This window comes from Myroides odoratimimus (assembly GCF_030326305.1).
Lineage (GTDB): Bacteria > Bacteroidota > Bacteroidia > Flavobacteriales > Flavobacteriaceae > Flavobacterium > Flavobacterium odoratimimum_A.
The window spans coordinates 93,955-182,853 of record NZ_JACAKB010000006.1 but is presented as its reverse complement, the minus strand read 5'-3'; the positions used below and the strand labels follow the sequence as shown (position 1 = coordinate 182,853).

Genomic DNA, 88,899 nt, shown 5'->3' with positions numbered 1-88,899 from the left:
CAAATAAGTCGGATCCTAGCTAACCCTAATTTACCTTTAAAATTGGCTTTTATAGTTGTTAGAAGTTCTGTATTTTTGTACTCTAGGCTGTTGTTCGTTTTTAAAGACATTCTGTAGGAGGAAAACTTTAATATACTGAATATCAGCCTTTTTTACAAATAATTCCTTCCTTCATTTATCTTAAAATCAACTAATTAATATTTTTGTCGTGTACTAAGATTTTTTTTATATATTTCTGCACAAATAACAAACCATCATAAACTAATGAAAAAACTATTATCTATCAGTTGTTTCCTTTTAACTACAATTCTATTCACTAGCTGTAGTAATGACAGTGGAATCACAGTAAAAACTTATTTTGGAAAATGGGAATCTAATACTATAAGACTAAAAGATGGCAGTACAGTTAAATATACTGAAATCGGTACCTTTAATAAAAATGAAGAACTAGAGGTTTTCACAGATCAACTTGAATCAGTCAAATTAGTTCAATATTATAGTAATGAAATAAAATCTAAAGTTAAGTTAGGTAACGTTTCTGATGATTTTATTGTTTTTGAAAGTGTTAATGACAAAAGACAAATTGTCAAAGTAGAACAAAACGAGCTCTCTTTAGTAACTAGGGTAAGTATAAATGGTCAATTAGAACTTGTTCAAATAAATTATACAAAAATAGGTCCTCCAAGAGATGAAGAACCTATAAAATAAAATTATCAGCTTATAAGACAAAGCCTCATAATTAATTTTATGAGGCTTTTTTAATGTATCTCCGTTTTTAGTCATAAGCAGTAATATTGGCAATAATAAGCCTATCAAAGAGCTTATCACCAAAGTATCTTCTATTAAGTTTATAAACGAATTCATCTAAGTAGGCTTGAAGATATTTTCGTTTAATTTTATGGTAATTTCCCTGTAGATTTCTTTTGGCATTACTGATAGCTATATGTACCCATTTAAGAGTTTCTTTTGTTGTTTGTTCTGATGATTTTTCAGTGATATGTATCTGAACAAAATCTGAAATATCTACATAAGAAGTACTCTTGTCAGTTAAGACAATACTACTTTCTTCAATATTTTTCTTAATCATTTCATTAACACCTTCAGCTTTATGATCTTCTAAAACAACAGCTTTAAAAAAGCGTACATGATTTTGTTTTTCACCTGTTTTTATGTCCTCTAAAACTGTACTCTCTGCCATAATTGCAACATTTTGGACACCTGTAGAGCCACGACCACTTTTTGTTTTAGACTTCTCTATTTCAGATGTTTCTACTTTAAAATACCCCTGATCCATCTCTAACATTCCTTCTAAAGTATATTTGCTATCTCTATTGCCCATTGCCTTGCGAAGTTTATGTACCATTGCCCATACTGGCTCATATCTTTTTAGTCTTAATTACTTCTGAATTTCTAAAGTAGAAAAGCCTTTCTTGGTCGCTGTCATTAAGAACATTGTTTTATACCATATTAGAAAAGATAGCTTAGAATGTTCCATTATTGTTCCACTTTTTAAAGTCATACGAGAACGACATTTCTTACATTCATAACTCCATCTACTTTGAATCCAATAGTGGGCGTCATGACCACATCTTTGACAAGTGACTCCTAATTTGTCGCGTTGTTCTTTAAAGTGCAAACGGCATGCTTCTTCACTTGTAAATTCGGCTGAAAAGGTAAATAGATTGGACATATGATTACTCTCTTTTAGATTACAAATATAGCATTATGTCATTAAACGGAGATACATACTTTTTTATTACAACATATTCATTATAAACACTTCTCATATAAAAGGAGCACTTTGAAAGATTAGCAATAAAATGGCAATATGTAGTTTTATTCTAAATAATATTACACAGATATTAAATTCTATTGATTTTTATGTATCTTCAAACTCTTTACAAACAACATAAAAACAATCATGAATATTGAATCTAAAGTTAAACCTAGAAAAGTAACCTTATTGCAATCCTTAATACCTATGATCGTATTAATCGCGCTATTAGGTACCAATGTATTCGTTTATGGTAGTGCTGCCTTAGCTGGTTCTAACCAATTCGTTCTATTAATAGGTGGGCTTATTGCAATCGGAATAGGCCTATACAATAAAGTCAATTACGAAGATATTATTAAAAAAATCACTAAAAACGTTAGAGAAACCACTCGAGCTATCTATATACTGTTATTAGTAGGAGCCTTATCAGGAACCTGGTTATTGAGTGGTATTATACCTACGATGATTTACTATGGTTTACAGATTTTAGAACCTCATATATTCTTACCTGCGACAGTAATTATCTGTTCCATTATTGCCCTAGCAACAGGTAGTTCTTGGACCACATCTGCTACAGTAGGTATTGCTCTAGTAGGTATAGGTAATGCGATGGGTATTGATCTAGCGCTTATTGGAGGTGCTGTAATATCAGGAGCATACTTTGGAGATAAGTTATCTCCACTATCAGATACTACTAATTTAGCTTCAGCTATGGCTGGTACAGATTTATTTACTCATATAAAGTACATGATGTTCACCACCATCCCTACTTATGTACTAACCTTAATCATATTTATCATCATCAGTTTTAATCTTAATGTACCTGAGACCATAGATATGTCTGCATCATTACAGGCAATTAATCAAACATTCAACATTACACCTTGGTTATTCTTAGTTCCTGTGATTGTAATTGGAGCAATATTAAAAAAGATGAAACCAATACTTGCTTTACTTTTAGGAACCTTATTAGGAGCTGTATTCGCTCTATTTTTTCAGCCAGATATAGTAGCCTTTGTAGGAGAAGGAACTTCATTGACACCAGTTACAGCCTATAAGGGAATTATGAATGCCATCACTACAGATATTGCTATTCTATCTCCTATGGAAAGTTTAAATAGCTTATTCGAAGCAGGAGGAATGAAAAGCATGCTAAACACAGTATGGTTAATTATCTGTGCAATGTTCTTCGGTGGAGCGATGGAAGCTATTGGGGCTTTAAAGAAAATAACACAAACATTATTAAGTATAGCAAAGTCAGTTTTTGGATTATTCGCAAGCACAATGGCAAGTTGCGTTGTTGTAAACTTAACTGCTTCTGAACAATATTTATCATTAGTAATTCCTGGTAAAATGTTTTCTAAAGCCTATAAGGATAAAGGACTTGCACCTGAGAACTTAAGTAGAACACTAGAAGATTCAGGGACTGTGACATCAGTACTAATTCCTTGGAATACTTGTGGGGCTTATCACTCAGGAGTACTAGGGATTGATACAATGACATATGCTCCTTACGCATTCTTTAATATTATTTCACCATTTGTATCTCTTACTTATGTTGTATTAAATATTAAAATAAGACGTTTAGTAGATACTATAAAAGCATAATTACTCACTTATCTTATAAAAAATAATAGGGCTATTTCGTACGAAATAGCCCTATTATTTTAATTATATCTCTAAGGTTGTTGCGAATTTGTAATCCGTAACATACCATCTAACACTATCTAGAATAGTTAGGTGCAGATTTAGTAATCGTAATATTGTGAGGGTGACTCTCTCCAATACCAGAAGCAGTTAACTGAACAAATCTAGCCACTTCTTGTAATGTAGGAATATCTTTAGCACCACAGTATCCCATACCTGCTCTAAGACCTCCTATGAACTGTAACATACTCTCGCTAAGTTCTCCTTTATAAGGTACTCTACCTTCGATTCCTTCTGGTACCAATTTTTTCACATCATCTTCTACATCTTGGAAGTAACGATCTTTAGAACCTTGCTTCATAGCTGCTACAGATCCCATTCCGCGGTAAGCTTTGAACTTTCTTCCTTCGAAGATAATAGTTTCACCTGGAGATTCCTTAGTACCTGCTAACATTGATCCTAACATTACACAGTCTGCTCCTGCTCCTAATGCTTTAGGAATATCTCCTGTATAACGAAGACCTCCATCACCAATCACTGGTACACCTGTTCCTTTTAGAGCAGCTGCTACTTCCATAATAGCTGAGAACTGTGGGAACCCAACACCTGCCACCACACGTGTAGTACAGATAGATCCAGGTCCAATACCTACTTTAACAGCGTCAGCACCATTCTCTACTAAGAATAATGCAGCCTCTGGAGTAGCGATATTACCTACTACTACATCGATTTCAGGGAAAGCAGTTTTTACTGCTTTTAATACCCCTACCACTCCTTGAGAATGTCCATGAGCAGTATCTATAATTAATGCATCTACACCAGCTTGTACTAATAATTTAGCTCTATCTACAGCATCAGCAGTCACTCCTAAAGCAGCTGCAACACGTAGTCTACCGAACTTGTCCTTATTAGCATTTGGTTTTAAAGTAAGTTTAGTGATATCTCTAAAAGTAATTAAACCGACTAATTTATTATCAGCATTAACTACTGGTAATTTTTCGATTTTTTTCTCTTGAAGAATTTCTTCTGCTTGATCTAAAGTAGTACCCTCAGCAGCAGTTACTAGATTATCTTTAGTCATTACCTCTGTGATAGCACGGTCGTTTTGTTTCTCAAAGCGCATATCTCTATTTGTAATGATTCCTTTAAGAAGCCCATTGTCATCAACAATTGGAATACCTCCGATTCCGAATTCAGCCATTGCCTTTTTCGCATCACCTACAGTAGCTGTAAGAGGAAGAGTCACTGGGTCTATAATCATACCTGACTCAGCTCTTTTTACCTTTCTTACTTCTTTTGCTTGCTCTTCAGCAGTCATGTTCTTGTGAATCACTCCGATTCCTCCTTCACGAGCCATAGCAATAGCCATTTCACTTTCCGTTACAGTATCCATCGCAGCAGATACTACAGGAACGTTCAAAGTAATGTTTCTAGAAAATTTTGATTTTAAACTAACTTCTCTTGGAAGTATTTCTGAATAGTTTGGAACTAGTAATACATCATCGTAAGTAAGTCCTTGACCGATGATTTTAGTTGTGTGTGCTTTCATGTGCAATGTCGTTGAATTGCACGCAAATTTACTATTTTTCTATGTAATAAAAAACTTTAATGGAAAAAATTAAATATTTTTAAAGCTTCATTGTATGAGCTTTCAAATGACATAGCACTCAAGTTCGTATCTACCTTATTTGCTGTAAAGTAGCTCAACATCTTCTCTGTTGGCATATTTCCAGTCAAATCATCTTTTGCCATTGGACATCCCCCATAACCTTTTATTGCACCATCATAACGTAGACATCCAGCCTTATAGGCCGCATCAATCTTCTCAAACCAACTATCAGGAGTAGTGTGTAGATGTGCTCCAAACTCAATATTAGGATACGCTGGAATCAAATTGCTAAATAAATAATCTATCACTTCTGGTGTAGAACTTCCTACCGTATCCGATAATGAAAGAATCTTCACTCCCATCTTTGACAGCTTTTCAGTCCAATCTCCTACAATATCCACATCCCACGGATCTCCATAAGGATTACCAAAACCCATTGATAAATAAGCCACAACCTCTTTATCGGCCTTAGTAGCGATATTCAATATCTCATCTAAAGTAACGATAGATTCTGCAATAGTCTTATGTGTATTACGCATCTGGAAGTTCTCTGATATAGAAAAAGGGAAACCTAAGTACTGAATTTCTTTATGCTCAGCAGCTTGTTCTGCACCTCTCGTGTTTGCGATAATAGCTAATAGCTTGCTCTCTGTCTTACTCAAGTCTAACTGAGCTAACAACTCAGCTGTATCCTGCATCTGAGGAATAGCCTTAGGAGAAACAAAACTACCGAAATCTATGGTATCAAACCCCACTCTTAAAAGAGACTGTATATACTGTACCTTTTTTTCTGTTGGGATAAACATCTTAATGCCTTGCATAGCATCACGAGGACATTCTATAATTTTTACTGCTGGTTTCATATAATCCAAATATAAATGAAAAGCCACAATTTTACAATGTGATTTTCTTTATTTTATTTACTTAACATACTCAAACAACATTCTATTGATTATCTGACACATAGAGTTCCTAAAAATAAAAAAAGGTTCTAAAGATATTATCCTTAGAACCTTTTTTACTATTATTTTCTTCTTAGCTTACTAGTAGGAAAACTGCTAATCCACTAAAAACGATGATTTGAAGCCACTTTAAAAATAAGTTGACATATTTATTATCTCTCATATAATCTGTCAGCTTAGCTGCTATAGTACAGATGATAAAAAAAATGACTACTGCTTCTGTAATAAAGACTGTACCTAGCACAAAAACCTGTTTCTGTACACTACCTGCACTTTCTGTAATAAACCCTGGGAATAAAGCCAAAAAGAACATCATCACCTTTGGATTTAAAACATTCATAAGCAATCCTTTTCTGACAAATCCCATAAAAGTCTTATCGTTTTGCCCAGAAGTAGATTCATCAATGACGATTACATTCTCTTCCTGAAATACTTTATAAGACAACCAGAATAGATATAAGGCTCCGAATAACTTAACACCTTTAAACAGTAATTCAGATTGCGTAATTAAAGCGGAGATTCCAAAAGCAAATAATGATAAATGGAATAATAAACCTCCTACCTGTCCTACCACTACTGCATATCCATACTTACGCCCTCTGGTAATGCTCTGCGAAACCACATATAGAATATCTGGCCCTGGAGTAATAATCAATAAAAAACAAGTTATAAAAAAAGTATATAATACTTCTGTTGACATAATTAATTCTAGTATTTAGATAATATGGCTTTATTAATCTTTTTAATCAAGCCCGGTCCTTCATATATAAAGCCAGTATAAAGCTGAATCAAGCTCGCTCCTGCCTCTAGTTTTTCTATCGCATCTTCTGCAGAATGTATACCTCCTACACCGATGATAGGAAATGCTTTATTACTCTTCTCAGATAAGAATCGAATAACCTCAGTACTTCTCTTCGTCAAAGGTTTTCCACTTAGTCCCCCTGTTTCTTGCTGATGAATAGACTTCAGATTACTGCGATCGATAGTAGTATTCGTAGCGATTACTCCAGCTATTTTTGTTTCTGTAACAATCTCTATAATATCTAATAACTGATCATCTGTTAAGTCTGGTGCTATCTTCAATAAAATAGGCTTAGGAGCCTCTTTCTGATTATTTTTAACTTGTAATCCGTGAAGTAACGCTTTTAGTGGTTCTTTATCCTGTAGCGCACGTAAATTAGGTGTATTAGGTGAACTCACATTTACCACGAAATAATCTACATAAGGAAACAACGCTTCAAAACAGATTTCATAATCTTCATTTGCTTGTTCATTAGGTGTCACTTTATTCTTCCCAATATTCCCTCCTATCAGCGTTCCTTTATTTTTCTTTAGACGTTCTATAGCCTCTTCTATCCCTCCATTGTTAAATCCCATTCTATTGATAAGACCATTGTCTTCTTTTAGACGGAATAATCTCTTTTTAGGATTTCCTGGTTGTCCTTTGGGAGTAAGAGTCCCTATTTCTATAAAACCAAAACCAAAGTTCTCTAATTCACTATATAACTTAGCATCCTTATCCAGACCTGCTGCAAGACCTACTGGATTCTTAAACTTCAGCCCGAATACTTCTCTTTCTAATCGAGGGTCATTTACTTGACAATTGGCGCGAATAAGTGCGGATACACCAGGAATACTATTCACGAATTTAAGAGCACCGAAGGTAAAATGATGCACTTTCTCTGGGTCAAACCTAAAAAATATAGGCTTAATAATGCTTTTATACATACTAAATGACTTTGTGTTGTTGTGTGTCTAAATTTCGTGCAAAGGTAGTATTTAAACCTTGGATTTCATAGTGGTCTTTTTTGTTTTTTATGATGGCCTTCCAATAGTTATTTTTAACACTAACCAATTAGAGCAAAACAATTTAGAAGAACGTCTTTCTAAGTAATCTCTACTAAACTTTCTCTAGCAACCAAGTCCTATTTTTCTTGCACTTTATTGAAGTTTTCTAGGAGATTCCTTGGGGTTTCTAGCCCAGAAGGCATTTTCTTGAAGAAAACCTCAAGAAAACCCCTAGCAATCTCGAAACATTATAATTTAAACATTATTCATCACCATACCTCCAACTACCGCATCTTATTTAAATCCAGTATAAACAAAGCGTTCCACTCTTATCTTTTTTATATGTTTTGTAAATTGTAGCATATTAAAAAAGATAGAAATATGTTACCATTACAATACCAAAAGTTCAAAGAAGAACTAGCTAATCACTTAGATTCTGATAGAATTATCACTAATCCGATTCAACTATTAGCGTATGGTACTGATGCTAGTTTTTATAAATTAGTTCCTAAAATAGTTGTTCAAGTACACAATCACCAAGAAGCTGTAGCTACTCTACAGACTGCTACAAGGCATAATGTAGCGGTGACGTACCGAGCGGCAGGAACAAGTCTATCTGGACAGGCAGTAACAGATTCTGTCTTGATGGTGGCTACTCATCAATGGAAGAAATACGAGATTTTAAACAATGGGCTTCAAGCGAAGTTTCAGCCTGGTATTATTGGAGGAAGAGCTAATATTATCCTAGCTCCTTATGGACGTAAGATAGGTCCAGATCCTGGCTCTATCAATGCTGCAATGATAGGTGGTATCGCGGCTAATAATGCTAGTGGAATGTGCTGTGGTACTTCGCAGAACTCTTATAATACAATTGCAGATATTAAGATTGTTCTTTATGACGGAACTGTATTAGATACAGCAAGCGAAGAAAGCAAAAAAGAATTCGCTGAGAAACACCCTGAAATCATCAAAGAAATAGAGCGTCTAAGAGACGCTATCTACACAGATCGCACACTATACGACCGAATAGAGCGCAAGTTTAAAATCAAAAATACTACAGGATATAGCCTTAATGCATTTATAGACTATCACGATCCTTATGAAATCATTAAGCATATTATGATAGGGTCTGAGGGTACATTAGCCTTTATCTCTGATATTACATATAATACAGTCATTAATTACAAACACAAAGCATGTACATTAATGATTTTTGAAACGATAGAAAAAGCCTGTCAAGCAGTGCCTTTTTTAAAGAAAAGCCCTGTAGCGGCAGTAGAGTTACTAGATAGAAATAGTATTAAATCTATCGAAGATGAAGCTCCTGCCCCAGAATATTTCAAGACATTACCAGAAACGGCTTGTATCTTACTTGTGGAAGCACAAGCAAAGAATGAAACTGAAATGTCAACTAAACAACAACAGATTAGAGAGGCAATTGCTTCTACTCCTACTTATAAACCTTTTGAGTTTACTTCAGAACCTCAACAATATGCATTCAATTGGAAGGCTAGAAATGGTCTATTACCTACTACAGGAGCATTGAGAAAGACAGGCACTACTTGTATCATTGAAGATGTTGCCTTTCCTGTAGAGAAATTAGCCGATGCGTGCATCGCCATGAAAGATTTGTTTGCAGAATTACAATACCATGATGCAGTACTATTCGGGCATGCCTTAGAAGGAAACTTACACCTAGTATTCTCACAAGATTTCTCTACTCAAGAAGAAATAGACAGATATGCTCGATTAATGGATGGGTTGGTAGAAATAGTAGTAGATAGATTTGATGGTTCATTAAAAGCAGAACATGGAACAGGGCGAAATATGGCTCCTTTCGTAGAGAAAGAATGGGGTAAACAAGCGTATGACATTATGTTAAAAGTCAAAACTATCTTCGACCCACATAACTTAGTTAATCCTGGTGTGATTATCAATGCTAATCCTCATGTTCACTTAGAGAACTTCAAGGCTTCTCCTGCTACCAACGAAATAGTAGATAAATGTATTGAATGTGGATTCTGTGAATCACACTGTGTCTCAGAAGGACTGACACTATCACCAAGACAGCGTATCGTAGTAGGTAGAGAAATAGCAAGACTACAAGCCATAGGAAAAGATACAGAAGAATTAGAGAACTTAGTTAATAGTGCTCACTACTATGCAGACGAAACGTGTGCAACAGATGGGCTATGCGCCTTAGCATGCCCTGTAAAAATAGATACGGGTAAATACATTAAAGATATTCGTCATAGTGCTATTACTGAGAAAGACAGAAAGAATGCTGAATACTTCGTAGAAAATATGGAACGCGTAACAGCTATGGGACGCAAAGCATTAAACACCGTCGGGGTATTCCAAAATATCTTAGGAAATAAGATTATGACTAGTGTGTCAAGTGGTATGCGTAAGATGTCTGGTAATAAAATACCGCAATGGAACGTAGCTATGCCTAAAGGCAATAAGCACAAAATAACAGAAGCTATCGTTAATCCTGGACAAGATAGAAAAGTAGTTTACTTCCCTTCATGCATTAATAGAACAATGGGTAAATCTAATGACTATCCTAAATCTGATATGGACTTAACTGCTAAAACCGTAGAACTACTTAAACGTGCTGGATATACCATTATCTATCCAGAAAACGTAAATAATATGTGCTGTGGAATGCCATTTAGCAGTAAAGGAATGAAAGAAGAAGGTCATACTAAATCATCCGAATTAGAACTTGCTTTATTAAAAGCTACTGAAGATGGTAGATATCCTGTATTATTCGACATGAGTCCTTGTTTTTATACCTTCTATGATGCTCATAAAGATGGTAAGCTAAAAATGCACGATCCTATCGAATTTATGTTAGATTATGTGATGCCTATATTACCTGTTAAGAGTCCAAGAAAAGAAATTAGTGTATTCCCTGTATGCTCTGTTAAGAAAGTAGGATTAGAAGGCAAGTTACTTGAATTGACTAAGCTGTGTGCTGAGAAAGTAAACTATATTGATAGCAACTGCTGTGGCTTCGCAGGAGATAGAGGGTTTACGTTCCCTGAATTAAACAAACATGGTAATAGACACTTAAAAGAACAAATACCTACTGATGCAAAGGATGCATTCTCTACTAGTCGTACGTGTGAAATAGGGCTAACAGAATATGGAGGTGTAAACTTTAAATCTATCTTCTACTTAATAGATGAAGTAACTAAATAGTTCTACTTATTAAAAATGATAAAATATGGCATAGACTTATAGTCTATGCCATATTTTATTTAGATTTGTTTTTAAACCAATTCAAAAAACATGCTAAATATAGACTTAACCATATTTCCCATACTCGAAACAGATAGACTTATTCTTAGACGTTTAGATATAAATGACTTAAATACGATGTACACCATGCGTACAGACCCAGAAGTGATGAAGTATATACCTGTACCCTTTACACAATCAGAAGAAGAAATAAAACAATATATCCATTCTATAGATGAAAGAATGGCAGCTAAAGAATGTGTTAATTGGGCAATCACGCTAAAAGAAGAAGGTACAATGATCGGCACCATCGGGTTTTATCGTATGAAACTAGAGCACTATAGAGCAGAAACAGGATATATGTCTTTGCCCCAGTATAATGGAAAAGGTTATATAACTGAAGCTCTTCAAGTCATCGTACATTATGGCTTCTCTACAATGAAATTACATTCTATAGAAGCGCTCTTAGATCCAGAGAATATTGGCTCTATGAAAGTTTTTGAAAAATGCGGCTTTATAAAAGAAGGTCATTTAAAAGAAAACTGGTTCTTTGATGGTCAATTCTTAGATACCGTTATTTATTCTAAGCTAAACAAATAAAGTAAGGCTACCTCTGAGAAGGTAGTCTTACTTTTTTATATTCACTATTTATAATGCAATTTGATTATAAGCAGCACTAATATGGTTACTCACATCCGAAGCAACTAGACTATGTGGATGAATATTCTCAATAGCTAAATCACCTGCTAATCCATGTAAATAGACTCCTACTATAGCGGCTTCTTTACTAGTGTACCCCTGTCCAAGTAAAGAGGTAATCATACCTGTCAAAGTATCTCCTACTCCTGCAGTAGCCATTCCCCAGTTACCTGATGAGTTAAAATAGATTGTTTCGTCTGGTGCTATTGTTATCGTATGTGCTCCTTTTAATACAAAGATGACATTGTGCTTTTTAGCCAACTGTTTTACTTTATCAATCTTATCAAAGTCATTATCCCACTCACCGATAAGTCTTTTCAGTTCTTTTTCATGTGGGGTTAAGATACTTTCTGCTGGAACTTTATCTAAACACTTCTGTTCACTAATAATATTAAGAGCATCTGCATCTATTACTAATTTCCTATCCTTATTCTCTTTTAAAAAACTGATTAATGCAGTAGTTGTATCTTTATGTAATCCTATACCACACCCTACTCCTACTGCATCATAATGTTCTACAGATGGAAATACTTTTATATAGTCTTCACTAGTACATGTATCACACATGACTTCAGGTATCCCTATCTGTACGATAGTATATCCGCAACTCGGTACATAAGCCGTCACGATTCCACTTCCTGTATGCATAGCAGCCTTACTTGCTAATGTCACAGCTCCTATTTTTCCTTTACTCCCACCTATTAACATTACTCTACCGAAGTCATCCTTATTACTAAACTTAGTTCCTGATTTCACTAAGTTTTTCACTTTGTCCTGTTCTACAAAATAAGCATCCGACTTAATACCCTCTATATAGTCTAGATCGAGTCCTATATCTAATATTTCTAGTTCTTTCACATATTCTTTAGCATCAGATAACAGTAATGCTGTTTTGGGTAATTGGAATGTATAAACTACATCAGCCTTAAATACAATAGCTTCTTTTGGTGTTGCCACATCTGCTAATAATCCTGAAGGCATATCTATAGAAACTCTCTCTAGGCATGGAGTTTCATTTAGAAAATCAAAGATAGGACGCCACTCTTCATCTAAAGGACTATGTAATCCTATACCAAATAAAGCATCTACGATAACATCATCTTTCTTTACTTTTAATTTACTCTTTGTATTAAACTTCTCCACATTGATATCTCTATCCTCTAATAGATCTTGATTCTGAGTATTATCAGGACTATATTTCTTAGTTTGCACCAAGAATACCTTCACCATAGCTCCTCCTTCTTTTAATAATCTAGCTAAGGTTAATCCATCACCTCCATTATTTCCCGTTCCACAAAAAATAACAAATGATGTTTGATATAATTTATATCTAGTTTGCAACTTCTCAAAGACTTTAGTTGTTGCTCTCTCCATTAACTTAAATGAAGATATATATTGATTGGATACTGTCTCTTTATCCAATGCTTGCATTTGTGCTGTATTAAAAATTTTCATATTACTACTTATAATTAATCATCATGAGTAAAGGTAACAAATACAACTATTGAAAACAGAGCTATACACTACTATACCACCGAATTATCTAAGTGTGAAGAAACATATTGATTCTCACTTTGAGTAATACTAATTATATCAAAAAAATAACAAAACAATGATTATTTACTATAAAATCAACTAAATACTAAAAGCATAAAATAACACTTTTACTGTCAAACTATATTGTCTCTGTATATTTATGTTCAAATGTGATTTAGTATCTTTGAGTTTCTAAAAGGATATTTCAGATGAAACTATATATAAAAAACATGGTGTGCGAAAGGTGTAAAATGGCAGTAGATAATCTACTGACAGAAGCAAAATACACCCCTACTAAAATAGAGCTAGGAGAAATAGAAATACAAGAAGACTTGAACTCTTCACAGCTAAAAGAGATTGAAGTTAAATTACAAAAGATTGGTTTTGAACTCCTAGACAATCAAAAAAGTAAAACAGTAGACAAAGTCAAAACAGTATTAATAGAATTAGTACAAAAACACAATGCTAATTTACAAGTACCACTATCTGCTTATATAGCAGATAAAATGCAAATGGATTACCACGCTCTGAGCCTATTATTTTCTCAATTAGAATCTACTACAATAGAGCAATACTTTATTCAATTAAAAATAGAAAAAGTAAAAGAACTTCTAGTATATGACGAATTAAGTCTAAAAGAGATAACCTATCAATTAAATTATAGTAGTGTAGCTCACTTAAGCAAACAGTTTAAAAAAGTAACAGGTCTAACCCCTACTCACTTTAAAACTACTGGGGCAGAACGCCGCAAGGTTATTGATAAAATATAATAAAAAAAAAGACGATTTGGTTAAATCGTCTTTTTTTTGTTCTTATAATTTTGCTTCTAACTCCTTTTTAGCATGTCTAAACCATTCGTCTTTAAGCATACTAAATATAGCAGTATCTCTTCGTCTACCACTGTGGATAATAATTTCGCTTCTCAATACTCCTTCTAAGGCGCAACCTACACTCTGAACAGCCACTTTACTTCTCTCATTCGTATTGTCTACTCTAAACTCTACTCTTTCCATCCCCATAACTTCAAAAGCATATTTAAACATCATATACTTACAATGCTTGTTTACTCCTGTCCCTTGAGCAAATTTACTATACCAAGTATACCCTATTAGTAGAGTTTTGTTCTTTTGATCAATATTATAAAATCGTGTAGACCCTACATACTCTTCTGTTTTTTTATCAAAAACAATGAAAGGATATGCTTTCCCCTTATTTCTATCTTCTATTGCCTGACTAATATACTTCTTCATGCCATCAGCTCCTTGAACCCCTACAGTTGCATATTTCCATATTTCAGGTTCTTTAATTGCAAAACCTACTAAATCATTGTAATTATAAGCTTCTAAGGGTTTAAGAATAACGCGATCATCCATTAAAACGATATCTTCCATAGCATTATGCTTTTTTTTCCTTTGAGATTTCAGTCACTAAAACATATCTAAAAGATGGTGCATCAGCAGGAGGATTAGCTATATCTATTCTCTTTACTTCTATTTTATACTCATATCCTTCTTCATAATTAAACCCCTCTATCTCTTGATACATTAACTCCCAAGGAGCATCCTCTTCTTCCTTGACCATCATACATTTTTTAGGAGCAATACCGGCACACTCATCCAGCTTAGAAGCTACATATAATACCTTCACCTCTTCAGAAGCATCTAGTTCGGTTACTTCAGGCACATCATTATGCTCTACAGCACTATTTTCTCCTTGCTCTATATTTTTATCCTTACAAGAAATTAATACCCCTAAAGACATTATGGCTAATAAAACTATTTTTTTCATTCTTTATAATTTTCTAGTTTGGTAAAAATATAAATTTAAAACTCAATGAGTCGTTTTTAAGCACCCAATTCTTATTTTAACAAAAAAAGCTTGCCTATGCATAGGCAAGCTCTTCTATTATTTCACTGTCTAATAAAGCTAATTCAGCTCTAAGATTAGGTTGTTCTTTTAAAAATTCATTAACCCAAATCATTAGTTGTTCTAAATCATAAGGTAATAATGCATGCATTGCTTTTTCTAATTCTTTAGAAAACAAGGCCGAATCAAAACTGACATTCTTAAGTACAAGGGTAGTGTACTCTAACATCATACGTTTGTTCATAACTATTATTTTTTCTTTTTCTATAAACAAACTTACACACTTTCTGTTAAAACAAAAAACATTACACTAAACTTAACCTTAAAACATATTTAATTACACAATATTAATACTAGAATAACAAAAAAATAACCACAAAAAAACTAAAAAAGAACATTATTAATAATCTAAAAAGGAATAAATAACTAATATTCTTCATGATTAAATAAATTGTAGTTGGGTTGTATATTTTATACATTGTCGTTTTATAGAAGTAGATTAACGTTTATATCCTACTAACATTTCCCTTTTGCCAGGAGGTCCTGATACCTTTTCTATTGTAAAACCGACTTCTTTCATCGCTCTTTTAATTGGTCCTCTACAAGCATAAGTAGCTATAACACCAGTATCACCTAGTGCGTCATAGACCTTCTGAAAGATCTCTACTGACCACAAATCTGGCTGAAACTGATATCCAAAAACATCAAAATATATGACATCAAAATAAGACTGATTAACTACAGCTTCTTCGAAGGTACTATGAATCTTGTGTAACGTAAACTCAGCAGTAATCTCATGTGATACATCCCACGTGCACTGATGCATCTGTTTAAACAAGATATCATCTCCATCTATCTCATATAAGGCACTAAAGTCTAAAGCGACACTTTCTTGTTCTGTCACAGGAAATGCTTCTATACTGTGATACTCTACTATTTTATCCTTTCTTCTAGCCTCTACTAACGTTAAAAAAGCATTTAACCCTGTACCAAATCCCATTTCTAATACTTTAACAGTAGTTTTCTCTATCTTATCAAAACCTCTTTCTATGTAAACATGTCTTGCCTCCTGAATCGCTCCATGAATAGAATGGTAAGTTTCTCCCCATTCTTCAATTTCGATAGATGTAGAGCCATCTGAAGTTGTCACTATTTTTCTTTTCAATGTATCAATAATTTTTTAATCCTAGGAATAGGTCCACCACACTTCATTTGATGACATGTTAAACACGAGTTTATCATATCATTAAACTGTTGTACTTTATCACCTTCATTCTCTTGATAGAGAATCTGCTCTAGCTTTAAATACAGCTCTGCCTGCTCAGTAAAAAACATATCTCTATCACTAGGATCTGTCATCTTAGCAGTAAGAATATCTCTATGTTTATCAGGTAAATTTCCCAATTCTTTCTTTCCTTGTTCTATCTCTGTCTTTAAAAATACTCCTTGAGCATACATCTCTTCCATAAGAGATGCCATCGGAGCCATATTATACATCTTAAAAGCAGTTGTATCTTTCGTCACAAATTCTTTATTGTCTTTTACTTGTTTAGTTTCATTTTTACAAGATAACAAAACTGAAAACACCAATAGAACAAGACACAATATTGATTTACTACTCACCTTCTATTACTTATCTTTATTAATTGCGATACCATCTGCTGTAAAAGCGTAAGTAACCTTAGGTTCTGTAATAGCTGCTATTTCTTCGTCAGACTTACCTGCATCTTTAGCATAGTGTTTTAGTTCATCTACTGATACTACAGATACAAACGCTCTACCATCTACTATAACTTCATGTCCAGCGGCATTCATAGGCGCAAAGAATCCGTAATCTGTAAAGCGAACAAATCCTTTTTTCTCACCTGGTAACTCTACATTCATCCAACAACCTTTCTTTTGACATACATCATTAATAGTTGTTTCAAATTGTACTTTAATAGTATCTCCTTCTTTTAATTCTTGGTATCTCTTAAGCATAGCTTCTTTAGAAAGAACATCCCTCATCACTACACTATCCCCAAAATATTCGTATGTCTTCTGTACATCCTCTATAGTAGAGTTATCTTTATTTTCATTTTTACAACCAGTCAAAACGAAAGCCATTATGCTTAAAGAAGCAATTATTCTTATCATGATAAAAAAATTAAGTATTCGGTAGACCAAAATTAAGTCAAAAAAATAAATCAAAAAGAATTAGTTTATATAAACATCTTTCATAGATTATTATAATTTCAGTAAATAATTTCGATTAAACAATATTTATCACGGCATTTTAGATAAAGTTCAACAAGAAACTATTTTTGAGTACTTTTTTTGATAATTTTGTAATGTGTTGCTTTTTTAATACATTGCAAGCATAAGTAAACAGACAATTAAAAAAACATTATAAGAAATGAGTTTAGAAACAAACAACCTTTTTTCTATTGAGAAAGTAGAAAAATCAAAAATAGCATCAGTTGACTTCGAAAACCTGAAGTTTGGTTCTGTATTTACTGACCACATGCTAGTATGCCACTACAAAGATGGTAAATGGGGACAAGTAGAAATCAAACCTTATGGACCAATGTCTTTTGCTCCATCAACAAATGTGTTCCACTATGGACAAGCTATTTTTGAAGGAATGAAAGCATACAAAGATGCAAATGAAGATGTATGGTTATTCCGTCCACGTGAGAACTGGGCTCGTTTCAACAAATCTGCAGAACGTATGGCTATGCCACATATCGATGAAGAGAGATTCGTAGATGGATTAAAAGCGCTAATCAACCTTGATAGAGATTGGGTTAAACAAGGACAAGGAAATGCATTATACATTCGTCCTTTTATGATCGGAACTCATGAAGGTGTAGTAGCTGGACCTTCTAGTGAGTTTATGTTCTGTATCATTTGTTCGCCTGCACGTACATACTACTCAGGAAAAGTAAAAGTTCAAATCGCTGAACACTATAGCCGTGCTGCCAATGGTGGTGTTGGTTATACTAAATGTTCTGGTAACTATGCTGGACAATTCTACCCAACTAAATTAGCTCAAGAAGCAGGATACCAACAAGTAATCTGGACTGATGATGCTACTCATACTAAACTAGAAGAAGCAGGTACTATGAACGTATTCTTCAGAATTGGAGATACTTTAATCACGGCTCCTACTAGTGAGAGAATCTTAGATGGTGTGACTAGAAAAAGTTTACTTGACATCGCTAAGAGCAAAGGAATTAATGTAGAAGTAAAATCTATCGTAGTTCAAGATTTACTAGATGCACATGCTAAAGGTGAATTAAAAGAAATCTTCGGAGCAGGAACTGCTGTTACAGTAGGACAAATCGAAGGATTTGCTTTCCAAGATAACTACTATGGATTACCAGAAGTGAGTGATGAGAACTCTTTTGCAATTCAATTAAAGACAGCTCTTCAAGGAATTCAACAAAAGAATATTGAAGATACTTTTGGATGGACAGAAAAAATCTAATCTAAAGTTTCTTTTATCATATTAAAAAACGGCAGTAATTCTGCCGTTTTTTTTATCTACAATCTAACTCTTTTGACTATTTTTGCTAAAAAATAATTATGTTTACACCTGGACAACTTAAGTTTGCTATATTTTTCATTATTGCTTTTACCATAGTAATGATTATCATGTATAGAAAAGATATAAAACTACACCGTATCTATTACAAAAATAGACTATGGGTCTTAGTTGCCTTTTTATCATTTATAGGTTCTTTATTTATTTTAAAAAACTTTTTGAAGTAATTCATATAGCTCTAAATTGTTATGAAAATTCTAAAGTATTTCTCTCTTTTACTACTATTAGCATTAGTTTCTCTTTTTGTATTCATACTTACTCAAAGTCCCGAATATAAAGTAGAGAGAACATTCACTGTGGATGCTCCTAAAGAAATAGTCTATAATTATATCAATGATTTAGACAATTGGACTGATTGGATGACTTCCCAAAAGTCTAATAATGGAACTTACCAAATAGAGTTAGAAAATTTAGGATCTTATCATATAAGAGCAGAATATAGCCATCCATACGATAGCTTATCTCAAGATATTTTAAATGACAATAAGATTTCAAATATTATTTGGAGATTAAAAGGTCAACAAAATAAAACACAAATTACTTTTACTTTTAATGGGACTTTAGACCTGCAAACAAAGTTTACTTCTTTTTTTAAAGGATCACCTAACCAAGTAGCTACTAATAGTCTTAACAAAAACATAGATGCTTTTATTGTTTACTTTATTAAACAGTATAAAGAATATGAAGTAAAACTAGATGCAGTCAAGTCAACTCCTAGTATCGAATACCTATACCTAGAAGCTTCTTCTTCTATAGGAACATTAAATGAAGACTTATTAGCCTTAAATAAGGACTTATCTGATTTTTGTTCTACTAACCAAATAGAAATAGCAGGAGATCCCTATTTGATATTGAACAATTCGAAAGCACAAAACACGCTTACTTATCGATTTGCCTTACCTATTAAAGGGAATATATACTTATACGAAGAAGAAAAGTATAAAATAGATAAACTTGATAAACAGAGTTATTTTGAATCAACACTAATCGGTTATTACACATTCTTACCAGAGGCAATGCATAAGACAAGAACAGAGATTAGTGATAAAGAATTAAACATTCTACCTGATGAACCTATTATCTTACTGCTTAAGAAGTCTGTTATTGACTCTAGATTAGCAGCAGAATGGGAGACTATAATCAAAGTACCTATTGAGAAAAAAGAAGTTCCAATCCCTACTCCTGTTTATCAAAATAATACAAACAGTAACAATACTCATGAAGTAAATACTGAAACAGAAAACAAAGAGGAAATAACCAATTCTACTATATAAAAAAAGAGGCTTTAAAATAAAATTTAAAGCCTCTTTTTTTATCTTAATTCTGGATTATCTGCTATTATCTGTTTAGCTCTTTCTAAATCTTCTGGTGTATCTATTCCTATCCCTAAATGCTTTGTAATAGCCATTTTAATACGCTTACCATACTCTAAGTATCTTAGTTGCTCTAACTTCTCAGAAGCTTCTAAAAACTTCATTGGCAAAGTTGTAAACTCAAGCAAAGCTTCTTTTCTAAAAGCATATACCCCTATATGTTGATAATACTGTACTTTCACTTCCTTATCTCTAGGGTAAGGAATTACAGAACGAGAAAAGTATAGTGCTGTATTGGTATCATCCACAACTACTTTTACATTATTAGGATTCTCTATTGTAGCCCATTCATTAATTGGAGTCATTAAAGAAGCTAAATCTACTTGCTTAGCCTCATCTCTCTGAAATATATCAATTAGCTTTTCTAAATTCTCTTTACTAACGAAAGGCTCATCTCCTTGTACATTAATAACAATATCGGCCTCTATATCTTTTACAGCTTCTGCTATACGGTCACTCCCACTCTCGTGTTCTTTAACACTCATCACAGCTCTTCCCCCATGATGGATAATTTCATTGTAAATCAACTCTGAGTCTGTAGCTACAAATACATCATCAAAAAGCCCTGTTGCTAATGTTGCTTCATAAGTACGACGGATAATAGTTTTCCCTGCTAAATCTTCCATTAACTTTGCAGGAAAACGGGTAGATGCATATCGAGCTGGTATTACTGCTATAACTTTCATTTTAATCTTTTTTAGTATTCAAATATACTATCTTGTTATTAATAATAATTGGGTAATGTTAAACTATTTTATCTATCAGTCTTGAAGAAAATATTCATCTTGAAAACCGATTAGATACAATTTATCTTTAGCACGAGTCATTGCTGTATATAACCATTTTACGTAATCTTCTGTTATTCCATCAGGTAAATAAGGTTGTTCAATAAATACCGTCTCCCACTGACCACCTTGTGACTTATGACACGTAATGGCGTATGCAAACTTAACCTGCAAAGCATTAAAATATTCATTCTCTTTTAATTTCTGCATTTTTCGGTACTTGGTTATCTCATCTTCATAATCTAACAACACTTCATTATACAGTTTGTTCATCTGATCATAAGTAAGAGCAGGTGACTCACTAGTCAGAGTATCTAAAAATATCATAGTATCAAAAGGAGCCATATCAGGGTAATCAATCATTCTAATTCGTACAGAAGCAAATCTAAACCCATACAACTCTATTGTTCTATAGATTTGTAAAACTTCAATAATATCGCCATTTGCTATAAAGTCAGTTACAGTTGAGTCTTTAAGCCAAAAGTAATTATTCTTCACAACCATCAATAAATCACCTGCTGATATCTCGCTATCCTTATCTAGAATACGAGCTCTGATCTGCTGATTATATGCATTCGCACGTTTATTAGAACGCACAATGAAAGTAGTCTCTTCTGGCCCACTGTTTGAATATGATGAATAAATAGCATCCTGAATATCATAACCATCTATTAGGCGAATAATATCTTTAAACCCTTGTAATTGAAACTGAAAAGTATCTGCAAAATAAGACCCGATTGCCAGACGTAGTTCTGTGGCATTATATAGAATTCCTGAATCAACTTCTTGTCGCATTACTTCATCTAATTCTATATGCTGAATATCCATATCATAATTAAATCGAAGCTGGTCTATATCTAATGCTGGACTAATATTCATTCCTACTGGAGGTAACTGAGCTGTATCCCCTATTAAAATCAACTTACAATTAAAACCAGAATACACATAATAAACTAAGTCGTCCAATAAAGATCCATGTGGATACATAGAGGTATCTCCTGCACTAGCATCTCCTATCATAGAAGCCTCATCTACTATAAATATCGTATTTCGATTTCTATTATGACGCATGGTATATTGAAAAGTACCTCCTGTCTTACTAGGCTTAGGATAATAAATATTCTTATGAATGGTAAAAGCAGATCGATTAGAATAATTACTGATCACCTTAGCTGCGCGTCCTGTAGGAGCAAGCATCACAGAGAACTTATTAACGCTTCTCAATTCATTAACTACTGTAGATAACAATGTAGTTTTACCAGTACCCGCATATCCTTTTAATACAAACAATTCATCTTGTGTATCATTTGTAACAAAATCAGCAATCTTCTGAAGAAAAATGTCTTGCTTTAAAGTTAAATCATAAGGAAATTTCTGACGGAGTAGTTTATAAAACTGTTGACCTATCATAGTTGTATATTCTTTTTTATCTATTGTATGCCAAAGATACTAAGCTTTTTATCCCTTGACTAGAAGATTGCAATAAAAAAGTGTAATTTTGCCTATATTCGAAATTCATATTTTAAACTCACGATGTCAAAGAATTACCATAAACTTTTAATACAAGTTTCTTTAAATAAATTCTCTTTTGCTATTAAAGACAAATTAGCACATGAGATTATTCACTTTGCATCTGAAGCTATTTCTCAAACTAAATCTATAGAGGAACAATTAGACAAAATTTTTCAAAAGCATATAGAATTAACAGAAAGATACGATGAAGTAATTGTACTACATGATAATACACTTAATACATTTATCCCAAGAAAACTATTCAATGAAGATTCTATGGGGTATTATCTACAGTATTCAACAAAAGTGTTTTCTACAGACTTCTTTGCTTTTGATGAATTAGAAAGTAGTGCTATTAATAATGTTTATATTCCTTATGTCAATATCAATAATTATTTAATTGATAAATTTGGAAGCTTTACTTACCACAACATTAATACATTACTAGTAGAGATTTTACTAAAAAAGTCAAGTAAAAATACTGAAAAAGAAGTTTATGCTTTTTTACAAAAAGATCACTTTGAATTAGTAGTAGTCAGTAATGGAGAATTACTTTTTTTTAATTCATTTCAATGCCAGACTGCACAAGACTTTATTTATTACATCTTGTTTACTTATGAACAATTAGAATTAAATACAGAGTCAAACCCACTTTACTTGATTGGAAGAGTAGATACGGATGACTCATATTATGAACAAGCATATACCTACATTCGAGAAGTCAGTGTAGTAGATAATAATTTTTTTATTAGTGATGATCTTTTATTACATCATCAAGTACCTAAACAATATTACATTTTATTCCATTCATGAGAATTATATCAGGAAAACTAAAAGGAAGACGTATTTCGCCCCCTAAAAATCTACCTGTCCGCCCTACAACGGATATGAGTAAAGAATCTCTATTTAATATTCTAAATAATCACTTTAATTTCAGTGAACTAACCATATTAGACCTATTCGCAGGTACAGGAAACATCAGTTATGAATTTGCTTCTAGAGGAGCTGAATCTATCGTAAGTGTAGATGGTGATATGGGTTGCGTTAACTTTATAAAGAAAACAGCAAAAGAACTAGATCTTAATATTATCCCACTAAAGTCTGACGTTTTTAAATTTATAGAGAAGCATCAGGCTTCTTATGATATCGTTTTTGCCGACCCTCCTTATGATTTTACCCAAGAACAATTTGAGAAAATACTAAAGGATATTTTTGAGAAAGGACTTGTCGATGAGCAAGGTATGGTTGTTATAGAGCACTCTAAGTTCACAAAAATGGACCATTTAGAACATTTCTCTTTTGAAAAAAACTATGGTGGCTCTGTATTTACCTTCTTTGAATACGAACTAGAAGATGAAGATGAGGAAGACGATGATGAATAAATCTCATACTAACATATAAAAAAAGGACTATTATCTAAGATAATAGTCCTTTTTTAGTACCTCATAGATACTAAAAATAAAGAGTAAACCTATAAGCCGGATTCTGTAAGTACCGAAGTACCCCCTTATCATTTATCTCGGCTATCAATTACTCGATAGCTCTATCTGCCTACCCCTAAAGCATCGGGCGGGCACCCTCAAACGCTAAATATACATGACATTTCACCGCATAGAGTTTACCTGGTTTCACTACAGCATTACCTGTACATACTTTCTGTTGCACTTGTCCTCTTGGCAAGCCAAGGATGGGCGTTACCCATTATGCCTCCCTATGGTGTCCAGACTTTCCTCTATTTTCATTACTGAAAGTAGCGATAAGGCAGTTTACTCTCTGCAAAAGTAATTCATTTCTCACAACACAAAAAATTATTTACTAGTATTATTTTACCATTTTAGAACTAATGACATTAAATAACTCCTTATTCTTTAGTAAAGAAATACTTACCTAGCTTAATAAAAGAATAAATATAATTTTAAAGAAAATTTCTCTTCTTAATAATCTGCTTTTTTGGCATAAAATTATATCGTTCCTCTACTACATAAATAAGGGTTAGTAAACTATTTTGCTTACTTTTGTGTTCATACTTTTTTAAAAACTATTCAAAAGTGAGTTTTATAAAAATTACAGAACAATCTTCTAATTATGATAATCTAGACAAGATGTCTATCCAAGAATTATTGTCTAATATCAATCAAGAAGATCTTTCTGTTCCCTTAGCTGTAGAAAAAGCAATTCCTCAAATAGAAAGGACAGTAACACAAGTTGTTTCTAAATTAAACAATGGAGGAAGACTATTCTACATTGGAGCAGGTACTTCAGGACGATTAGGAATCCTAGATGCTTCAGAATGCCCTCCTACTTATGGAGTATCACCTGATTTAGTTATTGGGATCATTGCCGGAGGAGATCACGCCATTAGACATGCTGTAGAAAATGCAGAAGACAATCCTTTACAAGGTTGGTTAGATTTACAACAGTATAATGTCAATTCAAAAGATATTGTCATTGGTATCGCTGCATCTGGTACTACTCCCTATGTTATTAAAGCATTAGAACAATGCCAAAAAAATAAAATCACAACAAGTTGTATAACTTGTAATCCTCAAAGTCCTCTTGCTGAAGTAGCTGATTATCCTATAGAGGTGGTCGTAGGACCTGAGTTTGTAACAGGTAGCTCTCGTATGAAAGCTGGTACTGCGCAGAAACTCGTTCTTAATATGATCTCAACTAGTAGTATGATACAAATTGGTCGAGTAAAAGGCAATAAAATGGTCGATATGAAAATGACTAATGCTAAACTACAAGAAAGAGGAATACAAATGATTATAAATGAATTAAATATAGACTACACTATCGCTAAAGGGCTTTTAGACCAATATCAGAATGTCCGCTTAGCAATAGAAAGTTTTAAATCAACTAAATAATGGAAGAACCACAAACTGATCGAAAACTGTTGAGCAAAGGTGTAAAATACTTAATGATTACTTTACCTCTTATGTTTTTAGGCCCTATCGTTATCCATAGTTCTTTAAAAAATCAAGCTCACCCTTTTTTCTATCCTATACTTATTTTAGGATGTTTAATATGCTTAACTTCTATGCTATTATTTTTTAAAGGATTACAAACTATTATAAAATCACTTTTTGGAAATTAAAAACATGAAAACTAAACTACTTTACTTTTTACCTTTTTTATTTTTATTAGTCTCTTGTTATAATCAAGAAAGAAATTGTGCTAAATTTAAAACAGGTAAATTCGAATTTACTGCCGAAATTAATGGAGAAAAGAAAGTTTCTACTTTCATTAGAACTGAAGAATTAGAAATAGAAACATTCGAAGGTAAAACAGATAGTGCTGCTATACGTTGGGTAAACGATTGCGAGTTTATCTTAGAGAAACTTAATCCTAAAACTATGGCTGATAAAAAGCCTGTTAGCATTAAGATAATTACTACAGACGGAGATCTATGTACTTTCGAATATGGGTATGTAGGAGATGCAAGAAGAGAAAGAGGAACTATTAAAAAAATAGCTGATTTATAATCTAATCCACAACTAAATACTATGGAAGTATTTTTAACTGCAGATGCTATAGTAGCATTTATTACATTGACATTCTTAGAAATTGTATTAGGAATAGACAATGTTATCTTCATCTCAATCGTCACAGGTAAACTACCTGAAGAACAACGCAAAAAAGCAACAAAAATAGGGCTGTTTTTAGCCATGTTTATGCGTATTGCATTATTATTTGGTGTTACATGGCTTATCGCTATGAAAAAACCTTTATTTAGTATCAATTGGAGTTGGTTTAGCGCAGACTTCAATGGACAAGCATTAATCTTATTAGGTGGAGGTATCTTCTTGATTTATAAATCGACCAAAGAGATACATGAAAAAGTAGCTCATGTGCATGATCATCACCCTATAGATGAAGCTCCTAATGCAAAAAAAATAGCTACTAAATCATTTAGCAACATTATCATGCAGATTTTAATGATTGATATTATATTCTCTGTTGATAGTATTCTAACAGCTGTAGGTATGACTAATGGCTTACAAGGAGCTCTATATATTATGATTGCTGCAGTTATTGTTTCTGTTGGAGTGATGATGTTGTTTGCTATACCTGTAGGTAACTTTGTGAATAAGAACCCTTCTATTCAAATTCTTGCACTTTCCTTCTTAATATTGATTGGATTTATGCTTACTACAGAAAGTATGCACATCTCACATGCTGTATTAGCTGGACAAGAAATAGGAGCTGTACCGAAAGGTTATTTATATTTCGCTATTGCATTCTCGTTAGCTGTAGAGTTTATCAATATGAAACTACGCAAAAAGAGCAATCCTAGTACTTAAATAACATCACTTATATAAAACAAAAAACTCCTTCAATTGAAGGAGTTTTTTGTTTTATATTATTGCTTAGATTCTAAATAACGTTCAGTTACAAAATCAATATCTTTAATAGACTTTCTAGCCCAATCAATTCTTTTTGCAAGTATTTCTTCTTCCTTTAACCTCCACTCAACATCTGAGTTCCTTACTCTCGTAGTTAGATTCTGAATAATAATCGCAGCTGACACTGATATATTCAAACTTTCTGTAAAACCAACCATTGGTATTTTAATATAAGCATCTGCCTGTTCTATAATTTCAGGAGACAGTCCATTTTTTTCTGTACCAAAGAATATAGCAGAAGGCTTACTAATATCAAAGTCTTCTAAATGATTTGCTTCTACATGAGGAGTAGTTGCCACAATCTGATAGCCCTTCTTCCTGATATCTTCAATGGCTGTAGGTATAGATGCATAACGGTGAATATCTACCCACTTCTCAGCACCTAAAGCTATTTCTTTATCTATACGCTTTCCAAATTTTTGTTCTATAACATGTAAGTCTTGTACACCAAAAACCTCACAACTACGCATTACAGCACTCGTATTATGCAATTGATATACATCTTCAGCTACAACAGTAAAATGATTTGTACGATCCTTTAAAACTTCTTTAAAACGCTCTACTCTATTTTCAGTCAAGAAAGTCTCTAAGTATTCTAAATAATCAACGTCCTGAAATAGCTTATTTGAAATATTCATTATATATTTATTTTTAAGACAATTGCAAAGGTAAGAATATTATGGAAAAAAAATTAGTCGTCCTTTCAGGCGCAGGAATGAGTGCTGAAAGTGGTATTAAAACATTCCGAGATGCTGATGGATTATGGGAAGGTCATGACGTTATGCAGGTAGCTTCACCTGAAGGGTGGCAACAAAACAAAGAACTAGTCTTGCAATTTTATAATGATCGCAGACGCCAACTATTAAGTTGTCAACCGAATAAAGCTCACAACATTCTAGCTCAATTAGAACAACACTACAATGTAAGTATCATCACTCAAAATGTAGATGATCTTCACGAGCGTGCAGGATCTAATAATATTATTCATTTACATGGAGAACTATTGAAAGTGCGTAGTGAACAGAATGAAAAACTAATATACCCTTGGACAAAAGATCTCTTAGCAAATGACTCTAATGAACTCGGTCATTCACTTAGACCACATATAGTTTGGTTTGGAGAAATGGTTCCTGAACTAGAGAAAGCTATTCCATTAGTAGAAGAAGCAGATATCATCATCATCATAGGAACCTCTATGCAAGTATATCCTGCAGCCTCACTAATATCTTATGCTAGATCAGATGCTCAAGCCTATTATATAGACACGAACCCAGCGTTAGTTCAGCATACACCTTGCTCACTAACCGTTATTAAAAATACTGCTTCAGAAGGGCTAAATTCGATACTAAATGAACTAATAAAAAAGACACAATAATTTGTTAGAATTAAAAAAGGTACTACTTTAGAGTTCTAAACAATTAACTAATCAATTTTATGAAAAAACTTTTTTTATTCCTTATTACCTCAATCTCTTTGAGCGTTGTAAGCTGTTCTAGTGATGACAATAGTAAGAATGACCCAAAACCTACAGGATACCCTGAGCAAATAAACAATGTTGATTTCTCAAATAAACAACCTGGGGATACAGCTATTTTAAAAGGAAAAGGTTTTGATGAAAGTAAAGCTGGAGAATACACAATCAATTTTACTAAAAAATTACCAAGTAAAAAAACAAATGCTGAAAAAGGAACTCGTGCATTACAACCTGGAGCATCAGACACACCAACTCCTGCATATATTTTCAAAGTAACACCAACAGAAGTACACTTTGAAATCCCTAAAGATGCAGGTAATGGAAGAGTAGACTTCATCTATAAAAACTACATAACACCGATAGGTACTTACCAAGTTAAATAACATAAAAAAGGTCTCAAAAAATATTTTTGAGACCTTTTTTATTTAAAAGAGAAAGCCTTTAGACAATGTCTAGAGGCTTTTTACTACTCTTTGTTATAAGTTTTACTTTGTAAACTGAACAACTACCTTGTATGAACCAGCAGTAATTGGTGTATATAACCCTCCACTACCTAAAGAAAAATCTAGTAACCCTCCATCATACTTAATATCTGTAATACCTACAGTTATCAATTTTCCTTCTAAACTATACAATTTGATATCAAAAATGTTAAGTGCTTTAATACCTACTTCATCAGGAAATTCTACACCAACAACCTCAGCGTCTAGAGAGTTAACAGTTGCTGTGCTTGAAAACACATTAACTACTTTACCTTCATACTTAATATTTGTTTGTGTAATGGCACTACTAATATTATAACTAACAGCTTCTTTAAGTTCTTTTATAAAGTTTTCATTCTTTAATATTTCACGAAGCGTTTCTGTTATATTAATAATCTTTTTTTCTCTCTTACCTGTCGTATTATTGATTACATAAGAATATAAAACATCTTCAGTAACAGCATTTCCATCTTCATCATGATCACCATAAAATACATTACCTCCTTCTGTCAAAAACTTATTTACTGTTTCTTCAAAAATTTGTTGTACCTCTTGATTATTAGTAATGGTTTTCTTAACATCTCCAGTTATATCAAGATAAAAAGGAATTTGCTTTCCATCTTTATCTCTCTCTTCTCCTAAATACTCATAAAAAATCTGACCTTTCTTCAACTTTGTCTGGTCATAATTTAAAGATTTAACTAATTCTGGTTTTTGCCCATCAGCAATAACTTCTCCTCTATTAATTAAAGATTTTGTTTCTGCCTTTTGGATTACATTCGTTAAGTCAACAACCTCAGAACTAACAACGTTATCTTTATCATCTTTAACTAATGTATAAAATTGCTCTTTATCAAAATCATACAACACGACAGAAGTTCCTTTCAAAGATTCTCCAGGTTTAGTTTGATTAATAAGTTGATTAATGACCGCCCAAATTTCTTCTAGAGATTGATTACTATTGTTATCTCCAATTAGCTTTAAAATTTCACTTCGTGTTGTTAATCTATCCCAAGATGTACCAGACCACACATAAAACCCTTCAGATTTTCCAGCAAGATCTTTATCTTGTAAATTAGGATTAGGATTAATATTAAATACAACTAATCCTTTAATCTTTAAGTCTCCTTTTTTTCCAATAACAGGATCTAATTCATTCAAATCTTTTAAATGAACTCTTGGAAAAAGCCCCCCTCTATCCTTAGCGTGTATGTCTAAGACAGTACTCTCAGAAGGACTTAGTGTACCAACCCCTACTTGGGCATGTCCTATATAGGACATACCAAATAGAGCAGCACATGCTATTAAATACTTTCTCATAGTGCTTAACTTTTTTTATTATTGTTTTGTTGCCCCAAGATATTCAAAAACAACCTCATATTTATCATTAGGTAATGGATAATAACTGTTTCCAACACCAAAAGCAAATCTAAATTGATTATCACCAGGTGAAGTTACATCTGTAACTGTAGTGAATAATACTTGTCCATTTTTATCTAATACTGATGCTTTAAGTAATCTACCAAATTTATCAGCTTTATTCTCAACCCAAGAACCTTTCTTAGTTGCGTCATCTACTACAAATTTCATTGGTTTAGTAACTACATAAGTATTAGCAGCTAATTCAGAATCATAACCATCCGCATGGTTAACAAGTATCTCTGCAGTACCTTTATATACAGTATATCCATTGATAACTTCCCCAGTAGGTACATTAGTTTCTGTAGTCACTACAACTTTTGTTTTCTCATTGATTAACTCTGTTACTTTATCATTAGTTTTAATCGTTTCGATTATGTTTTCACTAATATCAATTGGTTTTTTTGTAAATGTTCCATCACCATTATCAATTAAATGATATAACACGAATTTACCATCACCTGTAGTGATTTCACCATAGTAAACATTACCTCCTTGAGTCAAATATCTATTTAACTCGTCTTTGATATCTTGATGATTAAATGAATTTTTAACCTCTTCTGTAATATTTAAATAATAATTTACAGGCTGCTGATTAGCATCTAATTCTTCAGATTTGTATTTAAATAGTATTTGACCTTCTTTAAGAGTTCCTAATGTAGCATCTGTATAAGTTCCCTCTTTCCCAGAAGCGTCAACAATCGTTTTCTGAATATTAGTTTTTGTTTCTAAAGTATTGAAATTCACTTCAGTTTTACCATTAGTTTTGTCAATATAGTATAACTTAACTTCATTATTAACTACTTCAGCAAAAACATTCCCTTCAGATTTAGTAATAAATTTATCAATAAACTTACGATTATCATTAAATACTTGTTCTAAGTTAGAACTTACAGTACCTACTACGTCGATTTTAAATCCTGAAGTAAAAGGAATCCCCTTAACTGGGTCATTAATATCTTTAATATCATTTCCAGCAATTAACCAGGCGTTAACTGCATCTTCATTGAAATAGTAATAAGCTTTTACTACTTCAACTTCAGTTTTACCAGTTTCATCATTTGGATCTTTTATTTTATGCATCTCTGCTTTCATAAAAGTTTTAGTCTCAGATAAGGCGATTAACTCAGCAAATGTAATTGCTTTTTGAGTATACCCTCCGCTACCATCAGGAACTAAATAAGAAAACTCTCCTTTACCATTTGCTCCTCCAGTAGGATTAAAAGCAACTAAATAACTTAGGTTAGCACCATCTACTATATTAGTTATCTTTTTTATTTCTGTATCAACATAATTCTTAAGTTCATCTATTTTTTGATTTAATACAGATTCAGAAGTAATAAGTTCCCATTTACTTTCTGCAGGAGTCGTAGTATTATTAGTCCAATAATAGAATCCTTTTGCAGCAGTACCATTTTCATTGTAAACTAACATACTTTCTTTTTTAGAATCACCATCTAAACCGAAAACAGTCACATCATTTAAAGCAATTCTAGGAATTAAAACCCCTTTTTTTTCAGCCACAACGTCTAGAATAGCACTTTTATCTACTCTTTTTGTATTGATACCTACTCCTGGTTTCTCTTGAGCAAAAGCACCTAAACATAATGCTAATGCTAATACTGTATATATTTGTTTTTTCATTATAATTTCTTATTAAAGTTATTTTTTTAAATTATTTAGGACTATTTAGTAGGTGTAAATTTCTCATCAGATATATATCTTAAGATCACATCATATTGTTTACCTGAAGCTAATGGAGCATACATTTTACCAACACCAAATCTAAACTCAACAGGTGTTTTACCTTGATCAGCACTACCTGCTTTAACATCTGTGACAGTTGTCAACACTACTTGTCCTTTATCATCTAAAATCTCAACGTTCAATAATCAACTAAATTTTTCTAATTTAATTGACTCACTAAATGTCGTATTATAATCAACTTTAGTTCCATCACTAGTTTCACCTTGTACAACAGATGCGCTTACAATAGTTTTAAATACTTTAAACCCACCGATAACTTCTCCTGTTTCTGTTGTTACATTGTTCTCAACGATTTCTTTTGTTTTTTCCTTGATTAACTCTGTTACTTTATCATTAGTTTTAATCGTTTCGATTATGTTTTCACTAATATCAATTGGTTTTTTTGTAAATGTTCCATCACCATTATCAATTAAATGATATAACACGAATTTACCATCACCTGTAGTGATTTCACCATAGTAAACATTACCTCCTTGAGTCAAATATCTATTTAACTCGTCTTTGATATCTTGATGATTAAATGAATTTTTAACCTCTTCTGTAATATTTAAATAATAATTTACAGGCTGCTGATTAGCATCTAATTCTTCAGATTTGTATTTAAATAGTATTTGACCTTCTTTAAGAGTTCCTAATGTAGCATCTGTATAAGTTCCCTCTTTCCCAGAAGCGTCAACAATCGTTTTCTGAATATTAGTTTTTGTTTCTAAAGTATTGAAATTCACTTCAGTTTTACCATTAGTTTTGTCAATATAGTATAACTTAACTTCATTATTAACTACTTCAGCAAAAACATTCCCTTCAGATTTAGTAATAAATTTATCAATAAACTTACGATTATCATTAAATACTTGTTCTAAGTTAGAACTTACAGTACCTACTACGTCGATTTTAAATCCTGAAGTAAAAGGAATCCCCTTAACTGGGTCATTAATATCTTTAATATCATTTCCAGCAATTAACCAGGCGTTAACTGCATCTTCATTGAAATAGTAATAAGCTTTTACTACTTCAACTTCAGTTTTACCAGTTTCATCATTTGGATCTTTTATTTTATGCATCTCTGCTTTCATAAAAGTTTTAGTCTCAGATAAGGCGATTAACTCAGCAAATGTAATTGCTTTTTGAGTATACCCTCCGCTACCATCAGGAACTAAATAAGAAAACTCTCCTTTACCATTTGCTCCTCCAGTAGGATTAAAAGCAACTAAATAACTTAGGTTAGCACCATCTACTATATTAGTTATCTTTTTTATTTCTGTATCAACATAATTCTTAAGTTCATCTATTTTTTGATTTAATACAGATTCAGAAGTAATAAGTTCCCATTTACTTTCTGCAGGAGTCGTAGTATTATTAGTCCAATAATAGAATCCTTTTGCAGCAGTACCTTTATCATTAAAGACCAACATACTTTCAGTTTTAGAATCCCCTTCTAAACCAAATACTTTAACATCATTTAAAGCAACTCTAGGAATCAAGACCCCTTTCTTACTCGCAGCAATATCTAATATTGCACTTTTATTAGGTACTAATGCAGTACCAACCCCCATACCAATAGGATCAGGAGTCTGTGCATACATACCAGCTCCTAGAGCTAACAAAAACAGAGTAGTAATTTTCTTTTTCATGTTTAAAAAAATTTATTTAAAATATTTTACTAATTAATCTGAAGTGATCACATTTTCCCCAAATCGTTAATCAAATCATAACATCCTATATAGACAATAAGCTTTAACCTAAAATCTTAAACAGTTTGTACTACAAAGTTATAAAAAAACGACTTAACAAACATCAAATGTTAAAATTTGATTATTACTCACACAATTTAACCTTATTTAGAAAATATACTACAACAAGAGAAGTTTTTGTATATATATTTAAATTTTACTCAGAAAAGATGTATATAAAACACAAAACAAAACTAAACATTTTAAATATTTCACCTTTAAAAACCACATTAAACAGAAAATTATATTTTTTAAGAAAATTAAAACACTAATTTTTCTAAAATAAAGAAACTATTCACAATATAGTTAATTATACCTATATAATATGTAATACATATCGTAGTTTCTCCTTCTATATCACAATTCTACTCTTGAATCAGATATAAAAACAAAAAAAGCCCAGCTTCTAAAAGAAGCTGGGCTTTAGATTATATTCTACTTAGAGAATACTATTTCTTCAAGTACTTTTTATATTTAATATAAGAGAAGACACTTAATACTATCACAAATCCTAATGACCACCATACAGCAGTAGGTGTGATCACTTTATCTCCTGATGCATAAGAGTGTAATCCACTTAAGTAGAAGTTAACACCGAAGTAAGTCATCATAATTGAATAATACGCTACTACACTGAATACATTATATAACCATGTACCTCGCATAGCAGGCACTAATCTGGCATGGATCACAAAAGCATAAATCATAATACTAATTAATGCCCATGTCTCTTTAGGATCCCATCCCCAGTAGCGTCCCCAGCTCTCATTAGCCCATTGACCTCCTAAGAAGTTACCAATAGTTAATAGAACTAGACCTACCGTTAATGTCATCTCATTAATATAAGTCAACTCCTTAATATTAAGATCCATTTTCTTCTTATTCTTATCATTGGTAAGAATCATTAAGAATAGAGTCACTATTCCTAATATCATACCTAATGTGAATGGACCATAACTACCTACGATAACTGCTACGTGGATAATCAGCCAATATGAATTCAATACTGGTTGTAAATTACCAATCGCAGGATCCATAAAGTTTAGATGTGCTCCCCATAATACTATAGCGGCCACGAATGCTGTTGAAGCAATTGTTAACTCAGACTTACGCCCAAAAATCAACCCAAATAATGTAGTTGCCCATGCCACGTAGATAACTGACTCATACGCATCACTCCATGGAGCGTGCCCTGATACATACCATCTCACAGCTAATCCTAATGTATGGATACCGAATAATAAGACTGTAGCCCAGCTACCAATTTTTATCATCGTCTTATTAATACGTCTTGGTTTTAATATCTCTGATATAATGAAGATGAATAAGAACACAGCAGCTAACATATAGTAACTATATAGTGTCTTAAATATATCGTACTTATTATATTGGATTTCGAAATGAATCTTTTTCTCAGAAGGTATTACAGTTTTACCATAAGCATTCTGATACGTTTTAATACTCTGTAAGAACTCATCTGCCTTCGCATAGTCCCCTGATTGTTTTGCCTCAAATAACGCTGGAACATACATTCTAGGCAATATGCTCTTCGTGAATGTAGAATCCATTCCTTTAAGACCAGCCTCGTTTAATTCTAATGGAGATACCCATTTATCATTATCGTGACCAGGTATAGGGAATATCGTAAGGCTACGTGTAGTGAATGCTGCATTCAATAGAGCCATCTTAGAATCCAAATCTAAATAGTCTTTCTCAAACTGATTTTTAACAGCAGAGTGATTAGCATCTTCTACTACTTTTGCTAATCTATAATTACCATTTTCATCAAAGAAATCAATAAACGCCGCATACTTAGCACCTTTAGGCAGCTTTAATGCCTCTAGTATTTTATCATTCCCTCTAGGTAGTTTTATCAATTCTGCATAATACCAGTAGTTAGGTGCTCCTTGTAATTGTTGAGCTACTGTGAACTGAGTCATCGATAGAAACACCTGATCAGGATTTAATCCTTTATAGTTTTCTCCTTTATATACTTTACGCAATAATTCTGAAGCAAAAGTATTCACTGGTTTCATACGACCACCAAAGTCCTGAATAACCAATTCTCCGAATCTTGCTGCATGTTCTTTATCTACAGCAGTACTCTTGATCAGCGAATCTATCACTACCTGATTAGGACGTGTAGGTGTCTCGTGATTATGTTGTGCGAATGCTCCTACTGATAAGAACAAGAACAACATCGTAAGTATAGAAGCTTTCTTCTCTCTAACTTTATCTAATTTTCGTTTCAAATCACCAAATCTTGTATTCTTATCGAATAAGATTACTATTAATCCTACATATAGTAAGAAGTACCCTATATAAGTAATCCACGTTCCCCAGAAGTCATGGTTCACAGATAGGATAGTTCCTTTCTCATCTCTATCGAACTCTGCCTGGAAGAATCGGTATCCTTTATAATCTAGAATATTGTTCATATAGATACGTGCATCGAAGTTCTCTGCTCCGTCTAATACAGTCACCTGACTTTCGAATGAAGCATAGCTACTCTCTGTACCAGGATATTTCTCAGCAATGAATTTATTTAACTTGATTTGGAACGGTGTAGTATACACTTTACTACCATACATCATCGTAAACTCTAAGTCACCTAGTTTAAATGACTGAGGTTCTCCCATTCTTCCTGCTTTACCCATTAGCGTTACTTCCTCCTCTTTTCCTTGAGAACGAACAGTAAGAACTAAAGCATCCGTATTTCTTTTATTCTTAAAGTCACCATCAGACTCTAGAACCATCTTTCCTTTAATAGGCATTTCTGGAATAACGAACTGTGTTCCTGCCATATTATATAATGATCTAAAGTTCAGAGGAGCTTTTGTACCAGCTACTACATCACCTGTCGCCTGTGTTGCCATCACCATATACGTTCCTCCAAAAGGTGTATCTAAAAAGAACTCATCCCCTTCTTTTGTGATATTGATTGCTCCATCAGTAGGCTTATTCAATGAGAATAATACATTGTGGATACTCACAACTTTTCCTTCTTCTAAGAAATGTTCATGACGATCTCCATCACCAGACTCTACTAATTTTAAGAACATTTTTCCATTAGGATCTTCTGCTATTGCCTCAGTAGCTCCCATGATAAAATCTTTATACTCTATCTCGTAATCGATACCATTAAAGTCTTCTCTTACTTTAAAGTGATTATTCGTCACAGGAGAGAATAATATTGGTCTCTCATACGTACGTCTACGTTGTTCCCCTTCATACTCACCATCTGTCATAACAGTAAGGAAAGTTTTATCAGAAAAAATACTATCTGCCGTCTCCCCTTCTCTAATAGGCATCATTCCCTCGAAACTAATATAACGAGTAATGAAAGCTCCTAATAAAATTAAAATAAAAGCCGCATGCAGTAGTAATGTCGCCCACTTCTCCTTGCTCAGTAGTCTGTATTTCTTAATATTTCCTATAAAGTTAATCAAGAAAACAAACATAATAAACTCGAACCATTTAGTATTATATATTAAAATACGGGCAGTAGTTGTGTTATAACGATCTTCGATGAAGGTTCCTAGAGCTAATGCTACAGCATAAACTATAAAAAGAACCGCCATTAACCGTGTCGAAGAAAAAAAAGATATTATTTTTTTATCCATGAGTTGTTAATATGTTGTTTTAATAGTGCAACAAAAATAACCAAAAAGCCCAGTAATTCAGTATATTTAACTTAATATTTAGTAATCAATTTGTTGCAAATTTTTGCATAAAATAAGTTACATTTGCGATAGTAATATTCTAGAGGATTATTGATTTCTAATCCAATATTGATTTAGAGAGTTACTATGTTTATTTAAATTTCAAAACTATGCCAAAGATTTCAAACAAAGGGCTTCAAATGCCTGAATCACCTATCAGAAAATTAGTCCCTTTTGCAGAGGTAGCAAAGCAAAAAGGACACCATGTATACCACTTAAATATAGGACAACCTGATATTAAAACACCTGAAGGAGCTCTTAAAGCTGTAAAAGAAGCTAACTTCGAAGTATTAGAATATAGCCACTCTGCAGGAATCGAAAGTTATAGAATAAAGTTAGCTAAACACTATCAAGACCAAAATCTTAATGTAGATGTAGCAGATATTATCGTTACTACTGGTGGATCTGAAGCATTATTATTCGCTTTAGGAAGTACAATGGACCAAGGTGACGAAATCATCATCCCTGAGCCATTCTATGCTAACTATAATGGATTCTCTACTTCTAATGGAGTAAACATCGTACCTGTAATGTCTTCTATCAATGATGGATTTGCATTACCTGCTATATCAGAATTCGAAAAACTAATCACTCCTAAGACCAAAGCGATCTTAATCTGTAATCCTGGTAATCCTACTGGTTATTTATATTCAGAACAAGAGATGAAACAGTTAACAGATCTAGTGGTTAAACACGATCTATTCTTAATCGCTGATGAAGTATATAGAGAGTTCGCTTATGATGGATATAAGCATATCTCTGTGATGAGCATCCCAGAATTAGCGAATCACGCGATCATGATTGACTCTGTATCTAAGCGTTACAGTATGTGTGGTGCTCGTATAGGATGTATCGTTTCTAAAAACAAAGAGCTTATGGCTGCAGCAATGAAATTTGCTCAGGCGCGTCTATCTCCTCCTACTTTTGAACAAATCGCTGCTGAGGCTGCTCTAGACACTCCTAAATCTTACTTCGATGAAGTAATCACGGAGTACAAAGAGAGAAGAGATGTATTCATCACTGCGCTTCAACAGATAGAAGGTGTTCAAGTGACTATGCCACATGGTTCTTTCTACTGTGTAGCTAAGTTCCCTATTAAGAATGCTGATAACTTCGCTAAATGGTTATTAGAAGAGTATGACCTAAATGGAGAGACTGTAATGATCGCTCCTGCTGCAGGATTCTACTCTACACCAGGTGTAGGATTAAACGAAGCTCGTATGGCTTATGTTCTTAAAAAAGAAGACTTAATCCGCTCAGCTGAGATCTTAAAACAAGCTCTTAAAGTATACCAAACAATAGAAAAATAATCAATCTATTATCTATATGAAAACCACCTCTAAACAGGTGGTTTTTTTGTTGAAATAGTATATGAGATAATCATCACCCTATCTTCGAATCCTATTTCATTCTGTTGTGAATAATTCTTATCTCTTTTTTTCATTTTTAATGAGTTATGACGTACTTACCTAGTGTAAAAGACGTTTTATACCCTCTTTTTTTGATATTTATCCTTCATATCATCCATTTACACTTCTTTTTGAAAAAAAGTATAGTGTTTTTTTCCTTAAAAAAAAGCCTCTAAAAAAACATAAACATCTAACTATAAAAACATTAAATATAGAACACTTCAAAAATAGATAATACACGAATACCTCTCTATCCTAGTATATACAAGCCTTTGTCTGAATTCCTTCAACACTTCTTCAACAATACGACAAGATTGCTCTAGTTCAAGCCTGTTTTCTTGAAGAAGTCTTGAAGAGATCTTGTAGCGGTATTGAAGGGAGAGTACTGAAGAATAGAATTACAAAACAACCTCACTCTAATAGGGCTATAGAATCATTCCTTTCTGTCCGTTCTATGACATTTGACTAAAAAAGTAAAAAGCCAGTCTGTCATCACAAACTGGCTTTTTTAAAATTACTAACCGAAACAGTGTTATTCTATATTCAGAATAATAAACTCACTTCTTCTATTTTCTTGATGCTCTTTAATAGTACATGGTACTTTATTAGCACATTTATTAACTAACTGTGATTCTCCATACCCTTTACCCTTGATACGATCTTCTTCTATTCCTTGTTTTACCATCCAAGCTATCGTTGATTTAGCTCTTCGGTCAGACAACTTCATATTATAAGCATCATTACCTCTACTATCTGTATGCGAACGCACATCTATCTTCAGTTTAGGATACATATTAAGCACTTCTACTACCTTCGCTAGCTCTACTGCTGCATCAGGTCGAATAGTCGCTTTATCAAAGTCAAAATAGATAGGATCTAACTTCAATTTCTTAAATAAATCATCATCTTTCTCTATTTTTTCAACTATAGGATCTAGTCCTATATCCACCGTCTTAGATACATTAAACTCTCGTCCTAATACCGTAGATACCTCTGCTGTCAAAAACTTATCTGCACTAGCCTTTAATCTAAACTTATAATTACAGTCTAAAGCTTCTGTAAGATAATATCCCTTCGCATCTGTAGTGATCGTAGCTAGTTCTTTATACGCATTATCATATAATACTACTGTGGCATTCGCTATCGGTTCTTTTGTACTCGTATTGAACACCTTTCCTTCTATCTGCTGCTTACAGTCTACTACTTGGAAGAAATAAATATCATCACTTCCTACTCCTCCCTCACGATTAGAACTGATAAATCCTTTTCTATTTTTATCATTGATATAGAATGCAAAGTCATCTGAAGAACTGTTAATAGGAGCACCTACACTCGCTACCTTACCGAAGGTATTATCCACATTTAGCTTAGCCATATATACGTCTAACCCTCCTAGCCCTGGACGTCCATCTGATGAGAAGTAGAGATAGTTATCCTTAGAGATAAAAGGGAATGTCTCACGCCCTTCTGTATTAATTCTAGCCCCTAAGTTCTCAGGGGTACCATAGCTTCCGTCTTCTTCTATAAAGACTCTATAGATATCAGACTCTCCTAGTGTACCACTTCTATCAGAAGCAAAGTATAACCATCTCTCATCTGGAGATAAAGCAGGATGAGCAGTATTAAAATTATCTGAGTTAAATGGTAACTCTACAGCTTCTGTCCATACTCCATCTTCATTTAAAGTAGATTTATATAACTTCAATAAGATGTAATAATCTTCATTGTGAACTTTCTTTTTCTTCTTAAAGTTATTACTCGTGAAGTACATCGTCTTACCATCTTTAGTAAAAATAGCTGATGCTACGTTGACCTTTGCATTTCCAAACTTATCCAAAGGCTCAGGCTCGCTAAAACTACCGTCTTTACTGATCACCGTACTGTATAGAGTAGTGAATGCTTCATTAGTCCACTTATGTACTCTACCTCCATGTTCTGTTTCTCTAGCAGATGCAAAAACTAATTGGTCTCCTAAGATACTCGATCCATAGTCAGAATACACACTATTAATAGGCAGTACTTTCAGATCATAACGCTGTATCATGGCATTAATCTCCTTTAAGTAAGTATCTTTCTTTTCTTCGAATAATATACCTCTACTGTCGCTCTTCTCTAATTCAGCAAAGCGACTTACATACTCATCTGCCTTTTTATAATCCTCTATAGAACGCAGCGTCTGCGCATATCTATAGTAGTACTCTGATGGTAGTTTATGTCCTTCTTGTTCTGCAAAAATAAATAACTCTTCGTACCACTTATGAGCAGTCTTTAGCTCACCTTTAAAGTAATAAGCATCTGCTAACTTAGTAAGTGTATTAACACTTTTGTACCCTTTATTTATAATTTTCTCATAGATTTCGATCGCATTGACATACTCATAGTAGTCAAAGCTCTTATCCGCTTTTTTCTCCTTACTAGTCTGAGCTACTGCCCCTACCGTTATTAAGAAAAAAGAGGCTATTGAGAAAAACTTAATAACCTTCTTTTTCATACTTTATAGTTTTCGTTAAAAGAATCTTGGTGTATTCATACGAGTGCGATTATTAAACAAATCGAATCTTAGGAATATCTCATGAGATCCAGAGTTGTAATTCGCTAACTTAGTCGTATCTGCATCATAAGAATATCCTACGAATAAGTTATCATTCACTTGGAATCCTGCTAATGCACTAACTGATGCATCCCAACGATATGCTGCTCCTACAGTAAACTTGTCTATAATTAAGAAGTTAGCTGTCAGATCCATCTGTAATGGTGCCCCAGAAACTGCCTTCGCTAAGAAAGCTGGTTTAAACTTCAAACTAGGGTTTAGTTCAAACACATATCCTCCCATTAAGTAGAAGTGCGCTTTCTGACGCATCGTCGTCACCTCGTTATCATCGTAGCGATCTGTAGTCAAAAAGTTAGGTACAGACAATCCTAAATATGACTTCTCAGAATATAGATACAGACCTGCCCCTATATTAGGTGAGAATTGATTATCTATATTCGTCATCGCTACAGGGTCTTTTCCACTATAGATATTAAGACGAGTATAATCTACATTCAGTAAGTTAGCCGTAGCTTTTAAACCAAATGCTAATTTATAGTCTTGATTAACATCGATAGCATACGATAGGTCTACAGAGATATTATTCTCATCCATCGCTCCTATACGATCATTCATATAGTTCACCCCTAATCCTAATCCTGAATCTCCTAGAGGTGTACTCACCGACAGATTAGCTGTCTTAGGCGCTCCATCTAAACCAACCCACTGTGTACGGTAGTTACCGAAAATACTTAGGTTACCTCTAGTACCTGCATAAGCAGGGTTAATATTAGAGGTATTATACATATACTGTGTGTACTGTGGGTCTTGTTGTGCTTGCATTTGTTGTGCTCCTAACAAGGTTAACATACACACACTTATATTTCTTATTGTTCTATTAATTGTCATTCGTAAAATCTTAGTTGTTGTCTAAATGTAGATACCCTGATTTTCTAATTGTATGTGCTTCGCTAGCATTTCTGTATTCATAGCTAATCACATAATAATAAGTTCCTGTAGGTAGTTTCTCTCCAGAGTTAACTGTAACACGTCCATCAGAATACCCTCTGAATACGTTATTATTACTGTCATAATTAGAAGTCTCATAAACCTTCACTCCCCAACGGTTATAGATCTCAACTTTATTATTAGGGAAACGATTAATATTATCAATTAAGAAGAAATCATTCTCTCCATCTCCATTAGGCGTTACTAGATTATAGATCACTACGTCTCCATCTAATATCAAATCTGTATTCACAGTACCTAATGTAAAGAATCCGTATCCACGTACAGATGTAGGTGTAGTCACTGTCTTATTATCGACATCTACGATACCTCCCTCATCTACCCAAAGCTGATCCTTAGCATCCCAACGAAGAATACGTAAGTTCTTCTCTGGAGTCTTTAATAACTCTGCTGGAGTAGTATCTGCATGCCAACCTAATGTCAAGATAACATCGCTCTTCGCATTAGAGTTACGGTCTACTAGCCAATACTCTCTTTCGTTTACTAACTCTACTATACCAGACTTATGCTTATGAGAAGTAAAGAAGTTCTTATCATCTAAATTATACCTCCCTACGAAAATGTCTTTTTCTTCTTTAGGCGCTGTAATCGTAGCGTTTCGATAATACTTCTTATCTCCAATAGGGAACACAAACTCGTTGTTTCCTTCCTTGTCTACAGTTCCTTGGATATAGCTATTATCACTTGCATTAACTGCCGTTGCGTCTTTTAAGAATGTAAATGACCCGTCTTTCTCATCTACATTGACAATACCGTCTTGGAAGTCTACTTTACCCTGTACTACCACATCATTAATAACATTAAATGCAATATTATCCGCTGTGTTATTTAGTACTACATTGTTAAACTTACTGATACTGTTACCTGATACAGTCTGTTGTTTATCACTTTTAAAAATAGTAGTTCCTTGTGCTAGTTTCCCTTTATAATCAAAGAAAGCACCGTTGTTTATAATATCATTATAGACATATAGCGTACCGTTATTTTTAAAGTCCGCCTCATCTGTATTCTCTAAGGCATAATGTGTAGACATTATCCCTTCTGGGCTTACATATAGCCCTCCCTTGTTTACTGTCTGTGCCATAGTAGCTATAGAGCACAAGCCAGAAACTACTAAGAGTGTTCTTTTCTTAACCATAGTGAATCACTTTTACTAGTTAGTTATTTTACCACGAATACGATATTCATGATAGAAGTAGGAGTACCATTACCAATAATCTTGTAAGTCATTACTCCATTATCATCTATAACGATATCTGAAAACACAGCAGAATCAAAGTCTGTAACATAGTAGTATAAATCACTAGCTGCTGGAAAATGAGGAATAACAGCTGGTGCGCTAGTACTCTTTACTGCATTTCCGCTCTGCATAGTGAACTGCTTTTTATACTCTTCGTATAGTTCTTTTGTACCATCTCCAAGAACACTCGTATCAAAAGTGATCGTAGGCATATAGAAGAACTTCACAGCTTTATTGTCTGTTGTTACCATCTGTTGCCATTTCGAACCATCGTTATAATAAAACCCCGGCACAACATCCGCTACAGTAGCTGTATTATACACCGTCATCCCGCTTACGTGAGCACTTAGAGGATTTGCTTTCGTAGTTTCAGTTAACGCAACACGAGGTAAAAGAAGACCTTTATTCTCTGCTTCTAATTCTAAGATAGCATTCGTGTTTACATCTGGGTTAGATTTACCAACAACACCGATCTTAGTCTGAGCAAAACCAGCTGTTGCAAGAAATGATATGGCTATACTTAAATATATTTTTTTCATAATGTGAGTTTGATTTAATAAAAGGGAGAGGCCGTTATTGTGAGTTGGCTTTAGCCTCTCCCTTTCTGAAAAGAATTAATTGTTGTTTGTTGTTTTTTAAATTATGGTTGAGTTGTAGGCTTTACCTCTTTACCTAGGTACTCTACTACAACTTCGTAAGTATCTTTTGGTAAAGCTGTATAGATATTTCCTACACCGATATTAAAGTCGATCTTAGTACCTGATACCACAACATCTTTTGTTGATTCTGTAACTACTACACCTGCTTTTAGTACTTTGATAGATAACACACCATTGATAGCGTTATCACCTGTAGCATTCTCTAATGTTACTCCTTCAGTTCTAGCAGATTCTCCATTTGCTTTAGTACTTCCTTTAGCTAATAATACTTGACGTCCATTATAGATATTCCCTGTGAATACGATATCTCCTTCGTTTGTGATATTATCTCCTAAAGCTTGTTTAATTACCTCTTTATAATCGTTGATAATCTTTAATAAAAATGAAGCTGGTAATTCAATAGGAGTCTTCACTTCTTTACCATTTACAATTTTCATTGTATAGAATACATTATCTGTAGCTGCATCATTATCATGATCACCGAAGTACACGTTACCACCTTGGTTTAAGATATTAGTCAATGCATTCTTCACTTCTTCATTGTTGTTAATAGAAGAGATAATATCTGCCGTCATATTGATGAATTGCTCCCCTTTATCTTCATTATTATACTTATAGAAGATTTCTCCTTTCTTAACATTATCTTGTACTGGTGCTACTACAGCTTCATAGATAGATAATGTCTTATCTGCTGTAGCTTCTGCTCTAAGGATATTAGTCTTAGTTTCTACTGAAGCAACAAGATCTGTTAGGTTGATAGTTTTGTACTCATTTGCAGTATTGTCCCAGTACTGTAGTACCCAATTTGGTTTTGTTGAATCAGTACTGATATTCTTATAGATAACATTACCTTCTGAGAACTGAGTGATGTACTGCAAGTACTCTTCTACAGATGTAAAGTTCATATCTTTTCCTCCTACTTGGATAGTGATATTTCCTTTAGTCGTTAAGATCTCTTCGATATTATTAATCACTCCACCTACTACATCTACATGAATAGCTCCAGCTGGAACTGCAGTCCATTTAGTCACATCTAATTCTCCTCCTCCTACAATATATGCTTCTGATAAATAGTATTGTTTATTTTCATAAGTAACAATAGTAGTTTTAGACTCCGTTTCTGCTACTAAATCACGTAAAACAATAGTCTCATATTTTCCTGTAGCTTTATCATAGTATTGGAATACCCAGTTAGGGTTAGTAGTATCTCCTAAATTTTTATAGATTACATTACCATCAGCAGACTGAGAGATATACTGTAAATACTCTTCTACAGTTGTGAAAGTTTTATCTCCATCTTTTGTAGTTACAGTGATTGTAGTAGGTGCTTCTAAGATTTCTTTGAAGTTGTTTACTACAGTTCCTTTAACGTCAATCTTGATAGCTCCTTTTGTATTTCCATCTAACTTATCAAGTATATCTTTAATCTTAGCTGGATCGGTTTCTTTATCAATAGCTTCTACAATCGTTTTTTCGTTGAAATATACATAGCCAGTTGTTTTACCATTTGCGTCTTTGATGTCTTTAAAGAAAGTATTAGTTTCTACTCCTTGTACCATCTTAGTAATGTCAATCTGATTAGTCGTATACTTTCCATTATCATAAGTCACATAGAACATTTCTTTAGTCTCAGGATTATAAACAATCGTAGTATGCTTTTCAGTAACTACTGGATTTCCTTTATCATCCTTATTATCAGGGTTAGACGGTAATATGTAGTTCACTACTGCTTGAAGATTCTTAACGTCACTTTCTAATTTAGTAGTGATATTCGTAATATTATCACCTAAATTCTTAATTACAGTATCTAACTCTTCTTTCCCTACTATTCTATTCCATTTAGCACCATCCCAGTAGTAAAAACCTGTAGGTACTTGATTCTTTACTTCTGTTTTATTAAATACTAATAAGCTAGTACTCTCAGCAACCTTACCAGCCATTTGGAATTCTGTTGTATTTTTTAATGCAACACGAGGAATCAAAATACCTTTATTTCCTGCCTTAGCTACGATGTCTAATTCTGCAGAAGTAGCAGGGTCCGGCGTACCGATCCCTACTTGTGCGTTTGCGAAATATGTTGTTCCTAATAATACCGCTAATAATGTGATTTTTTTCATATCTTTTTATATATAAATATTGTTGTTTCTAATTATTTGATTTTGTGTGTGATATTCAAGTTTGTCTTGACAGAACAATTTTTCACATTCACTTTAACTGGGATACGTGGCCCTAATGGACAACCACTTCTAACATTCTGAATCCAGATGGTTTGTTCACCTTGTGACAATCCTTTTAAGTAGAATTCGAACGGAGTTACTTCTGTTAATTGGTCTGATCCTGTTTCTGAAGTATATATCTCATATGTAGTACAAGCATCTATCATAGATAACTTTAACATCCCATAATTACATACATCAATGACTTCATCTTCTTTTACTCCTGTACCAATCGTAGGTACAATATTCACATCATAGATACGTGTAAAATCTCCTAATACTCCTACAACACTACCATAAGAGATTTTTACTCTGTCATATGGTTGTTCATCATATGGAGCAACAATAACTTTATGCTTATTACCATACCCTAAACCTAATAACTTAAGTCCTAATACGTCCAATCCTCCTTCTAATTTAGGCCCTACTTTTTTATCACCCAAATAACGTTGGATACTATATCCCTTAATCAATTCTAAACTTAAAATAGGGTTACCTGGAATCTCTGTAATGATATGTAATTCATCACCAGGCATAGCTTGTTGCTTAAATACAACAGTCAATGAAGCTTCATTTAATACTGCTACTCCACGAGATATTAATGCATAAGTATCAGGTTTATTATCAACCGCATTCCAAGGGTTAGTAACTGAGGCAGTAGCACTTGCTACACCTAAACCAAGATCTTGTACCCCATGAAGTACATCTAATACACCTGAGTTTATGTTAGTCGCTACAGGTGCGCAACTAATATTACCTGATTTAGAATAATATACTCCATATACTTTTGAGATTTGAGCAAGACCTAATAAAGAACCTTGAGAAACTCTAACTCCCTTAAATGCTTTTGGTTTACCAGAAGAAGTAGGAACAAATGTATACTCGATCACATTATCTGCTGCTAATAAATCAAGTAGTCCACCTTGTACCGATTTTAACGTTCCAATAGGTTTGTCATTTTCATCTAATCCCTGTACAGATAATCCTCCAGCTAACATTAAACCACTGTATTGTTTTCCTAACTTAATAGTCACAGGTGTTCCTGCAGGCACTACTTCATCAAAATATATGTTTTGCCATGTAGTACCTATTCCTAATAAACCTAACCCTGTTACTATTTCAGAATAAGTAGTAGGATTACCATCTATTGCGTTGGTTTTATTCGCAATTCCCCCAGTTATTATAGATCCCCAAGTTGTCTTGTCCTTTGCATAAACTCTTTCTATCTGAGGAGGACAATTGTTAGAATCTAATACAGTGATAATAATATTCTCCGCTGTAGAACATCCATTTAAGTCTGCTACTACAGTGTAAGTATAAATACCAGGTACAGCAAAAGTGATTTCTGTTTCATTAAATAACTCACCTTTTTCGTTATACCATGTTACTGTTCCATTCTTACTAGTCACTTTAGGTAACTTAATAGCGACATTTACTTTAGTGATAATTCTTTGATCACCTTCGATAGATAATTCAGCTGCTTCTTTTACCTTAACAGTGAAAGCGTCTGACTCTTGAGAATAGCAAATTCCATTAGAAACTATAACACTATAATCCCCTCCAGTATTAACTTCTATCGAATGGCCGAAACGAACTGGTTGTCCTTTTTCATCCTCAGCTTCGATTAATACACCATTAAGGAACCATTGATATTCAGTTGCTCCTTCTATAGTTGATAATGTAGTTAAAGTACCTTCACATATATCAGCTTGAGTACTTGACACAACAGGTTTCGCTGGACTTACTAAAGTTTTAACTTCTACTTCAGCTGGTGTTCCATTAAAACAATACCCAAGTCCCTCTACAGTCACATAAAACTTAGTAGTACTCGCTATAGTTGTTTTGACTTCCTGACCTACTAATGGCATATCTGATAAATCAGCATTCTTATACCATTTAAATATTGGGTTCTTTAAATCTTTAGGGGCTAGATTTGTTAATGCTGCTTTTAATACAAATTCTGTATACGCACATACATCTGCTACCTGTTCTACAACAATGCTATTTTCAAAAATATCGTTACAATTACTAGCTAACTCAAATACAACTTCTTTTGTTTTAATTGTATTATCTGGTAATGTATAGATAGAAATGACCTTATTTGAAATTTTATTTGTTGTAGGTAATCCGATTACTTTAGTTCTAACTACGTAAGTTTCTTTTTGACCTACATTTAACTGAGCGATAACATAACTAATAGTACTGTTCTGAATCACACCTGATCCTACCTCTACAATTTCTATTTCTGAACCTAGAACATTACCTAGAACATCGTTAAGTAAAACATTTCTTAATGCTTTATTCCCTTTATTCTCTACTGAGATAGTATATGTTATCTCATCACCAAGCTGTGCTTGATTACTAATCTTTCCATTACTTGATCCTACTTTAGATAATTCGATATCATAAAGAGGGTCAACAACTAATACAGTGCCCGGTTTTTCGCTTGTATTTGGGGCTTTAGGGTCTTTATTGTCAATAGCTGGATAAGTATTTACTCCTTTATCTGTCTCATCAACTTTTACTACCGCAATATTTCTAATTTGAGAAATCCCTTCTAAATCTGTATTTACTCTAGCTTTAAAACTAAATGTAACTACACCATCTACTACTAAAACATCTTCTTTTTTGAATGTAACTACACCATTACTGTGAGTCCCACCAGAAGTCCATGTTAACCCAGCAGGTAATCTGTCTTCTATTAATAAAGTCGGTACATCAGCAGCACCTACATTTTTAACATGAATAATATACTCTACTTCTTCTCCACCAGTAACTTTTTGAACTGTTGAATCACCATTCACTTTATAAGACTTCCAACTAACAAGATCTTGATTTAAAGATTGACAGCTTCTTTCTACGCTGTATAAATTAATTGGAGGAAACACAGATACATTTAACACACTCTTAAGTCCGATAGATATACGATCGTACTCAACACCAGGTGTGTATGGTAAATTAACTATATCTCCTTTATTAATTAAGTCTAAAACATTAATACCATTAATTAAACCACTAGATAAATCAAGCGTATTAACTACTTTATCTCCTAAATATGCTTTAATCTCTAATCTACCTAACACATTAAGATCTACTCCTCCTGACTCTGTTCTAAATTTGATATTAGTAACATCATCTTTATCAGAAACTGAGTTAAAGAATACCCACTGTTTTACACTTCCTGCCACATTAAGCGTTCCTAAACTAATACGTGAATAGTTAGTCGTATTAGAGTCTATAGCACGCTCTGGATACTCAACACCTGCTCCAGATAAATCATTAACTGTTAAGGCTAATCCAGTAAAGTCAAATGATGTAGCAAAAGCATCAACACAAGAATCAGCATTACCTTCATAACACATATTATACACATTCATAGAAGTAGCTGGGGCTAATATGCCTAATAAACTCTCGTTTCTATCTGTGATCTTAACTGATTTATAATCTTTAGTCGGTGTTATAGCTAAATAAGTGCGTCCTAGCTTATCACTTACCACTCTTATTTCTCCATTTTTGAATGTTGTTGCTATACCTCTACTGTTACCTTCTAACACAACACCATTCTCATCTTTCACTTCTATTTCGAAAAAATGATCACCTAAAACAATATTATTTAATAGTCCACTTACAATGTTACCTAAACTACCTCCTAATAAACCTTTTAATATCCCCTTATCATAATCAAAACGAATATAAGAGGTCGTACCAGCCTTCACAATGTGGTCATAACCAACTTCAACAAAACCAGCTCTTTTATTTCCTCCTAATAAAATTCCCGCATCAGAGTTAATCGTCGCGAATGAATCAAAATTCCCATTAAAAATATTAGAGATATCATCTACATACTTACTTCCTAACAACTCAGTAGCACATATAGAAGAAACAAAAGGGCTTTCGGTCATTGGATCAATACATACATCATTAATACGTTTCACATTATACAAACGAATAGCAGGTGTTACTCCAAGATTAAGTAATGTAACTGTAGAAATCTCAACTCTGTCAAAAGCTTCTACACTTGTATCAAAAACTAAAGACTGAACTCCACCAGACTGCAATAGACCTAATAAATCAAGGTTATTTAATAATCCCTGTTTCAAAGTAAACTCTTGTTTCTTAGTACTACCTAAGTAAGTAGTCACTTTATAAGAACCTAATAAATCTAATGAAAGTACACTATTAGGGTTAAACTGTACTCTCACTTCTAATTTATCACCATTAGAAGATGGTTTAGGAAAGTAAATAACTTGTTTTACTCCTGTACCTACAGCTAGAGTACCAGAACTAATCTCTGAATAATTAGATGAATTACCACTTATAGCATGATAAGGATTCTTAACACCTGCTTCATTTAAACTAGCAATACTCAAATTTAACCCTACTTGATTATATGAAGTAAACTGAGCAGGATAACATGGATCTGAACCAATCTCACGACACATATTATATACCTTTAACATACGTTGTTCTCCTGTTGGTAATCCTGTTACTTTATTGGTTATACGTATACTATTATATTCAGTTGTTGGTGTAACTGCTAAATAATAGCGACCTATCTTATCCTGTACTAGTGATACTACTCCATTAGTAGTTCCTTCAAAACCACTTATACTTGAGCTTTTCGATACAGATACACCATTACTAAAGGCTTCTACTTCAAAATAGTGATCTCCTAACAATAAACCTGCAACACCATCAACTAGCTTGCCTAAAGTTCCTCCTAATAAAGCTTCTAATACATCTTTATCAGAATCAATTCGAATATAGGAAGTTGTATGCGCAGCTACTTTTTGGTTATATGCTAATTCTATCATTCCTGAAGAAGGTAAAGCAGACAATAAAGAACCATTATTAGCATATAAAGTAGCAAATGTTTCATTATTACCATCTATAGCATTTGTAACAAAATCAACATTTTTAAAATCCTTTAAAACTGTAGCACAAGCTGCTATATCAAAAGGAGATTCTGTCGGAGCAGGAACTATAATATTAGGATTAGGGCATTTAGCTGTATCAAAGCGTTCAATATCATAAATACGCAGTCCATCGCTTAACAACCCAACATTTAATGTATTGTTTGCTCTTAGTTCTATTCTGTCAAACGCTTTTCCCGGTGCAAATGTCAAAGTCTTTTTTCCAGGTGTCTTTAATAATCCTAAGAGATTTACACCATTAAGCAACCCTCCTTCTAGAGACTTAGTATATACTTCCTTATCTCCATTATATGCTCTTAATTCGATAGCGCTTAACAAATCTAAACTAAGTAATCCCTTTGGTGACTCTATGGTTAAATTAACAGTAGTAGCTTCATTAGAACTAGTAGGAAAATAAAAAAACTGAGAGATATACCCCCCCACTCCAACATTTACTGCACCATCCCTTTTTAACAAAGAATAAGTATTTTCTTTTCCATCTATAGCTTCATAGAATTTATTTTGTAATAAACCTCCTAATAAATCTATTTCAATACCTGCTGAATCAAATGAAGTTCCTATAGGTCTACTACAGCTCCCTCCATCTTCTTTTACATAATAAGTATCGTAAACATCTAATAACTTATCACCTGTTAAACCCAATAAAGCTGTACTACTATTACCTACAGTCATACGATCAAATGATTGATCTAACTGAAATGCAATCATGTACTCTCCATCCTTATCTTGGATTAATTTAGCCTGTTTAGTTCCAAAACCATCTACTGATTTTACTTCAAGAACTTTATTATTGCCATTATAAGCACTAACATCAAATCTGTGACTTCCTAACAATAGTTCATTCAAAAGGCCTGATAATAATTTACCTACTGAACCACCTAATAAACCATTAAGTAATTCATTGTTTTCCATCCCTATTTTTATATAGGTTTGTTTACCTTTTGGCACTGCATTAGGGAATTTGTACTCTAAGAATCCGCTCTTCTTACCTAGCATTAATGCACCTGGATGTGCATGTAGTGTACCTTTACTTGCCAAATTCCCATCAGTTGCATACCTAGGATTATCAACATTCTTATCACTTATAAGATCTGTTGCATAAATCTTAGTCTGCCCCAAGGACTGTACTAAAGGAACGAACAGGACGAGCAAAAGCAGTAACCTCTTCCATAGAGAAAAAGTAGTTTTTTGTTTCATTTGTTGTTTGTTAATTGTGTTTTATAAAATATTATTATGACCAGACTCCTATTGTGAGTTTAGAGCACAGATCATAATCATTACATTGAAGAGGATGTAAGATTTAAATTACGGGAGTAAAAAAACATCATACATGACTATTGTGAGTTGTCATGTAATGTATTCCAGCTATTGTGAGTTGTGGAATAACAATTAAACGAAGAACTGAATTCGCGAAGAACAATTACTATCGAATAAAAGATTTACTTACCCTATAAGTCTCATCTTAACACCACTTCGTGGCGAAGTTTTCAAAACCTAGTTTCAAAACCTTTTATACTTACTTCTTTCTTATTCCCATACTTACTTTTTCCATAAATGATAAAGATTAATTTATTAAGCTCCACTTCCACTCCACAGTGAAACTTAGAACTTATCTACTCGATAATTACTAATTCCTATGTACTACATCGAAACACAGTTCTCTGCTTGTTGCATTCACAGGCACAAAACGACTAGCTAGATATTAGGCTACAGTTCATAAAATTTACAACTAGTAAATCACTATCTCGCTCTCTACTACTTTCGCAGTACTACATGTGAGTTCTTAATTAGAGCGAAATAACGGATACTACTGATGCTATCTATTTTTATCAACCAATACCAAGTATTCAAATCGTTTTTGCTAATAAACTTCTTCTGTCATCCATAGGAAAACCTAAGGAATCAGATTTATAATAATTCGTTAGTAAGGGAATTTGTTTAGACATATAGCACTATCTCCACTCCTCTAAAAAAACTCCCTCAATTGAATGTACTATTAAAACATCTTGAGGGAGCGTAACAGTTCTCCATTGTCCCCACAAAATCAGAACTGCTAATATTATCTAGATTCATTGGAACTATATCTCTTCCCAAATTCAAAAACAAAATTAGTCACTGCACGAGAGGTAGTGCCTATACTTAAGCATGGTTTTTATCATAAATAGAAGCCCAATACGGTTGTTAATAATCTTAAATTGATACTTTTAAAAAGTTTAAAAAGACGCTCTTAAAAACAATAAACAGCTAAAAAACAGATATTTAAAAACTTAAAATAGTACTAGTACCTAACTAATTTCAACGATTCTAAAAAACAGTATTTACCCATTATTTGTTACACCAAAAAATGTGAAACATCAACAATTCGAATGATACAATGTGATTTTAAAAAATGTAAAATAGTGTCAAAATAGTCTAGGTTACGCTATATATAAAAGATTCTTAAAACCTAAAAAGTCTTAAAATAGAATCGATAATACGATATATGATTTTTATAATAATCTAGATAAATAGTGCAATCAACGTACCTTCAGTAGTTAGAAGTTGACTATTACTTTAATATATTTTACAGAATAATATGTTATAAAACTAAAAGGAAACAGATCACTAAAACACTCTAAAAATTAATACTTTCCTAGCCTAGTCTATATTTAAGATATCATAACTTAAGCTCACTTTTAACAACAGCCTTAGTCTAACTGTTAATAAATGTCATTAGTCTTATAAAACCTTCCTCTATTCGCATAACACACTAATTCACAAATGTCTTAAACAGATAAATAGGGTAATTATTTAACAAAGAACTATACTTTGTTATAGTACATATTACAGCTTTTCACTCTATATTGCTTAGTCAAAACAAAACAACAATAAACATGAGAAAAGAACAACAACAACCTAAAAACAAAGAGGTTACACTAAAATCAATTCTCTTAGATGTATTCAAAATCAAATACATAACACCACCTATTAGAAGCTATACTTCTAAAATATTTAACAATTACAGAAAAGAAGATTTAGAGATCAATATATCTTTTAAGTACTAAAAAACACTTAGTATATCACATATAGTTTGTTTTACGCTAGTATTATTCACCACTCTATCCTTAACTAATACTAACAGTACACTAACTATATAGACTTTCTCACTATCAAAGTCAAAAATTGCTATTATAGAAAAGTACAGATGTCTACTGTTTTGGGCTAAGACAGCAGCTATCCCCTCGTACTCTATTCTATGGTATTGATTATTTATTGTTAAAAAATTAAAATGGATTCGAAAAAAAAACAACAATATACCCATATAGGATTGATTCCTATATCGGTAATACTGAGTTATGTCCTTATAACTTGGCTACTTACTTTATTCATTAATATAAAGGATATAGTACTCACCTACACCTCATATACCCTATTTGATATAGCTCCAAAAATGCTTCAGAATATTGGATTGGGTCAGCTATCTACCTTTCAAAGCACTATAAGCATTAATAACTTCAGCGGTGTACAACTACACCATGAAATGACATCCTATATAGATCTACCTATCAACTATTTTGTATCAGGTATATTCTATGGTATGGCTTTCTTAGGATTAATAGCTAGTTTTATTATCTACCAAATCTTTAAAGAACGTAAGTGGATTAGTTATTTATCTATACAGTTACTTATTACACTTTGTTTTATAACAGGTGATATCCTAAACCTATTTCATATTCATTTACAAGCAGTTGAATCTTTTTTAAAAGCAACTATTCTTTCTTCCTCTATCATTTTTACAGGTATGTTACTATCTACATACTACCCATTCGGAACGAAGAGATTTATGTATAAGAATGAATTAAAATTATATTCTCTTACCTCTATCATAGCCATTGTATTATACTTCTCTAGCTATCTATATGGAGGCAAACATTCAGTAGTATTGGACATTACTGTTTTAGTATTCTTTATTTTTGTACAATTAACTAAAAGGAATTTAAAACACAGAAAGCAATACTATCTTTATGTAGCTTTTTTAATATCATTGTGTATTCTGTTAGGACTGAGCTTTATCAATCTAGAAATAGATGACCCTATCACTATTCAGAATCACGCTATGCCAAACTTAAAGCTATATGTATCAGCGATTATCGTATTGAGTATTATTAATAACTATGTGCTAGTCAGAAAAAACCAAAAACACAATGTACGCAACCGTGTTTTTATGTTTCAATATGTATTAATGCTGAAGAATTACCATAAACTGCTAGTTCATGAAAAGAATACACAAACTCTAAAACAACCTGATACTATTACACTTAAGGATCATCAAGGAGACTTGTCTTATCATTTAAAGAACAATTATAAACTAACGGAGAGAGAAGTAGATGTACTCTACCTCATCTGGGATGGACTGACTAATAAAGAGATAGCACATGAATTGAGTATAACGATAAGTACGACTAAATATCATATTAGTAATATATATCTGAAGTTAAATGTAAACTCGCGTTCACAGGTATTTGCATTAAAAGATTGGTAGCATACTTCAGTTACTTTTCTATTACTAATGTAGCACTTAAAGTAGGGATGAGTCCGTAGTGAGTCCGTTATGAGTCCATACTGACTCCGTTAATTCATACAAAATAACGGACTGAACACGAACTTATTGACCTCTTACTAGTTGTCATCCAAAAGGAAACAGCTAGTCAATATAAATTAAACAAAAACAGACTTGATCATAAATGACAAGTCTGTTTTGTTTTGACATATAGCTTATCAAAATTCGCATATTTAGAAAATATTTTTTTCTAAACCGAAATATTAGAATTTTAAAACAAGACTATATATCACTACATATAGGGATAGTTATTTAAGGTGTCTTTCTTTTAAAACAGATTCTATATCACTTAGAGTAAATCCTTTTGCTTTTAATAAAATAAGGTAGTGATATAATAAGTCTGCTGCTTCATTCTTAAAAAGAGTATCATTATCGTCTTTGGCTTCGATAACTAACTCCACTGCTTCTTCTCCTACTTTTTGAGCAACTTTATTGATTCCTCTCTTAAATAGTTGATTGGTATAAGATGATTCTACATTGTTATCAATACGCTCACTGATGATATTCTCTAAGATGTAAACAAAACCTTTATCACAAATCTCTCCAAAGCACGAAGTACTTCCTGTATGGCAAGTAGCTCCAATAGCTTCTACTTTTATCAATAGGCAGTCTCTATCACAGTCAGTCAAAATCTCTTTTACTAGTAAATAATTACCTGAAGTTTCTCCTTTAGTCCAGAGTCTATTTTTAGTACGGCTATAGAACGTTACTTTACCTTCTGTAATCGTCTGTTGATAGGCTTCTTCATTCATATAGCCTTGCATCAATACCTGCATGGAATCCTTATCTTGAATAATCACAGGTACTAACCCGTTGCCTTTATTAAAATCTATATCTAGTTTCATCTTACACTTATATTATTTGTTTTTAATATTTGCTTTAACTCTGGTATACTTATTTCTCCATAGTGAAATATACTAGCCGCTAACGCACCTGTCGCTTGCGTCTGAGTAAACACTTGTGCAAAGTGATCTATACTCCCAGCGCCCCCAGATACGATCACGGGTATATTTACCGTTTTAGCTACCTCAGCTGTAATATCCAGTGCAAAGCCCGCTTTCGTACCGTCATTATTCATTGAGGTTAACAGTATCTCACCTGCTCCTAAACTAGCTACTTGCTTTGCCCAGTCTATAGTCTTTAACTTAGTCTTGATACGCCCTCCTGCACTGTATACCCACCATTCACCCTCTTCGTACTTCGTGTCTATCGCTACTACTGCACATTGACTCCCCAATGCCTGAGCGATCTCCTGTATTAGCTCAGGTCTCTTGATAGCAGCTGAATTGACACTTACTTTATCTGCGCCTGCTCTCACTAAATCTATTGCTTGTTCTCTAGTACTAATGCCGCCACCTACGGTAAAAGGGATATTAATCTGACTCGCAATCTCATTGACTAAACTGATCAGCGTCTTCCTATTCTCTATCGTAGCTGTAATATCCAGAAAGACTAATTCGTCTGCGCCCTCTACCACATAGCGTTTTGCCAACGCTATAGGATCACCAGCTCGCTGTATATCAACGAAGTTAACCCCTTTGACTACCTCACCATTCTGAATATCCATACACGCTATTACTCTCTTCTTTAGCATAATTCACTCAACTCTTTTAATGTTATTCTTCCTTCATAGATCGCTTTTCCGATGATCACTCCTTCACAACCTATCTCTTTTAGCTTGTATAATTCTGCTACCGTAGTTAATCCTCCACTAGCGATCAGTTTCACCTCAGTATTCGTTATAATCTCTTTATACAACTCAATAGCAGGTCCGTTTAGCATTCCATCTTTTTCTATATCAGTGACTATGGTATAGGATACTCCTCTCTGCTCATACGATTGGATAAACTCTAGCACATCTGTATCCGCAGAGTCTAACCACCCTTGGGTCATAATCTTGCGCTGTTTACAGTCTGCTCCTAATATAATCTGCTCACTTCCGTATCGCTCTAACCATGTTAAGAATAGCTCAGGCTTAGTCGCCGCTATACTTCCTACAGTCACTTGCTTAGCTCCACTGTTAAAGGCAGTGATGATATCCGAGTCATTCTTAATACCTCCACCAAAATCTATCTGTAGATTGGTCTGAGTAGCTATCTCTTCTAATACCTTAGCATTCATTATTTGGCTTGACTTAGCGCCGTCTAGATCCACTACGTGTAAATACTTAATTCCTGCATCTTCAAACTGCTTCGCTACCTCTACTGGACTTGTATTATACACTTTAGAGGTATTATAATCTCCTTTTGATAGTCGAACACACTGTCCGTCTATTATATCTATCGCTGGTATGATTCTCATAATTCTAAAAAATTCTTCAATAATAGTTCTCCTACTTTACCTGACTTCTCAGGGTGAAACTGTACTGCATAAAAATTACCTTTAGCTAAAGCAGCCGAAAAGGGCACGATATAATTATTAACAGCAATAGTATCCTTAGATAAAGTAGCATAATAACTGTGTACAAAGTAGAAATCATCTAGCTCTTCAATCCCTTTAAACAAGGTCTCTTCTTCTATCATATCACAATTATTCCATCCCATATGAGGAACAATATCTGTGGCAGGAAAAAGCTTTACTTCATTGTCAAAGACACCTAATCCTACTACATTCCCTTCTTCACTAGAATTGCACAACAATTGCATTCCTAAACATATCCCTAGTATAGGCTGTTTTAAACTTACGATAACCTTATCCAATCCTTTATCTACTAAATACCTCATCGCAGAAGAAGCCTCTCCTACTCCTGGAAAAATCACTTTATCCGCAGAGGTAAGTATCGCTACATCATCTGTGACTATGGTCTGATACCCTAGTCGTTCTATAGCATTCTGTACAGACTGTACATTTCCTGCATTGTATTTTAAGATTGCGATCATAGTATGCCTTTAGTACTTGGTATATTATAGTTCTCCGTTTTACTTACTGCCATCTTTATTGCTTTAGCAAAGGCTTTAAAGATCGACTCTATCTTGTGGTGCTCATTGTCACCTTCTACCTTTATATTCAGGTTGCAACTCGCTGCATCAGCAAAAGATTTAAAGAAGTGATAGAACATCTCTGTTGGCATATCTCCTACTTTCTCTCTCTTAAACTCTGCGTCCCACATCAGCCATGCTCTCCCTCCAAAGTCTATAGCTACCTGAGCTAAACACTCATCCATCGGTAGTAAAAAGCCATATCTCTCTATGCCTTTCTTATTGCCTAAGGCACGCTTAAACGCAGAACCTAGTGCAATAGCTGTATCTTCTATTGTGTGGTGCTCATCTACTTGTAAGTCACCTTTGACTTTTATCTTTAAACCTATATTACCATGTCTATTGACTTGTTCTAACATATGATCAAAGAATCCTAAACCTGTCTCGATAACACAGTCTTTAGCGCTGTCTAGATTCACTTCTATATCAATCGTAGTCTCATTCGTCTTTCTGTATTCTTTACCTATACGGGGTTGTTGCTTTAAGAACTGATAGATCTCCTGCCAATCTATTGTGCTCAATGTGGCACGCTCATCTGCAACTTCATTGATATAAATAACTTTGCTTCCTAAGTTCTCTGCTAACTGTATATCTGTCAACCTATCGCCTAAGACATAAGAGTTCGTTAAATCATAATCTCCATAGACATACTTACCTAACATTCCTAATCCAGGTTTACGCGTAGGTTTATTTTCATAGTCAAAAGAGTTATCTACATAAATATCTGTAAATGTCACTCCCTCTCCTGCTAGTGTATCCAATATAAAGTTCTGCACAGGCCAAAAGGTATCTTCTGGAAATGAAGCAGTTCCTAGCCCATCTTGATTACTAACTAAAACTAAAGTGTAATCTAACTCTCTCGCTATCTTAGACAAACTAGAAATAGCCTTAGGTAAGAATACCAACTTCTCAAAACTATCAATCTGAAAGTCTTCAGGTTCTTTAATAATAGTTCCGTCTCTATCAATAAATAATACTTTCTTACTCACGATCTATTGTTTTTAATGCAGTTATTAATTGGTTATTTTCCTCTGGTGTACCTATCGAAATACGCAAAGTATTCTCTACGACCTTACTTCTATTTCTCACGATAATTTGCTTATTAATCAAGGCTTCATATACCTTATCCTCATTACCAAATTCAACTAATAGATAATTAGTCTGTGAGGGACATACTCTCTTCACAATAGAAAGTTGCTTCAACTCTTGGATGAGTTTCTCTCTTTCCTCGATAAGTAGCTTTATCCTTTGTTGAAATCCCTCTGTATCTTGTAGTTGCTTTATAGCTTCTTCTTGTGTTACACTACTTAGATTATAAGGAGATTTTACCTTGTTAAAATAAGAGATTAACTCCTCACTCATCCATGCCATACCGATGCGAAGTCCTGCCATTCCCCATCCCTTAGAAAGAGTCTGTAGAACAATAAGATTGTTATACTTCACTAACTCCTCTAACCAAGAAGGCTCATTGCTAAAGTCTATATAAGCTTCGTCTATAATGACTATCCCTTTAAATCTCGTTAATAATGCTGTGATACTGTTTCTATCTAATAGATTACCCGTAGGATTATTAGGCGAACAGATAAACATCAGCTTCACAGTAGGGTCTTCTAAATAAGGTTCTACTACTGCTAGTTCTAAATCAAATGCATCATCTAGAGGAAGTGTGATTAACTCAACAGCGTTAATATTAGCATATACTTCATACATCCCATAAGTAGGGGTAAATACGATAGCTTTATCCTTACTAGGTTCACAGAATATTCGATAGGCTAAATCAATCGCTTCATCACTTCCGTTACCTAAAAATAATTGGTCTGGGTTTCCTCCTTTTATCTGACTAATGGTTTTCTTTAACTCTACTTGATATGGATCAGGATAGCGATTCACTATACCATACGGATTCTCATTTGCATCTAAGAATATTCCTATATCACCTTTGTACTCATCCCGTGCACTTGTATAAGGGGATAAAACCTTAATATTAGGGCGAACTAATTCGTTTATACTTATTTTATTATTACTCATTGCTTAGTTTTTTAAGGCGAATACTAACAGCATTTTTATGAGCGATTAACTCTTCTGCCTCTGCCATTACTTCAATTGTTTTACCTATGTTCTTTAGTCCTTGTTTCGTTAACTTTTGAAAAGTAACCTTCTTTACAAAGCTGTCTACCGATACGCCACTATAGCTCTTAGCATAGCCATTAGTAGGTAGGGTGTGATTCGTACCACTCGCATAATCACCAGCACTCTCACAAGAATAAGCACCTAAGAATACAGAACCTGCATTGATCACTAAGTCTATATACTTCTCAGCATTCTCTATATTTAAGATTAAGTGTTCAGGCGCATAAGCATTGCTAAAAGCAATACATTCTTCTATAGTCGATAATTCTATCATCAAGCTATTATTAAGCGTCTGTTTCGCTAAGTCTCTTCGAGGTAGTTCCTCAAGCTGTTTCTCCAATGCCTCAGCTACTTCACTTATCTTCTGCTTCGTTGTGGTCACAAAGACTACTTGACTATCTGTTCCGTGCTCCGCCTGTGATAATAGATCTGCTGCTATATAATCTGCATCAGCCTCTTGATCTGCAACGACTAAGACCTCACTTGGCCCTGCTGGCATATCGATAGCTATGCCTTGTGCCTGTACTAACTCTTTAGCCTTAGTTACATATTGATTACCAGGGCCAAATATCTTATAGACTTGAGGCACTGTCTCTGTACCATACGCCATGGCAGCAATAGCTTGTGCTCCACCAATCTTAAAGATAGTCTCTATACCTAGGTACTGCGCAGCATAAAGAACTACCTCATTTACTTTGCCTTGTTTATTACACGGTGTACACAATACTAATTCTTTACAACCTGCTAGTTGAGCAGGAATAGTTAACATTAATAATGTGGAGAATAACGGAGCTGTACCACCCGGTATATAAAGCCCTACCTTCTCTATTCCTACACTCTTTCTCCAGCAAGTCACTCCTTCTGTCGTCTCTACTTTATCTTCTGTAGATAACTGAGACTGGTGAAACGTTCTGATATTCGATGCAGCTATAGCTATAGCATCTTTGATATCCTGATTAACTAAAGTAGCGGCTTCTTCTATCTCCTGTCTACTTACTCTGAAGTCTGTTAACTGTACTCCATCAAATAATGAAGTATAATTCTGAATAGCCTGATCTCCTCTTTCTTTAACTTGTTTGAGTACTGTACTGATACTCTCATTTAGACTTTCTGTTGTGATAATAGGACGCTTTGTTAACCCTATCCATTCTTCTCTTGCAGGTTTATATACTGTTATCATAGCTTCTTATTTTAGTAAATCATTTTTTCTATCGGAGCTACTAGAATTCCCTCTGCTCCTAAGGCTTTTAACTCGTCGATGATATCCCAGAATTGGTCTTCTTGGATAACAGAGTGTAGACTACTCCAACCTTCATCTGCTAAGGGTAAAACAGTAGGACTCTTCATCCCTGGTAGTATAGAGATGATCTGTTCTAACTTATCATTAGGAGCATTTAATAAAATATACTTGCGTTCCTTAGCATTTAAAACAGACTTAATTCTAAACAAGAGTTTGTCTAATAAGACTTGTTTCTCCTCTCCTAAAGCTTGGTTGCTAATTAAGACTGCTTGGCTGTCTAGCACCTTGTCTACTTCTTTAAGTCCATTAGACATTAGCGTAGATCCACTACTCACGATATCGCATACCCCATTAGCTAGCCCTATGCTAGGTGCTATTTCCACACTTCCTGAGATAAACTCTATAGAAGCATTCACGCCTTGTTGTTTTAAGTATTTTTCTAGGATAAAGGGATAAGAAGTTGCAATCTTTTTGCCTTCAAAGTAAGTAATACCAGTATAGTCAACTTCTTTAGATACAGCTAAACTCAATCTACAACTACCAAAGCCTAGGTATTCTAATACCTTAACAGGTAGATTAGCCTCTAAGTACACATTCTCTCCTACAATACCGATATCAGCTACTTGTTGTTCTACATATTTCGTTACATCATCATCACGCAAGAACAGTACTTCGATAGGGAAGTTCTTACTTTCGGCAATTAGTTTACCACCACCATTGGGAAACTTAATGCCACATTCTTTTAATAATTCTAGGGATTTCTCACTAAGACGTCCACTTTTTTGGATTGCAATTTTTAATTTACTCATATTATTTTTTGATTAAAATGTTCGAGTAAACCGATAGGAAGTATCAAATAGCAATACGCTTAAAAACAAAAAATCCCGTCTGATTTACTCAAACGGGATAATTAGATATTTTGGTTTCAAATACACCATATCATTACCAGCTCGTAAGAGTACAAGTAGAATGATGATGATGATGTAATTGACTTGGATACATGTCTTTTTTGTTTATTTGATAAGTCAAATGTATATATAATTTTAATACACTTGGTTAATTATTTTTATTTATTTCTTATACTTTTCAAATATCGCCTATTTAAAACAGCTTTCAAACTCAATGAGAGCAAGCCTTTTAACCTATTAATAACTACAGATAAAAATTAGCCATTTTAGCCATTGTTAGATTAAAATGAGTATCCACTTCTTCTGCATTCTTGATTGTTAAAGGGAAAGGAACCATATGACTATAGGAGAAAGGATAGTCTAAAATATCCACTCCAATAGGCACATCTCTATACGGTCCTTTTAGCATATTTAAAGCTTCTACAGCAGGAGCTACCTCATCATTTTTAAGGTTGACAGAGTAGATTTGATTCTCTAATTCTTTTAAGCGTTCTTCTCTTTCTTCTTGGTGATGATTGTAACGAAGCATTGTTTTAAACCAACTCTCCCCTGGGTGTAATTCTTTGGATTGATAGTGATTTAGACGAGGTTCTGCTATAAACTTAGTTGTCAGTAATTGAGCAAAGACTTTTTGCATCATAATAGTTGCTTTTCCATCCATAATATACTTCGATACTGGGAACATACGATCAATAGTCATTCCTCCACAGAAGCAAACTAACTTAGCATTATTCAATATGCCATTAGGATTCGCCATCAGAATAATAATAGATAAAAACGAGCCTATAGAATATCCAAACAAATCAATAGAAGCTGTTTTAGAAAGACTCGGGAACTTACCTTCTCTTAGTTGAGTCTCCCATTGTATAAAATCGTAATATGTCTGTAATCCCGACCAAAACATACGTTGTGGATTAGCCTCCATACGTGTACTCAATGCTGCATTGACATAGCTCGTATCTGAATTCTCTTGCCAATGCATCGCTCTCTTCTGAGCCACCTCAAACATCAGTTTTCGATCAGACCATTCAAGAGGTGCTCTATCCATGTGAAAGCTTATAGGAAACAAGACTAGGGCTTTTTTAGTACGTTTTGCTAACTCATATGCCCAAGGTAGATACTTATCCCACTTCTTCTCATTTAAGCCGTGAAACATGACTATAGTCTCTTCTGAAACCTCTTGCTCTAATGTCTTTAAAACAATAATCTTAAACTTCTTATTCTCCTCTACACTATAATCAGAAATATCTAATAGGTGATCTGTATCTGTAATCAGCTTACAAAAAGTATCTTCAAAACTCTCGTGATGTTCATCACAATACAATTTATCTGAACCACATAGTACATTAGCTGCTTGTGTAGATTCAAAATCGTATTTAAAGAATTCAATACCTAGTTCTTCACTTTTTATATAGTCATCTTCTGTATTAAAAAGCTTTTTGAGTTGATCGTGTAATTGGTAGTAATGCATGGCGTTAGGATTAGGTTGATTTAAAATACTATGTATGCATAGTATTAACGCAATAACCATTGACATTATTACACAAATCAGACATTATTAATATATAATTATTTTGAACTACTACTTGTATTTATTATATCACCAATCGTTATTTCAATTAATTATAGAAAATATAATCTACTTTTTATAAGACAGACCTGATATACTACTTGCACTTCTAGGATCATATACAGACCATAAAGTTCCCCACTCAAAAGCGATACTCCACTGAGGATAAGGTGAATTCTTTTTCTTTCCTTTCTCCCCTGACAGTTTACGCATAAAAGAATTATTGCGTTCAAAGACTTCCATCTCCTTCTTTTCTGACCAATCATCCCAAGTCTTAGCATCTCTGTCATCGCTAGTGTATATATACATACTCTCTAAGCTATCTCCAAAGAAGCAAATACTAATCCGAACTTGATACCCTTCCCAATCAAAATGATTAAAACCATACCAGAAATATCCTGTATTAACATCTCTAAAGCTATCATATTTAGCCTTGTAATAGTCTGTTTGTTTTAATTCTTCTAACTGCATTCCCTTATACAGTCTACAATTAAATTCTTCTAAAAATATACTGCCATTTGTTTTATCTAACATCCCCATGTGTACACTTATTAAACATTTATACTTCTATATAAAAAGCCGATAAGTTTATTAGTACTTATCGGCTTCATATTAAATATAAAAATAGCTTCTTAGTAATTAGATTTATAATCTTCTATCTCCGCAACAGTTCTGATTAACTCTGGCCCTAAATATTGATAACCATTGTCTTTAATCAAGAAGTTGTCCTCAATACGGATACCTCCAAAGTGAGCGAACTGTTTTACCTTGTCATAATTAATAAACTCTGCATATTTTTTCTCTGCCTCCCACATCTCGATTAGCTCTGGAATAAAGTAAATACCTGGCTCTACAGTTAGTACATGTCCTGCTTTTAGCTCTTTTCCTAAACGCAATGATTTAATACCAAACTGCTTCGTATCCTTAGGGTCTTCTGCTGTATATCCTACATACTGTTCTCCTAAATCTTCCATATCATGTACATCAAGTCCCATCATATGCCCTAATCCACACTGGAAGAACATCGTATGCGCATGATTAGCTACAGCATCTTGTGCATTTCCTTTCATAAATCCTAAGTCGATTAACCCTTCTGCTAATATCTCACAGGCTTTTAGGTGTACATTTTTATACTTCACGCCTGCTTTTAACTCTGCCTTAGCTCCTTCAAAAGAATTAAGAACTACATTGTAAAGATCACGTTGTTCTGGTGTGAAAGTCTTATCTACAGGATATGTACGCGTCAAGTCAGATGCGTACCCCATTGGCGTCTCACAACCAGAGTCATTTAACAATAACTTACCCGACTGTAAAGTATTCATCTTATAATGATTGTGTAAAATACCTCCGTTGATTGTCACAATAGAGTTATAAGCTAACTCACAGTTATGACTCCCTGCCACATTTTGAATAGCACTCACGATCTCATACTCCTTCACTCCAGGCTTAGCCATACGCATAGCCAATAAGTGCATCTGATTAGATACTTTTAGTGCTTCTTCTATCTGTACTATTTCTTGTGCTTCTTTGATTTCTCGTTGTGCTACGATAGCTTGAATCATCGGCACAGATGGTTTAAAGTCTACTATAGAAATATGTAGTAACTCACTTAATAAAATCTTGTTGAATGATTGGTAAGGAGGTAGGTAGTGAATATTTCTTTTCACGCTCATAGCAGTCGCTAAATAAATAGCTAATTCTGCATAAGGTCTTGTCTCTACTACACCTGCTTTCTCACATTTTTCTTTTAAAGTCTCTTGACGTCCCATCCATACAATAGCATCCATAGACATCTCATCTCCAAATACGATTGTCTTATGCTCATCTAAATCAATGATAGCAGCTAAGTGTGGTTGTTGGATACCAAAGTAGTACAAAAACGTACTATCCTGTCTGAAATGTGAAGCATTGTCAGCAAAGTTGATTGGATTCTCTATATTTCCTAAAAACAATAAGATTCCCTTTGCTTGAATATTTTGTTGAAGAACTTCTCTTCTTCTCTTATAAGTTTCTGTATTAAACATGGTATTGTTGGTTTGATCCTCCCAAGGTAACAACTTTGTCTGATATATACTCACAAATTGAGTAGTTTTTATCTAGTTGTTAGAGCAGGTGCTAATTCTTATAAATATCTATTGAAAAGAACTGTTGTACTTTATCATATACATCTTGGTCTAGTGCTACTTCTTTTAAGAAAAGTACATATTCAAAGTCCATCAATTGACGTTTGACAGGCATAGAAAGTATGTGTACTACTAGCTCATCTGCGATATACTTTTGTTGTTCTTTGTTAGCAGAGTGATAGACCTCTTTTACTAAGAAATTATAATAGGTCTTACCTTCTATTTTCTTGTTTACAAAGTGTTCGAAGGTCTTATAAACAATATTCTTAATCACCTCTTCCCACACTGATTTAACTTGTACATTATTAATGGTCAATGCCAACCAATGTATATACTCATCATAGAACAAATCAATCTTCTTACTATACGTTCTAATGCGATTCTGAAAGTCTGTCATGGTTTCGATCACAGTCGAAAAGATATCCAATGTGATTGGTTTATTAATACTGACAGTCACATAGTGATTCACAGGCTCTAAAGCAATATTCATCAAGTCCATCAGCTTCTTCACATTCGCCCCTTCTAATGTTTTTCGACGTCCCGCAACCGACTTTATCGTCTGTTCCATAATCTCTCTTACCTGATCTGTGGTGTATTGTGTTTCATCAGTCGAAAAAGTAAGTAAAAAGAGCTGTTCTAAAGGTTTATTCTTTTTAAAGACTTCTGACAGCCATCCTGTGATAGCTTCCTTATCTACACGAAGCATTACTTCTTCTGTCTCAGTTAGCTTTTTCTTTTTAGTCTTCACTCCTGTAGTAGTGGATTTCTTTTTCGTTCCTCCCTTACTATCTTCCATAGCTAGCAATACCGCTACTTTATGGAGGCAAAGTGTTTCTCCATTCGGACAATCACAAGTAAGCGCAGTAATCTTAGCAGCCTGAATAAACAACTGTACATCATAGCTCTGTTCTCCATCATCTACAAAAGCTACATAGTGCCCCTTACTCTCTTGTTCTAGCTCACGAACAGGCAATTGCATTGCTCTATTTTTATCTTTTGTAGTTATTGATTTGATTACTTCTGCTACTTTCATAATACTTTTATTGTCAGAACACAAAGTAACATATTTATCTCCACTATAACACTATTTCAAAGATCGTTTTGAGTATATACTCCTTTTCTACTCATCAGCAAATCTAGTATACTTCTATTCATCTTATTTTAATTGTGATTATAATGACCTCAGTTGAACTTATATACTCACTTATGGTTGTATAAAGTGGGACACTACGATATAAAAAAGGCTTGAGAATTAATTCTCAAGCCTTATATATCTAATTTAATACTTACTTATCCATTCATCGCTACATGAGATTCAAACTCTCCATCAACCATCTCAATAGATAAAATATGATCTCCGAAATATGCTCCGCCTTCATAATTAAACTCTACTTCACCATCTCCAGTAAAATATAACGACAACAGTCCTAACTCATCTCTAAACTGCTCTTCAGACAATCCTTCGTTCTTTTCACTATACACATCATACAGCTCATCTACAATAATATCTTTTCCTTCAGCATTGTATTTCTCTAACTGAACTACTACCTTATTGACATCTTTTAGAATCTCTTCTAACTCATCATCGCCATTATAAATAGAAAGATTAATTACTTCTTCTCCTAAAGTATAATCCATCTCTAATGTTTCTTCATCATATTCTGATATTTTAAAATCTTGTGCTGTTAATATCATATCTATTGTTTGTTTAATGCTTTATCTACTATACTAATCAATTCCTGTGGAGTCATAAACGTATTCATGAATGCTTCTAAACTTCCTTCATTAGTCACTTCACTAAAGAAAACCTCGTGATCAGTACCAAATAATGTAGGATTCTCTTGATTAGGATCGTCTATACAAATATAATAATGATCAGGAAAACCATAACTATAGAATAGCTGTATCATGCTTGGATATTTTGTACCTACTACTCTCTCTATCTCGCTTAGATTAACAAAATCCTCATCCATAAAATCTGTATTCCACTCTTCATAATCATCAGTTCCTTCCTTATAGGGTGTAAAAGGAGTTGCTGTCCAAAACACCTGCCCTCTCCCTTCTTCTGTATGTACATAGTAATGAGCTATCATCTTATCCATAAATGCCTGTCTATCTGACTGAATCAACTCTTGATGCTCATCTATATACTCTCCTAAACCATAGATAGGCTCTTGATCCTCTTCATCTGCCCAAGGTGTATCTTCTGGCTTCGGATATAATACCATATCAAAAGTGATAGACATCAAATCTTCTGCTAATGACTTCCCTTTTACTTGACTAATATCTCCTCCAAGTGCCTGTATTCTATCTAAAATTGTTTGTTTCATTACTATCTACTTTTGTTTTTTCTCGACAAGTGTCTTGATTTTTTTATTCAAACTTCCATCTGTATACCTATACTTCATCAATTTCTGTACGATATCTTTCGCTGAGAATTTCTCTACAATAAACTTAGCCAATCTTTCATCAGTATATCTAGGATAAACAGGAGTTTGTCCAATACTCATAACCTTGTCTAAGTACGATGCAGCATTAAACTTACACATCTGTTCGCCATAAGCCCACATTACATCTTGAGGAACATCTCTACTTAGTACTTCTAGCATTTTCTTATAATTATGCTCTGTTTCCAGAATAGCAAAATACAACATAGAGGCTGATTTTGCATGATGAAAGTTATTTATTAAACTACTTAAAACCTTAGCTCTAAATCTCTTAACCTCTTCAGTATCATCTAAATACTTAATTACATAACTATAATCTTCAAGGTCATAGGTCTCAAAGAAAAGTTGCTTCTTTATATTTGCTAAACCTCTTTTATCCCCATTATTCTCATAAATCTCTTCTAGTATCTCTAGATAAGGTTCGTTATACTCTGTCTGAATATTACTCTCTATTATTTTTAAACAATACTCCTCTACTAGTTTAAGATCTATATCCATTAACCCTTTTAATAATAGCAAATTGTATTCATTCTGAAACCTAACTGGTTTAAACAATTTATAACAATCTTTTAAAACTTGTTGTTCAACAGCTATTATCAAAAAGAACAAATACATCTCTATCTCAACAACATAATTATTATCTTGATAATGCTTCATTATTTTCACTACCTCATCCCCAAAAAGAGAAGTATATCTCTCATCTTTACTTTCGTATAGTTCTATAACTAAAGCTGAAACTAGACTGTAGTGTAAACTATTCTTAGGCTCATACAGTTGTTTCAATAAGTTTACTATCGTATTCTTGACAACATCTTGATCTTTGACATTTAATAATGCTAATACGTATCTTTCAACAAACTTATTCATATAGGTATCAACTCGTTTGCTAGTATAATTCACACTATACTTTAACGTAAATAGAGAAGACATTATCTTTAAATAAAGTTCTAAAGCAATAGGTTTTGTAATATTAACAACGATATATTTATCCACTGGCTCTAATGCAAGTGAAACCAAATCTACCAGCCTCTTAATATCTTTAGCATCTGCATTCTTTCTTTTTCCAAAAACAGAAGTATAAATATCTTTCAATATTTTATCAACGATATCAACACTATATTCGGCACTATCTTGTTTTTTAAAAGTTAATATAAACTCCTGCTCTACCTCCTTATTTTTCTTAAACAATTCAGTCAGCCATGTATACACCTCCTCTTGATTAACATCTTGAAGTAATGCTACACTTTCGCTTATTTTCTTTTTACTCAAAGCTTTTTTCACAACGGGTTTCGTAGCAATTTTCTTCCCTTTTAAGGCATCATTTATTGCCATCAGTAGCTTAGTCTGGTGTGAACACATGACTATATTGTCAATCTCACATTCACAACTTCTACTGACTACAGTACGGCCATCTATTACGATTTGTACATCATAGCTACTTTCTTCGTCATCTACATAAGCTACCCAATGTCCTTTACTCTCTTCCTCTACTTCTCTTAGAGATAGCCTTTCTGTTTTCCTTAATGTCGATTTTTCTACTAATTTTAATATCTGTCCTATTGTCATTACCTTCTTTTTTCTATTGTCAAATATACTTACTCTCCACTAAAGAACTATATCATATATATAAAGATTTTCTACTCTATCTGCCTTAAGATACCCGTATCTCTAATACTCCCATCCCTAGCTAAAATTAAAGCCTTAGACACAATCTCTGTGGTCTTAGGGTCATCATCTACAAAGGGTAGGAACAACTTCCCTCTATCCTGTGTATGTACAGGCTCGATATAGAGATGCGTACCAGATATCAAGTGAATCACACCACTACCGACATGTAAGCTATAGATTCCCTTAGTCCCTGTGATCACAAGGTGGCGTTCTTTGTACTCGATATTTGTTAACTTCAATAATCGTGCTGTTTCTCTCACAACAGCCATACGCATCTGTACCGTAGACAGACTTGTCTCTGGATCTACTCCTCCTACATAAGCGACACTTACCACCAAGTCAAGGTCTCTCATCACCTCACTGAAGACAATAGGATTAACCTCTGTTAGGGCAATCACGTCATCTGAAGAAGCTTTAGTGAACAAGACATGCTCTAAGCTAACATAGTCACCATACTCTGCATTACTACCTCCTAAATAGTCAATATAAACCTCAACTCGAATATCCTCCTCAAAATACAGTTTGCTGTAATTCGCATAGTATTCATACTGCCAGTTTCTTGTCTTAAACAGTCCTAAAGTCTGTTTGTCTTTGACCTGATATCCCGTATAGCGATTAGAGCTACCGATATTTGTTTCCTCTGCTTCGTTGTGTAAATACAACTCTCTAAACACTTGTTTAAAGGGTTGTTCTATCTGTTTGTCAAACAAATAAGCTTGTATATTGACCCATTGTCCACTTTGATATAAACCATAACAGTGTACTATCACGAACTCTTCCTCTCCTTGTACATCCATTACCACGCCATCTATAGTGGTAAATACTCCCTCTACAAACAAACCGTAAACCTCACCACATTTAAAAACCAACTTAGCCAAATGGTGCTTAATAATCGGATGCAGTAACAACTTCTGCATCTCTGCATAAGAGAACGCATCTTGTCTAAGCATTGCCTGCTCTAAATTCAGACGAGAGCGACTATACTGTTCTTTCAGTGCCTTCTGACGTTCTACTAGATCTATGATTTGCTCATTTTTCTTTAGTTTAGCAGGTATCGCTTTTAAGGGCTTATCCCCTTTACTCTTCACTGTCAACTCTACTTTTCCTTCATCAGATACAGTCAAAGAGAATGTATACTCATCCAATACCAGTTCCTTATAGTTCTCTAGAATAGACTGCACTTGTACACTCTCCATAGACCATTGAAAACGCACTGCATCAGTATACCCTGCCGCTCTAGCGATGTTCTGCATCGCTACATTATATATCTTTAAGTCATTCTCTTGGCGCATAGCTCCATACTTCTTAGAACCTTTCTTAAACTGTTCTAATAACTCATATCGATCCATCAAATCTCCTTCTCTATCTGTCTCAGATAAGGGGAATAACCCACATGCACGTACATAGTTTCTATCGCGTTTAGAGATAACCCTCGTTTTCAAGTCTTTCATAGAGACTTTGCCTAACAGCACATCTGCATATAGCTTCACACGAGTATGCCCCTCTACTGCCATAAACTTAGTTGAATCATAAAGCATCTGCCAACGCTCTTCTCCTAGTACGTGATAAAAACTAAAGAACCAATCTATATCTACTACACCTCCTTCAAACTCCTCTAACGCTATAGCAGAATAGCGTTGTATCTGTTTTTGTATCTTGTTTCTCTCCTCTTCTTGTTCGTTATCCAGCAGATGAGCGAACAGCCACCATATCGCTGACTCTAATCCTTGCCAGTCTAAGTAAGTCGTGATGTACTTTATCCACTGCGGACATGCTACAGCCACTTCGATCCATTGTATTGCACTGAAGTTTATCTCTGCTACTTGAGCATTAAACATCTCTTGGCTATCCGTACTTAAAGGTGTTGTTCTACGAATAAGTTTACTATAGATTTGTCCTAATTCCTTAATCGTGATTTGCATCTCTGCATAATAGTAAATACTTTCTTTAGATATCCCTGTGTGCTTGATCTTATGCAATAATCCAAAGAAATACTGCATTCCTTCTATCTCCTGAAAGTCAAAGACAATATCAAATACCTTAGTCGTAGGGTTATCCCTATCCATAACCTGTTGTAAATAATACGCTTTAAACTCAACCAAGACTTGCTGTACTTTATCGTTTATAAATCGCTTTGTAAAAGGAGATAACATTGAACTGAAATAAGACTTTCTATTATCTATAACTACAAGATACTGTATAAACTCATCTCGCGTAATTTCATTCTTATCATAGGCAATAGCCATCAATTCAAAAGGTAACAGATAATAGCTATCATCTACTTTATTACAATTCAATTGACGCCAACGCAATAGTCTGAAATATGCTAAACACTGTTCTTCTGTTAAATCCTCTATAGGTATAAACTCAGCATACCAAGATAAATCTGTATAATCTACCCATGTATAGCTATACTCTTCTCCATAAACAGAAGTGCGTATCTCTAAATCTAATACTTCTTGAGTAATACTGTTGTATATTGTTTTTAAACCATCTAAGCAATAGGTCGTTTTTTCTTTAAATGGATATTGATAGGTTAAACAAGAAAAGACTGTTCCCATCGCATACCAGTAGTTATCATATTTAGCTGAGAGTTCATTATAGAAATAAGGCAACTTCCCATCTAATAATGGTTTTATCAATTCAGGGACCTCTGTTTCTGAAGTAGCGCAACGCAGTAAGAATAAGTCTAATGCATCTAACTTACTATCCATAAACCACTGATTCCATACTTCATACAATGGGTAATCTTGGAAGTGTTGTTCTGCTGTCCATTCATCATCACCTGAATAACTATGCATCTTCGTGAAATGTGTTCCTAAGAGTACCTTCTCTGCTTTTCCATAATTAAAATGTTCATATTCATACATAGCATATTGTTTCATCAGGTGCTCTAGACTATCTAACTCTCGTACTACCTCTTCCCATTTCTTAGAAAGTCCCCAATTATGTGCAATGCGCTGGCTAAATAAAGTATTCTCTTCCACTGAAGGCAATACGACAGCACTCACCACAGTAGCATCGTATAATGCCATATCTGTATCTTGTCCTTCTTTTCCTTGACGCCCAAAGTCACGCAAGAGTACTAAGTATTCTTCTTCCTCTTTAGCATACTGAATACCTAGCTCATCTAACTGTGCAAGCCAAATACCTAGTTGATGGTGTATTTCATCTCTCTGAGCTAGTACCACTAACCCTTCCATTGCTGTTAAACGTTGATTTACATCCTCACTTAATATTAATTGTTCTAACAGTCTATCCTTAAAATCATCTTGTCTAGATATTAATAGGCGGATAAAGTGCTGTTGTGTCTTTTTAAACTTCCCTTTAAAGTATGCTACTATCTCTTCTTCATCTCTACTTGATAAGGTCGCTATTGTTAAGAATCGCATACAACCAAAAGCTATTGTCTCTTTGCGTTCTTTCAGATAAGCGAAAGCTAACTCATTTTGCACCTCATAGGTAGGTTGTATCTCTCCTTTAAAACTATATCCATACCCCTGAAGTCCATATTCTTTACCTCCAAACAACAATACGTTTAATAACTCTTCTTTAAAATCAACAGTAAAGGTATTTCGCTTGTCTATAAACAGCCTCGCCTTCTCTGATGACTCCTCTGTCAAATACAACAGTGAAGTCAATAACTCTTCTTTATTTAACTCAAAGCTTCTGTAATAATCTGGTATTACACTACTCTTCAAGATAAGTGTCTTTCCACTTTTATATTGTTCATATAAGTCATAAAACACTTGGTATATGTCTTCATAGTTTTCTTGTCGAATAAAATACCTCGAAGCTCTACTCCCTTCCAAATATTGGTTTATTCTATTTAGAAGCATAGCGATAAACTCTTGATCTCTACTTTCTAATATTTTATTAAATAGGACAGACTCTACCGTATATTCATTAAAGTTTGGTAAGAACTCTAATATTACAAGCTGAAACTTGCGCTCTACTTCCTCAAATGCACTCTCAACAAAGCCAAACGCCATCTCTCTGTGTATCCATAGATAACAGTGCATCAATGCGTAAAACTCTTTTTCATTAAACGTAGATAATTCTTTCTCGTCAAAATAGTCATAGTGATTTATAGCATAGAGCATCAACTCACATAGTCGCTTTACATTATCTTGTTTGTCATCCTCTACATGACTTCTAAAGTGGTATGCTAATTCTGTACGCACTGCTTCATAACGCACTAAATTATGAGAGAGAATAACTTCTAAAAAATACTTTAAGTTAGCTACCTGTACATGTGATAATAACCTCGTAATATCTTGTCTAATTCCCTCTTCACGACCAGCGTTTACCAATATATCTTTTACTTTCTCCCAATACTTTGATTGCTTTGAAGCCATTAGCATCAATAAAAAAGAAGGTGTCCATCGTCCATGCTCATTATCCCCATCACAGATAGTATCGACTACCTCGATTAACTGCCCTTCTCCACTATCTAAAGCTACTGCCCATACATAAGGAAGATAGTTAGGTAGCGAGAGGTGCATACTATACTCCACCTGCTTATGAAGTGGCAACTCTATGCTATAGGAATCATAGTTATGATTATCATAGAACGATATACCATATAACAGTCCTGAAATAACATTACACTGTTTTAAGAATGTATATTCTGCATTATGCCACGTCGCTTCTTTTATATCATATTGTCCTCCTAAGATATATTCATCCACTCGATCTAATAATTCCTGTACCCAAGGCGCTAACTTCTCTCCAAAAAAGTACACCAATAAAGCGTAATACTCCACTTCTCTCCACATCCCAACAGAATTACTTGCTAGCATCTCTACAAAAGTCTCATCATAACGCGTAAATACCTTAGGGCTATAAATAGAATCTTCTGGATTACTACTATTGCCAGTAAAATGTAGTCCTAATATAGCGATATGTGGTTCTAACTTTACACCAGCATAATCCTGGTTATACACCATCGCATAAAGCTCCTCATGCATCTCTGCATAAGTACGGTTCTCTACTTGATAATCTCTTAGTATAGTTACAATATTATTATTCATTGGGATCTGTTTAAAAACTAGCTTTTAAAAAATTAAGGGGAATAAATACAAAGGCATCTGTATCATTCAATACAATGACCTCTTCTAATGACAGCAACTCTCGTTCGCCATAAAACAATAAGAACAACTGATCCTCATACGCCTGTATCACACGCTGTACCTCTTCTGCTATATCAATATCTCTGTACTTCTCAGGAGAGGTAAAACGGAGTTTACTAGTGAATAGAATGTTATCTAAGGCTTCTTGTGTAGCAGTCAACTGCTCTACAGTACTGCGCTGTTTGAACTTCTGTATATGTTGTTCTACCTGCTGTGTCACTACAGCTCCAAGGAACTCTCTTACCGTGATTGCATCTGTGGATACTACTATCGCTATCGTCAGTCCCTCTACCTCAGCACTTAATCTATTCAATTGTTTGATCTGTATATTTACTCTCTTTACAGCCATAATCTCTTTCTTTTTCAAAGAGGAAAGATAAGACTTTTAACAAAAAGGTAAGTAGCTATAACTGGCTATATTCTATAGCAAATCAAACATCTTAACACCTTAATAATACTTACACAGCGTTCTTCAACTTGCCATTATCGGCAAAAAATAATCTAAATAGATAATTTATTTTAAAAACTTGCCGATATCGGCAAAAAACTCATATAAGCAGATAATTTATTTCAAAACTTGCCGATAGTTATAAAAGATAAATACGAATAACCTATTCTCTAGAAATAGTAATTAGCGACATCGCATTTAATCTAGTTATTTCGTATCTTAATACTCTATTTCACACCTGTCATACTCATGGAAAAAGCTATCAAAATCACTATTGCAGTTTTACTCTTACTGTGTCTTTTAAAGTTGCCTTATGGGTTCTATTAATTCGTTCGCTTTGTGGCCTGTATAGGATTTAGTTACTTTGCGTACAAATCTTATTATAGAGAAGAAAAAACGGAGATGTTTATCTATATCGTACTAGTGCTACTGTTTCAGCCTTTTTTAAAAGTCGCTCTTGGTCGTAGTATTTGGAATATAGTGGATGTCATAGTTGCTATTGGTCTATTTATCAATATCCCTAACAGCAATAAAAAAATAAACCGCGAATAGAATTAATCCATCCGCGGTTATACTTTATTTTAGTGATTAAAACTCATATACATCTAACTTCTGCTCTTGATCGAAGACTACCTCAGCGTGCCCACTCGGTGCATCATACTTCGCTTTCTCTACTACAGAAGGATTAGAAGGATATGTACCATTAGCATATACTAGTGATTTCCATTCTCCATCTGATTTTACAGTTAAGACTTTCCAATCATTCTCTACTGTAGGTTCTACAAAAATAGCTCCTTGCATCACTGTAAACTTCGTGATTAACTTATAATCAGACCCAAGTAGCAAAGTAGTACACCCACCTGATCCACAGAAATAAGTACCTGTAAGACTTACAAAGATTTCTTTCTTCCCATCTCCATTTAGATCAATAGCATACAGCTTAAACTGACGGTCTGTATCTGTCATCACCTTCAAATCTGCTTCTGTCAGAAACTCATTCTTTAAAAAGTTACTTACTCCTAATACAATATCTGATCCTACAGCATCAGCTTTAGGCTCCTGAAATTCTATTACCTCTTCTAAAGGTTCTATAGCCTCTACTTTCTTCTCTTTCTTACAAGAGACAAATGCTATTCCAACTAATAATACTGCAACAATACTTATTCTTCTCATCTTATTTTATTCTTTTTAATAGTATACAAAGGTGGCTAATTAATTCAATTGTAAAGTCTTTTTAACAACAATTTGATGTTCTTTTCTACAAAAAAAAGTGTTACTTTTTTACTATTTCAATAATTATTCAATTGATAAAGTTATTATTTTAAACTTCTGCTCAACTTTTTTTCTCTAAAAACAGTAATTATCCGTTTTTTGAGCACAAAAATAAAAAAAAAACAACCTCTTTTTTTTATTCCTAAAAAACAACAACACACTTAATAACAGCATGTTACTAAAAAAACTAGTCTATACATTAAAATACAATCATGCTATAACCCTAGTAAAATAGGGGCTTCAATGCAAATCCTTCGACAATACATGGACAATAACCCAAGAATGGTGGAGCTAAGGCAAGCTTTGTCCAACAATGCTCCTTTTATACTCCATGTATTCTCCTTTGATGAAAGACTCATACTTCATAATCATTAGATCATCATACTATTGCTATTTTGCTGATTAGAGATTGAAAAAACACTTTTCATTTTTCGTTTACCTCTGTATCACCCTATCTATATTCACTATCCTGTTGCAACAAAAAAAGCCTTGAAACTAGTGCTTCAAGGCTTATATATATTCTTTTATGTCTTATTTCTTCTTCGCTATCCCTCTGATTACTTTTGCTATTCCTCTGTGATATAGACCTTCTGACAGCTCTATATCTACCTCTTCTAGATTGATAAATTCGAAATCGCAGAAATCCTCTTTTAATTCTTCTACGCTATACAGCATCGCAGGGTTACTAGGTCCTCCTACATCGGGATTCTCTTTTTGTTTATAGATATGCTCTTTAGCAAAGGCTTCTAGTATCAATGTTCCACCTGCTTTGACATAACTTCCTAACTGTCTGTGATAGGCCCTCCTTACACTCTCTGGAAAATGAGCATAAATCAACGCTATTGCATCCACTGATGCTAATTCGTAAGATAACGATTCAACATCACTGACAAGATAGTCAATCTCTACATGGTGTTGTTTAGCTAATTGAAGTGCTTTATTCCTAGCTTCTATACTTTGATCAAAGGCTTTTACACTCCAGCCTTTTTGCGCTGCATATACCGCATTTCTCCCCTCTCCCTCAGCTGCCATTAATATAACCTCCTTGTCACGACTAGACTTGAGTACTTCTTCTAGATAGGCATTAGGCGCTATCCCATAAGCATATTCTTGTTCTTTATATCGCTCATTCCAAAACTCTTTCATGCTTATCTTCCTTTTACATTAGCGACTTTAGTCCACGTTCCACCATTTATCACTTGTGTATATCCTTTCTGCTCTAACATACGCTTCGCCTGACCACTGCGCATTCCACTTCTACAGAATACGACAATCTTGCTTTCTTTAGGTAATTTATGCAACTGTGATTCTAATGTATCTAATGGGATATTCAGAGCGCCAGGTACAGAACCACTTTTAAACTCTCCTACTGTACGTACATCTACCAGCATAGCTCCTTCCTGAATATAAGCGAATAGTAACTCTGCCTTATCTAATCCTAATAACTTATTTATAAAACCAAACATAGTCCATTGTTGTTTAAAAGAGTAAAGGTATGACTTCCCTTGTAGGTTAACTGTAACTTAGGTTACTGTACTCAAAGAAGCCTTTTATTTAACATTCCTGCAGCCTTCCACCTCAAAAAGGCAATTCTCTGACAGTCTCAACCATTAACACTTTACACCTATTTTACGCTAATTACTTACACTAAACAAACATTTATACATCAAAACATAAAAAGTATCTAAAAAGTATATACCTAAGATTTGGAGGTATCAGATATTTTTATACTTTTGCTATACATAAGAATCTTAAGTATGAAAAAGCAACAACAACTTTATAAAGGAAGTCTCAATGCCATCATCATGAAACTACTCGATCAGAATGGGAGAATGTATGGGTATGAAATCACGCAAAAGGTAAAGGAAGTAACCGAAGGAGAAATGAGCTTGACAGAAGGTGCTCTCTATCCTGCCCTTCACAAGCTAGAAGCTGATGGATACTTAGATGTAGAACTAGAGCGTGTAGATGGACGAGTACGTAAGTACTATAAGCTCACAGAATCTGGAGTAAAAGAAACTACTTCTAAAATGGAAGAGCTAGAAAGCTTTATCCGCAATATGCAGAACATTGTCAACCTAAAATTGACATAATTGGTAACCACCAAAGACAAAACACAATGAAAACACTTACTATAAACCAACAAAAACTAATTATCGCTGAGATAGCAAGATATAATGTGCGTTATGCCAATCTTAAAGAAGAATTGACAGATCATATCTTCTGTGAAATAGAAGAGCTATATCATACAGGATACGAGTTTGAACAAGCTTTTATACAAGTATTTGATAAATGGCATCCTATGCTGACTCCTAGAAAAGACTTTAAGTATAGACATGTCCCTTCTTTTATCTCTAATACGTGGTATCGCAGAGATGATAACAGATGGAGAATAGCAGGTGTTATCACTTTCTTGTTTGCCTTAATCAACTCACTCTTTTTAAAATTAGATCATACCACCCATAATATTAGCTTTTTTGCAATCAGTTTTATAGGGCTTGTATTATCTGTTCTACTATTCATAAAGAACCGCAAGAGACAGCACTATAGAGCTTCTTATTTGATACTAAAATCTATGGTATCTGGTAGTATACTACTTGTATTCACTCTTATACTTGGTATAAAAGTTTACGGGTATATGATTAACGGCTTTACTATGGGAGACCTTGACCTACTATCATTAGTTGCCCTATACCACTGTATCAATATTATAGTGTTATCTAGAGAAAATAGTAGACAACGTCGTACACAGATTGCTTAAAAAAAGAAAATGCTATGAAAACACTACAACCACTAGAACTAGATAAAATCAGACAAGAACTAATCAACCAAAAGGTAGAGTACATCGAGGTAATAGAAGAACTGACAGACCATATTGCTAATGGTATTGAGCAACAATGGAGAGAATCTAATACCCAAGTATCTTTTGAAGAGGCTTTAACTATAGAGATTAATAAATTCGGGGTTAAAGGATTAAACAAAGTACAAACTCAGATGAATAAAGCTCAAATATATGAGTACTTGCGTATCATCGGTTTAGGTATAAAAGAGTACTTTGTAACTTATAAAGTGTTCTATCTACTAGCTATTTTTATTGGTACGCTTCTACTGTTTAATATTTCAAGTAAATGGTATTTTATAGACAGAATATTTAATGTTGGTTATTTAGCTACGATTGTAACTTTTAATCTAGTTATCATGATAGACAGTGACGGTAGTTGTAAATTACTTTATCTAGGAAATACAAAAAGGTATATTTCTAATGCGTACTATTTACTAGCAAAGCAGTTAACCTATTTCTCTTTAATACCTATGATAATTCTTTGTTTCAGTAAAACTTCTCAACAGTTTATCTATTCAAACAGCGCTTTTATCTGGATACCTAAAAGTATTCTATTTACACTCTTGTTGATTATCCCTTTCATCATTCTCAATAAACTGAGACCTATGGTACTTAAAAAAAAGAATGAAATATCACAATCTAAAGTAATATAACTAATTACACTATGAAAACACTACAACCACTAGAACTAGATAAAATCAGACAAGAACTAATCAACCACAAGGTTGAATACATAGAGGTAATAGAAGAACTGACAGACCATATCGCCAATGGTATAGAACAACAATGGAGAGAATCTAATACCCAAGTATCTTTTGAAGAGGCCTTGACTATAGAGATTAATAAATTTGGGATTAAAGGTTTAAGCAAAGTACAGTCTACCATCCTGAACATAAAGATACAAGAGTGTGGTCTAGTTGTCTTAAAAGGAGTAAAAGATTGTTTAACTTCTTTTAAACTATTAGCTGTAATAGCTGTTGTTCTTTCTTTATATTCATTAATGACACTAACACAGCATTCGCTATTGTTAGCATCGCTATCTAACTTAATAATACTTATAATTTTTGGTATAGGACAGGTAATTGTTTTTAGCGAAACACTTAAAGCTTTGCAAAAGTATAGATATATGAATGGTTATAAAAAAACCCTTAATGATAAAAGTTATAGTATCATAGCTAGTGTTATATGTATAATAGTATTTGGAAGTACTCATTCTATAAAGAATTATATGTCTGTAACTGACAACGGAATACTACCACTAAGCTTTATATATACAACTAAGAGTGTGCTATTTACACTATTACTACTTACACAGTACAGTGTATACTTCTATCTAAAACCAAAATATGTTAGAGATAAAAATAACTTACTAAAAACTAACTAGTAACCAAAAATCACTATGACAACACTATCTACTAACCAAATAAAACATATAGAGGATACTCTAATCTCTAAATACAATATCAAGTATCAAGATACTCGTGAGGAAGTATTGGATCATATTTCTTGTGAGATAGAAGAGCTAATGAATGAAGGTGCTTATTTTCACGAGGCTAGTAAAATAACAATAGCTAAATGGCATAGTCAACTAAAGCCTTCTAATTGGGTGATCAACAAAACGCCTAGATTTATAGTTAGTCCATTAATTGTAAAAGATATGCAAAGTATTGGGCTACTATTTGTTTTGGCTATATTCACTACCTCTATAATTCATGTCTTTATCAAAGATCAATTATTCATCTTAGGTTTAGCTTTAGCTATCACAGGTTTTCCTATGTTAGTAATGGGGTACCTCAAGTATAAAAAGAATCGTTACGCGAACTTTAAACTGGATTATTACACTGAACATATCAAAGGCGTTGCTTGGTTTAGTGTATTTGTTTTAGATGGTATGGTATCTTTATATTATAGTTTCACGAGTACTTTTTCGATAGTTTACTTAAACCTAACATTCTTACTACTAGCTATATTCTTATCGAATACAGCCATGTATTTGACCTTAAAACATAACCAAGAATACAACAGTGTTTCATCTAAAATATTGTAATTATGAAAACACTTACTATTAATCAAATAGAAGAGATAAAAGATTTTATTATCAGTAAAGATGTGAAGTATTACGAAATAATAGAAGAACTTACTGATCATCTAGCTTCTTCTATAGAAGAGAAATGGTCTGAAAGTGACAATAATAGCTTAGAATACCTATTAGCTAAAGAATATGACAACTTTGGTTCTTATAAATTCTTATCTATTCAAGAAAGTAGAGAGAAACAAAAGTTCAGAGAATATAAACATATGTTTTTTAGATCTTTAAAAGAGTTTTTCACATTTCCCTTAATAGTTACAGTTATAGCTATAGTTTTACTCATTGCAGCATTACTTCATTGGATAGGTCAAGAATTTAAATTCTTAACAATGATATTTATAATGAGCCCAGTTATTGTATTCTTTTATAGCTATGCAAAAGATTTAATGTTACGCAAAAAAGTGAATAAAAAACTACTATTAGACAGTACTTATTCATCTGTTATGAGTTTTTCGTTACTCTCGAATACAATCTTCTTTAATATCATTATGCAAGGTAAAAGGCTCTTTGATTTACCTACTACCTATGATTCTATAGGAGATTGTTTATTAATGGCCTCAGGTATTACCTTAACTATACTTAGTATATATGTAGGTCTTAATATCATCAAGCCAACCTACAAAAATGAAAGAGATAGAATATTAAAAACTATTAACTAGGCACTTATGACAACACTATCTACTGACCAAATAAAACAAATAGAAAAATTCTTAATCACTCAATACAACATCAAGTATCAAGATACTCGTGATGAGGTACTAGATCACATTGCTTGTGAGATAGAAGAACTAATGAGTGAAGGCGATGAATATAGAGAGGCATACAATATTGTATTTAATAAATGGCACTCTAAATTATTACTTGAGTACTTCGGGATTTATAAAGGTATTCCTAAGTTTATAGCTCAGCCTGTAGCTAAACTTACTACTCAATCGAATTGGATTACATACCTCTTGACTTTTTTTGTATCTGTTGGGTTTACAGTTTTCTTCAGCATCCAAGAAATAAATGCTATGACAGCTTTTGTGTCAATACTAACAATTACTGTAGCTGTCGCAACTATCTCACTGTATAAAACTAGAAAACTAAAAGGATATTATTTAGATATATACAAACGGTTATTGGTAATAGAAATCAGTTTAAGTGTTTTCTTGTTTGTTCTGATGGCCTTTTTAGATGACTTACTTGAGTTAAACTATAAAAGTATAGATTATGTAGTTATGTACCACTTTATTCTTACTTGGTATCATATCTATTTATTCAGAAACTTAATAAAGAAAGGTCAATTAAAGTCTTCTTAACTATTAAATCAGCACTATTATGACAACACTATCTACTGACCAAATACAAGCTCTACACACTTTCGTAAAAAAGCACTATGTAGAATACTATGATATCGAACTGGAGCTAGTCGATCACTTAGCCAATGGAATAGAGTCTCAATGGAGAGAGGATGGTTCACTTACTTTTGAAACAGCGTTAGACAGAGAGTTTAAGAAGTTTGGGGTATATGGGTTTAGTACAATCATTGAAAAGAAGGAGAATACTCTATCGCATTTTTATCTTGGCATTATTCTAAAAGAAGTTCTGCGCTTCCTGCATTGGCCTAAATTACTCTTAACGAGTGTACTCTTTTATATCATATATACATCACTTAATTATCTATCAACTATGTTTGAGAATAGAGATATAATCTCTGTGATTATATGGAGTCTAATGCCTCTAGTTTTCATTTATTATATCATGGAGGCGACTCAAATTAAAAAGCTTCATAAAGCAACTCAAAAGAAATGGTTTATGGATAGAATAAGATTATCTGTAATAGCATTTCCTTTATCTGCTCTATACATCACGTATTATTTCGGAAGGTTTATAGCTAATAAGTCTATTGTGTTATCAAGTGTACTTATCTTATTCGTAGGACTCTGGATATACATTACATATAATGTTATATCTCCTAAGCTCAAACTAGAAAAAGAAGCTACTATCAAGAAATTTAACACCCTATAACTACTGTTATGAAAACACTATCTACTAACCAAATACAAGCTCTACACACTTTCGTAAAGAAACACTATGTAGAATATTATGATATCGAACTGGAGCTAGTCGATCACTTAGCCAATGGAATAGAGTCTCAATGGAAAGAGGATGGTTCACTAACTTTTGAAACAGCACTAGATAGAGAGTTTAAGAAGTTTGGGGTATTTGGGTTTAGTGATGTAGTGGACTCTAAAATAAAACTGGCAACGAATAGTTACTTAAAACAGATGTATAAGGTCTTATTAAGTTTCTTCACCATTCCTAAAATAATTGTTTCACTAGCTATATTCTTATTGAGTTTCGCTATTGGTTTAACTCTGCCTAATTACTATTTAGAAATATTTACAATCACATCTTTTATACTTCTTTTAAGTTTTATTGGTATGGGGGTCAGATGGCAGATAGAACTCAAACAGATCAATAAAGAAAGTAATAAGAAGTGGTATTTAACTAGAGTGGCTACTATGGCTCTTGGAAGTCCTGTGATACTAGTTATAACTCCTTCTTTTAATCTGATTAATCTATTACAAAACTATATTTCATCGATTAGCTTTCTCATTCTAACCTCCTTTTTGATAACCTTATTAATACTATGGGTTTATATCTCTCTTTTTGTATTTATACCCTTTATGCGCAAAGAGATACACCATTCCATTCGACGACACCAACTAACTTAAACACACCTTACTATGATTGCATTAATCACTAAAATTGCGTTGTACATCTGCAACCTAGTATTACATTGGCTATAAATACACCTTAGACAGTGTGCTATTTTCTATAAAAAAACTACTTTTGCAAAAAAATAAATCAGACAGATGAATATCAAATTACTTGCAATAGGAAAGACAGACAGTAAACCATTACAAACGTTAATGGATGAATATATGAAGAGATTGTCTTTTTATGTAAAGTTTGACCTAGAGGTAATTCCTGATATCAAAAATGCGAAGAATATGTCTGAAGATCAGCAGAAACAAAAAGAGGGAGAATTAATCTTATCTAAGATAGGCCCTACTGATCAGCTAATCTTACTAGATGATAAAGGAAAGGAGTTTACTAGCATTGGCTTCGCTGATGAGCTACAAAAGAAGATGAACTCTGGTATCAAGACCTTAGTATTCGTAATCGGAGGACCTTATGGTTTCTCAGAAGACGTGTATAAAAATGCAAAAGGGAAAATATCACTTTCTAAAATGACATTTTCCCATCAGATGATTCGTTTATTTATTATCGAACAGATCTATAGAGGATTCACTATCCTACGCAATGAACCTTATCATCACGAATAGGTTTTTGGTGAACGGTTTACAGTTTACAGTAATCAGTTTACGGTTTACGGTGGACAGTTAATCGGTTTACAGTGGACAGTTTCACAAAAAACGGTTTCACGGTTTCACAAAAAAACGATTTCACAGTTTCACGATTCAACTAATAGATTAAATCTGTCTTTAAAAACTTATCTACTACTTCTTTTTCTACAAAGAAAATACGAGTCTGTAAATAAGTTTCGTATGTTACGTCTTTATTCACTCCTAATTGTAGACTATCTTTATCCTTTATAGCTTCTATTAATTGGTCTTTAGTTACTGACTTGCCTTCTACTAAAAAGTTATTAGCATCTTTTAGATATACTACTTTATCTAAAGAAGTAGGTCCTACAAAACCAAAGTCTAAGTCTTTAATTGGAAAAAGAGAAAGGTGCTTGTGTAGTGTATCAGCATAACTTAGATATACTCCCTTCTCATCTCTATGCATATTGTCTTCTGCATATTTGTGATCTTTAATTCTCTTGATCTCTTGTAGTACTTCTTTAGCATTTAAATCGCGTTGAACAGAAACAATATAATTTGTACCAGCAATTCTGTTGGCATCATTTAAATTAAAACTCTTTCCTTCTTCTCCTGTTTCAAAGTAAATAGGTGAATGATCATCTATTCCTTCTTCAACGATAAAAGAAGCTCTACTTAATTGCATTTCTTTCTTATTACAGCTCACTAATAATAGTAAAGCAGGTATTAATAGTAGCACTTTTTTCATATACTCAATTGTTTTATTATTTCTCTTGTTTGCACAGCCTCTTTCACATCGTGAACTCTTAAGATATGAGCTCCTTTTTGTAAAGCTACTGTATTTAATACTGTTGTTCCGTTTAATGCCTCTTGAGGAGTAATATCAAATAACTTATAGATCATCGACTTCCTAGATATACCTACTAAAATAGGCAATTCAAAAGAAGATAACAACTCCATTTTACTCATCAGCTCATAATTTTGTTCCAATGTTTTAGCAAAGCCAAAGCCTGGATCTAGTATGATATCGTTAATCTTATATTCTCTTGCTTTCGCTACTCGCTCTGAGAAGTATATTTTCACTTCTTTTACTAAGTCATTATATGTAGTCATAGACTGCATAGTCTGGGGATTTCCCCTCATGTGCATCATGATATAAGGCACTTGCAACTCTCCTACTGTTTCTAACATTTTATCATCTAAATATCCGGCAGCAATATCGTTAATCATAGATGCTCCTGCTTCTATCGTAGCACGTGCTACTCCTGCTCTGAAAGTATCAATAGAAAGATGAATGTTAGGAAACTCTTTTTGAAGTAACTCTACAATAGGAACGATACGGTCTATTTCTTCTTGTTCAGATACATACTCCGCACTTGGTTTACTAGAATAAGCACCTACATCGATAAAGTCAGCACCGTCTCTTATCATCTGCTCAGCATGACTCAGAAAGGCATTATCTGTCTTATACTTCCCTCCGTCAAAAAAAGAATTAGGAGTGACATTCAGTATTCCCATAATTTTGGGAATACTTAAATCAATTAATTCCCCTTTACAATTTATTGTCATCGTGTGTAATACATTATTTTTTTGTGTAGTTTTATATAATAAAAACAACTAAAATACTTTTGCCTCTTTCAAAGGGTTAGTATTATTAGTATTTTTGAAAAAATATTACACAAATATAATCCAAATGAATACGACTTCTACTCAATTCGACCAAGTAATTGCGATATGCAGAGATTTATATACGAAGAAAATGAAAGACTACGGATGTGCATGGCGTATCCTAAGATTACCTTCTTTAACTGATCAAATATTTATCAAAGCACAAAGATTGAGAAGTATTCAAGAAAATGAAGTGCGCAAGGTAGATGAGGGAGAGATTCCAGAGTTCATAGGCATTGTGAACTACTGTATCATGGCTCTAATCAATTTAGAAATTGGCGTGGCTAATCAACCTGATCTATCAGCAGAAGAAGCAACTGCTCTATACGATAAAAAAGTAGCAGAGACAAAACAATTAATGGAAAATAAAAACCATGACTATGGAGAAGCTTGGCGTGATATGCGTGTAAGTTCGCTTACTGATCTAATCTTACAAAAGTTACTTCGCGTAAAACAAATCGAAAACAATCAAGGAAAAACAATTGTATCAGAAGGAATAGCAGCTAACTACCAAGACATGCTTAACTATTCTGTTTTTGCATTGATACACTTAGATTTACCAAACCAATAAATCACTGTTCTAACACAATCAAATAACTATGAAAATAATTGCTCAATTGTCTCGAATCTTTGTAGGAGTATTATTTATCCTATCAGGTTTAGTAAAGTTAAACGACCCTATGGGTTTCTCTTATAAGCTCGAAGAGTATTTCTCTGAGGCTGTTTTAAATATTCCTTTCTTGGCTCCTTATGCAGTAGGGTTAGCTGTAACGCTAGTTATCGCTGAAGTAATTCTAGGAGTAGCTTTGTTAATAGGATATGCACGTAAACTGACAATTGCTCTATTATTCTTAATGATTGTGTTCTTTACTTTCCTTACCTTCTACTCTGCATTCTTTAATAAAGTGACAGACTGTGGATGTTTTGGAGATGCAGTACCATTAACGCCTTGGGGGTCATTCACTAAGGATATTGTCCTACTGATATTGATTTTAATCATTATGAAGTACAATCAAGTGATTAAACCCATCTTTTCTAATAAAGTCAAT

Annotated in this window: 78 protein-coding genes, 1 other RNA gene and 2 pseudogenes (1 of these 81 only partly in view); 32 read left to right on the top strand and 49 right to left on the bottom strand. The window is 33.6% G+C overall.

The features are described from left to right. The first annotated feature begins 264 nt into the window (after nt 1-264). Nucleotides 265-708, top strand: a complete 444-nt coding sequence (locus tag HX049_RS07170; RefSeq protein WP_286415072.1) for a hypothetical protein — start codon at nt 265-267, stop codon at nt 706-708. A gap of 67 nt (nt 709-775) precedes the next feature. On the opposite strand, the pseudogene HX049_RS07165 reads toward HX049_RS07170, so the two are convergent. Further along, nucleotides 776-1,690, bottom strand: a pseudogene (locus HX049_RS07165) (IS1595 family transposase). A 231-nt stretch (nt 1,691-1,921) separates the two neighbouring features. On the opposite strand from HX049_RS07165, the gene nhaC reads away from it, so the two are divergent. After that, a complete protein-coding gene (nhaC, locus tag HX049_RS07160) occupies nt 1,922-3,382 on the top strand; it encodes a Na+/H+ antiporter NhaC (RefSeq protein WP_286415070.1) in 1,461 nt (486 codons plus the stop codon). 115 nt (nt 3,383-3,497) lie between these two features. Here nhaC and guaB read toward each other — a convergent pair whose 3' ends face one another. The 4 genes from guaB to HX049_RS07140 form a co-directional block, all read right to left on the bottom strand. Beyond that, nucleotides 3,498-4,970, bottom strand: coding sequence for an IMP dehydrogenase (gene guaB, locus HX049_RS07155; RefSeq protein WP_006258466.1), 1,473 nt, complete (start codon nt 4,968-4,970; stop codon nt 3,498-3,500). A gap of 56 nt (nt 4,971-5,026) precedes the next feature. Then, nucleotides 5,027-5,893, bottom strand: a complete 867-nt coding sequence (locus HX049_RS07150) for a hydroxymethylglutaryl-CoA lyase (RefSeq protein ID WP_039851797.1) — start codon at nt 5,891-5,893, stop codon at nt 5,027-5,029. Between the two features lie 172 nt (nt 5,894-6,065). Continuing rightward, nucleotides 6,066-6,692 (bottom strand): LysE family translocator, encoded by a 627-nt coding sequence (locus tag HX049_RS07145; RefSeq protein ID WP_006261704.1) that lies wholly within the window; start codon nt 6,690-6,692, stop codon nt 6,066-6,068. 8 nt (nt 6,693-6,700) lie between these two features. Then, nucleotides 6,701-7,720 carry a quinone-dependent dihydroorotate dehydrogenase gene (locus HX049_RS07140; protein ID WP_006258469.1) on the bottom strand — a complete coding sequence of 340 codons (1,020 nt, stop codon included), beginning with the start codon at nt 7,718-7,720 and terminating at the stop codon, nt 6,701-6,703. Between the two features lie 441 nt (nt 7,721-8,161). On the opposite strand from HX049_RS07140, the gene HX049_RS07135 reads away from it, so the two are divergent. Both HX049_RS07135 and HX049_RS07130 read left to right on the top strand, forming a co-directional pair. After that, entirely contained in the window at nt 8,162-10,987 is a 2,826-nt protein-coding gene (locus tag HX049_RS07135) for an FAD-binding and (Fe-S)-binding domain-containing protein (RefSeq protein WP_286415069.1), read from the top strand. Nucleotides 10,988-11,077: 90 nt separating this feature from the next. Next, entirely contained in the window at nt 11,078-11,626 is a 549-nt protein-coding gene (locus HX049_RS07130) for a GNAT family N-acetyltransferase (RefSeq protein ID WP_286415067.1), read from the top strand. Nucleotides 11,627-11,674: 48 nt separating this feature from the next. On the opposite strand, the gene HX049_RS07125 is transcribed toward HX049_RS07130, so the two are convergent. Further along, a complete protein-coding gene (locus HX049_RS07125) occupies nt 11,675-13,180 on the bottom strand; it encodes an NAD(P)H-hydrate dehydratase (RefSeq protein WP_286415064.1) in 1,506 nt (501 codons plus the stop codon). 290 nt (nt 13,181-13,470) lie between these two features. Between HX049_RS07125 and HX049_RS07120 the strand changes: the two genes are divergently transcribed. After that, nucleotides 13,471-14,031, top strand: coding sequence for a helix-turn-helix domain-containing protein (locus HX049_RS07120; protein ID WP_286415062.1), 561 nt, complete (start codon nt 13,471-13,473; stop codon nt 14,029-14,031). Between the two features lie 42 nt (nt 14,032-14,073). Here HX049_RS07120 and HX049_RS07115 read toward each other — a convergent pair whose 3' ends face one another. The 6 genes from HX049_RS07115 to HX049_RS07090 form a co-directional block, all read right to left on the bottom strand. Further along, on the bottom strand, nt 14,074-14,652 hold the full coding sequence (locus HX049_RS07115; RefSeq protein ID WP_286415060.1) for a GNAT family N-acetyltransferase: 579 nt from the start codon (nt 14,650-14,652) through the stop codon (nt 14,074-14,076). A 4-nt stretch (nt 14,653-14,656) separates the two neighbouring features. After that, nucleotides 14,657-15,049, bottom strand: a complete 393-nt coding sequence (locus HX049_RS07110; protein ID WP_286415058.1) for a DUF4377 domain-containing protein — start codon at nt 15,047-15,049, stop codon at nt 14,657-14,659. Between the two features lie 94 nt (nt 15,050-15,143). Next, the gene (locus tag HX049_RS07105) at nt 15,144-15,371 is read right to left on the bottom strand and encodes a hypothetical protein (protein WP_006258477.1); all 228 of its coding nucleotides are present in this window, start codon (nt 15,369-15,371) and stop codon (nt 15,144-15,146) included. 255 nt (nt 15,372-15,626) lie between these two features. After that, a complete protein-coding gene (gene mnmD / locus HX049_RS07100; protein WP_286415057.1) occupies nt 15,627-16,292 on the bottom strand; it encodes a tRNA (5-methylaminomethyl-2-thiouridine)(34)-methyltransferase MnmD in 666 nt (221 codons plus the stop codon). After that, nucleotides 16,289-16,651: a hypothetical protein gene (locus HX049_RS07095; RefSeq protein ID WP_286415055.1), complete on the bottom strand. Its 363-nt coding sequence runs from the start codon at nt 16,649-16,651 to the stop codon at nt 16,289-16,291. Before HX049_RS07095 ends, mnmD begins: the two co-directional genes overlap by 4 nt. A gap of 105 nt (nt 16,652-16,756) precedes the next feature. Then, nucleotides 16,757-17,233, bottom strand: a complete 477-nt coding sequence (locus tag HX049_RS07090; protein WP_286415074.1) for a DUF4920 domain-containing protein — start codon at nt 17,231-17,233, stop codon at nt 16,757-16,759. Nucleotides 17,234-17,522: 289 nt separating this feature from the next. On the opposite strand from HX049_RS07090, the gene HX049_RS07085 reads away from it, so the two are divergent. The 3 genes from HX049_RS07085 to HX049_RS07075 all read left to right on the top strand — a co-directional run bounded on the left by HX049_RS07085 (nt 17,523) and on the right by HX049_RS07075 (nt 19,987). Beyond that, nucleotides 17,523-18,596, top strand: coding sequence for a branched-chain amino acid aminotransferase (locus HX049_RS07085; RefSeq protein WP_006264181.1), 1,074 nt, complete (start codon nt 17,523-17,525; stop codon nt 18,594-18,596). Between the two features lie 98 nt (nt 18,597-18,694). After that, complete coding sequence (locus tag HX049_RS07080) at nt 18,695-18,880, top strand: hypothetical protein (RefSeq protein ID WP_006258484.1); 186 nt, start codon at nt 18,695-18,697, stop codon at nt 18,878-18,880. A gap of 21 nt (nt 18,881-18,901) precedes the next feature. Further along, nucleotides 18,902-19,987, top strand: coding sequence for a hypothetical protein (locus HX049_RS07075; RefSeq protein WP_286415053.1), 1,086 nt, complete (start codon nt 18,902-18,904; stop codon nt 19,985-19,987). A 38-nt stretch (nt 19,988-20,025) separates the two neighbouring features. Here HX049_RS07075 and kdsB read toward each other — a convergent pair whose 3' ends face one another. Next, nucleotides 20,026-20,772, bottom strand: coding sequence for a 3-deoxy-manno-octulosonate cytidylyltransferase (gene kdsB / locus HX049_RS07070; protein ID WP_006258486.1), 747 nt, complete (start codon nt 20,770-20,772; stop codon nt 20,026-20,028). 75 nt (nt 20,773-20,847) lie between these two features. Beyond that, nucleotides 20,848-22,281 (bottom strand): ATP-dependent DNA helicase, encoded by a 1,434-nt coding sequence (locus tag HX049_RS07065; protein WP_006258487.1) that lies wholly within the window; start codon nt 22,279-22,281, stop codon nt 20,848-20,850. Nucleotides 22,282-22,404: 123 nt separating this feature from the next. Between HX049_RS07065 and HX049_RS07060 the strand changes: the two genes are divergently transcribed. Continuing rightward, entirely contained in the window at nt 22,405-23,196 is a 792-nt protein-coding gene (locus HX049_RS07060; protein WP_006258488.1) for a DUF3822 family protein, read from the top strand. Continuing rightward, the gene (locus tag HX049_RS07055; protein WP_006258489.1) at nt 23,193-23,765 is read left to right on the top strand and encodes an RsmD family RNA methyltransferase; all 573 of its coding nucleotides are present in this window, start codon (nt 23,193-23,195) and stop codon (nt 23,763-23,765) included. Before HX049_RS07060 ends, HX049_RS07055 begins: the two co-directional genes overlap by 4 nt. Before the next feature lie 76 nt (nt 23,766-23,841). Here the strand turns inward: HX049_RS07055 and rnpB are convergent. Beyond that, an RNA gene (gene rnpB, locus HX049_RS07050) (RNase P RNA component class A) lies at nt 23,842-24,156 on the bottom strand. A 275-nt stretch (nt 24,157-24,431) separates the two neighbouring features. Between rnpB and murQ the strand changes: the two genes are divergently transcribed. From murQ to HX049_RS07030, 4 genes are read left to right on the top strand one after another with little or no spacing between them, the layout of a single operon-like run. Further along, a complete protein-coding gene (gene murQ / locus HX049_RS07045; RefSeq protein ID WP_006258490.1) occupies nt 24,432-25,250 on the top strand; it encodes an N-acetylmuramic acid 6-phosphate etherase in 819 nt (272 codons plus the stop codon). Continuing rightward, a complete protein-coding gene (locus HX049_RS07040; protein ID WP_006258491.1) occupies nt 25,250-25,480 on the top strand; it encodes a DUF6095 family protein in 231 nt (76 codons plus the stop codon). Before murQ ends, HX049_RS07040 begins: the two co-directional genes overlap by 1 nt. A gap of 4 nt (nt 25,481-25,484) precedes the next feature. Next, nucleotides 25,485-25,868, top strand: coding sequence for a hypothetical protein (locus tag HX049_RS07035; RefSeq protein ID WP_006258492.1), 384 nt, complete (start codon nt 25,485-25,487; stop codon nt 25,866-25,868). Nucleotides 25,869-25,889: 21 nt separating this feature from the next. Next, entirely contained in the window at nt 25,890-26,687 is a 798-nt protein-coding gene (locus HX049_RS07030) for a TerC family protein (protein ID WP_006258493.1), read from the top strand. A gap of 59 nt (nt 26,688-26,746) precedes the next feature. Here the strand turns inward: HX049_RS07030 and HX049_RS07025 are convergent, their stop codons facing one another. Next, a complete protein-coding gene (locus tag HX049_RS07025) occupies nt 26,747-27,427 on the bottom strand; it encodes a TrmH family RNA methyltransferase (RefSeq protein ID WP_006258494.1) in 681 nt (226 codons plus the stop codon). A 41-nt stretch (nt 27,428-27,468) separates the two neighbouring features. On the opposite strand from HX049_RS07025, the gene HX049_RS07020 reads away from it, so the two are divergent. Next, nucleotides 27,469-28,164, top strand: coding sequence for an SIR2 family NAD-dependent protein deacylase (locus HX049_RS07020; RefSeq protein ID WP_006258495.1), 696 nt, complete (start codon nt 27,469-27,471; stop codon nt 28,162-28,164). Between the two features lie 59 nt (nt 28,165-28,223). Continuing rightward, complete coding sequence (locus tag HX049_RS07015; RefSeq protein WP_006258496.1) at nt 28,224-28,646, top strand: hypothetical protein; 423 nt, start codon at nt 28,224-28,226, stop codon at nt 28,644-28,646. 102 nt (nt 28,647-28,748) lie between these two features. On the opposite strand, the gene HX049_RS07010 is transcribed toward HX049_RS07015, so the two are convergent. From HX049_RS07010 to ccsA, 5 genes are all read right to left on the bottom strand, one after another. Then, nucleotides 28,749-30,065: a hypothetical protein gene (locus tag HX049_RS07010; RefSeq protein WP_006258497.1), complete on the bottom strand. Its 1,317-nt coding sequence runs from the start codon at nt 30,063-30,065 to the stop codon at nt 28,749-28,751. Nucleotides 30,066-30,083: 18 nt separating this feature from the next. Next, nucleotides 30,084-31,808 carry a hypothetical protein gene (locus HX049_RS07005; protein ID WP_286415050.1) on the bottom strand — a complete coding sequence of 575 codons (1,725 nt, stop codon included), beginning with the start codon at nt 31,806-31,808 and terminating at the stop codon, nt 30,084-30,086. Between the two features lie 41 nt (nt 31,809-31,849). Next, on the bottom strand, nt 31,850-32,053 hold the full coding sequence (locus HX049_RS07000; protein WP_016361638.1) for a hypothetical protein: 204 nt from the start codon (nt 32,051-32,053) through the stop codon (nt 31,850-31,852). Nucleotides 32,054-32,056: 3 nt separating this feature from the next. After that, nucleotides 32,057-33,562 carry a hypothetical protein gene (locus HX049_RS06995; RefSeq protein ID WP_286415049.1) on the bottom strand — a complete coding sequence of 502 codons (1,506 nt, stop codon included), beginning with the start codon at nt 33,560-33,562 and terminating at the stop codon, nt 32,057-32,059. 548 nt (nt 33,563-34,110) lie between these two features. Next, complete coding sequence (gene ccsA, locus HX049_RS06990; RefSeq protein ID WP_006258501.1) at nt 34,111-37,284, bottom strand: cytochrome c biogenesis protein CcsA; 3,174 nt, start codon at nt 37,282-37,284, stop codon at nt 34,111-34,113. 209 nt (nt 37,285-37,493) lie between these two features. Between ccsA and HX049_RS06985 the strand changes: the two genes are divergently transcribed. Next, nucleotides 37,494-38,693 carry a pyridoxal phosphate-dependent aminotransferase gene (locus HX049_RS06985; RefSeq protein ID WP_006258502.1) on the top strand — a complete coding sequence of 400 codons (1,200 nt, stop codon included), beginning with the start codon at nt 37,494-37,496 and terminating at the stop codon, nt 38,691-38,693. 631 nt (nt 38,694-39,324) lie between these two features. Here HX049_RS06985 and HX049_RS06980 read toward each other — a convergent pair. The 6 genes from HX049_RS06980 to HX049_RS06955 form a co-directional block, all read right to left on the bottom strand. After that, nucleotides 39,325-41,283 carry an OmpA family protein gene (locus tag HX049_RS06980; protein ID WP_059051639.1) on the bottom strand — a complete coding sequence of 653 codons (1,959 nt, stop codon included), beginning with the start codon at nt 41,281-41,283 and terminating at the stop codon, nt 39,325-39,327. 15 nt (nt 41,284-41,298) lie between these two features. Continuing rightward, nucleotides 41,299-42,231 (bottom strand): PorP/SprF family type IX secretion system membrane protein, encoded by a 933-nt coding sequence (locus tag HX049_RS06975; RefSeq protein WP_006265791.1) that lies wholly within the window; start codon nt 42,229-42,231, stop codon nt 41,299-41,301. Between the two features lie 10 nt (nt 42,232-42,241). Further along, the gene (locus HX049_RS06970) at nt 42,242-43,489 is read right to left on the bottom strand and encodes a gliding motility-associated C-terminal domain-containing protein (RefSeq protein ID WP_039330246.1); all 1,248 of its coding nucleotides are present in this window, start codon (nt 43,487-43,489) and stop codon (nt 42,242-42,244) included. Between the two features lie 23 nt (nt 43,490-43,512). Continuing rightward, complete coding sequence (locus tag HX049_RS06965; RefSeq protein ID WP_039330248.1) at nt 43,513-44,130, bottom strand: hypothetical protein; 618 nt, start codon at nt 44,128-44,130, stop codon at nt 43,513-43,515. A gap of 101 nt (nt 44,131-44,231) precedes the next feature. After that, nucleotides 44,232-46,367 carry a hypothetical protein gene (locus HX049_RS06960; protein ID WP_059051637.1) on the bottom strand — a complete coding sequence of 712 codons (2,136 nt, stop codon included), beginning with the start codon at nt 46,365-46,367 and terminating at the stop codon, nt 44,232-44,234. Nucleotides 46,368-46,399: 32 nt separating this feature from the next. Beyond that, entirely contained in the window at nt 46,400-52,597 is a 6,198-nt protein-coding gene (locus HX049_RS06955) for a DUF11 domain-containing protein (RefSeq protein WP_286415046.1), read from the bottom strand. 1,676 nt (nt 52,598-54,273) lie between these two features. Here HX049_RS06955 and HX049_RS06950 point away from each other — a divergent pair. Next, entirely contained in the window at nt 54,274-54,444 is a 171-nt protein-coding gene (locus tag HX049_RS06950; RefSeq protein WP_006258511.1) for a hypothetical protein, read from the top strand. A 224-nt stretch (nt 54,445-54,668) separates the two neighbouring features. Then, a complete protein-coding gene (locus HX049_RS06945) occupies nt 54,669-55,922 on the top strand; it encodes a helix-turn-helix domain-containing protein (RefSeq protein ID WP_059050991.1) in 1,254 nt (417 codons plus the stop codon). A gap of 326 nt (nt 55,923-56,248) precedes the next feature. Here the strand turns inward: HX049_RS06945 and hisIE are convergent, their stop codons facing one another. The 17 genes from hisIE to HX049_RS06860 form a co-directional block, all read right to left on the bottom strand. Next, complete coding sequence (gene hisIE / locus HX049_RS06940) at nt 56,249-56,845, bottom strand: bifunctional phosphoribosyl-AMP cyclohydrolase/phosphoribosyl-ATP diphosphatase HisIE (RefSeq protein WP_006258513.1); 597 nt, start codon at nt 56,843-56,845, stop codon at nt 56,249-56,251. Next, nucleotides 56,842-57,594, bottom strand: coding sequence for an imidazole glycerol phosphate synthase subunit HisF (hisF, locus tag HX049_RS06935; protein WP_006258514.1), 753 nt, complete (start codon nt 57,592-57,594; stop codon nt 56,842-56,844). The genes hisIE and hisF overlap by 4 nt, the downstream gene beginning before the upstream one ends. Beyond that, nucleotides 57,588-58,301: a 1-(5-phosphoribosyl)-5-[(5-phosphoribosylamino)methylideneamino]imidazole-4-carboxamide isomerase gene (gene hisA / locus HX049_RS06930; protein WP_006258515.1), complete on the bottom strand. Its 714-nt coding sequence runs from the start codon at nt 58,299-58,301 to the stop codon at nt 57,588-57,590. The genes hisF and hisA overlap by 7 nt, the downstream gene beginning before the upstream one ends. Continuing rightward, nucleotides 58,298-58,879, bottom strand: coding sequence for an imidazole glycerol phosphate synthase subunit HisH (gene hisH, locus HX049_RS06925; RefSeq protein WP_006258516.1), 582 nt, complete (start codon nt 58,877-58,879; stop codon nt 58,298-58,300). Before hisH ends, hisA begins: the two co-directional genes overlap by 4 nt. Beyond that, entirely contained in the window at nt 58,876-59,967 is a 1,092-nt protein-coding gene (gene hisB / locus HX049_RS06920) for a bifunctional histidinol-phosphatase/imidazoleglycerol-phosphate dehydratase HisB (RefSeq protein ID WP_039330257.1), read from the bottom strand. The genes hisH and hisB overlap by 4 nt, the downstream gene beginning before the upstream one ends. Further along, nucleotides 59,960-61,006: a histidinol-phosphate transaminase gene (gene hisC, locus HX049_RS06915; RefSeq protein ID WP_059050986.1), complete on the bottom strand. Its 1,047-nt coding sequence runs from the start codon at nt 61,004-61,006 to the stop codon at nt 59,960-59,962. The genes hisB and hisC overlap by 8 nt, the downstream gene beginning before the upstream one ends. Further along, nucleotides 60,999-62,288, bottom strand: coding sequence for a histidinol dehydrogenase (hisD, locus tag HX049_RS06910; RefSeq protein ID WP_039330261.1), 1,290 nt, complete (start codon nt 62,286-62,288; stop codon nt 60,999-61,001). Before hisD ends, hisC begins: the two co-directional genes overlap by 8 nt. An 11-nt stretch (nt 62,289-62,299) precedes the next feature. Next, nucleotides 62,300-63,157, bottom strand: a complete 858-nt coding sequence (hisG, locus tag HX049_RS06905) for an ATP phosphoribosyltransferase (protein WP_006258520.1) — start codon at nt 63,155-63,157, stop codon at nt 62,300-62,302. A 343-nt stretch (nt 63,158-63,500) separates the two neighbouring features. Beyond that, on the bottom strand, nt 63,501-64,787 hold the full coding sequence (locus tag HX049_RS06900) for a DUF6051 family protein (RefSeq protein WP_029988614.1): 1,287 nt from the start codon (nt 64,785-64,787) through the stop codon (nt 63,501-63,503). 108 nt (nt 64,788-64,895) lie between these two features. Beyond that, the gene (locus HX049_RS06895) at nt 64,896-65,360 is read right to left on the bottom strand and encodes a hypothetical protein (RefSeq protein WP_286415044.1); all 465 of its coding nucleotides are present in this window, start codon (nt 65,358-65,360) and stop codon (nt 64,896-64,898) included. Between the two features lie 98 nt (nt 65,361-65,458). Further along, complete coding sequence (locus HX049_RS06890; protein ID WP_016648963.1) at nt 65,459-66,904, bottom strand: aminopeptidase P family protein; 1,446 nt, start codon at nt 66,902-66,904, stop codon at nt 65,459-65,461. Nucleotides 66,905-66,941: 37 nt separating this feature from the next. Next, nucleotides 66,942-67,982: a hypothetical protein gene (locus HX049_RS06885; protein WP_059050984.1), complete on the bottom strand. Its 1,041-nt coding sequence runs from the start codon at nt 67,980-67,982 to the stop codon at nt 66,942-66,944. A gap of 257 nt (nt 67,983-68,239) precedes the next feature. Next, entirely contained in the window at nt 68,240-68,644 is a 405-nt protein-coding gene (locus HX049_RS06880) for a DUF2262 domain-containing protein (RefSeq protein WP_006258525.1), read from the bottom strand. Between the two features lie 2 nt (nt 68,645-68,646). Further along, nucleotides 68,647-69,279: a hypothetical protein gene (locus HX049_RS06875; protein WP_006258526.1), complete on the bottom strand. Its 633-nt coding sequence runs from the start codon at nt 69,277-69,279 to the stop codon at nt 68,647-68,649. A 6-nt stretch (nt 69,280-69,285) separates the two neighbouring features. After that, a complete protein-coding gene (locus tag HX049_RS06870) occupies nt 69,286-70,962 on the bottom strand; it encodes a hypothetical protein (RefSeq protein WP_006258527.1) in 1,677 nt (558 codons plus the stop codon). Nucleotides 70,963-71,033: 71 nt separating this feature from the next. After that, a complete protein-coding gene (locus tag HX049_RS06865; RefSeq protein ID WP_059050982.1) occupies nt 71,034-76,097 on the bottom strand; it encodes a DUF4132 domain-containing protein in 5,064 nt (1,687 codons plus the stop codon). A 10-nt stretch (nt 76,098-76,107) separates the two neighbouring features. Then, the gene (locus HX049_RS06860; RefSeq protein WP_059050993.1) at nt 76,108-76,545 is read right to left on the bottom strand and encodes a hypothetical protein; all 438 of its coding nucleotides are present in this window, start codon (nt 76,543-76,545) and stop codon (nt 76,108-76,110) included. 348 nt (nt 76,546-76,893) lie between these two features. On the opposite strand from HX049_RS06860, the pseudogene HX049_RS06855 reads away from it, so the two are divergent. Further along, a pseudogene (locus tag HX049_RS06855) lies at nt 76,894-77,196 on the top strand (DUF6804 family protein). Nucleotides 77,197-77,232: 36 nt separating this feature from the next. Here the strand turns inward: HX049_RS06855 and HX049_RS06850 are convergent. The 3 genes from HX049_RS06850 to HX049_RS06840 all read right to left on the bottom strand — a co-directional run bounded on the left by HX049_RS06850 (nt 77,233) and on the right by HX049_RS06840 (nt 79,382). Then, the gene (locus tag HX049_RS06850; protein ID WP_006258531.1) at nt 77,233-77,817 is read right to left on the bottom strand and encodes a hypothetical protein; all 585 of its coding nucleotides are present in this window, start codon (nt 77,815-77,817) and stop codon (nt 77,233-77,235) included. Nucleotides 77,818-78,447: 630 nt separating this feature from the next. Next, nucleotides 78,448-79,062 (bottom strand): class I SAM-dependent methyltransferase, encoded by a 615-nt coding sequence (locus HX049_RS06845; RefSeq protein ID WP_286415042.1) that lies wholly within the window; start codon nt 79,060-79,062, stop codon nt 78,448-78,450. 2 nt (nt 79,063-79,064) lie between these two features. Beyond that, a complete protein-coding gene (locus HX049_RS06840) occupies nt 79,065-79,382 on the bottom strand; it encodes a rhodanese-like domain-containing protein (protein WP_006258533.1) in 318 nt (105 codons plus the stop codon). Between the two features lie 291 nt (nt 79,383-79,673). Between HX049_RS06840 and HX049_RS06835 the strand changes: the two genes are divergently transcribed. From HX049_RS06835 to rlmH, 10 genes are all read left to right on the top strand, one after another. Then, nucleotides 79,674-80,009, top strand: coding sequence for a PadR family transcriptional regulator (locus HX049_RS06835; RefSeq protein WP_006258534.1), 336 nt, complete (start codon nt 79,674-79,676; stop codon nt 80,007-80,009). Between the two features lie 26 nt (nt 80,010-80,035). Beyond that, nucleotides 80,036-80,677: a hypothetical protein gene (locus HX049_RS06830; protein ID WP_286415040.1), complete on the top strand. Its 642-nt coding sequence runs from the start codon at nt 80,036-80,038 to the stop codon at nt 80,675-80,677. A 14-nt stretch (nt 80,678-80,691) separates the two neighbouring features. Beyond that, on the top strand, nt 80,692-81,411 hold the full coding sequence (locus HX049_RS06825; protein ID WP_286415039.1) for a hypothetical protein: 720 nt from the start codon (nt 80,692-80,694) through the stop codon (nt 81,409-81,411). Between the two features lie 11 nt (nt 81,412-81,422). Continuing rightward, on the top strand, nt 81,423-82,142 hold the full coding sequence (locus HX049_RS06820) for a hypothetical protein (protein ID WP_286415037.1): 720 nt from the start codon (nt 81,423-81,425) through the stop codon (nt 82,140-82,142). A gap of 15 nt (nt 82,143-82,157) precedes the next feature. After that, on the top strand, nt 82,158-82,805 hold the full coding sequence (locus tag HX049_RS06815) for a hypothetical protein (RefSeq protein WP_286415033.1): 648 nt from the start codon (nt 82,158-82,160) through the stop codon (nt 82,803-82,805). 2 nt (nt 82,806-82,807) lie between these two features. Continuing rightward, nucleotides 82,808-83,506 carry a hypothetical protein gene (locus tag HX049_RS06810; protein ID WP_286415031.1) on the top strand — a complete coding sequence of 233 codons (699 nt, stop codon included), beginning with the start codon at nt 82,808-82,810 and terminating at the stop codon, nt 83,504-83,506. A 6-nt stretch (nt 83,507-83,512) separates the two neighbouring features. Further along, complete coding sequence (locus HX049_RS06805; RefSeq protein WP_286415030.1) at nt 83,513-84,148, top strand: hypothetical protein; 636 nt, start codon at nt 83,513-83,515, stop codon at nt 84,146-84,148. Between the two features lie 19 nt (nt 84,149-84,167). Further along, nucleotides 84,168-84,857 carry a hypothetical protein gene (locus HX049_RS06800; protein WP_286415028.1) on the top strand — a complete coding sequence of 230 codons (690 nt, stop codon included), beginning with the start codon at nt 84,168-84,170 and terminating at the stop codon, nt 84,855-84,857. Between the two features lie 8 nt (nt 84,858-84,865). Continuing rightward, complete coding sequence (locus tag HX049_RS06795; RefSeq protein WP_286415027.1) at nt 84,866-85,567, top strand: hypothetical protein; 702 nt, start codon at nt 84,866-84,868, stop codon at nt 85,565-85,567. A gap of 141 nt (nt 85,568-85,708) precedes the next feature. Then, nucleotides 85,709-86,182, top strand: coding sequence for a 23S rRNA (pseudouridine(1915)-N(3))-methyltransferase RlmH (gene rlmH / locus HX049_RS06790; RefSeq protein ID WP_286415025.1), 474 nt, complete (start codon nt 85,709-85,711; stop codon nt 86,180-86,182). Between the two features lie 139 nt (nt 86,183-86,321). Here rlmH and HX049_RS06785 read toward each other — a convergent pair whose 3' ends face one another. After that, on the bottom strand, nt 86,322-86,930 hold the full coding sequence (locus HX049_RS06785) for a hypothetical protein (RefSeq protein ID WP_025124730.1): 609 nt from the start codon (nt 86,928-86,930) through the stop codon (nt 86,322-86,324). Next, nucleotides 86,927-87,751, bottom strand: a complete 825-nt coding sequence (gene folP, locus HX049_RS06780; RefSeq protein WP_286415023.1) for a dihydropteroate synthase — start codon at nt 87,749-87,751, stop codon at nt 86,927-86,929. The genes HX049_RS06785 and folP overlap by 4 nt, the downstream gene beginning before the upstream one ends. Nucleotides 87,752-87,875: 124 nt before the next feature. On the opposite strand from folP, the gene HX049_RS06775 reads away from it, so the two are divergent. Together HX049_RS06775 and HX049_RS06770 are read left to right on the top strand one after the other, a co-directional pair. Continuing rightward, on the top strand, nt 87,876-88,421 hold the full coding sequence (locus tag HX049_RS06775) for a DUF1599 domain-containing protein (protein WP_286415022.1): 546 nt from the start codon (nt 87,876-87,878) through the stop codon (nt 88,419-88,421). Nucleotides 88,422-88,449: 28 nt separating this feature from the next. Continuing rightward, nucleotides 88,450-88,899 carry the beginning of a BT_3928 family protein gene (locus tag HX049_RS06770; RefSeq protein WP_286415020.1) on the top strand. 651 nt of this gene lie beyond the right edge of the window, so only the first 450 of its 1,101 coding nucleotides appear in the window; the start codon lies at nt 88,450-88,452; its stop codon lies beyond the right edge, outside the window.

Coding starts and splice junctions, on each gene's coding strand:
- HX049_RS06835 (WP_006258534.1), top strand. CDS start 79,674: ATGAAAAAGCAACAACAACTTTATAAAGGAAGTCTCAATGCCATCATC.
- HX049_RS07055 (WP_006258489.1), top strand. CDS start 23,193: ATGAGAATTATATCAGGAAAACTAAAAGGAAGACGTATTTCGCCCCCT.
- HX049_RS06850 (WP_006258531.1), bottom strand. CDS start 77,817: ATGAGAAGAATAAGTATTGTTGCAGTATTATTAGTTGGAATAGCATTT.
- HX049_RS06775 (WP_286415022.1), top strand. CDS start 87,876: ATGAATACGACTTCTACTCAATTCGACCAAGTAATTGCGATATGCAGA.
- hisD (WP_039330261.1), bottom strand. CDS start 62,288: ATGATAACAGTATATAAACCTGCAAGAGAAGAATGGATAGGGTTAACA.
- HX049_RS07120 (WP_286415062.1), top strand. CDS start 13,471: ATGAAACTATATATAAAAAACATGGTGTGCGAAAGGTGTAAAATGGCA.
- HX049_RS07115 (WP_286415060.1), bottom strand. CDS start 14,652: ATGGAAGATATCGTTTTAATGGATGATCGCGTTATTCTTAAACCCTTA.
- HX049_RS07125 (WP_286415064.1), bottom strand. CDS start 13,180: ATGAAAATTTTTAATACAGCACAAATGCAAGCATTGGATAAAGAGACA.
- HX049_RS07145 (WP_006261704.1), bottom strand. CDS start 6,692: ATGTCAACAGAAGTATTATATACTTTTTTTATAACTTGTTTTTTATTG.
- HX049_RS06885 (WP_059050984.1), bottom strand. CDS start 67,982: ATGAAAGTAGCAGAAGTAATCAAATCAATAACTACAAAAGATAAAAAT.
- HX049_RS06945 (WP_059050991.1), top strand. CDS start 54,669: ATGGATTCGAAAAAAAAACAACAATATACCCATATAGGATTGATTCCT.
- kdsB (WP_006258486.1), bottom strand. CDS start 20,772: ATGAAAGTTATAGCAGTAATACCAGCTCGATATGCATCTACCCGTTTT.
- HX049_RS07140 (WP_006258469.1), bottom strand. CDS start 7,720: ATGTATAAAAGCATTATTAAGCCTATATTTTTTAGGTTTGACCCAGAG.
- nhaC (WP_286415070.1), top strand. CDS start 1,922: ATGAATATTGAATCTAAAGTTAAACCTAGAAAAGTAACCTTATTGCAA.
- HX049_RS06810 (WP_286415031.1), top strand. CDS start 82,808: ATGAAAACACTTACTATTAATCAAATAGAAGAGATAAAAGATTTTATT.
- HX049_RS07085 (WP_006264181.1), top strand. CDS start 17,523: ATGAGTTTAGAAACAAACAACCTTTTTTCTATTGAGAAAGTAGAAAAA.
- HX049_RS07065 (WP_006258487.1), bottom strand. CDS start 22,281: ATGATAGGTCAACAGTTTTATAAACTACTCCGTCAGAAATTTCCTTAT.
- hisF (WP_006258514.1), bottom strand. CDS start 57,594: ATGCTAAAGAAGAGAGTAATAGCGTGTATGGATATTCAGAATGGTGAG.
- folP (WP_286415023.1), bottom strand. CDS start 87,751: ATGACAATAAATTGTAAAGGGGAATTAATTGATTTAAGTATTCCCAAA.
- HX049_RS07075 (WP_286415053.1), top strand. CDS start 18,902: ATGAAAATTCTAAAGTATTTCTCTCTTTTACTACTATTAGCATTAGTT.
- HX049_RS06955 (WP_286415046.1), bottom strand. CDS start 52,597: ATGAAACAAAAAACTACTTTTTCTCTATGGAAGAGGTTACTGCTTTTG.
- HX049_RS06975 (WP_006265791.1), bottom strand. CDS start 42,231: ATGACAATTAATAGAACAATAAGAAATATAAGTGTGTGTATGTTAACC.
- HX049_RS07080 (WP_006258484.1), top strand. CDS start 18,695: ATGTTTACACCTGGACAACTTAAGTTTGCTATATTTTTCATTATTGCT.
- HX049_RS07035 (WP_006258492.1), top strand. CDS start 25,485: ATGAAAACTAAACTACTTTACTTTTTACCTTTTTTATTTTTATTAGTC.
- HX049_RS06875 (WP_006258526.1), bottom strand. CDS start 69,279: ATGAAACAAACAATTTTAGATAGAATACAGGCACTTGGAGGAGATATT.
- HX049_RS06980 (WP_059051639.1), bottom strand. CDS start 41,283: ATGAAAAAGAAGGTTATTAAGTTTTTCTCAATAGCCTCTTTTTTCTTA.
- HX049_RS07025 (WP_006258494.1), bottom strand. CDS start 27,427: ATGAATATTTCAAATAAGCTATTTCAGGACGTTGATTATTTAGAATAC.
- HX049_RS06805 (WP_286415030.1), top strand. CDS start 83,513: ATGACAACACTATCTACTGACCAAATAAAACAAATAGAAAAATTCTTA.
- HX049_RS07150 (WP_039851797.1), bottom strand. CDS start 5,893: ATGAAACCAGCAGTAAAAATTATAGAATGTCCTCGTGATGCTATGCAA.
- hisC (WP_059050986.1), bottom strand. CDS start 61,006: ATGAGTAATAATAAAATAAGTATAAACGAATTAGTTCGCCCTAATATT.
- HX049_RS07060 (WP_006258488.1), top strand. CDS start 22,405: ATGTCAAAGAATTACCATAAACTTTTAATACAAGTTTCTTTAAATAAA.
- HX049_RS06950 (WP_006258511.1), top strand. CDS start 54,274: ATGAGAAAAGAACAACAACAACCTAAAAACAAAGAGGTTACACTAAAA.
- HX049_RS06795 (WP_286415027.1), top strand. CDS start 84,866: ATGAAAACACTATCTACTAACCAAATACAAGCTCTACACACTTTCGTA.
- HX049_RS06870 (WP_006258527.1), bottom strand. CDS start 70,962: ATGACAATAGGACAGATATTAAAATTAGTAGAAAAATCGACATTAAGG.
- HX049_RS06895 (WP_286415044.1), bottom strand. CDS start 65,360: ATGTTAGATAAAACAAATGGCAGTATATTTTTAGAAGAATTTAATTGT.
- HX049_RS06830 (WP_286415040.1), top strand. CDS start 80,036: ATGAAAACACTTACTATAAACCAACAAAAACTAATTATCGCTGAGATA.
- HX049_RS06785 (WP_025124730.1), bottom strand. CDS start 86,930: ATGAAAAAAGTGCTACTATTAATACCTGCTTTACTATTATTAGTGAGC.
- HX049_RS06845 (WP_286415042.1), bottom strand. CDS start 79,062: ATGAAAGAGTTTTGGAATGAGCGATATAAAGAACAAGAATATGCTTAT.
- HX049_RS07030 (WP_006258493.1), top strand. CDS start 25,890: ATGGAAGTATTTTTAACTGCAGATGCTATAGTAGCATTTATTACATTG.
- HX049_RS06825 (WP_286415039.1), top strand. CDS start 80,692: ATGAAAACACTACAACCACTAGAACTAGATAAAATCAGACAAGAACTA.
- HX049_RS06985 (WP_006258502.1), top strand. CDS start 37,494: ATGCCAAAGATTTCAAACAAAGGGCTTCAAATGCCTGAATCACCTATC.
- ccsA (WP_006258501.1), bottom strand. CDS start 37,284: ATGGATAAAAAAATAATATCTTTTTTTTCTTCGACACGGTTAATGGCG.
- HX049_RS06970 (WP_039330246.1), bottom strand. CDS start 43,489: ATGGTTAAGAAAAGAACACTCTTAGTAGTTTCTGGCTTGTGCTCTATA.
- hisIE (WP_006258513.1), bottom strand. CDS start 56,845: ATGAAACTAGATATAGATTTTAATAAAGGCAACGGGTTAGTACCTGTG.
- HX049_RS06815 (WP_286415033.1), top strand. CDS start 82,158: ATGACAACACTATCTACTAACCAAATAAAACATATAGAGGATACTCTA.
- HX049_RS06840 (WP_006258533.1), bottom strand. CDS start 79,382: ATGTTTGGTTTTATAAATAAGTTATTAGGATTAGATAAGGCAGAGTTA.
- HX049_RS07040 (WP_006258491.1), top strand. CDS start 25,250: ATGGAAGAACCACAAACTGATCGAAAACTGTTGAGCAAAGGTGTAAAA.
- guaB (WP_006258466.1), bottom strand. CDS start 4,970: ATGAAAGCACACACAACTAAAATCATCGGTCAAGGACTTACTTACGAT.
- HX049_RS07135 (WP_286415069.1), top strand. CDS start 8,162: ATGTTACCATTACAATACCAAAAGTTCAAAGAAGAACTAGCTAATCAC.
- HX049_RS06960 (WP_059051637.1), bottom strand. CDS start 46,367: ATGAAAAAAATCACATTATTAGCGGTATTATTAGGAACAACATATTTC.
- HX049_RS06965 (WP_039330248.1), bottom strand. CDS start 44,130: ATGAAAAAAATATATTTAAGTATAGCCATATCATTTCTTGCAACAGCT.
- HX049_RS07005 (WP_286415050.1), bottom strand. CDS start 31,808: ATGAAAAAACAAATATATACAGTATTAGCATTAGCATTATGTTTAGGT.
- HX049_RS06900 (WP_029988614.1), bottom strand. CDS start 64,787: ATGGTTATTGCGTTAATACTATGCATACATAGTATTTTAAATCAACCT.
- HX049_RS06820 (WP_286415037.1), top strand. CDS start 81,423: ATGAAAACACTACAACCACTAGAACTAGATAAAATCAGACAAGAACTA.
- HX049_RS07010 (WP_006258497.1), bottom strand. CDS start 30,065: ATGAGAAAGTATTTAATAGCATGTGCTGCTCTATTTGGTATGTCCTAT.
- HX049_RS07090 (WP_286415074.1), bottom strand. CDS start 17,233: ATGGCTTTCGTTTTGACTGGTTGTAAAAATGAAAATAAAGATAACTCT.
- hisA (WP_006258515.1), bottom strand. CDS start 58,301: ATGAGAATCATACCAGCGATAGATATAATAGACGGACAGTGTGTTCGA.
- HX049_RS07015 (WP_006258496.1), top strand. CDS start 28,224: ATGAAAAAACTTTTTTTATTCCTTATTACCTCAATCTCTTTGAGCGTT.
- HX049_RS07105 (WP_006258477.1), bottom strand. CDS start 15,371: ATGAACAAACGTATGATGTTAGAGTACACTACCCTTGTACTTAAGAAT.
- HX049_RS07110 (WP_286415058.1), bottom strand. CDS start 15,049: ATGAAAAAAATAGTTTTATTAGCCATAATGTCTTTAGGGGTATTAATT.
- HX049_RS06995 (WP_286415049.1), bottom strand. CDS start 33,562: ATGAAAAAGAAAATTACTACTCTGTTTTTGTTAGCTCTAGGAGCTGGT.
- hisG (WP_006258520.1), bottom strand. CDS start 63,157: ATGAGTAAATTAAAAATTGCAATCCAAAAAAGTGGACGTCTTAGTGAG.
- hisH (WP_006258516.1), bottom strand. CDS start 58,879: ATGATCGCAATCTTAAAATACAATGCAGGAAATGTACAGTCTGTACAG.
- HX049_RS06865 (WP_059050982.1), bottom strand. CDS start 76,097: ATGAATAATAATATTGTAACTATACTAAGAGATTATCAAGTAGAGAAC.
- HX049_RS06860 (WP_059050993.1), bottom strand. CDS start 76,545: ATGGCTGTAAAGAGAGTAAATATACAGATCAAACAATTGAATAGATTA.
- HX049_RS06880 (WP_006258525.1), bottom strand. CDS start 68,644: ATGATATTAACAGCACAAGATTTTAAAATATCAGAATATGATGAAGAA.
- rlmH (WP_286415025.1), top strand. CDS start 85,709: ATGAATATCAAATTACTTGCAATAGGAAAGACAGACAGTAAACCATTA.
- HX049_RS06800 (WP_286415028.1), top strand. CDS start 84,168: ATGACAACACTATCTACTGACCAAATACAAGCTCTACACACTTTCGTA.
- HX049_RS07130 (WP_286415067.1), top strand. CDS start 11,078: ATGCTAAATATAGACTTAACCATATTTCCCATACTCGAAACAGATAGA.
- HX049_RS07020 (WP_006258495.1), top strand. CDS start 27,469: ATGGAAAAAAAATTAGTCGTCCTTTCAGGCGCAGGAATGAGTGCTGAA.
- HX049_RS07170 (WP_286415072.1), top strand. CDS start 265: ATGAAAAAACTATTATCTATCAGTTGTTTCCTTTTAACTACAATTCTA.